The sequence below is a fragment of the Ensifer sp. B1-9 genome (assembly GCF_050474445.1).
In the GTDB taxonomy this organism is placed as follows: Bacteria; Pseudomonadota; Alphaproteobacteria; order Rhizobiales; family Rhizobiaceae; genus Ensifer.
Genome location: NZ_JBCHVG010000010.1, coordinates 1 through 114,196 on the forward strand (window position 1 = coordinate 1; position 114,196 = coordinate 114,196).

Sequence of the window (114,196 nt, forward strand, 5' to 3'; positions counted from 1 at the left end):
GGGCGTCATAGGCCGACCCGCCGACCAGGCCCTCGTCCGTCACGAAGCCGGCGCCAAGCTCGGCATTCATGTAGGCGATGATTTTGCGGACTTCCGCCATGGCTTCCGGGCCGATGCCGTCGCCGGGCAGAAGGAAGAGGTTGCGCACAGTCATGGATAGTCCTTCTCGCGGGGAAAACTGACTGCATGTCCCCTTAGACCTGGCCGATCCAAGGGGAAAACATGCAGCCCTTCAAATAGTGCTACGCGGCCTTTGTCCGTCTGAACAGACGCATGGCGCTGCAGGCCGCCTTCTAGCGCAACTTCGTGTCAAGGGAAATCATCGCGACGAAAGATTTGTGCGTCCGGCATGGCCGCGCGTTCCCGGAGAAACAGGCGGTTGTACCGGCATATGGAATGCTTCCGATGCGAGCGTGTCCGAGGGGCAGGCTCATCCGCCGGGAGAGGAGCGCAACCATGCGGAAATTCATCCGCGCCGTAGTGGCGATGCTGCAGGCGACCATCGATGCTCTGACCTTTGTCGGCCGCAGCCGCGGACGGTGACCGCCTTGGTGGAGATGGGGGCGGGGCGCGCCACCTTCCCTCTCCACCGATCTAACGGCTGGCATCGAATGCCTGGCTTTCCTCTTGACGGAATCGGTGCTGCGGGATCGAATGCCGGCGATACAATCAGGAATATGCCATGTCCGAGACGCTACTGATCGGAGCCTTTCTCGCCGCCCTCTCCTATACGCTCATTCCAGGCCCCGCTTTTCTGGCATTGCTCGGCATCGGTGCCGGCCAGGGGCGCAAGGCAGGCGCCCTATTCATGGGCGGGCATCTGGCTGGCGATATTCTCTGGTCGACCCTGGCGCTGGTCGCGATTGTCGGCGCCCGTTCCGTCGGGACGACGATCTTCGATATCCTCGGCCTTTTCTGCGGTGTCTATCTCGGCTGGATCGGCTGGACGGCGCTACGGGCGCGGCCGGCCGGCGAAAATCGGGCGCTGCTGACGGTCGAGCGTCCGTTGCGGCGCGGCCTGATCTTCGGGCTCACCAATCCCAAGGGCTACCCGGTAGCGCTCGCAACCTTCACGGCCCTGCTTGCCGGTTCAGCCAATGCGCTTGAATTCGACGCGCTGCCGGCGCTACTTGGCGTTTCGCTGGTCGGCTTTCTCGTTGCCGACCTGATCCTGATCGTCATCATCGGTGCCTCGGTGGTGCGGCGCTTCTACCGTCGCCACGAACTGGCGATCGTCAGGCTCTCCGGACTTCTGTTCATGGGCTTTGCCGTCCAGGCGGTCTGGCATGCCGCTCCCGGCCTTCTTGGCCTGCGCAAACCTTGACGGTGTCCCCGCCGGCAACCACCTTCATTTTCGCCGCTTCCTGTTGTCATAGGTCGCCGGCCCCCTCCCCGGTCTCGAGCCGGACCGCATGCGAAAGGATTTCTGATGACCACCAGCACCCCGCTCAACCCCGCACTCACGCAGTGGACCGGACACGAGGGCCTGCCGCGTTTCGATCTGGTGAAGGACGAGGATTTCGCCCCGGCTTTCGACGCCGCCTTCCGGGAACATGAGGCGGAGATTGACGCGATCGCCGAAAATCCTGCCGCGCCCACCTTCGAGAACACGATCGTCGCGCTCGAGATCGCCGGCGACGGGCTTTCGCGGGTGTCATCGATCTTCTGGAACAAGGCTGGCGCCGACACCAACGAAACGATCCAGGCTCTGGAACGGGAGATCGCGCCGAAGATGTCGCGGCATTATTCGAAGATCGGCATGAACGCGGCGCTGTTCAAGCGCATCGATACGCTGTGGCAGGGACGTCAGGCCCTCGGTCTCGATCTCGAAGCGACGCGTGTGCTCGAGCGGCACTGGAAGGGTTTCGTCAAGTCCGGCGCCAAGCTCGAAAAGCCGGAGCAGGAACGCTTGGCGGGAATCAACGAGAAGCTCGCCGGCATTGGCGCCAAGTTCGGCCAGAACGTGCTTGCCGACGAGAAGAGCTGGGTGCTGTTCCTGGAGAGCGAGGAGCAGCTTGCCGGTCTGCCGGACTTCCTGCGTGATGCGATGGCGGCGGTCGCCGAGGATCGCGGTCAGAAGGGAAAATACGCGGTCACCCTGTCGCGCTCGATCATCGAACCATTCCTGACTTTCTCGGACAATCGCGAGCTCCGTGAACAGGCCTTCCGCGCCTGGATTGCGCGCGGCGAGAACGGCGGTGACACCGATAATCGCGGGCTGATTGCCGAGATGCTGGCGCTGCGCGCGGAAAAGGCGAAGCTGCTCGGCTACGAAAACTTCGCGTCGCTGAAGCTCGACGACACCATGGCGAAGACGCCGGCCGCCGTGAACGGTCTGCTGATGCAGGTCTGGGAAAAGGCCGTTGCCCGCGCCCGCGAGGAAGAGGCCGAACTCGCGCGGCTCATTGCCGACGAGGGCCGCAATCACGACGTCATGCCCTGGGACTGGCGCCACTACGCCGAGAAGCTCCGGGCCGAGAAGTTCAATTTCTCCGAAGGCGAACTCAAGCCTTACCTGCAGCTCGAAAAGATCATCGATGCCTGCTTCGACGTTGCCAAGCGCCTGTTCGGCATCACCGCGACGGAGAAGAAGGGCGTTGCCGCCTACCATCCCGATGTGCGTGTCTTCGAGATTCGCGATGCGGCGGGCAAGCTGGTGGCGCTCTTCCTGGGTGACTATTTTGCCCGGCCCTCCAAGCGCTCCGGCGCGTGGATGAGTTCGTTCCAATCGCAGCACAAGCTCAAGCTGAAGAACGGTGCCGAGGGCGAACTGCCGATCATCTACAACGTTTGCAACTTCGCCAAGCCCGCCGAGGGCAAGCCGGCGCTGCTGTCGCTGGACGATGCCCGCACGCTCTTCCACGAGTTCGGGCACGCCTTGCATGGCATGCTATCGAACGTCACCTATCCCTCGGTTTCCGGGACCGGCGTCTCGCGCGATTTCGTCGAGCTGCCGTCGCAGCTTTACGAGCACTGGCTGACGGTGCCGGAGATCCTCAAGCGCTACGCAGTGCATTACCAGACCGGCGAGCCGATGCCGCAGGCGCTGCTCGACAAGGTGCTCGCGGCCCGGACCTTCAACTCCGGATTCGCGACCGTGGAGTTCACCTCCTCCGCCCTGGTCGACATGGCTTATCATACGACTGAGGCGACGGCAGAGCCGATGGCGCTCGAAGCGAAGAAGCTCGAGGAGATCGGCATGCCGCGATCGATCGTCATGCGCCACCGCAGCCCGCATTTCCTGCATGTCTTCTCCGGCGATGGCTATTCGGCCGGCTACTATTCCTACATGTGGTCGGAAGTGCTCGATGCCGATGCCTTCGCGGCCTTCGAGGAGACCGGCAACGCCTTCGATCCGGCGATGGCCGCCCGCCTCAAGGACAACATCTATTCGGTCGGCGGATCGGTCGACCCGGAGGATGCCTACAAGGCGTTCCGCGGCAAGCTGCCGAGCCCGGACGCGATGCTTGCGAAGAAGGGTCTGGCAGCCTGAGCCGCTTCAATCTCCGGTCACGCCACCCGGCGTGACCGGTCGGCCGCCGCATCTGGGTGGACCTGGCCACGTTCCGACCGGAGGCCGGGCCCTCCGGGTTCAAGTCACGTGCAGATGGCGTCTCACAGGGGCGTCATCTGATTTTCCTTACGCGCCCTGGTCCACGCCCAAGGTCGATAGCAGGCTTTTCATCCTCTCGGCCGCCAGTTCCGGTCGGTCGAGCACATTGGCGCGGTCGGCGAGGCGGAAGATGTCGGCATAGTGCAGCACCCCACGGGCGGACTGCATGCCCGCCGGCATGGTGAAGTGGCGCTGATGACCGTTCAGCCAGGCGAGAAAGACGACGCCGGCCTTGTAGTATTGGGTCGGCGCTTCGAAGATCTTGCGCGACAGCGGCACGGTGGGCTCGATCACGCCGCGGAAAGTGGCGAGGTCGCCCTTCGCGAGAGCGGTGAGCGCCTTGGAGGCCGAGGGTGCCACCGCGTCGAAGATGCCGAGCAAGGCATGGCTATACTTCGTGCCGTCGCCTTCGATCAGTTCCGCATAGTTGAAGTCGTCGCCGGTGAAACAGAGCACGCCTTCGGGCAGGCGATTGCGCAGCGCCACTTCCTTGGTGTTGTCGAGCAGCGAGATCTTGATGCCTTCCACCTTGTCGCGGTTGGCCTCGATGATCGAGAGCACCGTATCGAGCGCCTGATTGAAATTCTCGGAGCCCCAATATCCACGAAGCTGCGGATCGAACATGTCGCCCAGCCAGTGCAGCACGACCTTGTGCCGGGTCTGGCGAAGGATGTGCCCGTAGACGTGGCAATAGTCGTCGGCCGAGCGCGCGACCCGGGCGAGTGCCCGGCTTGCCATCATGATCGCCCTGCCCCCTTCGCCCTCGACGAAACCTACCTGCTCCTCATAGGCGGCGATCACGTCGTCCAGCGATCGCGTGTCGGCGGGCGCCAGATGGTCGGTGCCGGCGCCGCAGGCAAGGTCGGCCCCAGGCACCTGCCGCGCATCGGCAAGCGAGCGGCGGATCAGCTCCTGCGCGCCCGGCCAGGCAAGGCCCATGCCGCGCTGGGCGGTATCCATCGCCTCGGCGATCTTGAAGCCCAGGCTCCAGAGGTGGTGGCGAAACGCCATCGTTGCGTCCCAGTCGATCGCCGGATTGCCCCAGGGATCGAGATCGCGAAGCGGATCCGAGACCACGTGGGCGGCCGCATAGGCAATGCGATTGAAGGTCGGCGGCGTCCCAGGCCGCGCGATCGGCGTTCCCGCCAGGCGGTATTCTTCGAGCGAGCCGTCTTGGCGCGGCAGCGTCAGGCTTGTCATCGGGGTCGGTCTCCTCCGCGGAAATTTGTCTTGAAATACTTTGGATCGTTCCAAATGGCAAGCGGCAATGTTTTTGGATGTATGACCCACGCCGGATCACTGGTGAAGAAGTCACGAATATATCTTTATTTTTCATCGTATTATCGTGATAAAAATCTCTATTGGCATCGGTCAACGAGGCTGATCAATCATGCAATGAGAGTGCGTGGGAGAAAAAAGTGATCAGCCGTCTCTTGACGAAATTGGAACGTTCCAATTATGAAGGAGGAAAGCAGGCGAGAGAATTCGGGAGGATGCTGTGGTCAAGGAGAGGGTAACGGTCATCGATATTGCGCGCGCCGCCGGCGTGTCGAAGTCGACCGTGTCGCTCGTTCTCCAGGGCAGCTCGCTGGTCAACGAGGCGACGCGCGCCAAGGTCAATGCCGCCATCCGCGACCTCGGCTATGTCTATAATCGCAGCGCCGCCAATCTTCGCCAGGCGAAGTCCAAGATCATCGGCATCGTCGTCAACGACCTCACCAACAGCTTCTTTGCGGAGCTCGCCGTCGGCGTCGATGCCGTGGTGCAGTCGGCGGGCTTCGTGCAGTTTCTCGCCAATACCGGCGAAAAGGTCGAACGCCAGCGCGAAGTGGTGGCATCGATGCGCGAGCACGGTGTTTCCGGCCTGATCGTGTCGCCGGCGCGCGGCACGGAAGCGGCGGATCTCGCGCCGCTCGTCGACAGCGGCATTCCCGTCGTTCTGGTCGTGCGCGACATTGCCGGCGCCCATGTTTCGTCGCTGACCTCCGACAACCACGCCGGCGCCATGGCTGCCGTGCGGCATTTGATCGAGCGCGGTCACCAGCGCATCGCCTTCCTCGGCGGTTTTCCGGATACCGCCGTGTTCGAGGCGCGCATGCGCGGCTATCGCGATGCTCTCAACGAGGCCGGCATTCCGGGCTCCGATGCGCTTATTATCGGTTCGGCGCCATCGCGTGCCGGCGGCGTGACGGCGGTGGAGCAAGCGATGATGCTCGCCGACCGGCCGACGGCAGCGCTCTGCTTCAACGATGCGGTTGCGTTCGGCGTCTGCGACGGCCTGAGGGCGCGGCGGCTGGAGCCGGGCGCGGATTTTGCCGTCATCGGTTTCGACGACGTGATCGAGGCGAAGACCGCCGTGCCGGCGCTGACGACGGTTTCCGTCGATCCGCAGGGCATGGGCCAGCGGGCCGCCGAATTGCTGCTGAAGCAGATCAAGGCCGGGAAGGCGGAGCCGGAAGCGATCGTCGGTTCGGTCCGTCTCGTCGTCCGCCAGAGCTGCGGTGCTGCGGTCGAAAGAAAAAGGGAGGCATTGGCATGACGCGTTGGGGTCTGATCGGCGCAAGCACGATTGCGCGCGAATGGGTGATCGGCGCGATCCGCGCCGCTGGAGGCGAGGTCGTTTCTGTCATGAGCACCAGCGCCGAGCGTGGTGCCGCCTATGCCGAAGAGAACGGCATCGCCAAGTCGGTGACCTCGGTCGCGGAGCTCGTCGGCGATCCCGATGTCGATGCCGTCTATGTCTCGACCACCAACGAACTGCACCGTGAGCAGACGCTGGCAGCGATCGCCGCCGGCAAGCACGTACTCTGCGAAAAGCCCTTGGCGATGACGCTGGAGGACGCGCGTCAAATGGTGACGGCGGCACAGGAGGCGGGTGTCGTGCTCGCCACCAACCATCACCTGCGCAACGCGGCCACCCATCGCGCCATGCGCGATGCAATCGCCGAAGGCAAGATCGGCCGGCCGATCGCCGCGCGGGTCTTCCACGCGGTCTACCTGCCGCCGCATCTCCAAGGCTGGCGGCTGGAGCGGCCGGATGCCGGCGGCGGCGTCATCCTCGACATCACCGTGCATGATGCCGATACGCTGCGCTTCATTCTCAATGACGACCCGATCGAAGCGGTCGCCATCAGTCATAGTGCCGGCATGGGCAAGGAAGGTCTGGAGGACGGCGTCATGGGTGTGCTCCACTTCCGCTCGGGCGTCATCGCCCAGTTCCACGACGCCTTCACCGTGCGCTTCGCCGAGACCGGCCTCGAGGTGCATGGCACCGAAGGTTCGCTGATCGGCCGCAAGGTCATGACCCAGCGACCGGTCGGAACCGTGACGCTGCGCAATGCCGATGGCGAGACGGAACTCACGCTCGACCATCGCAATCTCTACGAAACCGCACTTTCCGCATTCCATGCCGCCATCAGAGGCGAAGGCCAACCGTCGGCCTCGGGCGAAGACGGCGTCTGGTCGCTGGCGACCGGTCTTGCCGTCGTCAAGGCGGCTGCGACCGGCCAGGCGGTGGCGATCGAAACGGGACTTTGAACTCATGTCGATGAACAAGCATATCTCGCCGGCCGAAGCGGCTGCTCTGATCCCGGATGGAGCGGTGGTTTCGGTCTCGTCATCCAGCGGTCTCGGCTGCCCCGACCTGATGCTGAAGGCGATCGGAGAACGCTTCGACACGACCGGTCATCCGCGGGATCTCACGACGCTGCACCCGATTGCCGCCGGCGACATGAGCGGCATCAAGGGTGTCGACTATATTGCCAGGAAGGGTCTCTTGAAGAAGATCATCGGCGGCTCCTATCCGTCCGGTCCGTCGAGCGCCGAGCCGCCGCTGATCTGGCAGATGATCGGCGCCAACGAGGTGGCTGCCTACAATATTCCCTCCGGCATCCTCTTCGACATGCATCGCGAAGCGGCGGCCAAGCGCCCGGGCGTGATGACCAAGGTCGGCCTCGATACCTTCGTCGACCCGTCGCGTGAAGGCTGCGCCATGAATGCTTCGGCGGCCGCGGAGCCGGTGGTCAAGAAGGTCTCGTTCGAGGGTGAGGACTGGCTCTATTTCAAGGCGATCGCGCCTGAGGTAGCGATCATCCGCGCGACGACCGCCGACGAGCGCGGCAACCTCACCTATGAGCACGAGGGTGCCTATCTCGGCGGTCTCGACCAGGCGCTCGCCGCCCGCAACAATGGCGGCATCGTCATTGCCCAGGTCAAGCGCATCACCAAGGAAGGGTCGCTGAAGCCGCACGACGTGCGCGTGCCCGGCGTCCTGGTGGATTATGTCGTCGTCGATCCCGACCAGAAGCAGACAACCCAGACGCTCTACGATCCGGCGATCTCCGGCGAGATCTTCCGGCCGCTCGACAGTTTCCGCGTGCCGGAGTTCAACATCCAGAAGGTGATTGCCCGCCGGGTGGCGCAGGAGTTGCAAGCCGGCAGCGCCGTCAATCTCGGCTTCGGCATTTCTGCCAACGTGCCGCGCATCCTTTTGGAAGAGGGGCTGCATGGCGCGGTCACCTGGGTGATCGAGCAGGGCGCCGTCGGCGGCGTGCCGCTTCTCGATTTCGCCTTCGGCTGCGCCTCGAATGCCGACGCATTCATGCCTTCGCCCTACCAGTTCACCTATTTCCAGGGCGCCGGCTTCGATGCCTCGCTGCTCTCCTTCCTCGAGATCGACCGCAACGGCTCGGTCAATGTGTCGAAGCTCTCCTTCCGTCCGCATGTAACGGCGGGCGCCGGCGGCTTCGTCGACATCACCGCGCGGGCAAAGAAGATCGTCTTCTCCGGCATGTTCAATGCCGGCGCCAAGCTCGCGATCGCCGATGGCAAGCTGGTGCTCGAAAAGGAAGGCAAGCTGAAGAAGCTGGTCAACGAGGTCGAGCACGTCACCTTCTCCGGCCGTCGCGGCATCGAGCAGGGCCAGGACATCACCTATGTGACGGAGCGATGCGTGATGAAGCTGACGCCTCAGGGCGTCATGCTGACGGAGATCGCGCCGGGCGTCGATCTGCAGGCACATATTCTCGACCAGTCCGAGTTCCGGCTGCTCGTTTCCGACAAGCTGAAGACAATGGATGCCTCCCTGTTCCGGGAAGCTCCCATCGGACTCGAATTGCCGAAGAAGCCGGCACGCCGGCTTGAGGGAGGCGCGCGTGGCTGAGGGCCGTATCCGCATTGAGGTGGATGGAGCGATCGCGACCATGACGGTCGCCCGTCCGGAAAAGCTCAACGCCTTCGACATCGATATGCTGAAGGCGCTGGCATCCGCCTGCGATATGGTCGAGGCCGATCGCAACGTCCGCGTCGTCATCCTCACTGGCGAAGGCAAGGCATTCTCCGCCGGAGGCGACATCAAGGCCTGGGCCGGCATGGACGCCCCCGCCTTCGGTCATGACTGGGTGCGTTTCGGTCACCGCGTCTTCGAGCGGCTGGCGACGCTGCGCATGCCGGTCATCGCCGCGCTCAATGGCCACGCGCTCGGCGGCGGGCTGGAGTTAGCCGCGGCCGCCGACATCCGCCTTGCCGAAGCACAGATCAAGATCGGCCTGCCTGAGACGAGCCTCGGCATGGTACCGGGCTGGTCCGGCACGCAGCGCCTGGTCTCGCGCTTTGGTGCCCAGATCGTCAGGCGCATGGTGCTCGGCGGCGAGATGTTCACGGCCGAGGCCGCTCTTTCCGAAGGCCTGGTCGATGCCGTGGTCGAAACCGGCACGGCGCTTGCTGCCGCCCGCGACTATGCGGCGCGCGTCGCCAGCCGCGGGCCCGCGGCGCTCGAAATTTCGAAACTGATGATCGCTTCGGCAAATGGCGAAGACAATGGTGCCGCGGTCGAGGCGCTCGGCTCGATCCTCGTCGCCAAGACCGGCGACCTCAAGGAAGGTGTCGCCGCCTTCTCCGAGAAGCGTGAAGCCCAATTCAAGGGAGAATGGTAATGACCGTGCTCGTGAAACCCAAGCCGATCGAAGGTCACAAGGTCCGCGCCTTCCAGATGCTGATCGACGGCAAATGGGTGGACAGCGCCGAAGGACGCACGATCGAACGCGTGGCGCCCGGTCACGGCGTCGTCGTCAGCCGCTATCAGGCGGGCACCAAGGCAGACGCCGAGAAGGCGATTGCCGCCGCGCGCCGCGCCTTCGACGAAGGCATCTGGCCGCGCATGACCGCGTCGCAGCGCTCGTTGGTGCTTTTGCGTGCCGCCGACATCATCGCCGAACGGGCCGATGAACTTGCCTATCTCGACGCGATCGAATCCGGCAAGCCGATCAGCCAGGCAAAGGGCGAACTCGGCGGTGCCGCCGATATCTGGCGCTATGCCGCGGCGCTGGCGCGCGACCTGCATGGCGAAAGCTACAACACGCTCGGCGACGGCACGCTTGGCGTCGTGCTGCGCGAAGCGGTCGGTGTCGTCTCGATCATCACGCCCTGGAATTTCCCGTTCCTGATCGTCAGCCAGAAGCTGCCCTTTGCGCTCGCCGCAGGCTGCACCACGGTCGTCAAGCCGTCGGAACTGACTTCGGCCTCGACCCTGCTGCTCGGCGAAATCCTGGAAGCGGCCGGTGTTCCCGCCGGTGTCGTTAACATCATCACCGGCACGGGGCCCGAGGTCGGTGCGCCGATGACCAGCCACCCGGATGTCGACATGGTGTCCTTCACCGGCTCGACCGGCGTCGGCCGGCTGACCATGGCGAGTGCGGCGCAGACGCTGAAGAAGGTGTCGCTGGAGCTTGGCGGCAAGAACCCGCAGATCGTCTTCCCGGATGCCAATCTCGACGAGTTCATCGATGCGGCCGTCTTCGGCGCCTATTTCAATGCCGGCGAATGCTGCAATGCCGGGTCGCGGCTGATCCTGCATCGCGATATCGCCGAGGAGGTCACGCGCCGCATCGCCGCGCTTTCGGCCAAGGTGAAGGTCGGCGATCCGCTCGACCCGGAAACGCAGGTCGGTGCGATCATCACGCCGCAGCATCTGGAAAAGATCGCCGGCTATGTTGCTGCCGCTTCCAGGGACGGCGCTGCAGTCGCCCATGGCGGCACGGCGCTCGATCTCGGCATGGGGCAGTTCATGGCCCCGACGATCCTTTCGGCCGTGCGACCCGATATGGCGGTGGCACGCGAAGAGGTGTTCGGCCCGGTTCTCTCGGTGCTGACCTTCGAGACGACAGAGGAAGCGATCCGGATCGCCAATGCGATCGACTACGGCCTTTCGGCCGGCGTCTGGAGCCGCGACTTCGACACCTGCCTGACGATCGGCCGCCGCGTGCGCGCCGGCACCATCTGGATGAACACCTTCATGGACGGCGCGTCCGAGCTGCCGTTCGGCGGCTATCGCCAATCCGGGCTCGGTCGCGAGCTCGGCCGCCACGCGGTCGAAGACTATACCGAGACCAAGACGCTCAACATGCATATGGGGCCGCGCACCGGCTGGTGGATGCCGCGCTAAGGCTGGAACAGGGGAGGAGAGGACATGCGGACCAGGAAAGGAACACGGCAGCAGCAGGCAGCGTCACGCGACGCCGCCCTGCGCGCCTTTTCCGTCCGCTCAGTCGGCCGCGCCGAAGCTCGATGGGATCTGCGGACAGAGCAGCAGTTGCAGCTTGCTGACGTCGCCCTCGCCGCCGATCTTCTGCAGCAGCACGCGGCCCATGTCCTCGCCGGTCGCCGTCAGGTCCTCGTAGATCGTCTCGACCTGCGGCTGGATGGCGCTGAGAAGATGCGAGGTCTGCTTGGCGACGATGTCGTATTCGCGGCCGAGTGTCAGTCCGCAATCGCTCATGCCGGTGATGGTCGCCAATGCACAGACCTCGCCGCCGCACATGAAGCTGTCGGGCGGATCGGGCTCGGCGTAGCGCTGGCGGATCCGGTCGCGGATCGCGCCGGCGGGACTGTCGAGGTCGATGCCGGAGAGGATCTCGTAGGCGCAGCCGGCCTCGCGCACGGCGGTCATGAAGCCGTGCTGCAGATGGCCGGCAAAGGTGAAGTCGGCGGGGCCGCTGATCAGGGCGGGCTTGCGTCTGCCCTTGGCGATCAGGCGTTTCGTCGCCTGATAGGAAAAGGTGAAGTTGTCGTAGTCGACATAGGGGTGCGGGGTCGAAAGTTCCGTACGTCCATGGGTGACGAAGGGAAAGCCGAGATCGGACAGCAGCCGGACGCGCGGATCGAGCGGTTCCGTGCGCGAGAAGATCAGGCCGTCGGCCATGCCGTTGCGGGTGATGTAGTGCACCGCCTCGACATTGGTCGAGTTGAGGAAGTTCGGCATGACGATCAGGTGATAGGCGGTGCCCTGCAACGCCTTGGCGATGCCGCTCATGATCGAGGTGCCGTAGCCGAGGATTTCCTCGTGCGGGTCGAGCAGCACGCCGATGACATTGGTGCGACCGGTTTTCAGGCGCTGGGCGGCCCGGTCGGGCGAGTAGCCGATCTGATCGGCGACCTCGCGCACCCGCTTGCGGGTTTCGATGGAGATCTGCGGCGCGTCGGAAAGCGCGCGCGAAACGGTGGTGACGGCAAGGCCGGTGATTTCCGCGATGGTCCGAAGGGTCGGCTTGCTGCGCTTGGCGGCAGCGCCACTGTCTTCGTGGTGGGCGGGCTTGGAGGGATCGGCCAATGCTAGTCATCCTGAAAGCGGGCAAGAGCGGGTTTTGTAACGTGGAGCGAACGCTTAGGCAATCGAATCATGAAAACGTTTTAAATCTCGCATTGCGGTACGGATTGTTGCACCGCAATAGCTAGTGTGTGCTATATAATTCAGTAAATTCAAACGGTTCCGAAGGTGCTAAAGTACAAAGTGGCGGAATGCTTGACTTGCTGAATTTATAACGTTTTAAATGGCCAGCCGCTGGCTAGAGCGGCGCGAATTCCGGGGTGGAAGGAGGTTCCATCCCGAAAACTTGCAAACGGGAGGATAACGATGCGCAAGTTGATGACGACGACGGCCGTTGTGGCGCTGATGATGGCGGCCACCGCCGCGCGCGCAGCCGAGAACGTGGAAGTTCTGCACTGGTGGACGTCCGGTGGCGAAGCCGCCGCACTCGACGTTCTGAAGAAGGATCTGGAAAGCAAGGGTATCACCTGGACCGACATGCCGGTTGCCGGCGGTGGCGGTACGGAAGCCATGACCGTTCTGCGCGCTCGCGTTACCGCGGGCAACGCTCCGACCGCGGTGCAGATGCTCGGCTTCGACATCCTCGACTGGGCCAAGGAAGGTGCACTCGGCAACCTCGACGAGACCGCTGCCAAGGAAGGCTGGGACAAGGTAATCCCGACCGCCCTGCAGCAGTTCTCGAAATATGACGGCCACTGGATCGCAGCGCCGGTCAACGTGCATTCGACCAACTGGGTCTGGATCAACAAGGCGGCACTCGACAAGGCTGGCGGCAAGGAGCCGACCAACTGGGACGAACTGATCGCGCTTCTCGACAACTTCAAGGCTCAAGGGATCACCCCGATCGCCCATGGCGGCCAACCCTGGCAGGATGCGACGATCTTCGACGCCGTCGTGCTCTCGCTCGGCACCGACTTCTACAAGCAGGCCTTCATCGACCTCGACCCGGCAGCGCTCGGCGGCGACAAGATGAAGGAAGCCTTCGATCGCATGACGAAGCTGCGCTCCTATGTCGACGACAACTTCTCCGGCCGCGACTGGAACCTCGCTTCCGCCATGGTCATCGAGAACAAGGCCGGCCTGCAGTTCATGGGCGACTGGGCGAAGGGTGAATTCCTGAAGGCCAAGAAGGTGCCTGGCACCGATTTCGTCTGCATGCGCTTCCCGGGCACCCAGGGCGCGGTCACCTTCAACTCCGACCAGTTCGCGATGTTCAAGGTTGCCGAAGACAAGATCCCGGCGCAGCTCGCCATGGCTTCGGCCATCGAAAGCCCGACCTTCCAGTCGGCCTTTAACGTCGTCAAGGGCTCTGTTCCTGCCCGCACCGATGTTCCGGACACGGACTTCGACGCCTGCGGCAAGAAGGGCATCAAGGACCTCGCCGAAGCCAATGCCAACGGCAAGCTCTTCGGTTCGATGGCGCACGGCCATGCCAACCCGGCTGCCGTCAAGAACGCGATCTACGACGTCGTGACGCGGGAGTTCAACGGCGAACTGACGTCCGAAGCGGCCGTCAAGGAACTGGTCGCTGCCGTCGAGGCTGCGAAGTAACGGGCTTGTTCCGGGGCGCGTACTGCATAATTCCTTAGCTCCGTATTGGATCTAAGGACAAAATTATGCAGCAACTCAAGTGTTGCAGCGACCTTAGCGCGTCTTGAAAGACGCGCGGCGCTGCAGGCGCCCCGGACACCCATTCCGACATGCGAGCGCCGTCGAACCGCCGTGGCCAATGGGACGCGGGGAGGGGCGCTCTGATACCCAGAACCTCGCGCAGGTGCCGAAATCAGGGGCTTCCCGACGGCCGAGCGCCAGAAGTGGTGAACGTTCATGGATAGCCGCAGTCGACTGCAGGAACTGGTGCCGAAGCTGGTCCTTGCCCCGAGCTTCCTAATCGTCCTCGTCTTTGTTTACGGCTTCATCGCCTATACCGGCTTTCTGTCGATGACAGACAGCAAGATGCTGCCGTCCTACAATTTCGTGGGCTTAAGCAACTATGCGAAACTGTGGGCGCTGCCGCACTGGTGGCGGGCGGTGAGCAACCTGGCGATCTTCGCCGTGCTCTATATCGCCATTTGTTCCGTGCTCGGCCTGGGACTGGCGATCCTGCTCGACCAGAAGATCCGTGCCGAAGGCTTCCTGCGGCCGATCTACCTCTATCCGATGGCGCTTTCCTTCATCGTCACCGGCACTGCCTGGAAGTGGTTCCTCGATCCCGGCATCGGGCTTGAGAACACCATGCATCTCTGGGGCTGGGAAAGCTTCTCCTTCAACTGGATCAAGGATCGCAACTACGCGATCTACTGCGTCGTCATCGCTGCGGTCTGGCAGTCGACCGGCTTCATCATGGCGATGTTCCTGGCCGGCCTTCGCGGTGTCGACAACGAAATCATCAAGGCGGCACAGATCGACGGCGCCAAGACCTCGACGATCTATCGGCGGATCATCATTCCGCTGATGCGGCCCGTATTCCTCTCGGCTTTCGTGGTTCTCGCCCATCTCGCGATCAAGGCTTACGACCTGATCATCGCCTTGACCGGCGGCGGCCCGGGCCAGGCGACCGAGCTGCCGGCGACCTTCATGTATTCCTACACCTTCACCCGCAACCAGATGGGCATCGGCGCGTCCTCGGCGATCATCATGCTGGTGATGATCTTCTCGATCATCGTGCCCTATCTCTATTCCGAAATCCGGGGAGCAAAACGCTGATGAGCGCTCCGAGCCCAGACAACATCATCTCGCATAACCGCCTCACCCGGGCGCTGATCTACACCGCACTGATCCTCTTCGCGCTCTATTCGCTGCTGCCGCTCTACGTGATGGTGGTGAACTCGCTGAAGCCGCTCGACGAGATCCGCCAGGGCGGCATGCTCAACCTGCCGCAGACCTGGACGGTCGAACCCTGGCTCTCGGCCTGGTCGACGGCGCAGATCGGCGTGCAGCCGACCGGCCTCAAGCCGTTCTTCATCAACTCGATCCTGATGGTGGTGCCGGCCGTGGCGATCTCGACGATCGTCGGCGCCTTGAACGGCTATGTCTTGACCAAGTGGCGGTTTCCCGGTGCCAACATCTTCTTCGGCATGCTGCTGCTGTCCTGCTTCATCCCGTTCCAGATCGTGCTGATCCCGATGGCGCGTATCCTCGGCATCCTCGGGCTTGCCGGGTCGATCTGGGGCCTGATCATGGTGCATGTGGTCTACGGCATCGGCTTCACGACGCTCTATTTCCGCAACTACTACGAGGCCTTCCCGACCGAACTGGTGCGTGCGGCGCAGATCGATGGCGCAAGCTTCTTCCAGATCTTCTGGCGCATCCTCTTGCCATCGTCGGGCCCGATCATCGTCGTCTCGGTCATCTGGCAGTTCACCAATATCTGGAACGACTTCCTGTTCGGCGCCTCCTTCTCCGGCCCCTATTCGACGCCGATGACGGTCGCGCTCAACAACCTCGTTTCATCCTCGACAGGCGTCAAGGAATACAACGTTCACTTCGCGGGCGCGATCCTCGCCGCCCTGCCAACGCTCATCGTCTACATCGTGTCCGGCCGCTACTTCGTTCGCGGTCTGATGTCGGGCGCCGTGAAAGGATAAGCTCATGTCTTTCTTGAAAATCACCAACCTGCGCAAATCCTATGGTTCGCTCGAGATCCTGAAGGACATCAACCTGGAAATCGAAGAGGGTGGCTTCCTCGTGCTGGTCGGCCCGTCCGGCTGCGGCAAGTCGACCCTGCTCAACACCATTGCCGGGCTTGAGCCGATCACCTCGGGCGATATCGCCATCAAGGGCCGCTCGGTCGCGGACCTGCATCCGTCGAAGCGCGACATCGCCATGGTGTTCCAGTCCTACGCGCTCTATCCGAACATGACGGTCGCCGGAAACATCGCCTTCGGCATGGAAATCCGCGGCGTGCCGAAGGAGGAGCGCGAGAAGGCGATCAAGCAGGTCGCGGACATGCTGCAGATCGGCCACCTGCTCGACCGCAAGCCGAGCCAGCTTTCCGGCGGTCAGCGCCAGCGCGTCGCCATGGGCCGTGCGCTGGTGCGCAATCCGCAGGTCTTCCTGTTCGACGAGCCGCTTTCGAACCTCGACGCCAAGCTGCGTGTCGACATGCGCACGGAGATCAAACGGCTGCACAACCGCATGAAGACGACGATCGTCTACGTCACCCACGATCAGATCGAGGCGATGACGCTGGCGACGAAGATCGCCGTGTTGAAGGATGGCGTGCTGCAGCAGTTCGGAACGCCGGCCGAGATCTACAACAACCCGGCCAACATGTTCGTTGCCGACTTCATGGGGTCGCCGGCGATGAACCTCCTGACCGCGCGGATCGAAAAGAGCGGCTCCGATATCGCGGTGGCACTGGCGCGTCCGAATTCCGAACCGCTGAAGCTTGCGGTGCCGCATGCCAATGGCGCGCTGTCGGCCTATGCCGGCAAGGACGTCGTTTTCGGCATCCGTCCGGAAGCACTGACCGATCCTGACGGCGCCGACCGCAACGCCAAGGTGGTCGCCGAAGGCGATTGCCTGATCGAGGTGGTGGAGCCGGCCGGCTCCGACACCTTTGCGGTCACCCGTCTCGGCGGCAAGGAGATCGTCGCCCGGTTGAGAGCGGATGCGCGCATTGCGGCTGGCCAGACGTCCCGGCTCGCCTTCAACCTCGACAAGGCGGTGTTCTTCGATCCGCAGAGCCAGCAGCGGATCGCGTAACCGACGATGCAGACGCAGCCGGACATCGTCATCATCGGTTCGGGGATCGGCGGCTCCACCATTGCGGCGGGGCTCGCCGGTTCCGGTGCCCGCATCGCCATCCTCGAGCGCGGCGAGCGCTTGCCCGACACGCCGGACGCACGGAGCTACAACTCGATCTTCGTCAAGGGCCATTTCCGGCCGCGAGAGATGTGGCGTGAACCTGATGGTACCGAGTTCAATCCGGGAAATTTCTATTTCGTCGGCGGGAATTCCAAACTCTTCGGCGCAGTGCTGCTGCGCTATCGCGCCGAGGACTTCACCGAGATGCAGCATCACGGCGGCGTTTCGCCGGCCTGGCCCTTTCTCTATGCGGAGCTGGAGCCGTGGTATGGCAAGGCCGAGCAATTGTTCGAGGTGCGCGGCGAATTGGGTCAGGATCCGACGGAGCCGTTCCACTCCACGCCTTACCCTCACGGACCTGTACCGGACGAGCCGGCGATTGCGCGTGCTCGCGCCGAACTGAAGGCGCAGGGGCTCAACCCGGCGACGCTGCCGCTCGGTGTCGACATCGACACGTGGCTGGCCGGCGGGCGCACGCCGTGGGATGGTTTTCCCAATACCGGTGAAGGCAAGAGGGATGCCGAGACCGCATCGCTTGCCGCCGCGCTGAAGGACCCCAATATCGAGCTCATCACCTCCGCCCATGTCGACACGCTGGAGGCGGGTCCGGGCGGCCGGATCGAGGCGATCCATTACACCCACAGGGGCGAAAAGAAGCGCCTGTCGCCGAAGCTGGTGATCCTGTCGGCAGGCGCAATCAACTCGGCCGCGATCCTGCTGCGCTCCGGCGATGGCAAGGGGCTCGCCAACGGCTCCGACCAGGTCGGCCGCAACTTCATGAACCACAATTGCAGTGCCATGCTGGCGATCAATCCGTTCAGGCGCAATGACAGCATCTACCAGAAGACGCTGATGCTGAACGATTATTACCTGACCGGCGGCCGGGACGACTTGCCGCTTGGCAACGTCCAGCTTCTCGGCAAGATCAACGGCGACATCCTCAAGGCCAACGCGCCGCTCTGGGCGCCGCGCTTCGCCTTCGACTTCATGGCCGGCCATGCGGTCGACTGGTACATGATGACGGAGGACCTGCCGAATCCTGAAAGCCGCATCATGGTCGACGGCAAGGGTATCATCATGCAGTGGCGGCGCTCGAACATGGAGGCGCTTTCGAGTCTCGAAGCGAAGATGCGCGAGCACTTCAAAGCGGCCGGCTATCCGATCGTGCTTTCCCAGGCCTTCGACAAGCGGACGCCATCGCATCAGTGCGGCACGGTTCGGATCGGCACAGACCCCAAGGATGCGCCGCTCGATGCCTATTGCCGGGCCTTCGACCATCCGAATCTCTTCGTCGTCGACGCCGGCTTCCTGCCCACATCCGCTGCCGTCAACCCGGCGCTGACGGTTGCCGCCCAGGCGCTCAGGGTCGCCGACCATATCGCCACCAGGGAGTTCCGTTCATGACGTCATCGACGCGTCCAGTCGCCATCGTCACCGGCGGCCGCCGCGGCATCGGTCTCGGCATTGCCCGTGCGCTTGCCCGAGAAGGTTTCGACATCGCCATCACAGGCCTCGGTGCCGCAGACGCCACGACCGCCCAGACGCTATCGGAACTTTCCGGCGGCCACGGCCGGGCTATCTACATCGAAGCGAACCTCGCCGATGTCAGCGGCCATGCCGCGACCGTCGAGCGGATCCGCGCCGAGCTCGGCCCGATCCGCTGCCTCGTCAACAATGCCGGCATCGCCTCGGTGGTCCGGGGAGACTTCCTCGATCTGCTGCCGGAGAACTTCGACACGATCGTCGCCACCAATCTGCGCGGCACGGTGTTCTTCACCCAGGCCGTGCTGGTTTCGATGCTGACCGATCCGGCCGACGTGACGCCGCGGTCGATCATCAACATCACCTCGGTTTCGGCGACGATGAGCTCGCCGGAGCGGCTCGACTATTGCATGACCAAGGCCGGCCTTGCCGCCTTCAGCCAGGGACTGGCGCTCCGGCTTGCCAGTACCGGGATCTCCGTCTTCGAGATCCGGCCGGGCATCATCCGCTCCGACATGACCGCGGGCGTTTCGGCGAAATACGACGCCCTGATCGATGGCGGACTGGTGCCGATGCGGCGTTGGGGCGAGCCCGAGGATATCGGCAACATGGTGGCCGGGCTTGCCGGCGGCAAATTCGGCTTTGCAACGGGCTCGGTCATCCAGGCGGATGGCGGCCTTTCGATTGGCCGGCTCTAGGGACAGGCACGACGTTTGAGGCTCGCAAGCGGGCAGGTTTTGGAATTATCACGTCGAAAATTTGGAACGTTCCAAATTGCGGCGGCGGAGGAAGACAGGGAATGAGCTACGACTACATCATCACCGGTGCCGGCCCGGCCGGCTGCGTTCTTGCCAATCGCCTCTCCGAGGATCCTTCGGTTCGCGTGCTGCTGCTGGAGGCTGGCGGCGGCGATTGGAACCCGCTGTTCCACATGCCGGCGGGCTTTGCCAAGATGACCAAGGGGGTCGCGAGCTGGGGCTGGCACACGGTGCCGCAGAAACACATGAAGGGCAGGGTGCTGCGCTACACCCAGGCGAAGGTCATCGGCGGCGGTTCGTCGATCAATGCTCAGCTCTATACCCGCGGCAATGCCGCCGATTACGATCTCTGGGCGTCGGAGGACGGCTGCAGCGGCTGGGATTATCGAAGTGTCCTGCCCTATTTCAAGCGCGCCGAGGACAACCAGCGTTTCGCCGACGATTACCATGCCTATGGCGGGCCGCTCGGGGTTTCGATGCCGGTCTCGGCGCTGCCGATCTGCGACGCCTACATCCGTGCCGGCCAGGAACTCGGCATTCCCTACAACCACGATTTCAACGGCCGCCAGCAGGCTGGCGTCGGCTTCTACCAGCTCACCCAGCGCAATCGCCGCCGGTCGAGCGCATCGCTCGCCTATCTCTCGCCGATCAAGGACCGCCGCAACCTGACGGTTCGCACCGGCGCGCGCGTGGCGCGGATCGTGCTCGAAGGCACCCGCGCCGTCGGCGTCGAGGTGGTCACCGGCAAGGGCAGCGAAGTGATCCGAGCCGAGCGGGAAGTGCTCGTTTCCTCCGGCGCCATCGGCTCACCGAAGCTCTTGTTGCAATCCGGCATCGGGCCGGCCGATCATCTGAAATCGGTCGGCGTTTCGGTGAAGCACGATCTGCCCGGGGTTGGCGGCAATCTGCAGGATCACCTCGATCTCTTCGTGATTTCCGAATGCACCGGCGACCACACCTATGACGGCGTGGCCAAACTTCATCGTACGCTATGGGCAGGGCTGCAATATGTGCTGTTCCGCTCCGGCCCGGTGGCCTCCTCGTTGTTCGAGACCGGCGGCTTCTGGTACGCCGATCCCGATGCCCGCTCGCCGGACATTCAGTTCCATCTGGGTCTCGGGTCCGGTATCGAGGCGGGCGTCGAGAAACTGAAGAATGCCGGCGTGACGCTCAACTCCGCCTACCTGCATCCGCGCTCGCGCGGAACCGTGCGGCTGTCCTCTTCCGATCCGGCGGCAGCGCCGCTGATCGATCCCAACTACTGGGAGGATCCGCATGACCGCAAGATGTCGATCGAGGGCTTGAAGCTTGCCCGCGAAATCATGCAGCAGGCAGCACTCAAGCCTTTCGTCTTGGCGGAGCGTCTGCCGGGCACTTCGGTTGCGACCGACGACCAGCTCTTCGAGTACGGCTGTGCCAATGCCAAGACCGATCACCACCCGGTTGGAACCTGCAAGATGGGGACGGACGCCTCGGCTGTGGTCGGGCTCGACCTCAAAGTGCGGGGGCTCGAGGGCCTCAGGGTCTGCGACAGCTCTGTGATGCCGCGGGTTCCCTCTTGCAACACCAACGGACCGACGATCATGATGGGGGAAAAGGGCGCCGACATCATCCGCGAGCGCCAACCCCTGCCGCCGGCGATCTTCGCCCATGAACGCAACGACAGCCGCCCGCGCGCCCGTGCCGATATCCGTTGAGGTCCCCATGATCCGCCACTGCGTCTTCATCCGCTTCCGCCCCGAAATCTCGGAGGAGGAGAAGGCAACAATCTTCGATGAGATCGTCGCGCTGAAATCACGGCTGCCGGGCTTTATGGCGGCCCATATCGGCGGCAATGTCAGCCCGGAAGTGGGCATGGACAAGGGCCATGGCCTGGGTTTCATCGTCGACTTCACCGATGCGGCAGCACGTGACGCCTATCTGGAAGACGAGGAACATCGCAAGACCGGCGCCAAGATCGTCGCGGCGGCCGAGGGCGGTGTCGCCGGCATCTTCGTCTACGACCTCGAAATCGCCGCCTGAGGACGACGATGATCGACGCGCGCCCCTTCCTAACTCGACTTTTCGAGGCCGCCGTGCGTGCGGCCGATCCCTATCAGGCGATCAAGGCGCATCTGCCCGAACCGCCGAAGGGGCGGACGGTCGTCGTCGGGGCTGGCAAGGCGGCAAGCCAGATGGCGGCGGCCTTCGAGAAGCTCTGGCAGCATCCCTTCAGGGGAACGGTTGTCGCCCGCCACGGACCAGTGGACCGCTGCCAGACCATAAACGTGCTGCAGTCGGCCCATCCGGTGCCGGACGAGGCCGGGCTTGCCGCTTCGGATGCTTTGCTGAAGACCGTAGCGGGCCTGACTGCCGACGATCTCGTCATCGCCTTGATCTCCGGCGGCGGCTCGGCGCTGCTGCCGGCACCGCCCGAAGGCTTGACTCTCGCCGATGAGATCGCCGTCAACAGGGCACTGCTCGCCTCGGGCGCGCCGATCTCGGCGATGAACGTCGTGCGCAAACACGTGTCGCGGATCAAGGGCGGGCGGCTTGCCGCAGCCGCCTTCCCGGCCCGCGTCGTCAGCCTCGTGGTCTCCGACGTGCCCGGCGACAACCCGGCCTTCGTTGCTTCCGGCCCGACCGTTCCGGACCGCAGCACCACGGAAGAGGCGCTCGACATCGTCGCCCGCTACCGGATGCTGCTTCCCGATGGGGTGATGGCGCATCTGCGCTCGGAAGCGGCTGCAGCGCCCGATCCGGATGATCCCCGGTTCGCCGGGCATCAGTGCCATGTAATCGCTTCGGCTGCCGTGTCGCTCGAGGCGGCCGCGGCCAAGGCACGGGAACTTGGCGTCGAGGCGCACATTCTTTCCGATGCGATCGAAGGCGAGGCGCGGGATATCGGCCGCATGCTTGCGGCCTTGGCGCGTGAAGTGGCGCTTCGGAACCGCCCCTTCGACAAGCCGGTGGTGCTGCTTTCCGGCGGCGAGACGACGGTGACGATCTCAGGCAAGGACTATGGCAAGGGCGGCCGCAACAGCGAATTGTTGCTGTCGCTGGCGCTCGACATCGATGGGGTGACGGGCATCGATGCGCTTGCCGCGGATACGGATGGCATCGACGGTTCGGAAGACAATGCCGGGGCGTTTGCCGATGGCGAGAGCATAACCCGCATGCGCGCGGCCGGTATCGATCCGCGCCTGCATCTCGCCCGACATGATGCCTGGTCGGCCTTTGCGGCCAGCGGCGACCTCTTCGTTCCCGGACCGACCGGAACGAACGTCAACGATTTCCGGGCGTTGCTGATCCGCTAAGGAGGCGGCTCACGCAGAGACGTTAGCCGGATTCTTGAGCCGTACTTGAAAGCGCAACGCCGCCGCGGAGATCCTCGGCGGCGGCGTTGTTTTTGACGCTTTTGATGTCGCTTACTTCGCGCGCTTCAGCGCGTCGCCGAGGATCGAGACGATCTCGCCGAAATGCTTCTCTTCGGCGATCAGCGGCGGCGAGAAGGCGATGATATCGCCGGTGACGCGGATCAGCAGGCCTTTCTCGAAGCAATCGACGAAGACGTCATAGGCGCGGGCACCGATCGCACCATCACGCGATTGCAGTTCGATGCCGGCGATGAGGCCGATCGTGCGGATGTCGATGACATGCGGCAGACCCTTCAGCGAATGCATGGCGTCGTGCCAGGCGTCCTGCAGCTCGACGGCGCGGGTCATCAGGCCCTCGTCACGGTAGATGTCGAGTGTGGCGATGCCGGCGGCGCAGGCGGCCGGGTGGCCGGAATAGGTGTAGCCGTGGAAGAGCTCGATCTGACCTTCCGGGCCATGCATCAGCGCGTCGTGCACCTTGCGGCTGGCAAAGACCGCACCCATCGGGATCGCACCGTTGGTGAGGCCCTTGGCGGTCGTCACCAGATCCGGCGTCACGCCGAAGAAATCGGTCGCAAAGGGCGCGCCGAGACGGCCGAAGCCGGTGATCACTTCGTCGAAGATCAGGAGAATCCCATGCTTGTCGCAGATGGTGCGCAGCCGCTCGAGGTAACCCTTCGGCGGGATCAGCACGCCGGTCGAGCCAGCGACCGGTTCGACGATGCAGGCGGCGATGGTTTCGGCGCCATGCAGCGCGACCAGCCGCTCTAGGTCGTCGGCAAGCTCGGCGCCGTGCTCCGGCTGGCCCTTGACGAAGGCGTTCTTGGCGAGGTCATGGGTGTGGCGCAGATGGTCGGAGCCCGGCAGCTGCGGGAAGACGCGGCGGTTGTTGAGGATGCCGCCGACCGAAATGCCGCCGAAGCCGACGCCGTGATAGCCGCGCTCGCGACCGATGAGGCGCGTGCGGGTGCCCTGGCCGATGGCGCGCTGGTAGGCGATCGCGATCTTCAGTGCGGTATCGACCGATTCGGAACCCGAGCCGGTGAAGAATACGCGGTCGAGCTTCTGTCCCTCTGGGCCGGGCGCGATCTCGGCAAGGCGTTCGGCAAAATCGAAGGCGATTGGATGGCCCATCTGGAAGGAGGGGGCGAAATCCATGGTCGAAAGCTGACGCTCGACGGCGGCGGCGATCTGGCGGCGACCGTGGCCGGCATTCACGCACCAGAGCCCGGCGGTGCCGTCGAGGATGGTCCGTCCGTCGGTGCTGGTATAGTGCATGCCCTCGGCCGACGCGAGCAGGCGCGGGGCCTGCTTGAACTGCCGGTTGGCAGTGAACGGCATCCAATAGCTGTCGAGAACTGGGGCGTTGGGTTTGGTGTGCTGGTTCATGGCATCCTCCTGAGATGGGCGATTGACGCCATGATTTGATTTGCCAAACAAGTCCTTTTCTGCTCTCAGTTAAGCCATTGAAAACCATTGCGTTGATGCAGCGTATTTGTGCTATTTCGAACAACCTGAACACCAAGGTTCGGATCACATGACCGTCGACATCGGAAACCGGCTTCGCCACCTCAGACTGATGCACAACCTGTCGCAACGCGAACTCGCCAAGCGCGCCGGCGTCACCAACTCGACCATCTCGCTGATCGAATCGAACGCCTCCAACCCTTCTGTCGGCGCGCTGAAGCGCATCCTCGACGGCATACCGATCGGGTTGGCGGAGTTCTTCTCCTTCGAGCCGGAACGGCCGCGCAAGGCGTTCTATGCGGCGGAGGAGCTGGTCGAGATCGGCAAGGGGCCGATTTCCTATCGGCAGATCGGCGAAAACCTCTTCGGCCGGAGCCTGCAGATCCTGAAGGAATGCTACCAGCCGGGCGCCGACACCGGAAAGGTACCGCTGGTGCATGATGGGGAAGAGGGGGGAATCGTGCTCTCGGGGCGAATCGAAGTCACCGTCGATGACGAGCGACGGATTCTGGGGCCGGGGGATGCCTATTATTTCGAAAGCCGGCGACCGCATCGCTTTCGCTGCGTCGGGCCGGTGCCCTGCGAGGTCATCAGCGCCTGTACGCCGCCGACGTTTTGAGGCAGGGGCTAATTGCAGTGGCGAGGTAAAGAATGCCCCTCATCCCGCTGCCGCGACCTTCTCCCCGTTCTGACGGGGAGAAGGGACAAGAGGCGAGCTCCCCAATCCCTCCCAAGACCTGTGGAGGTGCCTTGGGAAGCGACCCCGACCAGAAAACCCGTCCTTGGAGATGGAAAGTGTTGGTGCGGCGGTCTCGACCGTCCCCTCGCCCCGCTTGCGGGGAGAGGGTTGGGGTGAGGGGCCACTCAGCCCGTTACGAAAGCCGCGCGCAGGCGTCGGCGATGCGTTTCAGCGCTTCCTTCAGTTCCGCTTCCGAGGTCGCATAGGAGATGCGGAAGAAGGGCGAGAGACCGAAGGCCGAACCCGGAACGACAGCCACATGGGCGTCGTCGAGCAGGTAGGCGCAGAAGTCCGCATCCGTCTCGATCTTCTTGCCCGAGGGCGTGACCTTGCCGAGCATGCCGGCGCAACCGGAGAAGGTGTAGAAGGCACCTTCCGGGACGCGGCAGTCGAGGCCGTCGATGGCGTTGAGGCCGTTGACGACGAGATCGCGGCGGCGCTGGAAGCTGGCCGTGCGTTCCTTCAGGAACTCCTGCGGACCGGTCAGCGCGGCAACCGAAGCGGCCTGGCTGACGGAGGAGGGGCAGGAGGTCGCCTGGCTCTGGACGACGGCCATCGCCTTGATCAGGTCGCGCGGGCCACCGGCGTAGCCGATGCGCCAGCCGGTCATGGCATAGGCCTTGGAGACGCCGTTGACCGTGAGCGTCCGGTCCTTGAGACGAGGCTCGAGCTGGGCCGGGGTGACGAAGCGGAAGCCGTCATAGACGATGTGTTCGTACATGTCGTCGACCAGCAGCCAGACATGCGGATGCTTCAAGAGCACGTCGAGCAGCGGCCGGTAGTCGGCAGCGCCGTAGGCGGCACCCGAGGGGTTCGACGGCGAGTTCAGAAGCACCCAGCGCGTCTTCGGCGTGATTACCGCTTCGAGCTTGTCGGCGGTCAGCCGGAAGCCTGAGGAGGCGTCGCAGGGGATCAGAATCGGCTTGCCTTCGCAGATTTGGACGATATCCGAATAGGAGGTCCAGTAGGGCGTCGGAATGATCACTTCGTCGCCGGGATTGATCGACGCCATCATGGCGTTGAACAGGATCTGCTTGGCGCCGGTCGCCACCGTGATCTCGTCCTGTTCGTAGGCAAGGCCGTTCTCGCGCTGGAACTTCTCGCGGATCGCCTTCTTCAGTTCCGGCGTGCCGTCGAGCGCGGTGTATTTGGTCTCGCCGCGCCGGATCGCTTCGCAGGCGGCGTCCTTGACGTAGTCGGGCGTGTCGAAGTCCGGCTCGCCCGCGCCGAGGATGATCACCGGCTTGCCTTCGCGCTTCATGGCTTGCGCGCGGGCGCCGATCTTGAGGATTTCGGACACCCCGATCGAGGAAATCCGCGAGGCGGGCTGAAAGCCCGCCTCCTTGACCGTTGCATTGATGGTCATGGTCGAATCCTACCGGTGCGCCGATTATTCGATGTCGAACGACACGCCCTGCGCCAGCGGCAGAGCCTTCGAATAGTTCACCGTGTTGGTGGCGCGACGCATATAGGCCTTCCACGAGTCCGAACCGGATTCGCGACCGCCGCCGGTTTCCTTCTCACCGCCGAAGGCGCCGCCGATTTCGGCGCCCGAGGTGCCGATGTTGACGTTGGCGATACCGCAATCCGAACCGTCGACGGCGAGGAAGCGCTCCGATTCCTGCATGTCGCGGGTGAAGATCGAGGACGACAGGCCGGCTGCGACCGCATTGTGGTCGGCGAGAACGGCGTCGAAGTCGCTGTACTTCATGACGTAGAGGATCGGCGCGAAGGTTTCTTCGAGAACCGGGCCGGCCTGCTTCGGCATTTCGACCAGAGCGGGCTTGACGTAGTAGCCGTTGTCGTAGCCGAGCTCGACGCGTTCGCCGCCGGTGACGGTGCCGCCGTGCGACTTCGCTTCACCGATCGCCTTCTGCATGCCGTCGAAGGCAGCCTTGTCGACGAGCGGGCCGACGAGGGCCGTCGTTTCCAGCGGGTTGCCGACCGATACCGAGCCATAGGCCTTCTTCAGACGCGGAACGAGCTGGTCGTAGATGCTCTCGTGCACGAAGAGGCGGCGCATGGTGGTGCAGCGCTGGCCGGCGGTGCCCATGGCGCCGAAGGCGATGGCGCGCAGCGCCATGTCGAGGTCGGCCGAGGGGCAGACGATGCCGGCATTGTTGCCGCCGAGTTCGAGGATGGCGCGGGCGAAGCGCTTGGCGAGGCGCGGACCGACTTCACGGCCCATGCGGGTGGAGCCGGTGGCGGAAACAAGCGGTACCTTCGGGTTGTCGACGAGGACTTCGCCGACGGTGCGGTCGCCAATCAGCACCTGCGACAGGCCTGCCGGAGCGTCACCGAAGCGGGCGAGCGCGCGCTCGAAGATCGCCTGCGAGGCCAGCGCGGTGAGCGGGGTCTTTTCAGACGGCTTCCAGACGACCGAGTTGCCGCAAACGATGGCAAGCGCTGCGTTCCACGACCAGACGGCGACCGGGAAGTTGAAGGCGGAGATGACGCCGACGACGCCGAGCGGATGCCAGGTCTCCATCATGCGGTGGCCGGGGCGCTCGGTGGCGATCGTCAGGCCGTAGAGCTGGCGGGAAAGACCGACGGCGAAATCGCAGATGTCGATCATCTCCTGGACTTCGCCAAGGCCTTCGGAGGTGATCTTGCCGGCTTCGATCGAAACCAGGCGGCCGAGGTCGGCCTTGAAGGCGCGCAGTTCTTCGCCGAGCAGGCGGATCAGTTCGCCGCGCTTCGGCGCCGGAACGAGACGCCAGGCCTTGAAGGCTTCATGGGCCTGTTCGATCTTGGCAGCGGCTTCAACGGCCGAAACCGTCTTGAGGCTCGCGATCTTCTCGCCGGTGACCGGGCTATAGGACGGCATGTCGCCGCCGGTGTAGAGTTCCTTGGCGACGCCCATCTTTTCGAGAAGCGCTGCGGCTTCCTTGGTCACGTCAACTTTCTTGGTTGCGATGTTCATGGTCTGACTCCCGTTTTCCTTAGATCATTCGTTGGAGCGGAATGCGGGCGGAAAACCGCATACACTTTTCCTCATTCCGCTCTGGCCTACCCAAAGCGCACGCTGCCGAGCTTTCCCGGCGAGGTGAGCGTCTTCAGGCCTGCGGCCATGTCCTTGAGTTTGCCTGGTGTATAAAAGTCGTAATAGGCCTGGTTGCGGCGGCCGATCGCATGTTCCGCGCTGAAGCTGCCGTGATACTCCTCGACGGCGACCGCGAAAACCCATTCGCGAAGCCGCGGTTCGAAGGTCTCGTCCTTGAGAAGGTCGCTGTCCTTCGGCACGACGAGGTTGAAGTGCACGCCACCGTCGCCGATATGGCCGAAATCGCAGACGGTCACGTCAGGAAATTTCGCCGGCATTTCGCCCTTCATATGGTCGCAGAAGGCCATGATGTCACCCCTGCGGAAGGAGAGGTCGAAGGCGATCAGCTTGCCCAGGTGCTTGACGCCTTCGGACAAGGCGTGGCGCAGCGCCCAGATTTCGTGCGGCGGGCCGACGAAAGCATCGGCGAGCGGCGCCGTTTCCATTTCCCAGATCTCGGCCAGTACCGATTCCAGCACGGCGTCGAGCGACTGTTCGCCCTCGCGCGGTGCCCAGGTGCGGCTGATCTCGGCGAGGATGACGTAATCAGGAACGTTGCCGCCCTGGAACGGGTTCTTCAGCGACGGCACATGGGCAAAAGCCGCCTTGACGGCGTTCTTCGACATGCCCTCGAAAGCCGAGAGATAGGCGCCGAGGCGCTCTTCCATGGCGCGGAGCAGCGGCATCACATGGGCGCCGCTGGCCGGAACCAGCAACGCCGTTGCCGTCTGTTGCGGCAGGCGCTCGAGGTTCAGGACGCATTCGGTGACGATGCCGAAAGCGCCCGACGTGCCGAAGAAGATCTGTTTCCAGTCGACACCGGTGTTGTTCTTGCGCAGGTCGCATTGCAGGTCGAGAACGGTGCCGTCTTCGTCCGCCAGCACGACCTTGAGACCCAGAGTATTGCGACGCACGTCGCCGTATTTCAGAAAGCGCGAACCGCCGGTGTTGGTGGCGATCATGCCGCCGATGCGCGGGTCGGCGCCGAGATCGATCGGGAAGAACAGGCCGTGCACTTCCAGGCGCCGGTTGAGTTCGGACAGTCGGAAGCCGGCATCGAGCCGCACCGAGCGGTTGTCGAGGTCGAGATCGAAGTGCTTGGTCAGCCGGTCGAGGCTGAGGACGACTTCATCACCCGACTGGTCCGGGGTCGAGCCCGAGACGAGGCCGGTGTTGCCGGATTGCGGGATCAGCGCCATGCCGTTCGTGACGCAATAGGCAACGGCAGCAGAGACTTCTTCCGTCGTCGCCGGCCGCAGCACGAGTGACGTCCGGCCGCGATCGTAGCGCGCGCCGGTCTCGTAGGCTTCCAGGTCTTCAGGGCGCGTAACGACACCCTTGTCTCCAAGGATGTCGGTGAGCGCGTCGATGTGCCGTTTGTCGATCATCGGACAAGCATCATTCCGCAGCGATCGCGCCGGTCAAGGCCCTGATGCAGCTTTCGATCGACGCCTGCTCGATGCCGGCATAATGGCCGAACTCGTTGAGCACGGTCGCGCCGAGGTCGCTCTCGAAGCGCTTCTGGTTCGGGCTTGCGACGAAGTCCTGCTGGGCGCCGTCGCCGAGATTCGACTGGAAGATGCCTGCGGCGCTGACCGGCAGGAAGTCCTCGTAGACGATCGCGTCGAACTGGACGAGGCCGGCGGCGATCAGCGCTTCGATGTCGCTTACCGGGGAGATGCCGGCCTTGCGGCCCTTTTCCGTCAGAGAATAGCTGAAATAGCCGAGACCGGCTTCGCGGATACCTGCCCATGTGTCGGGGAACGGTTCGAAGGCGGTGGCGAGCGCCGCTTCGTATTCGCGGGCGTTGGAGCCGTCGGCCGCCGGGCGGACGATCTTGCGCGAGGCGTCGAGCAGTTCGTCGTAGAGGGCGCGGCCCTTCGGGGTCAGCGCAATGCCGCGCTGCTCGATCTCGCCGAAGCGGGCGGTGTGCGAACCGGCCTTCCAGGTGCCGTCGGCATCCCTGAAGGAAACCGGCTCTTCCAGTGCCTTGAACGAGGTCTGGCGCAAGAGGATCGGGCACTTGCGGGTCGGCGGCCCCTCGACGACGGCCTTCGGGGCGATGGCGTATTCCGGCATCAGCGCCTGCACCTTGTCGATATCGAGCGTGCGCGGCGTCAGGTGGTTGATGTGCGGCCCCTTGAAGGAGACGACGTCGGCGATCAGGCGATGGGCGTCATGCAGGCGCTTGTACATGTCGGCACTGACATTGGCCTTGTCGTGCCAGCGGAAGGTTTCGAGCACTTCCGAAACGAAACGTTCGGCGTTGGCCTTGTCGAGGCCGCCGTCGCGCTCGGCTTTTTCCGTGAGCTCCACGGCGCCGGCGGTGAAGATCTGGCGTGCGGCGAGGATGACCTCGGCTTCGGCGCGCAGCGCTTTGTCGGCGATCAGGTCGAGACGCAACAGCGAGGTGAAGACGCGGAAGGGGTTGCGCTTCAGGGCGGCTTCGCCGACCGGGCGGAAGGCGGTCGAATGAACAGGGACGCTGGCGGTCGACAGGTCGTAGTAGCCGACCGGATACATGCCCATGACGGCGAAGACGCGGCGCATCATTGCGAGCTCGGCGGGCGTACCCAGGCGGATCGCGCCGTGGCGTTCCTCGGAGATACGGTCGAGCGAATCCGTGGCGTCCAGTCGCTCCTTCAGGAGCGGGTCGGCGGCGAGCGTATCGTCGTTCACCTTGGCGACCAGTTCCATCAGCGTGCCGTATGCCGGCACCTCTTCGCGGTACATGACCGACATGGCTGCGGAAAAGGCCGAACGAATGTCGTCGGCGGATACGAAACTATTCTCTTTCACTGGGGCTCGCCTCGCGCTATGGGTGAAGGACAAGGTCATTCTCATTTCGGATCATATCCGATCGAACTGGCCATTGATCGCGTTGCTTCTGACTATGTTGATGCGAGGCTGGAATGAAGTTAAGCCGCAGGCTGGTTCCCGACGTGACGACGCTGCAGGCGTTCGAATGCGCGGCGCGACACGGCAGCTTCACGCAGGCCGCCGCGGAGCTGAACCTTACCCAAAGCGCTGTCAGCCGGCAGATCAAGGATCTCGAAAACCAGCTCGGCGTGCTCCTGTTCGAGCGCGTGCGCCAGCGGGTGATCCTGTCGGATGCCGGCCAGAAGTTCCTGCCTGAGGTTCGCCGTCTCCTCAACCAGACCGAGGAGCTGATGGTGCGCGCCATGGCTTCGGCCCGGGCGGACTCGACGCTTTCGATCGCCTCGCTGCCAACCTTCGGCAGCCGCTGGCTGGTGCCGCGTCTTCCCGATTTCCTCAAGCGCCACCCGGATACGGTGCTCAACATCGCCTCCCGTTCCGCGCCTTTCGATTTCGACGAACAGAACTTCGATCTCGCAATCCACTACGGCCAACCGGTCTGGGCGCGCGCCACCTGCAGCTACCTCTGCAGCGAGATCATCGTGCCGGCTGCAAGCCCCGCCTTGCTGGCGGATCATCCGGTCAAGACTCCCGAGGAGCTCGTCGCCGGCCCGTTGCTGCACCTTGCGACCCGTCCGAAGCTCTGGGCGCAATGGTTCGAGGCGAACGACATGGACGGCCGCGGCGCCTACCGTGGCAACCGCTTCGACCAGTTCTCCATGGTGATCGAAGCGGCGACGGCGGGGCTCGGTTTTGCGCTGCTGCCACGTTACCTGATCGAGCAGGAAATTGCCGCCGGCACGCTCAGCATCGTGCTCGACCGGCCGATGAAGACTGAAAACAGCTATTATCTCGCCGTGCCCGAGGGCAAGCTCGAAAACCCCATCAGCCTGGCCTTCCGGGAGTGGATTACCGAGCAGGTGGGCTGACGGATTTTCTGCAAATCAAGGGAACCTTCCTCGCCGCTTCACGTTTCGCCTCGTCTGCCATCCGCGATGAAGCTTGAGAAGAGGGCAATTGAGAGAGCTGTATCAAAGTGCCATTGGGGGCGCACGTAGCGGCCGGTTTCGGCTTGATTCGTCTGTGCGCAAATCGTCCAAACTTATATGAGCAATCCTTGCAAGCTGTTGGCACCACGGCTAAAAAATGCCATTTTCATGCATCACGCGGCCTTGAAAACCAATGCGCCGCCGGCTTTGCGATCTCCGATGCCCAGTCGAGGGCGGTGCCTGTTACCGCCAGTTCCCCACATGCGGGAATTGACGGTGGATGGGAGGACACATGACCGTGTCTAGAAACGCGCCGGCTCAGCCTGAATTCTCAGGTCCGCAGCCAACCCGGCAACCCCACGAGGACCGGGCCGATCAACCCCGGCTGGATTCAGAACCCGTACCCATGCAGCTTCAAACTACGCCGCCCACCTCTCCGCGCGAACCGGAAGCAAAGCAGATCGATTACAACGATTCGATCCGCGCCACCTTCTTCTCGATGGAGGACCTCCGGCAATGCGGCGAGGATCTCGCATTGAAGGGTACCTCGGCGCTGCCGGGGTTCTTCCCGTTCGAATTTCGCCCGCGGCATCGTGAGAACGAGAACGAGATCCTGCGCGTCTACCGGGCGACGGCCGCCGACGTGGAGGCCGGGGCGACGATAACGCCGGCCGCCGAGTGGCTGCTCGACAACCACCACGTCGTCGAAGAGGCGATCCAGGAAGTCCGGCGCGACTTCCCGCGCCGGTTCTATCGTCAGCTTCCGACGCTCTCGGTTTCGGGCACGGTGATCCCGCGCACCATGGCACTCGCCTGGCTCTATGTCGCCCACACGCACAGCACGGTGACGCGCGAAAGCATCACGGCGATGGTCGAGGGCTTCCAGAAGCGCGAGACCTTCAAGATCGGCGAACTCTGGGCGCTGCCATCGATCCTACGCTTCGTGCTGATCGAAAATCTCCGCCGGATCGCCATCCGCGTCGAGCGCTCGCGCGGCATGCGCCGCAAGGCAAATGATGTCGCCGACCAGATCATCCGCCTGAACGATCCGGAAAAATGTCGGGCACTGCTTGCGGAGTCGGAAGCTCTTGCGGCCGACAACACCTTCGTCGCGCAACTGCTCTACCGCATGCGCGACGGCTCGCAGACTTCGGGCGCCGTCATCGGCTGGATCGAGGAGCAGCTCGAGAAGCGCGGCAGCGACGTCGAGAACGCGCTGGTCGCGGAGCAGAACCGCCTGTCGTCCGGCAACGCGACGATGAGCAACATCATCCGCAGCCTGCGCGAAATCGACGACACCGATTGGGCCGTCTGGTTCGAAAGCGTCAGCAAGATCGACGCTGCGCTGCGCGAGGGCTCCGACTATGCGGCGCTCGAATTCGGCTCGCGCAACAAGTATCGCGATACGATCGAGAAGCTGGCACGCCGTTCCGGTCACAGCGAATACGAGGTGACGCAGATCGCCATCGAGATGGTGCGCGAGGCGGAAGCCGCGGCCGCGACCGAAGCGCCGCTGCAGGAGCCGAACGTCGGTTCCTTCCTCGTCGGCAAGCAGCGCAAGATGCTCGAGAAGAGGATCGGCTACCGACCCTCGCTGCTGCAGACGATCATCCGTATCAGCCGCAAGCTCGACTGGTTCGCAATCGCCGGACCGAACATCCTCTTGACGATCCTGGCGATGATCGCCGTCTTTTCCTTCGTCAGCCCGATGGACATTCCGAACGGTGCGAAGCTGATCATGCTGCTTCTTTTCGCACTTCCGGCCTCGGAAGGCGCGATGGGCCTGTTCAACACACTGGTGACGCTGTTCGTCAAACCATCGCGACTTGTCGGCTACGAATTCCTCGACGGGATTCCCGAGCATGCCCGCACCCTCGTCGTCGTGCCCTGCCTGATCGCCAAGCGCGACCATGTCGACGAACTCGTGCGCAATCTCGAGGTACACTACCTGGCCAACCCGCGTGGCGAGATCTACTTTGCCCTTTTGAGCGACTGGGCGGATAGCAAGGTGGAGGAGTCGAGCACCGATTCCGACGTGCTCGACTACGCCAAGCGCGAGATTGCCCAGCTTTCGGCGCGCTACGCCTATGACGGCAAGACGCGCTTCTATCTCCTTCATCGCCGCCGCCTGTTCAACGAACAGGAAGGCGTGTGGATGGGCTGGGAGCGCAAGCGCGGCAAGCTGCACGAGCTGAACATGCTGCTTCGCGGCGACCGCGACACCTCGTTCCTGCAGGGCGCCAACACGGTTCCGGACAACGTTCAGTACGTCATGACGCTCGATTCCGACACGCGCCTGATGCGCGATGCGGTGACGAAACTCGTCGGCAAGATCTACCATCCGATCAACCGCCCGGTGGTCGACCCCAAGACGCAGAACGTGATCGCCGGCTACAGCCTGTTGCAGCCGCGCGTGACGCCGTCGCTGACCACGGGCAGCGAAGCCTCGGCCTTCCAGCGCATCTTCTCGGCCAACCGCGGCATCGATCCCTATGTTTTCACCGTTTCCGACGTCTACCAGGACATTGCCGGCGAAGGCAGCTTCACCGGCAAGGGCCTCTACCATGTCGACGCCTTCGAGGCGGCGCTGAAGGGCCGGATCCAGGAAAACGCCGTTCTCAGCCACGACCTGCTCGAGGGCTCCTATGTGCGCTGCGCGCTGGTGACCGACGTCGAGCTCGTCGAGGATTTCCCGACCCGCTATGAGGTCGAGATGTCGCGCCAGCATCGCTGGGCGCGCGGCGACTGGCAGCTCCTGCCCTACATCTTCAACTTCTCGAACGGGCTGTCGATGCTCGGCCGCTGGAAGATGTACGACAATCTGCGCCGCTCGCTGATCCCGCTCGCCTGGCTCGTCGCCTCGGTCATGGGCTGGTACTACATGGAGCCCACGGAAGCGTTGATCTGGCAGATCGTCCTGATCTTCAGCTTGTTCGTGGCCCCGACCCTGTCGCTGATCAACGGCCTCCTGCCGCGCCGCAACGACATCGTCGCCCGCGCCCACCTTCACGCCGTGCTCACCGAAATCCGCGCCGCCAATGCGCAAGTGGCGCTCCGCATCGTCTTCATCGCCCACAATGCGGCGATGATGGGCGACGCGATCGTGCGCTCGCTTTACCGCACCTTCGTCAGCGGCAAGCTGATGCTCGAATGGCGTACAGCCGCGCAGGTGCAGAGCGCCGGCCACGGCACGATCGGCGATTACTACCGCGCCATGTGGATCGCGCCGGCGCTTTCGGCGCTTTCGCTGGCTCTTGCCGCGGTCTCCGACACCGGCCTGCCGTTCATCGGCATTCCCTTCGCGCTACTCTGGGCGCTGTCGCCTGCCGTCGCCTGGTTCGTCAGCCAGTCGGCCGAAACCGAGGACCAGCTCGTCGTCTCCGACGAGGCAATCGACGAGATGCGGTTGATTGCGCGCCGCACCTGGCGTTATTTCGAGACCTTCGTCACCGCCGAGCAGCACTTCCTGCCGCCTGACAACTTTCAGGAAACGCCGCAGCCGGTTCTGGCCGAGCGCACCTCGCCGACCAATATCGGCGTCTACCTGCTGTCGGTCATGTCGGCGCGCGATTTCGGCTGGATCGGCTTCGAGGAGACGATCAACCGGCTGGAGCAGACGATCGCCACCATCGACCGGATGCCGAAGTATCGCGGCCACCTGTTCAACTGGTATCGGACGAACACGCTCGACACGATGGAGCCGCGCTACATCTCCTCGGTCGACAGCGGCAACCTTGCCGGTCACCTGATCGCCGTATCGTCCATGTGCCGCGACTGGGCCGAGGCGCCCTCGGCGCATGTCCAGGGCAGCCTGGACGGCATCGGCGACGTCGTCGCGATCCTCCAGGAGGTGCTGCGCGAGCTGCCCGACGACCGCAAGACGGTCCGGCCGCTGCGTCGCCTGATCGAGGAACGCATCGTCGGCTTCCAGAACGCTCTTGCCGCAGTCAAGCGCGAGCGCGAGTTCGCGTCGATCCGGGTGATCAACCTCGCCGTGCTGGCGCGCGACATGCACAAGCTCACCGTCAACCTCGACCACGAGGTGCGCACGCCGCAAAGCACTGAAGTGACGAAATGGGCAAACGCACTGGTCAGCACCTGTGAAGCCCATATTGCCGACGGTGTCTTCGACCTCAGCGCGATCGAATCGCTGCGCCAGCGCTTGCTGGTGCTGAAGGACCGCGCCCGCGACATCGCCTTCTCGATGGATTTCAGCTTCCTGTTCCGGCCGGAGCGGCGCCTGCTGTCGATCGGCTTCCGGGTCAACGCCAACGAGCTCGACGAGGCCTGCTACGACCTTCTCGCCTCGGAAGCCCGTCTCACCAGCCTGTTTGCCATCGCCAAGGGGGATCTGCCGACCGAGCACTGGTACAAGCTCGGCCGTCCGATCGTGCCGATCGGCGCGCGCGGCGCGCTGATCTCCTGGTCGGGCTCGATGTTCGAATATCTGATGCCGCCCCTGGTGATGCAGGAGCGGCAGGGCGGCATCCTCAACCAGACCAACAATCTGGTGGTAAAGGAGCAGATCAACCACGGCCGCCGTCTCGGCACGCCCTGGGGCATATCGGAAGCCGCATTCAATGCGCGCGACCACGAACTCACCTACCAGTACACCAACTTCGGTGTGCCGACGCTCGGCCTGAAGCGCGGCCTCGGCCAGAATGCGGTCATCGCGCCCTACGCCTCGATCCTTGCCTGCATGTACGATCCGAAATCGGCGCTTGCCAACCTCGGACGTCTGCGCGAGGTCGGCGCGCTCGGCGTTTACGGCTTCCACGATGCCGTCGACTTCACGCCGACGCGCGTGCCCGAGGGCCAGAAATGCGCGGTCGTGCGCAACTACTATGCGCACCACCATGGCATGTCGATCGCGGCCGTCGCCAACGTCGTCTTCAATGGCCGCCTGCGCGAGTGGTTCCACGCCGATCCGGTGATCGAGGCCGCCGAACTCTTGCTGCAGGAAAAGGCGCCGCGCGACATCCCGATCATGAATGCCAAGCGCGAGCCGGAATCGGTCGGCAAGGGCCAGGACGATCTCCTGCGTCCGGAAGTCCGCATCATCGAGAACCCGCTGGCGCAGGACCGCGAGACCGTGTTCCTCTCCAACGGTCACTATTCGGTCATGCTGACCGCCAATGGTGCCGGCTACGCCCGTTGGAACGGCCAGTCCGTCACACGCTGGAAGCCGGACCCGGTCGAGGATCGCACCGGAACCTTCATCTTCCTGCGCGACACGACCACCGGCGATTGGTGGTCGGCGACATCGGAACCGCGCCGCGCTGCCGGCGAGAAGATGCTGACCCGCTTCGGCGACGACAAGGCCGAATTCGTCAAGACGGTCGGCGATCTCACCAGCGAAGTGGAGTGCATCGTCGCCACCGAACACGACGCGGAAGGCCGCCGGGTCATCCTGCTCAATACCGGCACCCAGGATCGCTTCATCGAAGTAACCTCCTATGCCGAGCCGGTGCTTTCGACCGACGAGGCCGACAGCGCGCATCCGGCCTTCTCGAAGATGTTCGTGCGCACGGAAATCAGCCGCCGTGGCGACGTCATCCGTGTCAGCCGCAACAAGCGCAGTTCCAGCGATCCGGACATGGAAGTGGCGCATCTCGTTACCGACAATGCCGGCAGCGATCGCCATACGGAAGCGGAGACCGACCGTCGCCGCTTCATCGGCCCGGGCCGGACGCTTGCCGAAGCGGCCGCCTTCGATACGGATGCGGTGCTTTCCGGAACCGATGGGTTTACCCTCGATCCAATCATGTCGCTGCGCCGCGTCGTCCGTGTGCCCGCCGGCAAGAAGGTCAGCGTCGTCTTCTGGACGATCGCTGCGCCGAGCCGTGAGGAGGTCGATCGGGCGATCGATCGCTACCGCCATCCGGAGACCTTCAACCAGGAGCTCATCCACGCCTGGACCCGCAGCCAGGTGCAGATGCGCCATGTCGGCGTGACATCGCAGGAGGCGGCGAGCTTCCAGATGCTGGGCCGCTATCTCGTCTATCCGGACATGCACCTGCGTGCCGATACGGCAACGGTGCAGGCCGGCCTCGACTCACAGTCGAAGCTCTGGCCGCTGGCGATCTCGGGCGACTATCCGATCTTCTGCCTCCGCATCAATGACGACGGCGACCTCGGCATCGCGCGTGAAGCCCTGCGCGCCCAGGAATACCTGCGTGCCCGCGGCATCACCGCCGATCTCGTCATCATCAACGAGCGGGCTTCGTCCTATGCGCAGGACATGCAGCACGCGCTCGACTCCATGTGCGAGAACCTCAGGCTTCGCGGTCTTTCGGACGGCCCGCGCCAGCACATCTTCTCGGTGCGGCGCGACTTGATGGAGGCGGAGACCTGGTCGACGCTTCTGTCGGCTTCGCGCGCCGTGTTCCATGCCCGCAACGGCACGATCTCCGATCAGATCGCCCGCGCCAACTCGCTCTATTCGCCGGCGCCGGTGAAGGGTAGCGAGAAGAGCGGCGAGTTCGTCGGACCGTTGCTGGCCGCGCCGCAGGAGAAGGCAGACGTTGCCCCGGCGGAAATCAAGGGCGATGGCCTTTCCTTCTGGAACGGTTTCGGCGGCTTTGCCGAAGGCGGTCGCGAATATGTCGTGCGCCTGCGTGGCGGCGAAGCGACGCCGCAGCCCTGGATCAACGTCATCTCCAACGAGCAGTTCGGCTTCCACGTTTCGGCGGAAGGAGCGGCCTTCTCCTGGAGCCGCAACTCGCGCGATTACCAGTTGACGCCGTGGACCAACGACACGGTCGTCAACCGTCCGGGCGAAGCGATCTTCATCCGCGACATGGAGAGCGGTTCGGTGTCGACGCCCTATGCGTCGCTCTCGCGTCGCCGCTCCGTCGTCTTCGAAACCGCACACGGGCTCGGTTATTCGAGCTTCCGCAGTACCCAGGACGGCCTCGATATCGAGGCGACCCATACGGTCCATCAGAGCCTGCCGGCAAAGCTCATCCGGGTCTCGATCCGCAACCGTGCCGCGACGGCGCGGCGGTTGAGGCTCTACGGCTATAACGAGTGGGTGCTCGGCAACAACCGCGCCCGCTCGGCACCCTTCATCCTTTCGAAGTGGGATGAGGAGGCAGCCGCGCTGGTCGCAACCAACCCCTACAGCATCGACTATGCCGGTCGGTTCGCCTTCTTCACGGTCGAAGGGGGCCAGGCGGCCGGCTATACGGCGAGCCGCCGGGAGTTCCTGGGCGCGCTCGGCGGCATCCTCGTGCCGCAGGCAGTGCTTTCGGGTGCCGAACTCTCCGGTTCCGTCGACGTCGACGGCGATCCCTGTGCTGCCGTTGCGTCCGATCTGATGATCGAACCCGGCGCCGAGCGGCAGGTCACCTTCATTCTCGGCGATACCGACAGTGAGGATCAGCTTCGCGCCGTCATCGGTGAGCTGCGCGAGACCGCATTCGATACGGTGCTCGACGCGGCAAAGACCTTCTGGCGCGATTTCACCGATATCGTGAAGGTGGAAACGCCGGACCCGGCCTTCGATGCCATGATCAACAACTGGCTGCCCTACCAGAGCCTCGGCTGCCGCATCATGGCACGCTCCGCCTTCTACCAGGCGAGTGGCGCCTTCGGCTTCCGCGATCAGTTGCAGGACACTCTGGCCTTCCTGATCCACCGGCCGGAGCTTGCCCGGGCGCAGATCCTGAACGCCGCGGCCCGCCAGTTCGTCGAGGGTGACGTGCAGCACTGGTGGCTGCCGGGAACCGGCGCCGGCGTGCGCACGATGATCTCCGACGACGTCGTCTGGCTCGCCCATGCCGTCACGCATTACTGCTCGGTGACCGGTACGTCCGACATCCTGGCGGAACAGATCGCCTTCATCAGCGGGCCGGCGCTCGAAGAGGGCCAGCACGATGCCTTCTACAAGCCGGACATTTCCGAGGAGATCGGCGACGTCTACGAGCATTGTGCTCGCGCGCTCGATCTCGCGATCAAGCGGACCGGCAAGAACGGCCTGCCGTTGATCCTCGGCGGTGACTGGAACGATGGCATGAACCGCGTCGGCGCTGCCGGCAAGGGCACCAGCACCTGGCTCGGCTGGTTCCTCGCGGGCACTCTGCGGGGCTTCCTGCCTTACGCGCGCGAGCGCAAGGACCAGGCACGCGTCACCCGCTGGGAGTCGCATCTCGAGGCCCTGAAGAAGGCGCTCGATACCGCGGGCTGGGACGGCGACTACTATCGCCGCGGTTATTACGACGACGGCACACCGCTCGGCACGAGCGAGGCGCTCGAGTGCCGGATCGATTCGATCGGTCAATCCTGGAGCGTGCTTTCGGGCGAAGGCGACGAGCAGCGATCGCTCAAGGCGATGGATGCGGTCATGGCCGAACTTGTCGATCCGGATCAGCACATCGTCCGGCTGTTCACGCCGCCGCTCGAACGGACGTCGCAGGATCCGGGCTACATCAAGGCTTATCCGCCCGGCGTGCGCGAGAATGGCGGGCAATATACCCATGCGGCCACCTGGGTGGCGCTGGCCTTCGCCGAACAGGGCAGGGCGGAGGAGGCCTGGCGCGTCTTCCAGATGCTGAACCCGGTCTCGCATGCCGAAAGCCGGGAGGCGGCGGAACACTACCGCGTCGAGCCCTATGTCGTCGCCGCCGATATCTATGGCGAAGGCGATCTCGCGGGACGCGGCGGCTGGACCTGGTATACCGGGTCGGCCGGTTGGCTCTATCGCGTCGGCATCGAGGGTATTCTCGGAATCCGCAGGCAGGGCGACAAGCTGGTCATCAGGCCGGTGCTGCCGGCGGCCTGGGACGGCTACTCCGCCGAGGTGACGCTCAACGGTGCGCGGCACAAGATTTCCGTGCAGCGCGACCAGAAAAGCGGCGAGCCGATCGTCAGCATAAACAATAGCGTCACAAAAAACGCGCATGAAGGCATTTTGCTGTAACTGCCGGTACTGAAGACAGGACGACCGGCTTTGTTCCCGCAAGGGCAAGGCCGGTTTTTCTTTGCGGAGGTGCCAGCGGCACGATCTCGACGGCCGGGCGTCGTGCCTTGGAGCGCCACGCGTTCGGACGAACGCAAAGGACGCTCTAATACATTGAAGCTAGAGCGTCTTTTCCGCGTCCAGTGACTTCACGTGCGAGCGGGAAGCTCTACGGCGCCGCGCGTCTTTTAAGGCGCGCAAAGGTCGCTGAGGACTTTGATTTGCTGCATGTCTCCTTAAATCGAGGTCGATTTAAGGAGACATGCAGTATCATCCGAGCGGGATGCAGGCGGGAAGCCGCTGCACATTGTCATCTCGCTCTCGTTCATGGTGCCGGGCATCACGCGACAAGGCGAGGTGTCGGTGCCCGTTTCAACAGGGATGGGGCAGGGGCGCCAAATCCTGGAAAACGGAGCGCATGCTGCAAAAGACATTTCAGGGTGGCGTCACCCCGACGTCCGTCCGAATGGTTCCCAAGGAGCGTGACACACGCCTCGACGTGTTCAGGGCGCTGTGTCTGCTGACGATCTTCGTCAACCACGTTCCGGGACAGTATCTCGAATATCTGACGCACAAGAACTTCGGCTTTTCCGATTCCGCCGAGGCCTTCGTGCTGATCTCCGGCCTGTCGGTCGGGATCGCCTATGGCGGAAAATTCGCCGCCGGCGGACGGCTGGCGACGACGCTGAAAATCTGGCGGCGGGCGCTGGCACTTTACATCGCCCACATCATGACCAGCATCGTGACGCTGGCGATCTTCGCCGGCGGTGCGATCTATTTCGGCCGGCAGGACCTGATCGGCGAGATCAACATCCGCCCGATGGTCGAGCAGACCGAACAGGGCATCGTCGCCATGGTGCTCCTGGGGCACCAGCTCGGCTACAACAACATCCTGTCGATGTATGCGGCGCTGTTCCTGATGCTGCCGGGAATCCTCTGGCTGAACGGCGTCAGCAAGAAACTGCTGCTATTGCTGTCGGCCGCCCTGTGGCTGGCCGCAGGCATCTTCAAATTCGTGCCGTCGAACTTCCTTGACGAAGGCTATTGGTTCCTCAATCCCTGGTCCTGGCAGTTCCTGTTCGTCATCGGCATCGTCATGATGACCTTCGTGCGCGGCGGTGGAACGCTGCCGCGATGGCGCTGGCTGTTCGTCCTTTGCTGCGCCTATCTCGCGGTCTCGGCTGTCTGGGTACTCTTCTCCTTCTGGAGCATAGACTTCTCCTTCGGTCTTCCAGCGGTCCTCACCGGCTTCGACAAGACCTTCCTGTCGGGACCGCGGTTGCTGCATGTGCTGGCGCTCGCCTATGTCATCGCCGTGACGCCTCGGATCAGCAACCTTGCCAAGCTCGACAGCGATCATCCGCTCGCGGTGGTCGGGCGACATTCGCTGCCGATCTTCATCTTCGGTACGATTCTGGCGATGTCCGGCCAGGTGCTGCTGTTCGTCACCGGGCGGAACCCGATCTTCGGCAGCTTGTTCGTGCTCGTCGGCATCGGGCTGCATTTCGCCTATGCCTATTATCTCGAATGGCTGCGCGGCATTGCCACGGCAAAACCGCTGCGGGCGGCGTAGGAGAACGCCGCCCTTGCCGGGCGTCTAATTTCTCGAACCAAGGGCAAGGCGGCAGGCGAGTCCCGTGAATACGCCGGCGAGGAGGTATTGCGGCAGCTTGGGGAAACGCCTGATGCCAGCGAGTCGCGCGCGCAGATGGCTGCCAACCAGAATGACCGAGCCATTCACCAGGAAGCCGATCCCGTTCAACACGGTGGCGAGCAGAAGCATCTGCGCGACCATCGACCCGCCGTTCGGATCCACGAATTGCGGCAACAGGGCCAACACGAAGAGCGCCATCTTCGGATTGAGCAGGTTTGTCATCAGCCCCTCGCCGAAGATCCGCCTGTTTGAGAGTCGCTTGAGCGTCGAAATCGGGGAAGAACTCGACGCGTCCGCGCGGACTGTCTTGTAGGCGAGATAAAGCAGATAGGCGCAGCCCGCCCAGCGCACGATCTCGTAAGCAACGGGTACGGTGACAAAGAGCTGGGAAAGACCGAGTGCGGCGGCCAGCGCATGGCAATAGGTGCCGAGCGCGATACCGCCATAGGTGAGGAAGCCGGCCGCCCGCCCCTGACTGACGCTCCGAGAAGCGATCAGCAGCATGTCAGGACCGGGCGTGGCGGTGAGCACGAGGCTTGCCGCGGCGAAGAGTGCAATGGTGGAGATATCCGGCATTGGTGATTCCCTTGGAATTGAAGCCGGAATTCCTGTCTACCAGCATTCCCAGGAATGACAAGGCTGCTCGAAGCGACGTGTCAGAATGTCGAAAAGAAAAACCACCCGCGTTTGACTGCGGGTGGCTTGAAGTTCGTTCATTAACTTAAGCGCGCGTTCTATGCGGCCGTATGGCTCATGCGGACATCTTCGTCCGTCAGGATGCCGCTGGCGCGCAGCAGAGCTGCAAAGCGGCCGTTGCTCTGGCTAAGCTCGTTGAAGCCGCCCATCTCTACGATCTGGCCCTGATCCATGAAGATCACCAGGTCGGCCTCGCGCACCGTCGACAGGCGGTGAGCGATGATGAAGGTCGTGCGGTTCTTGCGCAGCGCATCGATCGCATCCTTGACGCGGGCCTCGGTTTCGACGTCGAGCGCGCTGGTCGCCTCGTCGAGCACCAGGATCGGCGCGTTCTTGAGGATGGCGCGGGCAATTGCCACACGTTGGCGCTCGCCGCCCGACAGGCGGTTGCCGCGTTCGCCGACCACCGTATCGTAGCCGCCCGTCCGGCTCTCGATGAAGTCGCAGGCGGCGGCCGCTTCGGCGGCAGCCATGACTTCCTCGATCGTCGCATCATCACGGCCGAGACGGATGTTGTCCGAGATCGAGCGGTTCATCAGGCCCGCATCCTGGAAGACGGTGGCGATCGAACGGCGCAGCGACTTGCGGGTTACCTTCGAGATATCGTTGCCGTCGATCAGGATCTGGCCATCGCGCGGGTCATGAACGCGCTGCAGCAGGTTGACGAGCGTCGTCTTGCCGGCACCTGTCGGGCCGACGATGGCGATCGTCTGGCCGGCCTTGGCCGTGAACGAGACGTTGTGCACGCCCTGGTTCGTGTTGGCAAAGTCGAAGAAGACGTTGCGGAACTCGACTTCACCGACGACAGGCGGCAGTTCGGTCGCACCCGCCGGCTCGTCGCGTTCGCGGACGGCGTCTTCGAGGTTGAAGAAGTCCTCGAGCTTGGCGCGGGCTTCGAAGATCTGCGTCACGAAGGCCTTCATCTGGTCGAGGCGGCCAATCAGCAGGTTGGCAAAGCCGATGAAGGCAATGACCTCACCGACGCCGAGCTCGCCGCGCTGTACCAGCACGGTACCGATGACGAGGATCGCCATCATCGAAATGGTGGAGGCGACGCGGTTCAGCGCGCTCGCCAGTGCCCACCAGTCGAGCACCGGGAACTGGGCGGAGATCAGCCGCTCGGTGAACTTCTTCAGCTCGCGGGTTTCGGCCTCGATGCGGTTGTAGCTGTGCACGACCGAGACGTTGCTGATGGCGTCGGAGACGTGGGAGAAGACCGTATGGTAATGGTTCTCGACCGAGGCCTGGCCTTCCTTGGTACGGCTCATGACGACCTTGCTGATCACCACGTAGAGCGCGCCGAGCACGACGAGCACGAGCGAGAGGCGAACGTCCATCGAAAAGGCGGTCGGAACGAGCAGCACGAGCGCCACGGCAGTCGCCAGATGCTGGCGCATGAACTCGAGCCAGAGGCCGAAGAGGGTTTCGCAGGCGCGCAGCAGCGTGTGCAGCGCGTTGGACGTGCCGCGCTGGCTATGCCAGGCGAGCGGCATGGAAACGATACGGCCGAAGGCTTCCGTCAGGAGCGTGGCGCGGCGGCCATGGGCCAGCCGGTCCGCCTCGCGGGCGACGAGCACGAAGGCGACGGTGTTGAACACGCCGAGACCTGCCCACATGAGCAGCATCGGCGTGACTTCGCCCTTCGACGAAATGGCGTCGATGATGCGCCCGAACAGGATCGGTTCGGCAATCGTGATGATGGCCAGAACGACGTTGGCGAGGACGATCGCCGAGACACGAAACTTGTGAGCCGCAAGATACTGGAGCGCTCTTGCATACACTTGGAACAATGACACTGTCTCACCCCTTCCGGGTACCGGATTTGGCGCCGCAGACTTTCCGCGGCGGATGCACCCGCGTCCTCGATGTACGGTTGGCGGGCCTTGGTCCGCCGCTGTACATTCGGGGCCGCGCTGAGACGGTCTTAGACGGCAAGGGAGGCCGTAGCCGGACGTATGGACAGCCACTCGTTTTCCCGTTTCGCTCGCAACCGAAGCTTGGCGAGAATATTCATAGTCTGCTATCTATCGTGCCAACTCCGATTTCTTGCATATTTCGCATAAGACCGAGCGTGGTATGACGGATTATCGCGGGTGCAACATGAATGGTCGCTGAACGGTGCCTTTATGTCCGGATTCGGAAATGCGACCATATGCATCTACCTGGAAGGTGATCCATGAACATTACGCTGCTCGTACAGTTTCTCGCGCTTCTGGAGGAGATGAAGACTCGCGAGGAGATCATTCCGGAGTTCGAGCGCCTGCTCGATCGCTGCGGCTTCGACTTCTACGGCGTCGTCCGGCAACCGAAGCCGCATGACAATCCGCTGCGGCTGCTGCTCGCCGGTCGCTGGCCGGAAGGCTGGCCGCAGATCTACATCCGCAAGAAGTTCGTGGTGATCGATCCGACCATCCGCTATCTCGGTCATGCGCAGCGGGGTTTTCGCTGGCGCGACACGCTGTTTGCCTTCCGCTCCGATCCGCATCGCAAGCGCATGGAAAGCATGATGATCGAGGCCCGCAACCACGGCCTCTACGATGGCTATATCTTCCCGGTGCACGGCCGGCGCGGCCTGCTCGGCAATCTGACGGTCGGCGGTCGTGTCGTCGAACTGAGCCCGGTCGAGATCAGCCTGTTCGATGCCATCGCCAAGCGGCTGTTCTGGAAGCTGCTGGAACTGAGCGATCCCGAGGTTTCGGCCGAGCTCGGCTCGCGCGTCGAGGTCCAGATGACGCGGCGCGAAATGGAAGCGCTCAACTATCTCGCCGACGGCATGACTTCGAACGACATCGGCAAGGTGCTCGACATTTCGAGCCACACGGTCGACTGGTACATGAACGGCATCCAGGAGAAACTGAAGGGCAAGAACCGCCATCATGTCGTGGCGATCGCCTTCCGGCTCGGGTTGATCTCCTAAAGGCAAAGGCGTTCGGTTTCCTGTCGCATCTGAAATTGCGCTCTGCTCGGTGACTCGCTAATACTTTATTTCGCGGGTGCAGCATTTCCCGCAATTTCAAGTCATTGAGGAGACCGACTTGCCTATCTCGAAGATCCTTGTTGCCAACCGTTCTGAAATTGCCATCCGCGTTTTCCGCGCTGCAAACGAACTCGGTCTGAAAACGGTCGCGATATGGGCAGAAGAGGACAAACTGGCACTGCACCGCTTCAAGGCGGACGAAAGTTATCAGATCGGCCGCGGCCCGCACCTTGCCCGTGACCTCGGTCCGATCGAAAGCTACCTGTCGATCGACGAGGTGATCCGCGTCGCCAAGCTTTCCGGCGCCGATGCCATCCATCCGGGCTACGGCCTGCTTTCGGAAAGCCCGGAATTCGTCGATGCCTGTGACGCGGCCGGCATCACCTTCATCGGCCCGCGGCCGGAGACGATGCGCCAGCTCGGCAACAAGGTCGCCGCGCGCAACCTCGCCATTTCCGTCGGCGTGCCGGTCGTGCCGGCCACCGATCCGCTGCCGGACGACGAGAAGGAAATCCACCGCCTTGCCGCCGAGATCGGCTATCCGGTCATGCTCAAGGCCTCCTGGGGCGGCGGCGGACGCGGCATGCGCGCCATCCGCGACCCGAAGGACCTGATCCGCGAGGTGACGGAAGCCAAGCGCGAGGCGAAGGCCGCCTTCGGCAAGGACGAAGTCTATCTCGAAAAGCTGGTCGAACGCGCCCGCCACGTCGAAAGCCAGATCCTCGGCGATACCCACGGCAATGTCGTGCATCTCTTCGAGCGCGACTGCTCGATCCAGCGCCGCAACCAGAAGGTCGTCGAGCGCGCGCCGGCGCCCTATCTCTCGGACGCGCAGCGTCAGGAGCTTGCCAACTATTCGCTGCAGATCGCGCGTGCGACCAACTATGTGGGCGCCGGCACGGTCGAGTACCTGATGGATGCCGACACCGGCAAATTCTACTTCATCGAGGTGAACCCGCGCATCCAGGTCGAACACACCGTCACCGAAGTGGTGACCGGCATCGACATCGTCAAGGCGCAGATCCACATCCTCGACGGCGAGGCGATCGGCACGCCGGCATCGGGCGTACCTGGCCAGGCGGACATCCACCTCAACGGCCACGCGCTGCAGTGCCGCATCACCACTGAAGATCCGGAGCAGAACTTCATCCCGGACTATGGCCGCATCACCGGCTATCGTTCGGCGGCCGGCTTCGGTATTCGTCTCGATGGCGGTACCGCCTATACCGGCGCTTACATCACCCGCTACTACGACCCGCTGCTGGTCAAGGTCACGGCTTCGGGCAGCACGCCGGCGGAGGCGATCAGCCGCATGGACCGGGCGCTGCGCGAATTCCGCATCCGCGGGGTCGCGACCAACCTCACCTTCCTCGAGGCGATCATCGGCCACGAGCAGTTCCGCAACAACACTTACACCACCCGCTTCATCGACACGACGCCGGAACTGTTCCAGCAGGTGAAGCGCCAGGACCGCGCGACGAAGCTCTTGACCTATCTGGCCGACGTCACCGTCAACGGCCATCCGGAGGCAAAGGGCCGCCCGAAGCCGCCGGCGGACGCGGCCAAGCCCGTCGTGCCGTTCATCCAGGGAGACATTCCCGCCGGCACCAAGCAGAAGCTCGACGAACTCGGCCCGAAGAAGTTCGCCGAGTGGGTGCGTGGCGAAAGCCGGGTGTTCCTGACAGATACGACGATGCGCGACGGCCACCAGTCGCTGCTCGCGACCCGCATGCGCACCCACGACATCGCCCGCGTCGCCGGCACCTATGCCCGCGCGCTGCCGCAGCTCTTCTCGCTGGAATGCTGGGGCGGTGCGACTTTCGACGTGTCCATGCGCTTCCTCACCGAAGATCCGTGGGATCGGCTGGCCCGCATTCGCGAGGATGCGCCGAACCTGCTCCTGCAGATGCTTCTGCGTGGCGCTAACGGCGTCGGCTACAAGAACTACCCCGACAACGTCGTGAAGTATTTCGTCCGCCAGGCGGCGAAGGGCGGCATCGACGTCTTCCGCGTCTTCGACTGCCTCAACTGGGTCGACAACATGCGCGTGTCGATGGAGGCCGTTGCCGAAGAGAACCGCATCTGCGAAGCGGCGATCTGCTACACCGGCGACATACTGAACTCGGCGCGCCCGAAATACGATCTCAAGTATTACACGGCGCTGGCAGCCGAGCTCGAAAGGGCCGGCGCGCACATGATCGCCGTCAAGGACATGGCGGGCCTGTTGAAGCCGGCGGCGGCGCGCGTGCTCTTCAAGGCGCTGCGCGAGGCGACGGATCTTCCGATCCATTTCCACACGCACGATACCTCGGGCATCGCGGCCGCGACCGTGCTCGCCGCCGTCGATTCCGGCGTCGATGTCGTCGATGCGGCGATCGACGCCTTGTCCGGCAACACCTCGCAGCCTTGCCTCGGCTCGATCGTCGAGGCGCTTCGCGGCTCGGAGCGTGATCCGGGTCTCGACCCCGAATGGATCCGCCGCATCTCCTTCTATTGGGAAGCGGTGCGTTACCAGTACGCCGCCTTCGAAAGCGACCTCAAGGGGCCGGCATCGGAGGTCTACCTGCACGAAATGCCGGGCGGCCAGTTCACCAACCTCAAGGAACAGGCCCGTTCGCTCGGTCTCGAAACCAAGTGGCACCGCGTCGCCCAGGCCTATGCCGACGCCAACCAGATGTTCGGCGACATCGTCAAGGTGACGCCGTCCTCGAAGGTCGTCGGCGACATGGCGCTGATGATGGTCTCCCAGGACCTGACCGTTGCCGACGTCGAGAACCCGGCGAAGGACATCGCCTTCCCGGATTCGGTCGTGTCGATGCTGAAGGGCGATCTCGGCCAGCCCCCGGGCGGCTGGCCGGAAGCGCTGCAGAAGAAGGCGCTGAAGGGTGAGAAGGCCTACACCGCCGTTCCGGGCTCGCTGCTGCCGCCGGCCGATCTCGATGCGGAGCGCAAGGCGATCGAGGACAAGCTCGAGCGCAAGGTCGACGACTTCGAGTTTGCCTCCTACCTGATGTATCCGAAGGTCTTCACCGACTATGCGGTCGCCGCCGACACCTACGGTCCGGTCAGCGTCCTGCCGACGCCGGCCTATTTCTACGGGCTGGCGCCGGGCGAGGAGTTGCAGCCGGAGATCGAGAGGGGCAAGTCGCTGGTGATCCTGCATCAGGCGAAGAGCGAGCCGGACGAGAAGGGCATGGTCAAGGTGTTCTTCGAACTGAACGGCCAGCCGCGCCTGATCAAGGTACCGGACCGCAACCGCAGTGCCGCCAGCGCCGTGCGCCGCAAGGCGGAGGGCGGCAATGCCGCCCACCTCGGCGCGCCGATGCCGGGCGTCATCTCGACCGTCGCCGTTGCCGCCGGTCAGGCGGTCAAGGCCGGCGACGTGCTGCTCTCGATCGAAGCGATGAAGATGGAGACGGCGTTGCACGCCGAGAAGGACGGCACGATCGCCGAGGTGCTGGTGCGCGCCGGCGACCAGATCGACGCCAAGGATCTGCTGATCGTCTTCGACGCCTGAGGGCTTCTGCTCTATAAACAGAAACGGCCGGGTTTTTGCCCGGCCGTTTTTTGTTTTGCGAGGCTGCTGCAGAAGTGGTCGGCTCGGCCCATCCCTCAGTCATCTCTCCGAACAGGTGTTGGCCATCTCCCCGGACTGAACATCAAGCCCGAGGATGACGATCGAGAGGGATGCCGCTTTCCTTCTGCGACCAGACGTGGCCGGGCAAACCGGTCGCCTGACCCTGCCTTCAAATCTCGTAGTCGTGCGGGGCGCTGAGCGAGGCGATGAACCTTTTGGTGCGTTCGCGTTCGGGGGCCGAGAAGATCGTCTTCGGCGCACCGCTTTCGACGATGACGCCGCCATCGAGGAAGATCACCTTATCGGCGACGCGCGAGGCAAGCCTGAGGTCGTGGGTGGCCATCACCATGGTCGTGCCCTCGCGGGCAAGCCGGCTCAGGACCTCGACGACCTCCTCGGCCAGTTCCGGATCGAGCGCCGAGGTCGGCTCGTCGCAGAGCAGCACGCGCGGCGAAGGGGCAAGCGCCCGGGCGATCGCGACACGCTGCTGCTGGCCGCCCGAAAGCGTCGCCGGCCAGGCATTGGCCTTGTGCGCCATGCCGACCTTTTCCAGGAGTTCCATCGCGCGCATCTTCGCTCGGTCGGCCGGCCACTTCAGCACGGTGACGAGGCCTTCCATGACGTTGCCGAGGGCAGTCTGGTGCGGGAAGAGCTGGAAATTCTGGAACACCATGCCGGTCTGCCGTCGCAGCCGCTGGATCGCCGCCCAGCCGATCTTGTGGCCGGGAGAGAACTCGATCTTCTCTTCGCCGAGGCGGATCGAACCGGAGGTCGGGGTCTCCAAGAGATTGATGCAGCGCAGAAGCGTGCTCTTGCCACCACCGGACGGGCCGACCAGCGCCGTCACCGTGCCCTCGGCGAGCGCCACGGAGATATCCTTCAGCACGAGATTGTCGCCGAAGCGCTTTTCGATGTGGGAGAGCTCGATCATGCGCGTGCCTCCAGGAAGCCGCCATAGCGGGCGAAGCGGCGCTCCAGCCGCACTTGCAGGGCGGAGAGCACGGAGCTCATGGCAAGATAGATCAGCGCCGCCTCGATATAGAGGATCAGCGGCTCGTAGGTGGTGGCGACGATGCGTTGCGCGGTCTGGAACATCTCCGGCACGGTGATCGCCGCGGCAAGCGACGTATCCTTCACCAGCGAGATGAAGGTGTTCGAGAGCGGCGGCACGGCGACGCGTGTCGCCTGCGGCAGGATGGTGCGGCGCATCGCCTGGCTCCAGCTCATGCCGATGGAGTAGGCTGCTTCCCATTGCCCGCGCGGCACCGACGAGATGACGGCGCGGATGATTTCGGACGAATAGGCGCCGACGTTCAAGGAGAAGCCGATGAGGGCGGCGGTGAAGGCATCGAGCAGGATACCGGCGCTGGGGAGCCCGTAGAAGATCACGAAGAGCTGGACGAGCAACGGCGTGCCCCGGATCACCCAGACGTAAAAGCGCGCGATCAAGGAAACCGGGATTGGCCCGAAGAGACGGGCCACCGCCGTGACGAGGCCGAGGATCAGACCGAAGATGAAGGAAAGCAGGGTCAGCGGGATGGTAAAGGTCAGGCCGGCCCAGAGCAGGGACGGCAGAGATTCCAGCATCAGTGGGAGCCAGGTGGTCAAGGGCGGGCCTTTCAAAAAGCGCGATCCGCCCCGGGGTCCGGAACGGATCGCGATTCATACTGCATAATCCCTTGGATCGAAATCGATTAACGGCGGAGATTAGGCAGCGAGTCCGAAGTGTTACAGGGTCCTTCGCGCGTCATCCCTGACGCGCCGCTGTAACCAGATTGGCCGGCGGGGAAACCGGCCGCAGCGTCGGTCGGAGCTTACTTCGACACGTCCGCACCAAAATACTTCTGCGAGATCTTGTCATAGGTGCCGTCGGCCTTGATCTCGACGAGCGCCTTGTTGATCGCCTCCAGGAGTTCCGGCTCATCCTTGCGGATGATGATGCCGGAGAAGTCGGCATCGGCCTGCTCGGCGGCAATCTTCACCGGTGCATCGGGCTTCTTCTTCTTGAAGTCGAGGAAGGAGAGGCTGTCGTTGATCGTCGCATCGGCGCGGCCGGTCAGCACGAGCTGGATCGATTGGTCGAAGCCGTCGGTGCCGACGAGTTCGGCGCCGGATGCGGTCGCAAGCTTGCCGAAGTTGCTGGTCAGCGACTGGGCCGACTTCTTGCCCTTGAGATCGGCGAAGTCCTTGATCTCCTCGTTGTCGGTCTTGACGATCAGCACGGCCTTCGAGGCGATGTAGGGCTCGGAGAAGTCGTACTTCTTCTTGCGCTCCTCGGTGATGCCGACCTGATTGATGACCGTGTCGTAGCGGTTGGCGTCGAGGCCGGCGATCAGGCCATCCCACTTGCCCTCGAGGAATTCAGCCTTGACGCCGAGCTTTTCGGCGACCGCCTGGCCGATCTCGACGTCGAAGCCGACGAGTGTGCCGGAGGCGTCGTGATAGGTGAAGGGAGCATAGGTGCCCTCGGTGCCGATCTTTAGCACACCGGCAGACTTGATCGCATTGAGGTTGTCACCGGCTTCGGCGGAAGCAAGGGCGGCAACCTGCATCAGAGCAGCGGCAAACAGCGTGGGGAGGAGTTTCATCGTGATTTTCCATCTTCTTTCTGGTCCGGCCCGTCGTCCGGATTGAGCGGACAATCGCATAAAAGATCGGCGATCTGAGCGTATAAAACACCAATTCCCGCGCGTTTTGATGAAGATTTTTCCCCAAAACGGGGCTGGCCGCACCCAAAAGGCACGGTTTTCCGGAAATCCCAGCCCATTCTGATTTGGCTGTCCTGCGCACTTGAAATCGGTTTCAAAAGTCGATATGCACATTTATAGCGATTCATGCACGTTTATGCACGATTGATGAAATGTCAGGCGAACTTCTACTTCGTGAGCGAAAGACGCTGATCCAGGAACGGCTGAAGGCCAACGGCCGGGTGCTGGCTGTCGATCTTGCTGCCGAGTTCAACGTCTCCGAGGACACGATCCGCCGCGACCTCAGGGAAATGGCGGCGGCGGGCCTTTGCGAGCGGGTCTATGGCGGCGCTCTTCCGGTCGCTCCGGCGGCGCACACCACCCTGAGCGAGCGCGTTGCCATGGCGCCGGAGCGCAAGGCAGCGCTCGCCCGCGCGGCCGTCGGCCTGATCGCACCGGGCATGACGGTGTTTCTCGATGCAGGGTCGACCAACCTCGCCATCGCGCAACTGATCGAGCCGGACCTGACGGTCACCGTCGTCACCAATACGCCGCTGATTGCCGCGGCGCTGATGGAAAAACCAGGCGTCGACCTCATCTTGCTGGGCGGGCCACTCAACCGCGCGGTCGGTGCGGCCGTCAGCGCGCGGGCACAGCGCGATGCGGAATTGCTCAGACCCGATCTCTGCTTTCTCGGCACCTGCGGCGCCGATGCCGCGGCGGGCCTGACGGCGATCCATTTCGAAGACGCGGAATTCAAGCGGTTGATTGCGTCGCGCAGCCGGCGCCTTGTGGTCGCCATTACCAGCGACAAACTCGGGACGGCGGCCGCGCACGGGATCGTCGACATCGACGACAGGGTGGTGTTGGTGCTGGAGGCGGACGCTCCGGCGGAGCACCGTGCTGCATTCGAGGCGACGGGCGCGGACGTCATGATGGCCAGAGGGACCCGATGATGACGATCGCCCATGTAGCGCTGTGGACCCGGGACCTCGATGCGATCGCCGGCTTCTGGTCGACGTTCTTCGGGGCCGAAGTCGGCGATGTCTATGAAAGTCGGCGGCGGCCGGGCTTTCGTTCGCGCTTCCTGGCGCTCGGCGACGGACCGGCGATCGAGATCATGGAAGGCCCGTGGGTTGCGCCGGGCGATCCCAAGGAAGAGCGCACGGGCCTTGCCCATGTAGCGCTTTCGCTCGGCACCGAGCAGGCGGTCGATGCCATGGCCGCGCGCGCTGAAGTCCAGGGCCTGCTGGTGGCAAAGCCGCGCTGGACCGGCGACGGCTTCTACGAGGCGGTCCTATGTGACCCCGATGGCAATCTGATCGAAATCACAGTTTGAGCCGGACGACCGGCACAGAGGCAAGACCATGGACCAACGTTCTCCCACCGCGACCGTCCGCCAGGGCTACATGACCCGCAACCGGCTGGCCGTTTCGTTGCTCTTCCTGATGAACGGCTTCGTCACCGGAAGTTGGGCGCCGAAGATCCCCGAATTCAAGGACCGGCTCGGCATCAGCGAAAGCGTGCTCGGCCTCCTGATCCTGATGTTCGGCATCGGCTCGCTGGTGCTGATGCCGATTGCCGGCGGTTATATTGCCCGCGTCGGCTCACAGAAGGTGGTGAAGGTCACAGCGATTATCCTGTCACCCTTGCTTTTGCTCCTCACGCTCGTTCCGAATGTCTGGGCGGCGGCCGTCGGCATGTTCGTGCTCGGTGGTTTCGTCGGCGCCATGGATGTCGCCATGAACGCCAATGCCGTCGAGGTCGAAAAGTCGATGCGCCGGGCGATCATGTCCTCCTGCCATGCCTATTGGAGCCTTGGTGGCCTGATCGGCGCCGGCATCGGCGGTTTCCTGATGGCGCATTTCGGCGTGCTGCCGCATGTCTTCGTCGTCACCGTGATCTGCCTGACGCTGATCGCGATTGCCTGGCCGATGATCTTTGCCGACAAGCCGCATCCGGCTGCCGCGAAGGAAAAACTGCGCCTGCCGATGACGCCGCTTCCCTGGCTGATCGGCATCATGGCGCTGTTCTCGATGGTGCCCGAGGGCACGGTTCTCGACTGGGGCGCGCTCTATCTGCGCAACGAGCTCGGCGCCTCGGTGGAGCTTTCCGGCTTCGGCTTCGCCGCCTTCTCGGCCACCATGGCAATCATGCGCTTTGCCGGTGACCTTGTGCGCGATCGTTTCGGCGCCAAGCGAACCTTGCGCATTTGTACGGTCACCGCGCTTGTCGGCATGATCCTCGCGGGCATTGCGCCAAACGCCTACATCGCCATTCTCGGCTTCGCCATCGCCGGTATCGGCATTTCAAACATGGTGCCGATCGCCTTTTCGGCCGCCGGCAACATGCCGGGCCTGCAGCCGGGCATCGGCCTCTCGGTCGCGACCTTCATGGGCTATTCGGGCATGCTGTTCGCGCCATCGGTGATCGGCTTCGTCGCCGAGCATACGGGCTTTGCCATCGTCTTCACCTCGGTGCCGGTGCTCTTCATCGTCGTGCTGCTGTTGTCTCACAATGCGGTGCACGCGGATCACGCCAAAGGGCACTCGTGATCTGTTGAGCCACGGACGAGCGTGTTCTGTGCAGGCCGGATGAGGGGCCTCTGGCGCAAGCCCGCCATCAAATCGCCGTCAGGGCATGATGTCGCCGTTGACAAGCAGGCTTTCCTCATCCACCTGATGGGCGAAAAGCCGGAGCTTGATTACGGAAAGCGTTGCGATATTCGCACGCGACCCGCTCCGCCTGAGATGACCCACGAAGAGGCCTTCATGTCTTCCGCCTTCGATTTCGAGCCGCAGCCCCGCCGTGCCTCCGTCGCCGTCGATGTCGGCGGCGTGATCGTCGGGGGCGGCGCACCGGTCGTGGTTCAGTCGATGACCAACACCGACACGGCCGATATCGATGCGACCGTGGCCCAGGTGGCCGCTCTCCACAAGGCCGGCTCGGAACTGGTGCGCATCACCGTCGACCGCGACGAAAGTGCTGCCGCCGTGCCGAAGATCCGCGAGCGGCTCGAGCGCCTCGGTCTCGATGTGCCGCTCGTCGGCGACTTCCACTATATCGGCCACAAGCTGCTTGCCGATCATCCGGCCTGCGCCGAGGCGCTTGCGAAGTACCGCATCAATCCGGGCAATGTCGGCTTCAAGGACAAGAAGGACAAGCAGTTCGCCGAGATCGTCGAGATGGCGATCCGCTACGACAAGCCGGTGCGCATCGGCGTCAACTGGGGCTCGCTCGACCAGGAACTCCTGACGCGGCTGATGGACGAGAACCAGGCGAACGGTTTTCCGCTGACGGCCCAGCAGGTGACGCGCGAAACGATCGTCCAGTCGGCGCTGCTCTCGGCGGATCTTGCCGAGGAAATCGGCCTGCCGCGCAACCGCATCATCCTCTCGGCCAAGGTTTCCGGCGTTCAGGACCTGATCGCCGTTTACGCCATGCTGTCGGCCCGCTCCGACCACGCGCTGCATCTCGGCCTCACCGAGGCCGGCATGGGCACCAAGGGCATCGTCGCCTCCTCCGCCTCGCTTGGCATCCTGATGCAGCAGGGCATCGGCGACACGATCCGCATTTCGCTGACGCCGGAGCCCGGCGGCGACCGCACCCGCGAGGTGCAGGTGGCGCAGGAACTGCTGCAGGTCATGGGTTTCCGCCAGTTCATTCCCGTCGTTGCGGCTTGTCCCGGCTGCGGGCGCACGACGTCGACCGTGTTCCAGGAACTCGCCCAGAAGATCCAGGACGATATTCGCCGCAACATGCCGGTATGGCGCGAGAAATATCCCGGCGTCGAGGGCCTGAAGGTCGCGGTCATGGGCTGCATCGTCAACGGTCCCGGCGAAAGCAAACATGCCGATATCGGCATCTCGCTCCCCGGTACCGGCGAAATGCCGGCTGCGCCCGTGTTCATCGATGGCCAGAAGGCGATGACGCTGCGCGGTCCGAACATCGCCGCCGACTTCGAGACACTCGTTTCCGACTATATCGAGAAGCGCTATGGCCGCGGCCAGGCGGCTGCCGAGTAAACGGGTTCGCCCGGGGCAATCCGACGCCGGACGGCCTCGGAGCTAAAGCCCGCTACGTCAGCAGTTTCAGCCCGGCAAAGGCGAAGAAGCCGGCCATCAGGCTCTCGATCAGCCGCTTGGACCTGAGATAGGCGCGGTGCACCGGCGAAAGCGAGAACACGATCGCGAAGCCGCAGAAGGTCATCAGGCCGAGGACCATGCAGCCGCCGATGAAGGTGGCGGTGACGCCGACCGGCGCCCCCTCCGGCATGCCGAGCGAGACCAGCATGATCCAGGAAAAGATCGCCTTGGGGTTGGTCAGGTGGATGCCGAGCCCCTTGAGATAGAGCCGCTTCAACGATGTCTGCACTTTCGCGGTCGGCACGATCGCGCCCCTGTCGCTGCACATGGCGGCGCGCAGCGCGTTATAGGCGAGCCAGAAGAGATAGCAGGCGCCGGCGATTTTCAGGATGATGATCGCATGGCCATAGGCGCGGATCAGCGCCGAGAGGCCGGAAGCCGTCAGCATCGCCCAGGTGTAGCTGCCGGTGAGCACGCCGAAGGCAAGCGCCAGGCCGGCCTTGCGCCCCTGGCTGACGGAGGTGGTGATGATCGCCAGGATCGCCGGTCCCGGTGAGGCTGTCCCGATCAGATAGGCGGTCCAGGCGATGAGCAACTGCGGCAGATAGGGTGTCGGGTCGAACATGCGAAAAAGCTCCGGCTCGATCGCCGGAAGCTAGTTCAGTTCATCGCCTGTTTGAAACAGCGAAATGTCACCGAGACAAGATCTCAGAGGATCTCGTCGAGTGCTTCGATCAGGCGTGCGCATTCCTGATCAGTGCCGACGGTGATGCGTAGGAAATCGCCGATGCGCGGCTTGGCGAAGTGGCGCACCAGCACGGCGCGCTCGCGCAGCGCCTTCATCAGCGTTTCGCCGCTATGGCCGGGGTGGCGCGCGAAAACGAAGTTTGCCGACGAAGGCAGCACCTCGAAACCCCGCTGGGCGAGATCCGCGGTGAGGTGCTCGCGGGAGGCGATGATTCTGGCGCGGGTTTCCTCGAACCAGGCTTCGTCCTCGATCGCGGCGATGGCACCGGCCTGGGCCGGGCGGCCGAGCGGATAGGAGTTGAAGCTGTCCTTGACGCGCTCCAGCGCCTCGATCAGCGGGCGCTGGCCGATGGCGAAACCGACGCGCAGGCCCGCAAGCGCGCGCGACTTGGAGAAGGTCTGGACGACCAGCAGATTCTCGTACTTCGAAACCAACGCTGCTGCCGATTGGCCGCCGAAGTCGACATAGGCTTCGTCGATGACGACGGGCTGATCGGGGTGGCTCGCGACGAGCCGCTCGATTTCCGAAAGCGGCAGGCCGATGCCGGTCGGCGCGTTCGGGTTCGGCAGGATGATCGCGCCGCAGGGCCGGTCGTAATCGGCGAGATCGATCTCGAAGCGATCGTTCAGCGGCACCTCGATCGTGTCGATCTCGAAGAGCCGCGCATAGGTCGAATAGAAGCTGTAGGAAATATCGGGGTAAAGCAGCGGCGCGTCGTGCTTGAGCAGGCCGGCGAAGATATGCGCCAGCACCTCGTCCGAGCCGTTGCCGACGAAGACTTCTTCCGCCGTCACGCCAAAGCGCGCGGCGATCGCCTGGCGGAGCTTCAGCGCCAGCGGATCGGGATAAAGGCGCAGATCGCTGCTTGCCGCGGCGTTGATCGCGTCGAGCACCTTCTCAGAGGGGCCGTAGGGACATTCATTGGTGTTGAGCTTCACCAGATTGGCGATACGCGGCTGCTCGCCCGGAACATAGGGCTTGAGCTTCGAGACGATCGGCGACCAGTATTTGCTCACGAGCTTAGCTCCTGCGGTTGGCGATGAAGTGGGCGGTTTCGACGAGAATGGCGGAGCGCTCGCCATAGGGCTCGAGCAGAGCTTCGGCTTCTGCGACCAGTTGCTCCAGCCGTTCTTCCGCCCAGGCCTGGCCATGCAGCGCGACGAGCGTGCCCTTGCCGCGGGCGGCGTCTTTGCCGGTTGCCTTGCCCATGGTCGCCGCATCGGCGGTGAGATCGAGCAGGTCGTCGGCAAGCTGGAAGGCGAGGCCGATCTTTTCGCCGAAGCTGCGAAGCCGCGCCCGGTCGTCTTTCGACGCGCCGGCGACAATCGCACCGGCCTCGCAGCCGAAGCGGATGAGAGCGCCCGTCTTCATCGCCTGTAGCGTGACAATGCCGGCTTCGTCGGGTGGCGACTTTTCCGCGGCAAGATCGAGCGCCTGACCGCCGGCCATTCCACCGTGGCCCGCGGCCCGTCCGAGCGCCAGGATCAGTTCCACCTTTTGGGCATCCGGCAGTGGTGTTTCAGGCGCCGCGATGATGTCGAAGGCGAAGGTCAGCAGACTGTCGCCGGCGAGGATCGCCGTCGCCTCGTCGAAGGCCTTGTGCACCGTCGGCTGGCCACGCCTGACATCGTCGTCGTCCATCGCCGGCAGGTCGTCATGGACGAGGGAATAGCAATGCACGCATTCGAGCGCCGCGCCGACGCGCAAGGATGCATCGATACCGCCGCCGAGAAGATCGGCACACTCGATCACCAGGAAGGGGCGCAGCCGCTTGCCGCCGTTCAGTACCCCGTGGCGCATGGCGGCGAGCAGGTTTGCCGGCCGGGCGATCTCATCGACCTCCGTCGTCGAGCCGAGCAGGCGCTCAAGCAAAGCTTCGACGGCGCGGGCATTGCCGGCGAGGCGACGGGTGAAAGGCGATGTGTCCTGGCTCATGCGCGCTCTTTGGCATGGGCGAAGAGGGCTTTCAACGGGGATTCGTGTCGCAGCGGCGCGCTTTCCCTGGGACAGCCGCGTACGCACCTTGCCTTTTGCCTGAAAGCCCGTTCAACTTTGCCGGCCCATGCACTAAGAGAGGCGGATGGACAGCGAGGTGGACAGTCAGGCCGTGAACATGGTTCCGGAAGCGCGCGAGGATGGCGAAGTGCCTTCCAGTCGCTGGTCTTCGCTTCGCCGGTCGCTGCGAACGAGGCGCCGCCAGATCGCTTTCGCCGTCGTCGGTTTCGTGGCGCTGCCCTATGCGCTGATCGTTCTCTACCTGATCGAGTTCATTCATCCGGTCTCGACGCTGATGCTGCGCGACCTCGTTCTGCTTCGCGGCTACGACCGTCAATGGGTCGAGTTCGACAATATCGCGCCGGTGCTGGTGCAATCGGTGATGATGTCGGAGGACGGCCAGTTCTGTGTCCATGACGGTGTCGACTGGGGGCAGATGCGCGGCGTGGTGGAGGATGCCCTGGATGGGGAATCGACCCGCGGGGCCAGCACCATCCCGATGCAGACGGTCAAGAACCTCTACCTCTGGAACGGCCGCTCCTTCCTGCGCAAGGGCATGGAACTGCCGTTGGCGATCGCCGCTGATTTCGTCTGGAGCAAGCGGCGGATGATGGAGATCTATCTGAACGTCGCCGAATGGGGCGATGGAATCTACGGTATCGAAGCGGCTGCCCGCCACCACTTCGGGGTTCCTGCGGCCAAGCTGTCGCGGCGGCAGGCCGCGCTGCTTGCCGTTTCGCTGCCCAATCCGAAGGAGCGCAATGCCGGCAAGCCCGGTCGCGGGCTCAAGCGCCTGGCAAATTTGATCGAGCGTCGCGCCAGCCGCTCCGGCGGCTACATCACCTGCCTTTATGATTAGGATCAGACCTTTTCATTGGAAGCTGCCGTCGGGCGATGTCATGCTCGCGTAGTAGAGTTCTGTCATCTGGGCCTCTCTCCATTTGAAAGGTCCGATCGCCCCATGACTTCGATTTCCCCCTCGCTTCTCTCCTTTGGCCGCAACGCAAACAACGTACCGCCGAAGCATCTCGGTACCCGTTACGCAACGGATGGCCGTTTCCTGCGTGAACCGGGCAACACGGTCGTTTCCCACGTCACCGCCGGTTCGCCGTCCGAGGCCGCCGTGCTTGCGGTGCGCGATCGTCTGATGGCGATGCCCGAGGCCGGGCAGTTCGCCTTCACCCATCCGTCCAGCCTGCATATGACGATCTTTCAGGGTATCATCGAATACCGCCGCAGGCTGCCCTTCTGGCCGGCAGACATGGCGCTCGATACGCCGATCGACGTGATGACGGAGCACTATCGCGGGCGGCTGAAGCACTTCGTTCCGCTGGGGCCGTTCCGGGCCCGGGTGACGGAGGTCACGCCGACCGGACTCGCGCTCGAAGGCGACAGCGCAGCCGATCGCGCGTGCCTCAGGGCCTGGCGCGATGCTTTCGCCGAAGCCTTCGGCTATCGCCATCCGGACCATGACGACTACGCGTTCCACATCACCTACGCCTATGTCATCGACTGGCTCGATGACGCGGCACTGCCGCGCTGGCAGGCAATGTTGAGCGAACAACTCGCCTACCTCAGGGAGCGGGCGCCGGTGATCGAGCTCGATCCCCCGGCCTTCTGCTCCTTCGAGGACATGAACCATTTCGAGGAACTGATCGTTTTCTCGGACAGACCCGCAATCAAGGCGGCAATCAAGGATCCTAAATGACCGGACTTACGCTTTACGTCGGCAATAAGAACTATTCATCCTGGTCGATGCGGCCCTGGATGGCGATGATCGCCGCGGGCATCGATTTCGAGGAGGTGGTCATTCCCTTCGATTTCGCGGCCGGCAATCCCGATATTCGCGCCGTCTCGCCGACGGGACGCGTGCCCTTGTTGCGACATGGCGATCTGCTTGTCTGGGAGTCGCTGGCGATCATCGAATATGTCGCCGAGCTCTTTCCCGATACCGGGCTCTGGCCGGCCGATCGCCAGACCCGTGCCCGGGCGCGCAGCTATTCCATGGAGATGCTCTCCGGCTTCCGGTCGCTGCGTGGCGCCTGTCCGATGAACGTCCGCCGGGAAAAGCGGGCTCTCGAGGTGGATGCAGACGTTCGCGCCGACATCGCCCGCATCGAGCGGATCTGGAAGGAGGCGCTCGCCCAATCCGGCGGTCCGTTCCTCTTCGGCGCCTTCGGTGCGGTGGACGCGATGTACGCTCCTGTGGTCAACCGCTTCGACGTCTATGATCTCGTTGCGGATCCGGAAGTGCTCGGCTACATGCAGCGGATGAAGGCGCATCCCGCCTACCGGAAGTGGGAAGAGGCCGCCCGCGCTGAGCCGTGGGTCGTTCCCGAAGACGAGGTCTGACTCGGTCGAGTCGAAAAATTGCGGCTGGGGACTGGTCAAACAGGAGTTGGCCATGTATAAGCGCGCCAAATTTCCGTGATTGACATCTGTTTGACACGGCCATTTCGGCTGCTGAACAGTGTTTGCCCGATAAGTGGAGAATGAAATGGCTGTACCGAAAAGAAAAACGAGCCCGTCCAAGCGTGGCATGCGCCGTTCCGCTGACGCCCTCAAGGCTCCGACCTACGTCGAAGACAAGAACTCGGGCGAACTGCGCCGTCCGCACCACATCGACCTGAAGACCGGCATGTACCGTGGCCGTCAGGTTCTGACCCCGAAGGAAAACGCATAAGCGTTTCCGTTCGCGGATCAGGTTCAAAGGGCTGGCTCTGCCGGCCCTTTTGTTTTGCGTCTGACATTTTCTCGCTTGGACCCTGTGCTATCAGCAGGAGCCTGACCTGAAGACGCCGCAAGACGCGGCTAAGGAGTTCGTGCCCGATGCTCGCTGCCGTTCCGCTGCTGATCCTGCCTTTCGCCATCTACAATCTCGCGATGATCGGAATGTTTGGCGGTATCGCCGGGCTGAACGCGGAGATGCTGTCGCTGTCCATGCTGTCGGGCGCGACCTGGACGATGCGCTTCGGTGACCTTCTGATCGTCGTCGCGCTGCTACTGCAGTTCGTCGAATTGCTGAAGGCGACCCGCACGAGCACGCGGGCGCTGATGGATCACCTGCTGTCGATGATCCTGTTCATCGTCTTCCTGATCGAATTCCTGCTTCTAGCGCCGGCGGCGACACAGCTCTTCTTCATCCTGATGACGATCAGTTTCATCGACGTCATCGCCGGTTTTGCCGTCTCGATGCGTTCGGCGGGCCGGGACGTGTCGATCGGCCTTTGAAGCGCGCGACGATCCGGCCGATCCGGGGCGCTGGCCCAATTCAAAGTATTTTTCTGCTGGACGGGAAACGAGGCGGGATCTAGCTCACCCGCCTTCACGAGGAAAGCGCGCTCAGCCGAGATTGTCGAGCTTGGTCTGGAGCGCGCGAAGCTGCTCCTTGAGCTCGTCGATATCCTTGGCTTCCGCCTTCTTGCTTTCCTTCACCGGCGGGGCGGTGATGAAGGGCGAGAACATCTGCATCGCCTGATGGAACATCTCGGTGTTGCGGCGGACCTGCTCTTCGACAAGTTGCAGCGGAACCTGCAGGTTTTTGCCGAGCGGCGTGTCACCGAAGGCCTTGTTGATCTGCTCGCGCATCTGTGACTGCTGCTCGGTGAAAGCCTGCATAGAATGCTCGAGATAGCTCGGCACCACCATCTGCATCTGGTCGCCGTAGAACGAGATCAACTGACGCAGGAAGGAGATCGGCAGAAGCGTGTTGCCGGTCTTGGATTCCTGCTCGAAGATGATCTGTGTCAGCACGGAATGGGTGATATCTTCGCCGGACTTCGCGTCCTGGACGACGAAATCCTCGCCCTTCTTCACCATCACAGCCAGGTCGTCGAGCGTGACATAGGTGCTGGTCCCGGTGTTGTAGAGCCGCCGGTTCGCATATTTTTTTATAACGATCTGGCCTTCGTGCTTCGCCATCAGGGTCTCCTCTCACCCATCATCCCGTCTTTATTGCGTTTTTCAGAGTATCCGCAAAAGAGCGCCGCTGACAATGTCTTTGTGCGTTGCGGCGACGCAAGTGCGAAATCTTGCGGTTGCGTCTTGCGTGATGGTTTTGTGGCACCGCATCAAGCCGTTTGACTTGCGTCGCGGGCTTTGCCAGTCTGTTTTCATTAGGCAAGAAAGATCTGAGGAAACGTCCCATGAGCAATCCCTCCATCGTGATCGCCAGCGCCGCCCGCACTGCGGTCGGATCCTTCAACGGTGCATTCGGCAATACGCCGGCGCACGAGCTCGGCGCCGCCGTCATCAAGGGCGTGCTCGAGCGCGCAGGCGTCGAGGCAGGCGAGGTCGACGAGGTGATCCTCGGCCAGGTGCTGCAGGCCGGCGAAGGCCAGAACCCGGCGCGCCAGGCGGCGATGAAGGCGGGGATCCCTCAGGAAAAGACCGCCTGGGGCATGAACCAGCTCTGCGGTTCGGGCCTTCGCGCCGTGGCGCTCGGCATGCAGCAGATTGCAACCGGTGATGCGGATATCATCGTCGCCGGCGGCATGGAGTCCATGTCGATGGCGCCGCACTGCTCGCATCTGCGCGGCGGCGTGAAGATGGGCGACTTCAAGATGATCGACACGATGATCAAGGATGGCCTGACCGACGCCTTCTACGGCTATCACATGGGTATCACCGCCGAAAACGTCGCCCGCCAGTGGCAGCTCAGCCGCGAGGAGCAGGACGCGTTCGCACTCGCCTCGCAGAACAAGGCCGAAGCGGCACAGAAGGCCGGACGTTTCGCCGACGAGATCATTCCCTTCATCGTCAAGGGCCGCAAGGGCGACGTTACCGTCGACCAGGACGAATATATCCGCCATGGCGCAACGCTCGACCAGATGACGAAGTTGCGTCCGGCCTTCGACAAGGAAGGCACCGTCACCGCCGGCAACGCCTCCGGCCTCAATGACGGCGCCGCCGCCACCTTGCTGATGACCGAAGCGCAGGCTTCCAAGCGCGGCATCCAGCCGCTCGCCCGTATCGTTTCCTGGGCAACGGCCGGCGTCGATCCGCAGGTCATGGGCACCGGCCCGATCCCGGCTTCGCGCAAGGCGCTGGCGAAAGCCGGCTGGGCGATCGGCGATGTCGACCTGGTCGAGGCCAATGAGGCTTTCGCCGCCCAGGCCTGCGCGGTCAACAAGGACCTCGGCTGGGATCCGTCGATCGTCAACGTCAATGGCGGCGCGATCGCCATCGGCCATCCGATCGGCGCTTCCGGCGCCCGCGTCCTCAACACCCTGCTCTTCGAAATGAAGCGCCGCGGCGTTTCCAGGGGGCTTGCAACGCTCTGCATCGGCGGCGGCATGGGCGTCGCCATGTGCGTCGAACGGCTCTAGTCGGCTTGGCGGCATGAACAGCGCCAGGCGGGTTCCATTTTCCCTCTTGCTGGCCGGTTCGCCGATCGTTTCCGCACATGCCAATCCCGCGCCTCTCGACGAGGCGCGGCTGGTTCAGTGCATGCTGGAACATCCGACCTCGGACGACGAGGCCGTTTTCAAGGACATGATGGCCGCGGCCCTGAACGGAGACAGCGGCGCTTTGAAAGCGTCGCCCGTTCAGCGCAGCAAACTGATGATGAACCTCGCACTCACCGGGTGCGAGGTGGGGATGTCTGTGCCCGCGACGCCTCAATACCGGGCTGCCGCCGGGCTCTATGGACGACAGATCGGCGAAAAGCTGATGAACAAGGCCTTTGAGAAACTGAACTGATCAAGTGGGAGGCGTGCATGAGCAGGGTAGCATTGGTCACGGGTGGGTCGCGCGGCATCGGTGCGGCAATTTCCATCGCACTCAAGAATGCCGGCTACAAGGTGGCCGCCAACTATGCCGGCAATGACGAGAAGGCCGGGGCCTTCAAGCAGGAAACCGGCATCCCGGTCTACAAGTGGGACGTTTCCAGCTATCAGGCCTGCGCCGAAGGCATCGCCAAGGTCGAAGCCGATCTCGGCCCGGTCGACGTGCTGGTCAACAATGCGGGCATCACCCGCGACGCGATGTTCCACAAGATGACGCCCGAGCAATGGGGCGAGGTGATCGGCACCAACCTCACCGGTCTCTTCAACATGACGCATCCGCTCTGGTCCGCCATGCGCGACCGCGGTTTCGGCCGCGTCATCAACATCTCGTCGATCAACGGCCAGAAGGGCCAGATGGGCCAGGCCAACTATTCGGCCGCCAAGGCCGGCGATCTCGGCTTCACCAAGGCGCTCGCTCAGGAAGGGGCGGCCAAGGGGATCACCGTCAACGCCATCTGCCCGGGCTATATCGGCACGGAAATGGTGCGGGCGGTGCCGGAGAAGGTGCTCAACGAGCGGATCATTCCGCAGATCCCGGTCGGCCGCCTCGGCGAGCCGGAAGAAATTGCCCGCTGCGTCGTGTTCCTGGCTTCCGACGATGCCGGCTTCATCACCGGCTCGACGATTTCCGCGAATGGCGGACAGTTCTTCGTCTGAGCGTCTGGACTTATCAGCGCTTTCGCGCGGCGCCCTTCGGGGCGCCGTTTTCATGCGAGGCTGGGGGCAGGATTACCTGCTCTCTCGGGATTTGAATCCCGAAGCTGTGCCCGTGATTCTGTTGGCGGCGAGCGGCGCAGACACTATATCTTGTGGAGAACAAAAGCGGAATGATGCGCGGATCACGAGTCGCCATCGGAGGTTCGCGTCTTGATCGAAGGTGTGCGGTGCGATTCTCATTCTCTCTGTTCGGTGAATCTTCGACGAATTTCGTGAAAAATTTTCCAGGCTTTCCAGAGTCTTGGATTCGGAATCCTTTGATCTGTCTGGCAATGGGACAGCCAGGCTCGAGGCGAGTCGGCGGCCCTGATGCGCGGAATCCGTGCCAGATTCAGCATGTGGTGCAACGTTCGGTGTTGAAATCTATATGTAGCCGTGAACATACAGTGAATCGCAATGAGTCTTCGATTCGTCGCCGATTCGTTCCATGGCTGTTCCTGTCCTCGATGCCGCCAACCACAACAGGTGGTGCAAGGGGCTGGGAGACGCCGAACGATGGTTTTAGTTGTCGGCGCCCCTTGCGTTTGGCTCGGTGCGTGGGCATGTGTTTGCCGCCAGCGTGGAAAGACGCTGCCGTAATTTCTGAATGCCCGGGATCGATGACGTGTCCGTTCACCCCATGATCCTGAGCGGCCGCGGCGTAACCGCGGTGCTCGGGCCAACCAATACCGGCAAGACGCACTACGCGATCGAACGCATGATCGCGCATGACAGCGGCGTCATAGGCCTGCCGCTGCGCCTCCTGGCGCGCGAGGTCTATACGCGTCTGGTCGAAAGGGTCGGCCATCACAATGTCGCGCTGATCACCGGCGAAGAGAAGATCTCGCCGCATCGCGCCCGCTATTCGGTCTGCACCGTCGAAGCGATGCCGCGCGAGACGACCGCGTCCTTCGTCGCGATCGACGAGGTGCAGCTCGCCGGCGACCTCGAGCGCGGGCACATCTTTACCGACAGGATCCTGCATCTGCGCGGCCGCGGCGAGACGCTGCTGCTCGGAGCGGGAACGATGCGGCCGATCCTCGAACAGCTCCTGCCCGGCATCACCGTCGTCGAGCGGCCGCGCATGTCGCAGCTTCTCTATGCCGGCTCGAAGAAGATCACGCGCCTGCCGCATCGCTCGGCGATCGTCGCCTTCTCGGCCGACGAGGTCTATGCGATCGCGGAGCTGATCCGCCGGCAGCGCGGTGGTGCCGCCGTCGTTCTCGGCGCGCTTTCGCCGCGCACGCGCAATGCACAGGTGGCGCTCTATCAGGAGGGCGACGTCGAATATCTGGTCGCGACCGACGCAATCGGCATGGGTCTCAACCTCGACGTCGACCATGTCGCCTTCGCGCAGGACCGCAAGTTCGACGGCTACCAGTTCCGCAACTTGAACCCGGCCGAACTCGCGCAGATCGCCGGGCGTGCCGGCCGCCACCTGCGCGATGGCACGTTCGGGGTGACGGGCCGCGTCGATCCTTTCGATAATGAGCTGGTCCATCGCATCGAGTCACATGAGTTCGATCCGGTGAAGGTGCTGCAGTGGCGCTCGAAGGCATTCGACTACTCCTCGCTCACCGCCTTGAAGAAGAGTCTCGACGCCGCGCCGACGGTTCCCGGCCTTGCCCGGGCGCTACCTGCGGTAGATCAGCAGGCGTTCGAGCATTTGGCCCGCTACCCGGAGGTCGTCGACATCACGACCAATGCCGAGCGGGTGGAAAAACTATGGGAAGCCTGCGCGCTGCCGGACTATCGGCGCATCACGCCCGTCCAGCACGCCGATCTGATCTCGACGATCTACGCGGATCTCGTTCGCCGGGGTACGGTGAACGAGGATTTCATGGCCGAGCAGGTCCGGCGGGCCGGTCATACTGATGGTGAGATCGACACACTTTCGGCGCGAATCGCGCAGATCAGAACCTGGACCTATGTGTCGAACCGGCCGGGATGGCTGGCCGATCCGACACACTGGCAAGAAAAGACGCGGGAAATCGAAGATCGATTATCCGACGCACTACATGAACGGTTGACGAAACGCTTTGTTGATCGCAGGACATCTGTGCTCATGAAGCGCCTGAGAGAGAATGCTATGCTGGAAGCTGAAATCAGTGTGAATGGTGACGTCTTCGTCGAAGGTCATCACGTAGGACAACTAACCGGTTTCCGGTTTACGCTGGCGACCGGCGGCGATGGCCCGGACGCCAAGGCCGTGCAGGGCGCTGCCCAGAAGGCGCTGGCTCTCGAGTTCGAGGCGCGGGCCGCACGTCTGCATGCTTCGGGCAACAATGACCTGGCGATTTCGTCGGATGGTCTCGTGCGTTGGCTCGGCGATCCCGTCGCCCGTCTGGCAGCGAGCGACCACGTCATGCGGCCGCGCGTCATCCTGCTTGCCGACGATCAGCTACAGGCGAATGCCCGCGAGCATGTTCTGGCGCGCATCGAGCGCTTCGTGAACCATCACATCGGTACGGTGCTGAAGCCGCTCGACGATATCTCGCGCGCCGAGGACCTCGAAGGCCTTGCCAAGGGCCTCGCCTTCCAGCTCGTCGAGAACCTCGGCGTACTCTTCCGTCGCGATGTTGCCGACGACGTCAAGTCGCTGGACCAGGACGGTCGCGCTTCGATCCGCAAATACGGCGTTCGCTTCGGCGCCTACCACATCTTCCTTCCGGCGCTGTTGAAGCCGGCTCCGGCCGAGCTGATCACCCTTCTCTGGGCGCTGAAGAACGACGGCCTCGATAAGCCCGGCTATGGCGACCTCATCCCGATGCTCGCTGCCGGCCGCACGTCCGTCGTCACCGATCCCTCCTTCGAGCGGACCTTCTACAAGCTCGCCGGTTTCCGTTTCCTCGGAAAGCGTGCCGTGCGCATCGACATCCTCGAGCGCCTGGCCGATCTCATCCGGCCGCTGCTGCAGTGGAAGCCGGGCGTGCAGCCACGCCCGGAAGGCGCCTATGACGGCCGCCGCTTCACCGCGACCACGTCGATGCTTTCGATCCTCGGCGCAACGCCTGACGATATGGAAGAGATCCTCAAGGGCCTCGGCTATCGGGCCGACAGCATCAAGGCCGAGGAGGCTGCGGCCTTCCTCGCCAGCCAGGATGGCGCGCCGGCCGTTGCTGCCGCCGCTTCCGAGCCGGCTGCTGCCGTCGATGACGCCGATGCTGGCGACGGTGCGGCGGATGCCGAGACCGCAGCCGCCGAGGCACCTGCTGCGGAGACCGAGAAGGCCGAAGGCGACATCGCCGTCGCGACGAACGATGCGCAGCCAGCGGAAGCTCAGGTTAGCGAGGCCGGGGAACCGGTCGAGGCCAAGCCCGTGTTGCTCTGGCGTCCGGGCACCCGCCAGGATAACCAGCGCCAAGGCGGCGGCCGCCATCAGGGCGACCAGCGTCGCGGCGGCCAGCGCCATGGGCGTGGCCAAGGCCAGGGCGAAGGACGTGAAGGCGGACGCAAGGGCGGCGAGCCGATGCGCGGCAAACGCCACGAGGGTGGCAAGTCGGAAGGCGGGCCGCGCCAGGACCGTGGTGACCGCCACGATCGTCACGACCGCGGCGGCAAGCCGGGGCAGGGCAAGTTCGAGGCGCGTCCGCCGCGTCGCGAGAAGCCGGTGGATCCGGATTCGCCCTTCGCCAAGCTCGCAGCGCTCAAGGAGCAGATGAAGAAGTAAGGCAGCACATGGAAAAACAGCCCACGACCAACCCGGCATCGCGCCAGCGTCTCGACAAGTGGCTGTTTTTCACGCGGCTGATCAAATCGCGCTCGCTTGCGCAAAAGGCGATCGAGGACGGCCGGATGGCCGTCAACGAGCAGCGCGTGACGCAGTCGTCGTTTCAGGTCAAGGCGGGGGACGTGCTTGAGCTCGCCCTCGACCGCCGCGCGCTGATCGTGCGCGTGCTTGCCCCCGGGGAGCGACGTGGCCCCTACGAGGAGGCGCGGCTTCTTTATGACGATCTCACGCCTGAACAGCCGAAGGAAAGGCTCTCGGCTTATGATCTCGCCACACGCGACCGTGGGGCGGGACGCCCGACCAAGAAAGAGCGGCGGGAAACCGATCGGCTGAAACCCGATTTCGATCCGCGCGAGGATTGAAGCGCGTCGCGATCTTGCCGATCCGCTCCGTGCGCTTTACCGCAAAACTGCTGCGCACTTTGCGTGACATGCTTTAGAAAACTCTGCCTTTGCCGCGGCGTTTCGCGCATTGAATATTCTTGCAAAGGGCCCATAAAGCCTTTACCTGACAGACCCACGTTGGGTGCATCGGGTTTGCTTCGGCAGCTATGCGCGCCGGACATTCCTAGCATGCGCGGACGACGAGCATCACCATTGATTGCCGTCTGCCATCAAACGTGAGCATTGGCTGGAGTACCTCATGACGTACGTCGTGACCGACAACTGCATTCGCTGCAAGTATACCGACTGTGTCGAAGTCTGCCCCGTGGATTGCTTCTATGAGGGTGAGAATTTCCTCGTCATCCATCCGGACGAGTGCATCGACTGTGGCGTCTGCGAACCGGAATGTCCTGCCGAAGCGATCAAGCCGGATACGGAGCCGGGCCTTGATAAGTGGTTGAAACTGAACGCTGATTTTGCCACGAAGTGGCCGAACATCACGGTCAAGCGCGATCCGATGCCGGAAGCCAAGGAGATGGACGGCGTCGAAGGCAAGTACGAGAAATTTTTCTCTGCCGAGCCGGGCCAGGGCGACTAAGGCGAACGATCTCCATCGTTCGTCGAGGCTGACGCAGTGAGAGCGACCCAGCGCGCCAAACCTGGGGAAAACACGCACTGCGCTCGCAGTTGCGAGAATGGCGGCTTGATGACTGCCATGCAGCAAATTATTGATTTCGGCACTTTTTTGTGATAGGTTCCTTCTACTGATCCACAGAGGGTGTTTTTGCGCGCCCGAAAACCATCACGAAAGCAAACGATCTCCAAAACGCGGTTCTCCCTATTTACGCAACATGGCTTTGCTCTGTTGCGACCGCATTTCATGAGGCTGTTTGCGTTCCTTGGACGGACCAGGATGTACCCACCCGGCGGTATCCCCGTCTATCCCGGGCCTCACTGACCCGGCCCCGGCCAGAATGGCCGGCGCGAAACAGGGAGTTTTTGAAACGAATGACGACCCAGCAGAAAAAATCTTCGACACGCCAGGGCTTCAAGACCGGTGAATCGATCGTCTATCCGGCCCACGGCGTTGGCCAGATCGTGGCGATCGAAGAGCAGGAAGTCGCCGGCATGAAGCTTGAGCTTTTTGTCATCGATTTCGAGAAGGACAAGATGCGTCTGAAGGTGCCGGTGGCCAAGGCTGTCAGCATTGGCATGCGCAAGCTGTCCGAAACCGATTTTGTCGATCGTGCGTTGAAGGTTGTGCAGGGCAAGGCTCGCGTGAAGCGCACCATGTGGTCGCGCCGCGCCCAGGAGTACGATGCCAAGATCAATTCCGGCGACCTGATTTCCATCGCGGAAGTCGTCCGCGATCTTTATCGCGCCGAAAACCAGCCGGAACAGTCCTATTCCGAACGCCAGCTCTATGAGGCTGCCCTTGACCGCATGGCGCGCGAAATCGCTGCCGTGAACAAGATGTCGGAGACCGAAGCCGTGCGCCTCGTCGAGGCCAACCTCAGCAAGGGCCCGAAGCGCGGCAAGGCTATCGAAGAAGACGATACCCAGGACGAAGCTGCGTAAGCGCATTTCGCCGCATCAGTACTTGCACGAAGCCCGGCCATCGCGCCGGGCTTTTTCTTTGACCGAATGGAACCTTTCGCGCTGACGCGCATTTATATTGGCCGGCAGGAATGCGCCGCTTTCGCGCCGGGCGATCTTGGTTCTGTGGTCCATCACCGTTCAGGTTCGTGACTTCGAAGTTAGGGCGCCGCGTCGTTTCTTCAAGTTTCGACGGTGCGGCCCCGGAGCATCCCGCTTCAATTGGCATCACGGGAAGCGGAAAAGATGCTCTCGAAACAAAGTGCTAGAGCGACCTCAATGCGTTGATCTGAACGCACGGCGCTCCAGAGCGGGATAAGGAAACGTGTGAGCGGTTTTCCGCTCGCATCCTGCTCTAGCCTATTAGAATCGATCACGGTGATTTGGATCGACCCAATTCATAGTGATCTGGACGCCCCTGCTGCCGGACGCCTCATCCGTCCGGCCCTTTTGGACTTCACACGCAATGGCGCCCGGCGCCAGTCACGGAGTGATCGATGAAGACTCTCACTGCAGACCGGCGGATGATCAAGATCGCAATGGAGGCCCCTTATCTAGAGCGCGACGAGGAGCACGCGCTGGCCCAGGCCTGGCGGAACGACCATGATCAGGAAGCCCGCAACAAGATCGCCATGTCCCACATGCGGCTGGTGATCTCGATGGCAGCGAAATTCCGCAATTTCGGCCTGCCGATGGGCGACCTGGTGCAGGAGGGCCATATCGGCCTCCTGGAAGCGGCCGCCCGCTTCGAACCCAGCCGTGAGGTCAGGTTCTCGACCTATGCGACCTGGTGGATCCGGGCATCGATGCAGGACTACGTCCTGCGCAATTGGTCGATCGTCCGCGGCGGCACGAGTTCGGCGCAGAAGGCGCTGTTCTTCAACCTGCGGCGCTTGCGCGCGCGTCTTGCCCAAGGCGACAGGCAGCTTACATCGCAGGCTATGCATGAGGAAATCGCTGCGGCGCTTGGCGTCAGCATCGCCGATGTGCAGACCATGGATGCGCGGCTATCCGGCAGCGACACCTCCTTGCAGGCCCCCGTCGGCGGCGCCGATTCCGATGGTGGCGAGCGACTGGATTTCCTGGCCAGCGATGCACCGCTCCCCGACGAACAGGTCAGCGACATGATCGACGGAGAGCGCGCCCGTGTATGGCTTCGTGATGCGCTCGGCGCCTTGACGGAGAGGGAGATGCGGATCATCCGTGCACGACGACTGTCGGAGGATGGTGCGACGCTTGAAGAACTTGGCCTCGATCTCGGCATTTCCAAGGAACGGGTGCGGCAGATCGAAACCCGGGCGCTCGAAAAGCTGAGAATGGCGCTCGCGACCAAAGCGCCGGCCCTGACCGCAGGCATTCATTGAAGCGCGTCGCGATCTTTCAGCTTCGCTCCCTGCGCTTTAAGCCTTTGATATTTCGCATGTCGTTGTTAGCGCGACATGCTCTAGCAGCGAGCACAGGCACCGGGTAGTGGCTTGGACCAGTCCGAGGCACTACGCGTGCGCTTGCATATCGAGGTCCGCCCACCCGGCGAATGCCTGAGCATTCCGCCGCACAAGCGCGTGCGAACTCGCCCGCTGTGAGGCGCCGTCGCTTACTCGGAAACGATTTTCACCTTGTCACCCGGCTTCACCGTCGAGGTGACCTGCATCGCATTGATCACCCGGAACAGGTCGAGTTTGCGATCCGTTCCCATCATGCGGGCGGAGAGCGTCGCGATCGTCTCGCCCGGCCTTACCGTCACGACCCGGATGCGCAGCGGCTTCAATGACTGGGCCTCGGCTGGCGTCATGCGGCGGAACGAGCTGCGCAATTGGTTGGCGGTCGGCTCGAGTGCGCTCGAACCCTTCGGAACGGCGGTGAGGAAGCGGTAGATGCGGTTGTCGATGCGGATGACCGTGACGTCGAAGTCCCAGCGATCGGCGGAGGCGCGCGCGGTCGCGGCATCGAGGCCGTTGATATTGATCGGCCTGATCGTGTCGGGTTGCAGGCCGGTCACCCAGCCGCTGGCGATATAGTCGGTCAGGCTGCGGCCGCCGGTGTCCGCCACGCCGTCGAAGCGCACGGCGATGTCGCCCGGGCCGGTCGCGAGGACCGCTTCCGCCTTGTTGTCGATCTGGAAGCCGGTCGGCACGTCGAAGCGGATGCCGAGCTGGCCGTGCAGGAAGGTCTGGCCGCGGACATAGCCTTCCTGCGGACTGTCGCCGTAGAGCAGGCCGTCGATGCCGGCGAGGTAATAGTCGCGGCCGCGATCGCCGCTGGTGCCTTCGGGGCCGAAGGCGCGGGCATGCCGGCGCGCAAGGTCCACACGCTGCGGCGCGTTCGGATGGCTCGACAGGAAGTCGAGGCTCTGGTCGGATTCCGGATCGACCGCGGTGAAGCGACTATAGGCCGCCATCGAATCGAGGAAGCGTGCGGCCGCATAGGGGTCGTAGCCGGCTTCGCCGAGCATGCGCACGCCGATCACATCCGCCTGGAGTTCCTGGTTGCGCGAAAAGGCCGCAAGCCGAAGCTTGCCGCGGGCGAGTGCCTGCTTGCCGGCGAGATCGGACGACAGCACCTCGGAGACCACGCGGCTGGCGATGACTTCCGCTTCCTCGCGCTGCTGGCGCTCGATGCCGTGGTTGGCGGTAACGTGCGCCATCTCGTGCGACAAGACGGCTGCGACCTCGGAGGCATCGTTGGCAAGGGCGAGCAGGCCGCGGGTGACGTAGAGATAGCCCCCCGGCAGCGCAAAGGCGTTGATTGCCGGCGAATTCAGAATGGTGATGCGATAGGACTGCTGCGGGTTTTCCGAGACGGCGGTCAGCGCTCCGGCGATGCGGGCGACCAGCCGTTCGGTCTTCGCGTCCTTGTATTCGCCGCCATAGCTTGCGACGATGCGCGGATGTTCGCGCGCGCCCATTTTTGCGCGCGGGTCGTTCTTCTGGACCTCGTCGACAATCTGCGGATTGGACGAAGGCGAAACGGTCGGCTCGTAGGCTTGCTCGATCACCGACTGGCATGCGGAGAGAAGCGTGGTCGCGAGCAGTGCAACCACGGCGCGTGCACGCAGCCGTCCGCGCTTCGGCGGGAACCGGTCGTGTGTGACTGTATGCCTCTCCATGCCTCAGCCCGTTTCCCGTCGATCGCTCCGGAACGACAGCGTTGAAAGTCCTACTTTTTCAGTCCGGCAGCGTTGCTCCGCCGCGACTGTTCAGCCCTGGTCTTGCTGTATCTGATTTCAGCGCCACCTGCCTAGTTTGTCTCGGTAGAAATAGTTGCCCCGTGGTATCACGGCAACGGATGCGCGAATATTCGTGCCCACGGCCGGATATTTCGCGCGTCGCATGGTGTCGCGGTCAAATTGTGGCAATCGGCTGAGGGCGAGGCGAAACTGCACCCTCCTTCACGCGTTGCCGAGAAAGCGGTCGATTGCCGCATTGTCACGCCGCTCCAGGAAGCGGTCGAGCGTATCGTGGGCAATGATACGCCCCTGGTCGAGAAAAAGCACGCTATCGGCCAGTGCCTTCACGTCTTCGGGATGGTGCGTGATCATCAAGATGGTGTTGCCTTCTTCCGCGTGCAGCTCGCGAAGAAGCGTGCGCATGCCGGTGCGCATCCCGGGATCGAGGGCAGCAAAAGGTTCATCCAGCAGGAGGAGGGGGCGGTGCCGCACGAGTGCGCGGGCGAGCGCGACCCGCTGGCGTTCCCCGCCGGAAAGCGTGGACGGCAGCCGTCGCCCGAAGCCTTCAAGCCCAACGCGGCGAAGCGCGTCCTCGATCTTCTTCCGATCTTCGTCCGTCAGGCGAAGTGCGGGATCGATGCCGAGGCCGACATTGGTCGCGACATCGAGATGGGCGAAGAGATTGTTGTCCTGGAAGATCATCGAGACCGGGCGCTCGGAAGGTGCCTGGTTGCCTGCGTTCTCACCGAGGATGCGGATCTCGCCGCGGTCGGCATCTTCAAAACCTGCAATGAGGTGGAAGAGTGTCGACTTGCCGGTGCCGGAGGCGCCGGCAACGGCAACGATGCCGCCGGCGGCGATTGTGCAATCGAAGCGCAGCGTGGTCGCTTCGAAACGAACCTCGACATTGCGCAGTTCTATGGCAGCGGTGGGCTCAGTCATGCTTTGCGTCTTTCCGGCCGGCGGGCGTCGTCCGCCGTGCCGAGGATGGTGAAGATCAGGCAGAGAAGCCCGAGGAAGAGGGCGAGGCCGGCCGCATCGGCCGTGCGGTAGCTGCCCATTCGGCTATAGAGCAGCCAGGGAAGCGTCACCATGTCCTGCGAACCGAAGAGGGCGACGGCGCCGAGATCGCCGAGCGACAGCGCCATGGCGAAGGAGAGCGCCATCAGCAGCGGTTTGTGGAGGGCGGGAAGGTCGATCCATCGCAGGCGATGAAAGCCGCGGATGCCAAGGCTTGCCACCAGCCGTTCAGAGCGCGCCGCGTGCGTCGCCATGGCCGGTGCCAGGATACGGTGGACGAAGGGGAGCGCCATCAGGGCATTGATCGCCACGACAATGACAGGCGCAAAGCGCGCGACATCACCGAAGGGGCGGAGGAGCAGGAACCAGCCGGCGCCGAGCACGACCGGCGGCACCAGCAGGATGAGCGAGGTGCTGGCGCCGATCATGCCGGCAAAGCCGTATGCCAGCTTTCCCGCATGACGGGGCGCGGTCATTGTCGCTGCGGCGCGGATCATGACGGCTGCCATGGCAACGGAGGCGAATGCCGAGGCAAGCGCGATCGCGGCACTCGTCATCAGCGCCCGGTGCACGTTCGGATCCCGGGCGAGCTTAAGGAGATCGGCCTGCAGCCCGGAGACGACCACCGCAACCAGGGGGGCGATGAGGAAGAGCAATGCCAGGACGATCCAGGCGCCGTCATTGAGGTGTGCCATTGGCGCTGTGCCATCGAAGCGGCGAACCGTGCGGCCGCCGGTCATACCCTCTTCCGGCTCCGTTGCCAGATGTCTGAGAATGAAAAGCAGGACGCCGGTCATGGCGATCTGCAGGCCGGACAGCGCGATGGCGCGCGGCGGATCGAAATCGAAGCGCAGCGCCTGGTAGATCGCGACCTCGATCGTGCTGGCCGCGGGCCCGCCGCCAAGCGTCAGCACGAGCGTGAAGCTGGTGGCGCAGAGCATGAACACGAGGCCGGCCGCACCCGGCAGCAGGCCGCGAAGAACAGGCCATTCGATGAAGCGGAAGAGCGCATGGGACGGCATGCCGAGATTGGCGGCGCTGCGCCAGTATTCGGCGGGAACGCGCTCGAGCCCGGCAAGGAACAGGCGCGCCGCCAGCGGCATGTTGAAGAAGACATGGGCGAGCAGGATGCCGAACAGGCCGTAGATGCTGACCGGCTGCTCAAGACCAAGCCAGCGCAGGCCCGCATTGAGGAAGCCCTGGCGTCCCCAGATCTCGATCAGCCCAAGCGCGCCGACGAGAACGGGCAGACCGAGCGGCAGCGCCATCAGCCGCAAGAGCCAGATGCGGCCGAAAAACTGTGGCCGCCGCGCCAGCGCGCGTGCCACCGGTATGGCGAAGAGCACGGAGAGCAGCGTGGAAAGGCTTGCCTGCAGCAGCGTGAAGCGGGTGACGCGCCAGATATAGGCGTCGAACAGGGTGCGTTCGCCCGCGCCGCCGGTCTCAGCGAGCAAGGCGGCGATCGCCAGGCCGACGAAGAGCAGGAAGGCGCCGAGGCAAAATGCCCCGGCGGCAACCGTCATGCGGTTTTCGCGAAGCGCGAACAATCCGGCCTCAGTTCTTGCTCATCGCGGCAAGCCACTCGTCGATCCACGCCTTACGGTTCTTCGCGACTTCTTCCGACGGCAGCAGGAAGGTCTTTTCCGGAGTGACCAGCTTGTTGAAGGCATCCGGCAGCGGCGCGCTGGTGGCGCCAACCGGCATCATCCAGTTGGTCGTCGGGATGATCGACTGGAACTCCGGCCCGGTCATGAAGCTCAGGAACTGTTTTGCCAGTTCCGACTCCTTGGCATTCTTGGTCATGCCGGCGACTTCGATCTGGATGTAGTGCCCCTCGGAGAAGGCTGCGGCCTGGTAGCGGTCGGTGTTTTCCGCGACCATGTGGTAGGCGGGCGAGGTGGTATAGGAGAGCACCATCGGCGCTTCGCCCTTGGTGAACAGGCCATAGGCTTCCGACCAGCCCGGGGTGACCGTCAGGACGCGATCCTTGAGCTTTGCCCAGGCAGCGCCGGCCTCATCGCCATAGACGGCCTTGACCCAGAGCAGCAGACCGAGGCCTGGCGTCGAGGTACGCGGATCCTCGATGACGATCTTCTGCGATGCGTCGCCCTCGACAAGCTCCTTGAGACTCTTCGGCGGCGTCTTCAAGGTCTGGGTGTCGTAGACGACGGCGAAGTGGCCGTAGTCGTAGGGCAGGAAGGTGTCGTCGGAGAAGCCGCCCGGTACCTTCAGGTCCTTGGCATCGATGCCGTGCGGCGCGAAGAAACCGGTCGCCTTGGCTTCGGCGACGAGATTGGTGTCGAGGCCGAGCACGATGTCGGCTTTCGAAGCGCCGCCTTCAAGCTTCAGGCGGGTCAAGAGTTCGACGCCGTCGGCGACGCCGACATAGTTGACCTTGCATTCGCAGGTCTTTTCGAAGGCTTCGGCGACCTTGGCGCCCGGGCCCCATTCGGTGATGAAGCTCTCATAGGTATAGACCGTCAGGGTCCTGTCGGCAGCGGCAGCGGCACCGACGAAAACCAGGCTTGCGGCCGCAGTCAGAGCTAGCCGGCTAAACAATTTGAATTGCAATGAATTGGGCATGGCGAGCACCTCTCTCCCAAAGTTCGTTGTTGCATGGGAAAAGGGCGTATCGATCCGATCGCGTCTAATCCCTCCGCCGGTATGAGCCGGATCAGGTTCCGCGGGTTGGCGTTTCACGCCTCTCAGCCTTCGGCCGTCATGCGGTCGGAAGGCACCCCGTTAGAGCGGCAAGAGATTTACCGCCACGTTGGTTCCATGGCAAGCGTGTTTGGTGCAAGTCGAGTTGATGCCTGCTCAGGGCATGGCGTCCGCGCTTGCGTAAGCCGGACGCTGCGCTAAGACAAAAACTGCAGGGAGCCGCGAGGAGGAAATGCCATGCCAGATATGCTCGTTCGACTATATGCCTTGCCGGTGCAGCCCCAGTCGAAGCTTGGCCCGGGCATCCGCATTCGCCGCGCCATGGCGCCCGAGCGCCGCCTGATCGTCACCTGGATCGAGAGGACTTTCGGCCCCGGCTGGGCGGGCGAGGCGGAAGCGGCCTTTTCCTCGACCCCGACGCGCATTCATATCGCGGTGCATGAAGAGAACATCGTTGGTTTCGCCTGCTACGACGTGACGGCGCTCGGTTTTTTCGGCCCGACCGGTGTCGACGAAGGCATGCGCGGGCAGGGCATCGGCGAGGCGCTGCTGATCGAAAGCCTGACGGCGATGCGCGAGGCTGGCTACGGTTATGCGGTCATCGGCGGGGTCGGTCCGGCGAAGTTCTATGAGCGGGTGGCCGGCGCGATCGAGATTCCGGATTCGACGCCCGGCGTCTATGCCGGCATGCTCTCTTCCGATCCGGTGCCGGAAGGCCATTGACGATCCTCGCAAAATCTTGAGATCCGACCGTCTTCTCGCTTTCTTCGTTTTCCTTCCGCAGTCCTTTGCGCTATGGGCTTTGCCATGGCTCGATCGACCTTCACCATTCTGCTTGGCGGTGCGCTCACAAGCACCGACCGGCTGACACGCCAGCTAGGCGGAAGCCGCTTCGTCGCGGCTGACGGCGGCATGCGGCACGCGCGTCTGCTCGGCGTCGTTCCGGATGTCTGGGTCGGTGATTTCGATTCGACTGAAGACACCCTGCTTTCCGAATTCGCCTCCGTTCCGCGCGAGTCCTATCCGGCGGCAAAGGCGGCCACGGATGGCGAGATGGCCGTCGAGGCTGCCCTGTCGCGTGGTGCCGACAGCTTGATCTTTGCAGGTGCGCTTGGCGGCACCCGCAGCGACCATGCCTTCCTGCACCTGTTGCAGGCGGTCGGCCTTGCCGAGCGCGGGCTTTCGGTGCTGATGACCTCCGGCGAGGAAGAGGCCTATCCGCTGCTTGCCGGCACGCTCGAGCTTGACCTGCCGAAGGGGTGTCTCTTTTCGGTCTTGGGGTTGACGGAGCTTACCGGTCTTTCGATCGTCAATGCGCGTTACCCGCTCGACGATTTCACCCTGCCGTTCGGCTCGTCCCGAACCGTTTCCAATGTTGCGGAGGGTCCCCTTCGCTTCAGCCTCAAGAGCGGCCGCGCCGTCGTGCTTGCCCGCCCCTATGATCTTACCGGAGCCTGAGCCTTGGCGCCCCCCATTCTGAAACTCGACGACATCTTTCTTACCTTCGGCGGCACGCCGCTTCTGGCCGGCGCCAACCTGCAAGTGGAGCCGGGCGACCGGATCTGCCTGGTCGGGCGCAACGGCTCGGGCAAGTCGACGCTGATGAAGATTGCCGCGGGTCTTGCGGAAGCGCAGTCGGGCGAAGTGTTCCGCCATCCCTCGGCGACTATCCGCTATCTGCACCAGGCGCCGGATTTCGACGGCTACGACACGGTGCAGGCCTATGCCGAAGCGGGGCTTGGCCCGAGCGACGACCCCTATCGCGTCGCCTATCTGCTGCAGCATCTGGGACTGACCGGTGAAGAAGACCCGAAGCGGCTCTCCGGCGGCGAGGCGCGCCGGGCGGCGCTCGCCCGCGTCATGGCGCCGGAGCCGGATATCCTGCTGCTTGACGAGCCGACCAACCATCTCGATCTGCCGACGATCGAATGGCTGGAAGACGAGCTTACCCGCAGCCGCTCGGCGCTGGTTTTGATCTCGCACGACCGGCGCTTCCTGGAGAAGGTGTCGACCGCGACCGTCTGGCTCGATCGTGGCCAGTCGCGCCGGCTCGACCGCGGCTTTGCCCACTTCGAGGCCTGGCGCGACGAGGTGCTGGAGGCGGAAGAACTGGAGCAGCATAAGCTCGGCAAGGCGATCGAACGCGAGGAACACTGGCTGCGCTATGGCGTGACCGCACGGCGCAAGCGCAACATGCGCCGTCTCGGTGAGCTGCAGACGATGCGGGCGGCCTATCGTGGCCACAAGGGACCGCAGGGGACGGTGCAGGCGACGCTTGCCGATGCCAAGGAGTCCGGCAAGCTGGTGATCGAGGCCGAGAAGATCAGCAAGGCCTATGGTGAGCGCACCATCGTTGCGCCCTTCTCGATCCGCGTGCACCGCGGCGACCGCATCGGTCTCGTCGGCCCCAACGGTGCCGGTAAGACGACGCTTCTGAAGATTCTGACCGGGCAGATCGAACCGGACAGCGGCACGGTCAAGCTCGGCACCAATCTCGAGATGGCGACGCTCGACCAGAAGCGCGAAGATCTCAATCTGGACGACACGCTGGCGCACTACCTGACGGACGGCCGCGGCGAGAACCTGCTGGTCAATGGCGAGCAGCGCCACGTCACCGGTTACATGAAGGATTTCCTGTTCCAGCCGGAGCAAGCGCGCACCCCGATCCGCGAACTCTCCGGCGGCGAGCGGGCAAGGCTGATGCTGGCGCGTATCCTGGCGCGGGCGACGAACCTCCTGATCCTTGACGAGCCGACCAACGACCTCGACATCGAGACGCTCGACCTCTTGCAGGAGATCGTTGCCGGCTTTGCCGGAACGGTGATCCTCGTCAGCCACGACCGTGATTTCCTCGACCGCACCGTGACCTCGACGATCGCGCCGGCAAACCCCGAGGAGCCGGACGGCCGCTGGATCGAATATGCCGGCGGCTATTCCGACATGATGGCGCAGCGCAAGGGCGCGATCGAGGAGAAGCGCAGAGCCGAAAAGGCGGAAAAGGCCAAGGCCAACGAAACGGCTGCACCCGCCGCCGAAGCGCCAAAGGCCGCCAAGGGCAAGCTTTCCTATAAGCAGAAATTCGCGCTCGAAAACCTGCCGAAGGAGATCGCCAAGGCGGAGGCAGAGGCGGCCAAGCGCGAGGAAAAGATGGCCGACCCCAGCCTTTTCACAAAAGATCCAAATGCTTTTGCGAAACTCGCGCAGGAATTGGAGAAGCTTCGTGCGGATCTGGCCCGCATGGAGGAGGAATGGCTGGAGCTTGAAATGCTGCGCGAGGAGCTCGAAGGCTAGGCGACAGCCATACGGCGTCGCGCGCCATATCAGGCGCGCAAGGGTCGCTGTAACGCTTTGAATTTCTGCATGTTTTTATCCCTGAATCGGCTCGGTTTCAGGGAAACACGCAGTGGCGCGTTGAATGGTGCCGTCAGATATGATAAGTAAAGCTTATTATATCATATGTGAACGATGCTGATGCCCTTCAAACTCGAATCCGAAACCATTGGAATGCTTTTGACCGACGTCTCGCGCCTGTTGCGCGGGGCTTTCGATCGCAAGGTCAACGCCATGGATCTGGGCATCACCCCGGGCGAGGCGCGCACGCTGATCCAGGTCGTGCTTACCGAGGGCATCAAGCAGGCCGAGATCGCGACCCGCATGGGGATCGAGCCGATGACGCTTTCGGCCTATCTCGACAGGCTGGAGACGATGGGGCTGGTCGCCCGCGTGCCGGATCCGGCGGACCGTCGCGCCAAGAACGTCGTCATCACCGACAAGGCAGGCCCGCTGCTCACCGACCTGATGGCGGGGTTGCGGGAGATGATGAACGCCTATACGGCCGGGCTCGACGAGGCGACCCGCGAGGTTCTTTGCGCCAACCTGCGCATCCTGCGAGACAACTTACGTGAGCTTGACCCGTGCCTTGCCGGCAAGGAGGCTGGCGAGAAGTCCGAGGAACAGCCCGGAGCCCCGCGATGACGCGTCGCATGAGCGAACGGCGCACGAGCATCATCGGCGCCTTCCTGGTGGCGCTCGGCCCGGTCTCCATGGCGCTTTACACCCCTGCCATGCCGGAGCTGGTGCGCGCCTTCTCTTCCAGCGAGGCGGCGATCAAGATGACGCTGTCGCTCTATTTCGCCGGCTTCGCCTTTGCCCAGCTCGTTTCCGGCACGCTCTCCGACGTCATCGGCCGACGCCGCGCGACGCTGATCTTCATGGCGATCTATCTCATCGGCAGTCTGATGGCCGCCTTCGCGCCGTCGGTTGCGGTGCTCCTTGCCGGCCGTCTGGTGCAGGGCATCGGCGCGTCCGTCGGCATGACGGTGGCCCGCGCGATCGTGCGCGACCAGTTCACAGGAACCGAAGCCGCGCGCATCATGAACATGATCGGCATGATGCTGGCACTTGGACCTGCAGTGTCGCCGACGCTCGGCGGCCTGGCGCTCGGGCTGTTCGGCTGGCGGTCGATCTTCTTCCTGATGGTCGGCTTTGCCGCGATGGCTTGCCTCACCGTACAGTTCTTCATGGCCGAGACCGTGACGCCCGATCCGGCCAAGGGGCATCTGAAGCCGATCCTTGCGGCCTATCGTCGATTGGTGAGCGACAGCCGTTTCGTCTCCTCGACGCTGGTCATCGGCGGTGCCGTCGGCGCGCTTTATGCCTGGGCGACGATGCTGCCCTTCGTGCTCATCAACGAGGTGGGTCTGACGCCGACCGAATTCGGTGTCGGCATGTTGATGCAGTCGGGCCTGTTCTTTTCGGGGACCGTGGTGGTCCGGCTGCTGATGCGGCGCTTCACGCCGCAGGCGCTGGTACCGGCGGGCCTCGTCTTCATCGGTCTTGCCAGTCTCGCGCTTGCCTATAGCATGCATATGCTTTCGCCGAGCTTCCTGTCGGTCATGCTGCCGATCGGTCTCTACGCTTTCGGCATTGCCTTCGTGATGCCCTATATGATGACGGCGGCGATGGCGCCCTTTCCCGATATCGCCGGCACGGCATCGGCTGTCATGGGGTTCGTCCAGATGGGCTCGGGGCTGCTCGGTGGGGCGATCGCCGCCGCGGTCGGCGCGCCAGTGCTGGCGCTCGGCACGATCATCCCAAGCTTCGGCCTCGTCTGCATCCTCAGCTATGTCTGGTATCGCCGGACGGTTCGGTTGCAGCCGCTGGCCGCGACTGCCGATCGCGAGGAGCCGCTGCCGGAGGCGGCGGAATAAGGCAACAAAAAACCTCCGCGAACGGGTCGCGGAGGCTTCTTTTTTCGGAGCTCGTCTTAGCGGTTGCGCGCGGCCAGCGTGCGCAGGCGCAGCGCGTTGAGCTTGATGAAGCCGGCGGCGTCCTTCTGGTCGTAGGCGCCCTGGTCGTCCTCGAAGGTGACCAGCTTGTCGGAGTAGAGCGACTTGGCGCTCTCGCGGCCGACGACCATGACGTTGCCCTTGTAGAGCTTTAGCGTCACTTCGCCCTCGACATGCTCCTGGCTCTTGTCGATCGCGGCCTGCAGCATTTCGCGCTCCGGCGAGAACCAGAAGCCGTAATAGATCAGCTCGGCATAACGCGGCATCAGCTCGTCCTTGAGGTGTGCGGCGCCACGGTCGAGCGTGATCGATTCGATCGCGCGGTGAGCGGAAAGAAGGATGGTGCCGCCGGGGGTCTCGTAGACGCCGCGCGACTTCATGCCGACGAAGCGGTTCTCAACGAGGTCGAGGCGGCCGATGCCGTTGTCGCGGCCGTATTCGTTGAGCTTGGCGAGCAGGCTCGCCGGCGACAGGCGCACGCCGTTGATCGAGACGGCGTCGCCGCGCTCGAAGCCGATCTTGATGACGGTCGCCTTGTCGGGAGCGGCCTCGGGCGAGATCGTGCGCATGTGCACGTATTCAGGCGCTTCCTGGGCCGGATCTTCCAGAACCTTGCCCTCGGACGAGGAGTGCAAGAGGTTGGCGTCGACGGAGAAGGGAGCCTCGCCCTTCTTGTCCTTGGCAACCGGGATCTGGTGCTTCTCGGCGAATTCGAGCAGGTCGGTGCGGCTCTTGAACGACCAGTCACGCCAGGGGGCAATGATCTTGATGTCGGGATTCAGAGCATAGGCCGAAAGCTCGAAGCGAACCTGGTCGTTGCCCTTGCCGGTGGCGCCGTGGGCGATCGCGTCGGCTCCGGTCTTCCGGGCGATGTCGATCAGGTGCTTGGAGATCAGCGGGCGGGCGATCGAGGTGCCGAGCAGGTAGACGCCTTCATAGACCGCATTGGCGCGGAACATCGGGAAGACGAAATCCTTGACGAACTCCTCGCGGACGTCCTCGATGTAGATTTCCTTGATGCCGAGCATTTCGGCCTTCTTGCGGGCCGGCTCGAGCTCTTCGCCCTGGCCGAGGTCGGCGGTGAAGGTGACGACTTCCGCGCCGAGTTCGGTCTGCAGCCACTTCAGGATGATCGAGGTGTCGAGACCGCCCGAATAGGCGAGAACGACCTTTTTCACGTCTTTATGCGATGCCATGGTTTCCGTCCGTCTGGTCTTGGGAGGGCGGCGATGCCGCGTGCAAATCTGCGGCACTTTAGCCAGAACCTGCGGCGATACAAGCATTAGAACGCCGGATCTCGCGAATCCGCTGGCAAAAGAGCGGGCGGGGGATTACGGAAGGTGACCTCGCGCCTCGGAGACCGATGATGGACTTCATTCCCAGCCTGCCAACCCTCTTGACCTTCGCGGCCGCGACGCTGCTTCTGGCGGCGACGCCTGGTCCGGACATGACGCTTTCGATCAGCCGCGCGCTGGCGCAAGGCAAGAAGGCCGCGCTCTTCGTCGTGCTTGGCACCAGCTTCGGCATCGTCGTGCATACGCTTCTCGTCGCCTTCGGCATCTCGGCGCTGATCACCGCTTCGCCCGCCGCCTTCGCCATCCTCAAGACCGGCGGCGCCGCCTATCTTCTCTGGCTTGCGGTGCAGGCGATCCGCTTCGGCTCCAGCATCTCCGTCCAGAAGGTCGAGGCGGCGGAGGGCACGGCTGTTGCCAACATTTCCGCGGGCTTCTGGGTGAACCTGCTCAACCCCAAGGTCATCATCTTCTTCATGACCTTCCTGCCGCAGTTCGTCAGCGCCGACGATCCTTCGGTCACCGGCAAGCTGCTGTTCCTCGGCCTGTTCTTCATCACGATCGGCATGCCGGTCAACATGCTGGTGGTCTTCACCGCCGACTGGCTCGCCTCCTGGCTTCAGCGCAACAAGGCGGCGATGCGGGCGCTCGACTTCAGCTTCGCCGGCGTCTTCTCGGTGTTCGCGGTCAAGATCTTCATGACGACGGCGCGCTGAGCCGTCTTCGGAGCTTTCGCCCCTCATCTGCCTGCCGGCATCTTCTCCCCGTTCTGACGGGGGAGGAGCGCATGCCGCAGCGTTCGGCGCGAAACGCGACCGTCGGCGGCGCTGTAAGCAAGCCTGGAAGGGTTGGGCGATTGCAGCCTGTACCGGTGTCTGGCGGGAACCGAGCGATCGCCGCTTGTCTCTTCTCCCCGTGTCCACGGGGAGAAGATGCCGGCAGGCAGATGAGGGGCAATCTCGAAGAGGACGCCAGTTAAGCTGGCTCAGCCAATCAGCAGCGCGTCGTCGTCGAGCGTCTGGCCGCGGATGCGGCGGAACATGGCGATCAGGTCCTCGACCTGCAATTCCTTGCGGCTGTCGCCGGCGACGTCGAGCACGATCTCGCCGCCGTGCAGCATGATGGTGCGGTGGCCGTAGTCGAGCGCCTGGCGCATCGAATGGGTGACCATCATCGTCGTCAGCTTGCGCTCCGACACGATCTTCTGCGTGAGGTTCATCACAAACTCCGCCATGCCCGGGTCCAGCGCTGCGGTGTGCTCGTCGAGCAGCAGCACTTCCGAACCCGCGAGTGTCGCCATGACCAGCGAAACCGCCTGGCGCTGGCCGCCGGAGAGCAGGTCCATGCGGTCGCCCATGCGGTTTTCAAGCCCGAGATTGAGCTCGGCGATGCGTTCGCGGAAATGCTCGCGGCGCTTGGGTCCGAGCGCTGCGGTGAGGCCGCGCGCTTCGCCGCGCTTGGCGGCGAGCGCCAGGTTTTCCTCGATCGAGAGCGCGCCGCAGCTGCCGGTCAGCGGATCCTGGAAAACGCGGGCGACGAGGCCGGCGCGGGCGGCGGTGCCCTTGCGGGTGACGTCGGTCTTGCCGATCGTCACCTGGCCGGCGCTCGGCAGCACATCGCCGGCGAGCACGCCGAGAAGGGTCGACTTGCCGGCGCCGTTGGAGCCGATGACGGTGACGAAGGAGCCCTGTTCGATCGTCAGGCTGACGCCGTTCAGCGCCTGCTTCTGCAGCGGCGTGCCCTTGCCGAAGATGACCTGGATGTTCTGGACGCTGATCATGCCGCACCTCCGCGACGAAGACGGGGAAGGATAAGGGCAAAGGTCACGAGTGCCGCCGTCACGAAGTTGAGGTCGGAGGCCTGCAGCCCGAGCATGTCGGTCGACAGCGCCAGCTGGATGGCGATGCGGTAGAGGATCGAGCCGAGCACGCAGCCGATCAGCGCGATCAGGATACCGCGGGCGCCGAGCAGCGTCTCGCCGATGATGACGGCCGCGAGACCGACGACGATGGTGCCGACGCCCGAGGTGACGTCGGCAAAGCCGTTGGTCTGGGCAAAGAGCGCGCCGCCGAAGGCGACGAGCGCGTTGGAGATCGCCATGCCGAGATAGATCTGGCGGTTGGTGTCGACCCCCTGCGCGCGGGCCATGCGGGCATTGGCGCCGGTGGCGCGCATCGCCAGACCGGCATCGCTTTCGAGGAAGCGCCAGACGACGATGACGGCGATGACGACGAGCACGCCGATGAACAGCGGACGGACATAGAAATCACGCAGGCCGAGGCCGTAGAAGGGCGACAGCATCGTGTCGGCATTGATCAGCGCGACGTTCGGCTTGCCCATGACACGCAGGTTGACCGAAAAGAGCGCGATCATCGTCAGGATCGAGGCGAGCAGGTTGAGGATCTTGAAGCGCACGTTGAGCATCGCCGTGACGATGCCGGCCACGGCGCCGGCGACCATCGCCACGCAGGCGGCAAGCCACGGATTGACGCCGGCGATGATCAGAACGGCGGTGACGGCAGCCCCCAGAGGAAACGATCCATCGACGGTCAGGTCGGGGAAATCGAGTACCCGGAAAGCGAGAAAGACGCCGACGGCAACGAAGGCGTAGACCAGCCCTAGTTCCACGGCTCCCCAGAAAGCGATTAGACTCAACCCCAGACCCTCTTTTCCACGTGTCGCGCTTGGTTGTCCTTATGTGCGCGACGCTCCCGCCTGGCATATTCGCCCGACGGCGGGGCGCCCATGCTGCTTAGAACTTTGGAGCGGCCTTCGATATCCCAGGCCTCTCATAGCGAACCGCCCCCGTATGGAACGGAGGCGGGCAAAACGCAACAAACTTGAACCTGAAAAGCCGAAAGCCTTACTCAACGACGCGCGTTGCGCGCTTTACGACACTTGCCGGAAGGGTGACGCCCATCTTCTCGGCGGCCTTCTTGTTGATCACCAGGTCGGAACCGGCGGCGACCTTCACGGCGATGTCGCCCGGGTTTTCGCCCTTCAGGATGCGAACGACGACGTCGCCGGTCTGCTTGCCGACGTCGTAGTAATTGAAACCGAGGGCTGCGAGCGAGCCGCGGGCAACCGAATCCGTGTCGGCGGTGAAGAGCGGCAGCTTGGCTTCCTCGGCGACGGCGACGGCACCTTCGAGGGCCGAGATGATCGTGTTGTCGGTCGGAACGTAGATCGCATCGGCGCGGCCGACGAGAGCGCGGGCCGCACCCTGGACTTCGGCCGACTTCGTGGCAGCCGACTCGACGACGGTCAGGCCGGCCTTTTCGGCTTCCGCCTTGAGCACGGCGAGCAGCGAAACGGAGTTGGCTTCACCGGAGTTGTAGAGGTAGCCGATCGACTTGGCGTTCGGCAGGATCTCCTTGATCAGCGCCACGTGCTCGGCGACCGGCGACATGTCCGAGAGGCCGGTGACGTTGCCGCCGGGCTTGTCCATGTCCTTGACCAGCTGGGCGCCGACCGGATCGGAGACGGCGGTGAAGACGACAGGGATGTCACGGGTCGAGGAGACCACGGCCTGGGCGGACGGCGTCGAGATCGGCACGATCACATTCGGGCCCTCGCCGGCGAACTGGCGGGCGATCTGCGCGGCGGTCGCCGGGTTGCCCTGGGCCGACTCGTAGATGAACTTGAGGTTTTCGCCTTCCTTGTAGCCGGCGGCGGCCAGCGCATCCTTCACACCGTCGCGGGCGGCATCGAGCGCCGGATGCTCGACGATCGCGGTCACGGCGACGGTCACCTCATCGGCACGGGCGGGCAAGGTGAATGCCACCGTAGCGGCAAGGGCGATGAGAAGTGAGCGCATGGGTTGTCCTCCTGAAATGATTTCCGCCTTCTTAGGAAACCGGTGACATGAAATCAATCGATAGGAACTGGATCATTCATCAAAGTTCTTCATCGATCCCCAAAGCTTGAGACCGTGGAACCTTGTTACTGTCTCTCTCGATCTCAGTCTTCACCGTGATTGGCGATCATCATCGCCTCGAAGGCCAGGCGATCGACCTTGCGCATGCGCTCGGATTCGGACTTCAACTGGCCGCAGGCGGCGAGGATGTCGCGGCCGCGCGGCGTGCGGATCGGCGAGGCGTATCCCGCCTGGTTGATGAAGTCGGCAAACTTCTCGATCTGCTCCCAGTCGGAACACTGGTAGTTGGTGCCCGGCCAGGGGTTGAACGGGATCAGGTTGATCTTCGCCGGAACGCCCTTCAGGAGCTTCACCAGTTCCTTGGCGTCTTCCAGGCTGTCGTTGACATCCTTCAGCATCACATATTCGAAGGTGATGCGGCGGGCGTTCGAAAGTCCCGGATAGGCGCGGCAGGCCTCCATCAGCTCCTTCAGCGGATACTTCTTGTTGATCGGCACCAGCAGGTCGCGCAGGTCGTCTCGTACCGCATGCAGCGAGATCGCCAGCATGACGCCGATCTCTTCGCCGGTGCGGTAGATCTCCGGCACGATGCCCGAAGTCGAAAGCGTGATGCGGCGCTTGGAGAGCGACAGGCCCTCGCCGTCGGACGCGATCAGAAGCGCGGTCTTGACCTCAGCGAAATTGTAGAGCGGCTCGCCCATGCCCATCATGACGATGTTGGTGATCTTGCGGCCCTCGGCCGGCACGATCGCGCCCTGCGGCGTGTCGCGCTCCGGGAAATCGCCGAGGCGGTCGCGCGCGAGCAGCAACTGCGCCAGGATTTCCTCGGCCGCCAGGTTGCGCACCAGCTTCTGCGTGCCGGTGTGACAGAAGGAGCAGGTGAGCGTGCAGCCGACCTGGCTCGAAATGCAGAGCGTGCCGCGGCCTTCCTCGGGAATGTAGACGGTCTCGATCTCGACCGGGCGGCCAGCGCCGCGCGCCGGGAAGCGCAGCAGCCACTTGCGGGTGCCGTCGCCGGAGATCTGCTCCTCGACGATTTCCGGCCGTGCGATGGTGAAATGCTGCTTCAGCATCTCGCGCATGTCCTTCGACACGTTCGTCATATGGTCGAAGTCGGAGACGCCGCGCACATAGAGCCAATGCCAGAGCTGGCTGACGCGCATCTTGACCTGGCGCTCCGGCACGCCCTTTTCGGCCAGCGCCTTTGCCATGTCCTCGCGCAGGAGGCCGATCAACGACGGCTTTTCCGCCTGGGGTGCTGCACGCACCTGCGGCGCCTTGACGATCTCCACCCGGTTCAGAATTTCAGTGGCTGCCATGCTCGTGATGTCCTGTCGTACGGCGTGAGGCCGTCCGGAGAGCGGGTCCGGAAATCGTCCTGATGCGCGAATTGAAATCGGTCGAGCCATCGAAAGCGGCCAATCGGGGCGCGGAGGCTCTCAAGTTGGGCCGCGCTTTAGCATTGTTTTGGCCAGGAGTCACGCGGCAGGCCCGGGAACGCAGAAGGCCGGCTTCGCAGCCGGCCCTATGCCTGGGTTTTCGCCTTCAGATGTCACGCAACCGTGTCGCAAGACCGCTGCACAGGTTTGCGGGACACGCCTGGGATTACTTGCAGGCCTCGATCTGCTTCAGCGCAGCGGAGATGCCCGAGAGCGAATAGGAATAGGAGGTTGCCGTACCCTTGCGCGACTTGGCGTTGACCGACATGGCCTTGCCGTTCTTCATCGCGGCAACGAGCGCCGGTTCTTCCGCCGCGTTTTCGACCCAGGCGGAATTGCCCTTGGTGAACATCACGAAGGTGCGGCCGTCGATGACGACGTTGACCTTGGAGTTCTCCTGCAGCGGGTAGCCCATCATCGCCTGCGGTTCATAGCTGATGTTCTGGCCCGGGCGCTGGGATACGAGGAAGAAGATGTCGCCGTGGTCGACGCCGGCCGGGCTCTTTTCCTTCGGAACCGAGAGGACGTAGCAGACCTTGCCGCCGCCGGCGTTGTAGGAATAGGCGCCCCAGGCGTTGAACTGCTGGATGCGCGTCGGAGACTGGGCGGCAGCCATGCTGGCGGTTGCCAGAACGAATGCGATTGCGGTTGCGATCTTTCTTACAAACATGAGGTCCTGCCGCTTTTCTTGCTCTTCGATCACCCGAAACAGGTCAGACGGGCGACGCGTCGTCATCATTTGAATTTGTTTTGACTTAATTCAGGTTACCAAACCGTCAACGATGGTCGAAAACCGCGGGTTTAGCCCCGAAACGGAGCGATTTGCTCCATTGTCCGGCGCCGTTCGACCGGTGATTCGTACGATCGCCGAACCAAGATCGATGTCGGATGCGCGGTACTTCGGAATGCTGTTCCGGAAGGATTCCTGCCCCAAGCCATTGAATGATGCCGAACGCGCCAAAGCGCACGACCGGCCTCATTCGCATGTCTATGCCACAAAGAATCAGGCAAGAGTTTGACTTTTGGGCGGGAATGGGGCGCCACAACCCGGGAGGCCAATCTCCTTTCAATCTTGCGGAGTATCGGCAAGGGTTTCGTCAGCCTTGGTGTAGTGCGTTTCCTTGATCTGGCCGCTGATGGCGGCGAAGGCCGCGGTCAACACCGCGACGTCGTCGGAAAAGCCGACCACGGCCAGCATGTCGGGGATGATGTCGATCGGCAGCACGAAATAAGCGAGTGCGGCAAGCAGGATACCGCGGGTCCGTGTCGGCGTCTGCGGGTCGATGGCGCAGTAATAGGCGGCGACAAGGTCGCGGCTGAAGGGGATCTGCCGCGCAGCCCGGCGGAAGGTTGGCCAGAAGCGCCGCTTCACGCGCTTTTCCCTGCGCTCCTGCTCGGATTCCTCGCCAGGCAAGAGAATTTCACCGATCTTGACGTCGTCCATCGTCCCGCTTCCGCTGATTCCAGAGCACCTTATCCGATTTCGCCTGAAAGCCGGATGCTCCGGCATTGCTCAATATGGGGAGTGGCCGTGCTATTTCAAATGATCGGGCATGCGACCCGCTGCCGCCTTGTCCATCCGAGCCGCCAGCTTGAAGTCCAGCTCCGTCAACCCGCCGGCGTCATGGGTCGTCAGCGTCACGTCGACGCGATTGTAGACGTTGAACCATTCCGGATGATGGTTGAGCTTCTCGGCAACGATCGCGCACTCGGTCATGAAGCCGAAGGCCTCGACGAAATTCTTGAAGCGAAAGGCCTTCCAGATCGAGTTGCCGTCCTCCGCCCTGACCCAGCCTTCCATCTTGTGCAGGTTTTCGGCAATCGTCGCTTCGTCGAGCTTTTCCGCAGTCATCGTCTCTCTCCCACACGTCGACCTGTTCGAAGGCCTACAGCGCCGCGCGACTCATGAGGCGCGCAAAGGTCGCTGTAGCACTTTGATTTGCTGCATGTCTTCGTCCTCAAATCGAGGTCGATTTAAGGAGACATGCAGTAGCTGCCGCGTATAAATGCGCACCAAACTTCAGTCCTGTCGAACTTGAATAGCATGAAACCGGTCAGAGTTCTTTTCGTTTGTCTCGGCAATATCTGCCGGTCGCCACTGGCCGAGGGCGTGCTGCGCGCGTTGGCGGAGCAAAAGGGATTGGCATCGGCGCTGCAGGTGGATTCGGCCGGAACCGGTGCCTGGCACATCGGCGATCCGCCAGACGGCCGCTCGATCCAGGCGGCGCGTCGGTACGGGATCGATATTTCGGCCCTGCGCGGGCGCCAGGTCCGGGCCGAGGATTTCCGGGATTTCGACCTGATCCTCGGCATGGACGAGAACAATGTCCGCACGCTGAAACGGCTGGCGCCTGAAGGCGCGGCAGAGAAAGTGCATCTTTTCCTGGACTATGCCTCAGGCCGCCGCCAGGACGTGCCGGATCCCTATTACGAAGGACCGGAAGCCTTCGAGGCGCTCTACCAGATGCTCGAGGCCGGATGCTCGTCGTTGCTCGTAAGGCTCGGCGCGCGCACCTCGTGAAGCGGGAAGACCTCCTCCGTGAGGTAAGGCCCGCCGCCGACCGAATCGCGCGATGACAGAAGCACGAAGCGCGACACGGTGAAGGGCGAGGTCATGAAGTTGCCGCGTCCGGAGAGGTATTCGACGACATCTTCGACGCGGCTGGAGCGCAGCCGGGCGAGCGTCACATGCGGTGTGAACTTGCGCGGATCCGGCTGCAGTCCGAGCCGCTGGCAGATGCGTTCGATCTCGGCCTGTAGCGCATACATTTCCGGCTGGTTGGTGACGCCGGCCCAGACCGAGTGCGGTTTCTTGGAGCCGAAGGCGCCTGTGCCGGTCAATTGAAGCTGGAATTCCGGTCTTTCGATCCGATCGAGCTTGTCGATGATCTCGTCGGCGGTGCGCCAGTCGACGTCACCAATGAAGCGCAAGGTGATGTGGTAATTCTCCACATCTATCCAGCGAGCTCCGGGAAGTCCTCCGCGCAGCAACGAAAGACTCATTGCTGCATTGCGCGGAATTTCGAGGGCGGTGAATAGTCTCGGCATGGCGAGCTCCCCGAATCTCTTGCAGATGTCTCAGCGAATCACGCATCGAGTCTGCACGCAACTAGTATTTGACACTTACGAATATTAACGTTCTCTTAACTGTGGACGATGTCATCACTCCGTCTTATTCAGCGTTGCCAGAAAGCGTTCGACCACGGGCAATGCCTTCTCGACCATCACGCCGACGCCGTCGCCATTGGGATGAATGCCGTCTTCCAGCTTGAGCTTCGCCTCTGTCACTACGCCGTCGAGGAAGAACGGGTAGAGTTCCAGCCCATATTTTTCGGCAAGCTCCGGATAGATCGGGTTGAAGCGGGCGGCATAGTCCGCGCCCATGTTCGGCGGCGCCATCATGCCGGCGAGCAGCACCGCTATGCCTCGGTCCTTGAGCCGGGTGATCATCGCCTCGATGTTCTTGCGGGTGGCTTCCGGCGGAATGCCGCGCAGCGCGTCGTTGGCGCCGAGTTCGAGGATCACGCCCTTCGTGCCATCAGGCACGGACCAGTCGATGCGGGCAAGGCCGCCGGAGGAGGTGTCGCCGGAAACGCCGGCGTTCGCGATCGTCACGTCCAGGCCCTTTTCCTTCAGCGCCTTTTCGAGCCGAGTGGGGAAGGCGTCCTGCGGCGGGAGCTGATAGCCCGCCATCAGGCTGTCGCCGAACCCCACAAGGCTGATCGTCTCGGCGCGTGCTGTCGATGATAACGCAATTGTCATCATCAGTGCCAAGAAAACCCGTTGAAATCCTTTTAATGCCATGGGCCTGTTCCTAAATCCCGAATGCCGTTTCTGTTCCCCATTTCGTTCATATAGGGTTGTTTCCCTTGGCCAGCACCATCATCGAACTCAAAAACGCGGATCTGACCCTCGGGGAGGCGGCAGCCTCGGTGCACGTGCTGAAGGGCATGAACCTCACGATCAATGCCGGCCAGTCGGTCGGCATCGTCGGTCCGTCGGGTTCGGGAAAGTCGACCCTGTTGATGGTGCTTGCCGGGCTCGAACGGCTGGATAGCGGCGAGATCGTCATCGACGGCACGCCGTTGCACCGGCTCGACGAGGACAGGGTGGCGGACTTCCGCGGGCGCAACATCGGCATCGTCTTCCAGTCCTTCCACCTCATCCCCAACATGACCGCGCTCGAAAACGTCGCGGTGCCGCTCGAACTCGCCAATGTCCCAGGCGCCTTCGAGATCGCGCGCAAGGAACTCGTCGCCGTCGGCCTCGGCGAGCGGCTCAGCCACTATCCCGGCCAGCTTTCCGGCGGCGAGCAGCAACGCGTGGCGATCGCTCGCGCCTTGGCGCCTTCGCCGAAACTGCTGATCGCCGACGAACCCACCGGCAACCTCGACGCCGAGACCGGACGCCAGATCGCCGATCTGCTTTTCGCCGAACAGCGTGACCGCGGCATGACACTCGTTCTCGTGACGCATGACGCGGCTCTTGCCGCACGCTGTGCGCGGCAGGTCCGCGTCCGCTCCGGCGAAATTGTCGCCGGCGGCGAGGCGGAGCCGCTTGTGGCGACGCCGCGCCAGGAGGCGGCTTCGGCATGAACGGCGTGTCATCGGTTCGGTTGCGGCCGCTTCTTGCCCTTCGCCTGGCGCTGCGCGAAATGCGCGGCGGACTTCGAGGTTTCTACATATTCCTCGCCTGCATCGCGCTCGGCACCGCGGCCATTGCCGGCGTCAATTCGCTGTCGCAATCGATCACCGCGACGATCGCCACGCAGGGGCAGGAATTACTCGCCGGCGACATCCGCTTCGAACTCAACAACCGTGTGGCGACGGTGGACGAGCGGGCCTATCTCGACACGCTCGGCACTGTTGCGGTTTCCGCCGGCCTGCGCTCGATGGCGCGGCTGCCCGACGGTTCCAACCAGGCGCTGGTCGAACTGAAGGCGGTCGATGCCGCCTATCCGCTCTACGGCGCACTGGAAAGCGGGCCGAACCGCCCGCTGCATGAATTGTTGGCGCGCGATGGCGAGACCTTTGGCGCCATCGTGGCACCGCTGCTGCTCGACCGCCTGGGTGTGCAGGTCGGAGATGAAGTCCTTCTCGGCAACGCCAAAATCCGGATCACCGGCACGATCGTCCGCGAGCCGGACGCCTTGTCCGACGGCTTCGGCTTTGCGCCGCGCCTGATGGTCTCGGCCGAGGCGCTTGCGGCTACTGGCCTGGTGCAGACGGGAAGCCTTGTCGAGCATAGCTACAAGGTGAAGGTCGCCGATCCGGCACAGCTTCCGGCCATTCGTGCCGATGCCGAGAAGCGCTTTCCGGCGGCCGGCTGGTCGATCCGCACCAGCGCCAACGCCGCGCCGTCACTGACGGCGAACATCACCCGCTTCTCGCAATTCCTGACCCTCGTCGGCCTGACGGCGCTGATTGTCGGCGGCGTCGGCGTTGCCAACGCGGTGCGCGCCTATCTCGATCAGAAGCGCAGTGTCATTGCGACCTTCAAGTGCCTGGGCGCTCCTGCCTCGCTGGTGGCGATGATCTATCTGGCACAGATCCTGATGATCGCCCTGATCGGCATCGCGATCGGCCTGATCCTCGGCATGCTGATCCCCTTTGTCGCGGCGCAATTCCTCGCCGACCTGCTGCCGATCTCGACCGAGTTTCATCTCTATCCGGGCGCCCTCGGTCTTGCCGCGCTGTTCGGCGTGCTGACGGCGCTGACCTTTGCCATCCTGCCGCTCGGGCGGGCGCGGGCCATTCCGGCAACCGCGCTCTTCCGCCAGCAGGGTTTCGACCCCTCGGGCTTTCCGGCATGGCCCTATTTGCTGGGCGCGGTCGCGTGTCTTGCCGCGCTGGCGGGGCTCGCGATCTGGACGGCCTATGATCGCTATATTTCGCTGGTGTTCCTCGGTGCGATCGCCTTTGCCTTCATTGTCCTGCGCGTCGTCGCGCTGTTGATCGCCTGGCTTGCGCGCCGCAGCCCGCGGGTCAACTCGCCGGCCCTGCGGCTGGCGATCGGCAACATTCATCGCCCTGGCGCGCTCACGCCTTCCGTCGTGTTGTCGCTCGGTCTCGGGCTGGCGCTGCTCGTGACGCTGGCGCTGATCGACGGCAATCTGCGCCGCGAACTCACCGGCAACATGGCGGAGCGGGCGCCGAACTTCTTCTTCGTCGATATCCAGGGCAGCGAGATCGAAGGCTTCCGCTCGGTGCTGAAGCGGACGATCCCGAAGGGCAAGGTCATCGAGGTGCCGATGCTGCGCGGCCGGATTATCGCCTTCAACGGCGAGGACGTGAACAGCCGCAACGTGCCGCCCGGCGGCCAATGGGTATTGCGCGGCGACCGCGGCATCACCTATGCCAAGAACAAGCCCGAGAACTCCACGCTGTCAGAGGGCACATGGTGGCCGGCCGACTATAGCGGCGAGCCCCTGGTCTCCTTCTCGGCGGAAGAGGCCGGCGAACTCGGCCTGAAGATCGGCGACACCGTGACCGTCAACGTGCTCGGCCGCAATATCACCGCCAAGATCGCCAATTTCCGCAATGTCGAGTGGGAATCGCTTTCGATCAACTTCGTCATGGTGTTTTCGCCGAATACCTTTGCCGGTGCGCCGCATGCGTGGCTGGCAACGGTCATCGATCCGGAAGCGACGCCGGAAGAAGAGGCTGCGGTGCTGAAAGCCGTCACCAACGCCTATCCGACGATAACCAGCGTGCGTGTGAAGGATGCTCTCGACATCGTGAACGGGCTGCTCGGACAGTTGGCAACGGCGATCCGGGCTGCGGCCGCGGTGGCGCTGATCGCGTCCGTCCTGGTGCTTGCCGGTGCGCTTGCCGCCGGCAACCGAGCCCGTATCCATGATGCGGTCGTCCTGAAAACGCTGGGTGCGACACGCGCGACCCTCATCCGGGCCTTCAGCTACGAATATGCCATTCTCGGCCTTGCAACCGCGGGTTTCGCCCTGTTTGCCGGCGGTGTTGCCGCCTGGTTCGTCGTCAGCCGCATCATGACGCTGCCGTCAAGCTTCCTGCCGGATGTCGCCATCCTGACCGTCGCCGGGGCCCTGGTGATGACCGTTGGCATCGGTCTTGCCGGTACGTGGCGCATTCTCGGGCAGAAGGCGGCGCCGGTCCTGCGCGAGCTCTGAGTACGTGCAGTTAACCGTAAATCCCCGTCGAGCTTGCCGGAAACGGCCGGATGCGTTCGAATCCAGGGGCTTCGGGTCTTGTACGCAACCGGTTTCGGCATCATATTTATCCACAGGCATGCTGGAGCTCCGCAGCGGCGCCTGGGCGTGGAAGCCAGCCTTTCAGAGCGAGACCGTTCGCCGCCCGACACCGTAACTTCCACCGGAGCTTAAATGAGGAAACAATGGCTGATCTGAGAAACTACCAAACCCGAATGTCGCCCGCCGGCGCTCAGGCGGGTGCCGTGATCGATGAAGGCCTTCGTGCTTACATGCTGAAGGTCTACAACCTGATGGCCCTTGGGCTGGCGATCACCGGCGTGGCAGCTTACGGAACCTATGCGCTTGCCGTCTCCAATCCGGCATTCGCCCAACTCATCTACGGTTCGCCCCTGCGGTGGGTCGTGATGCTGGCGCCGCTGGCGATGGTCTTCTTCATGAGCTTCCGCATCAATTCGATGAGCGTCTCCGCAGCGCAGACGACGTTCTGGATCTACGCCGCCCTGATGGGCCTGTCGCTGTCGTCGATCTTCCTGGTCTTCACCGGCCAGAGCATCGTGCAGACGTTCTTCGTCACGGCCGCGTCGTTCGGCGCCCTGTCGCTTTACGGCTACACGACCAAGAAGGACCTGTCGGGCTTCGGCACGTTCCTGATCATGGGCCTCTTCGGCCTGATCATCGCGTCGATCGTCAACATCTTCCTTGTTTCGTCGGCCCTCGGCTTCGCGATCTCCGTGATCGGCGTGCTGATCTTCGCTGGCCTTACCGCCTATGATACGCAGAAGATCAAGGAAATGTACTACGAAGCCGACGACAGCACCGTTGCCGGCCGCAAGGCGATCATGGGCGCACTGACGCTCTACCTCGACTTCATCAACCTGTTCATGTTCCTGCTGCAGTTCCTGGGCAACCGGAACAACTAAGCACGAAACGAATGACGGAAAAGGCGGCTTCGGCCGCCTTTTTTGTTGCCCAGATATGTTGTCATATGTTGATCGCGTCCCGGCTCCGTGGGAGTGAAGGACGACGAAACCTCGAGATGCAGTCTATCGCCATGTCCTTGAGTTTGCGTGACGCCACCTTGGCGGACCTTCCCGTCATCACCGGAATCTACCGCGAGTCCGTTCTGAACGGCGTCGCCACCTACGAGATCGTGCCCCCTTCGGAGGCGGAGATGCGAAGCCGCTTCGAGACGATTGTCGGCAACGGTTACCCCTATATGGTCGCATGCAACGGCAGCGGATCGATCGTCGGCTATGCCTATGCGTCCGCCTTCCGGACGCGCACGGCCTATCGCTTCCTGGTCGAGGATTCGATCTATCTGGCGCCGGAAGCGCGCGGCAAGGGCGCCGGCAGGGCGTTGCTCGCCGAACTGATCCGTCGTTGCACGGAACTCGGCTTTCGGCAGATGGTCGCGGTGATCGGCGGCGCCCATCCGGCCTCGATCGCGGTGCACCGCTCCCTCGGCTTCGAACTTCAGGGTACGATGAAGGCGACCGGCTTCAAGCACGGCCGCTGGCTCGATACGGCCATCATGCAGCTTGCGCTCGGCGAGGGGCAGGCGAGCGATCCACCGGAAGATGTCTATCCGGACACGCTCTATCAGAGCTGATTGCCCACATGTCAGACGGCGGGCCCGGCGTGCGCCGATTGCAGTCCGTCTTGCGTTCAGGCCAAAGCCAGGCGCCGGCAGAAACCGCCGCGCATCGCACCGGGCTGCTGCTGCAGATCAGGTCTTGAAGCGCATCGCGATCTTTCAGATCGCTCCTCGCGCTTTAAGATCTTGATATTTCGCATGTCGCGCAAAGCCGCTACGCACATTTGCGCGGCATGCCTCAGGTTTCCACCAGCTTCAGCACCTTGTCGAACACCTTGAGCACTTGGGCGAGCTCATGGCCGCGTTTCAGGATCGTGCCGTGAATGTTCAGCACGCTATAGGCGCCCTGTTTCGTCGACAGCTTCGGGTTCTTCTCGATCCGGTAGAGCGGCATCTCCCCCGATCGCTTGAATACCGAGAAGACCGCTCGGTCCTTCAGGTGATCGATGGCGTAGTCCCGCCACTCGCCCTCGCCGACCATGCGGCCGTAGACCCAGAGGATCTGGTCCAGCTCGCGGCGATGGAAAGTGATGGGGGGAGGGTTCTTGGCGTTCTTGTATTCGTGAAGATCGACAACCACTTCGGAAGTGGTCTCGCGCTGATGGCGCGCCTCGCCTTGCGGCAAATCCGGCTCATCGGTCATCGGCAATCCGGCCTTCTGTTGTGACAGAACGATAACAGTGTGCCTGACGTGAGCCGAAAAGCAAGCCGGAAGCCGTTGGACGATGAGGGCATTTCTTGCCTCTGCCCCATTTCAGTCAAATCGCCGCCCCAATTCACCGCAAAACTCGCGGGCGCTGACGGACAGAGTCGTTGCCACCGTATGTCCGGTCAGGTCGTCATGCTGCGGGAGTTCACCGAACGCAGCCATGGCCGGTTCGGTCCGGTAACTTCGAACCCTCAGCCCCAGCCCCTCGATGCTGCCGGGCCGAACCACCCCCTCGCGCTTCGCGCTAGAGTTTGCCCTGGGGGCCGGCGAGCACGGCGGCTGCGCCGACGATCGCGCCCGGCGTCTCCTTGTCCTTCATCGACTGCAAGAGAACGGCACAGCCACTATTGCCGGGGCGCTCGGTCAGGACCGTTGCAGGAAGGGTGAAGCTTGCCGGTTTTCCATCCCACATGCCGATCGTCTGAATGTCGCGCACGGCATGCCAGTAGGGGATTTCCTTGCCGCTGTTCTCGCCTTTCTCCATCTTCACGACTTTCGCACGGTCGAAATAGACGACGACGACGTTCGCCTTGCCGATGCCGCTACCGATGTTGATCTGGATCTCTTCGTCCTGGATCTTCGCATCGACGGGTACGGCAAGCCCCTTGCCTTCGGCCTTCATTGTTTCCAGCCGCGTCTTGATCGCCTGAAGATTGCCGCCGTTGAGATGGTCACGGCCATTCAAAATGGCCTGGGGCGTATAGACGCCGTTGCGACCGAGCATGCGGGCGTAGGCATATTGCCGCTCGGTATTTTCCTTGGAGGCGAGCGTGTCGGCCCAGCCGAGATAGTTCCAGTAGTCGACGTGATAGGCGAGCGCCACGACGTCACCGTCGTCGACCAGCGTCTTCAGCGCCGCATCCGCCGGCGGGCACGAAGAACAGCCCTGGCTGGTGAACAGTTCAACGACGCCTTTGATCACCTGTCCGTCCTGTGCCCCGGCCGGTGCACCAGCGGCTGTGAACAGCCCGAAAGCCAGTGCAAAAGGGCGAATGAGAGAACGGTCTGCGGATGTCATGGCGTCACTTCGTTGGGGCCGTCGGCCTACTCCTTGTGGGGGAGCTAATTACATACGCCGGCCAGGCATCAACGGAAAGTCACGTTGGAGTGAGGTCGCGGGTGAGTGCCATCTTGTAGCGGGCGTACCGGTATTTGCCGGCCGGAGAAGAAGGAGCCGGGGCGCCTTTCGGCGTCCCGGCTCCGATGTTTCACGGCATGTCGACCGCGGCCGATCAGGCGGCCAGGTCGCGCAGAACGGTCTGCAGGATGCCGCCGTTGTTGACGTAGGTCACTTCGTCCAGCGTATCGATGCGGCAGATCAGCGGAACTTCCTTCACGCTGCCGTCGCCATAGGTGATCTTGGCAACGCGCTTCTCGCGCGGCTGGACCTTGGCGAGGTTGTCGATGGTGACGACTTCATCGCCCTTGAGGCCCAGCGATTCCCAGGTCGTGCCCTCTTCGAAGACGAAGGGGATGACGCCCATGCCGACGAGGTTCGAGCGGTGGATACGCTCGAAGGACTGCGCGATGACGGCCTTGACGCCCAGCAGGTTGGTGCCCTTCGCGGCCCAGTCACGCGACGAACCGTTGCCGTATTCGACGCCGGCGAAGATGACGAGCGGAACGCCCTCTTCCTTGTACTGCATGGCCGCGTCGTAGATCGACATCTCTTCCTTCGACGGATAGTGGATGGTGTAGCCACCTTCCTTGCCATTCGGGCCGAGCATGTGGTTGCGGATGCGGATGTTGGCAAACGTGCCACGCATCATCACCTCATGGTTGCCGCGGCGCGTACCGTACTGGTTGAAGTCGGCAACGCCAACACCATGGCCGATGAGGTAGGAGCCAGCCGGCGAAGCGGCCTTGATCGAACCGGCCGGAGAGATGTGGTCGGTGGTGATCTTGTCGCCGAAGAGACCGAGAACGCGAGCGCCCTTGATGTCGGAGATGCCCGAGCCGGTCTTGCCCATGCCGACGAAGTACGGCGGGTTCTGCACATAGGTCGAACCTTCGTCCCATGCGTAGGTCTGCCCGGCCGGAACCTGAACGGCCTGCCAGTTCTCGTCGCCCTTGAAGACGTCCGCGTATTTCGTCGCGTAGAGCTCGCGCGTGACGTACTTGAAGATGAACTCCTGGATTTCCTTCGAGGTCGGCCAGATGTCCTTGAGGAAGACCGGCTTGCCGTCCTTATCCTCGCCGATCGGCTCCTTGGTCAGGTCCTTCTGCACGGAGCCCGCGAGCGCGTAGGCGACGACGAGCGGCGGCGAAGCGAGGTAGTTCGCCTGAACGTCAGGAGAGATACGGCCTTCGAAGTTGCGGTTGCCCGACAGAACGCCGGCGGCGATCAGGCCCTTGTCGTTGATCGTCTTCGAGATCGGACCCGGCAGCGGACCGGAGTTGCCGATGCAGGTGGTGCAGCCGAAGCCGACGAGGTTGAAGCCGAGCGCGTCGAGGTCCTTCTGCAGGCCGGACTTGGCGAGGTATTCGCCGACGACCTGCGATCCCGGTGCGAGCGAGGTCTTGACCCAGGGCTTGGACTTCAGGCCCTTGGCGACCGCGTTGCGGGCGAGCAGGCCGGCCGCGATCAGCACCGACGGGTTGGAGGTGTTGGTGCACGACGTGATCGCGGCAATCGCGACATCGCCATGGCCGAGGTCGTAATCCGTGCCTTCGACGGCATAGCGGTTCGAAAGCTGGCCGGGCTTCTTGTAGTCGTTTTCGAGCGCGGTGGCGAAACCGGAGGCGATGCTTTCGAGCGCGATGCGGCCTTCCGGACGCTTCGGGCCCGCCATCGACGGAACGACGTCGCCGAGGTCGAGTTCGAGCGTGTCGGTGAAGACGAGATCGGCGCCGTCGCCTTCGCGCCACATGCCTTGCGCCTTGGAGTAGGCTTCGACCAGCGCGATGCGCTGTTCTTCACGGCCGGACATGGTGAGGTAGTTGATGGTTTCGCTGTCGACCGGGAAGAAGCCGCAGGTCGCGCCGTATTCCGGACCCATGTTGCCGATGGTCGCACGGTCGGCGAGCGTCATGTTGTCGAGGCCCGGGCCGAAGAATTCGACGAACTTCGAAACCACGCCCTTCTTGCGCAGCATCTGAACGACCATGAGCACGAGGTCGGTCGCGGTGACGCCCTCTTTCAGCTTGCCGGTCAGCTTGAAGCCGATGACTTCCGGCAGCAGCATGGAGACCGGCTGGCCGAGCATTGCGGCTTCCGCCTCGATACCGCCAACACCCCAGCCGAGAACGCCGAGACCGTTGATCATGGTGGTGTGGCTGTCGGTGCCGACGCAGGTATCCGGATAGGCGGTGATTTCGCCGTCTTCTTCACGGGTCCAGACCGTCTGGCCCAGATACTCCAGATTGACCTGGTGACAGATGCCGGTGCCGGGCGGAACGACGCGGAAGTTCTTGAACGCCTGCTGGCCCCACTTCAGGAAGCGGTAGCGCTCGCCGTTGCGCTGGTATTCGAGTTCGACGTTGCGGGCAAAGGCGGTCGCCGTGCCGAATTCGTCGACGATGACCGAGTGGTCGATGACGAGGTCGACGGGAACGAGCGGGTTGATCTTCTCCGGGTCGCCGCCGAGCGAGACCATGGCGTCGCGCATCGCAGCGAGGTCGACGACGGCGGGAACGCCGGTGAAGTCCTGCATCAGCACGCGGGCCGGACGATAGGCGATTTCGTTTTCAGCCGTGCCCTTGTCGTTGAGCCAGGCGGCAATGTTCTCGATGTCCTTCTTGGTGACGGAACGGCCGTCTTCGTTGCGCAACAGGTTCTCGAGCAGAACCTTCATCGAGTAGGGGAGCCTGGATACGCCGGCGAGACCGTTCGCCTCAGCCTTGGGCAGGCTGTAATAGACGTAGTCCACACCGTTGACGGTGAGCGTGGAGCGACAATTGAAGCTGTCTAGGGATTTGGACACTGGATAATACCCCGTTCCGTCTGATCGCCAAAAACTGACGTACGAACGCCCGAGCGCCTGTGAAGCGCAAATTGGGATGCGGGTGCGGCCATTTCCGCTGTCCGTACGTGGAAATTCATTCCATGTTCGGCGCTAGGATGAAATTCACGCCGACCGCTGGCGTGTTGGCCGCCTTATAGATAATTTCTCCAAAACGTGCCAGAGCAACGAAGGTTCAATTGGAACTTTTTTTGCTCTGCGGAAGACGCGCGAAGGGAAGACAGATATTCATGCGCCTGCTGGCTGAAGGTTTGAGTGCGAAGCGCGGCGAGGATCTGATTTTTAACGATATTTCCTTCGCGCTTGGTACCGGCGAAGCCCTTGTCGTGACGGGTCCGAACGGCTCGGGCAAGTCCACTTTGCTCCGCGTTCTGGCAGGTTTGCTGAGGCCCGAACGCGGGCACTTGAAACTTGAGAATGGCCCCCCGGAAATAGCCAGTCCCGCAGAGGTCAGCCATTATCTCGGTCACCGCAACGCGATGAAGCGCGAACTGACGGTCGCAGAAAATCTTTCCTTTTGGCAGCGTTTCATGGGCGATTCGCCTGGAGGCCATGGCGTCGCCCTCGATGAGGCCGTCGAGGCTGTCGGTCTGCCTGACATAGCGCACCTGCCTTTCGGCTATCTCTCGGCCGGTCAGCAGCGCCGCATGGCGATGGCGAAGCTGCTCGTCGCCTACCGCCCGATCTGGATTCTCGATGAGCCGACCGCCGCCCTCGATGCCGGCGCCGACCGGTTGTTTGCGGATCTGGTGAAGGCGCATCTTGGCAAGGGCGGCATCGTGGTCGCAGCGACGCACCAGCCGCTCGGGCTCGATCAAACAAAGGAATTGCACATGAAGGGCTTCGAGCATCTGGCGGGAGGGGGCTGGCATGATGCGTAGGGGCGTGATGCATGGACGCGTGTCCGCGCTCGCCGCCGCGAGACTGGCGGTATGATGGCGCTCTTCTTCCGCGATCTGAAGCTGTCGATCCGTGCCGGCGGCGGCGCGATGATCGGCGTGCTCTTCTTCATGACCGTGGTCGCGGTCATTCCCTTCGGCGTCGGCCCGGATCTGAACCTGCTTTCGCGCATCGGCCCGGCGATCCTCTGGATCGGCGCTCTGCTTGCCTCGCTGCTTGGTCTTGACCGCCTGTTCCAGGCGGAGCGGGACGACGGTTCCCTCGATCTGATGCTGATGCAGGAGACGCCGCTGCTCTTCACCGTCTTCGTCAAATGCGCGGCCCATTGGGCGGCGACCGGCCTGCCGCTGGTGATCGCTTCGCCCTTGCTCGGTCTCTTCATGAACATGAGCGAGATTGCGATCGGCGCGACCATGCTGACGCTTCTGATCGGCACGCCGGCGATCACCTTCATCGGCGCGGTCGGCGCGGCCGTCGCCGTGTCGCTGCCGCGCGGCGGGCTGCTCGTTTCGATCCTGGTGCTGCCGCTTGCCATTCCCGTGCTGATCTTCGGCGTCAGCGCGGTCTATGCGGCGGTCGAGGATCCGGCGCCGTTCCTGCCGCCCTTGATGATCCTCGCGGCAATCACCCTGTTCTTCGCCGTTATCGGGCCGGTTGCCGCCGCCGCAGCACTTCGGCACGCGTCCGATTGACGCAATCGGCACGGATCGGCTGAAACTGTTTGCCGTTTTCCGCCGCGGCCGGCGCTAAGTCATTCAGATCGATCACGTTTATGATTGGTGACACCAACTGATCGTGATCGGTCGATTGACGGGGATCAATTGCAGCAGAGGGGCTTAAGCGTTAAAGAGCCATCATGAGCGAAAACAGCCTGGCCATCCGCAAATTCAGTGACCTCGCCAACCCGACACGGTTCCTGGCGTTGGCCGACCGTCTGCTGCCTTGGCTTGCCGGCCTGACGGCGCTGTTCTTCGTCGCCGGCCTCTGGCTTTCCTTCTCCACCGAAGGCGACTACCAGCAGGGCGAGACGGTGCGCATCATGTACGTGCACGTGCCCGCCGCCTGGTTGTCGATGATGTGTTATTCGGTAATGGCCTTGGCAGCCCTTGGCACCCTCGTCTGGCGCCATCCGCTCGCCGACGTCTCCTCGCGCGCGGCAGCACCGATCGGCGCCTGTTTCACCTTCCTGGCGCTTGTGACGGGCTCGCTCTGGGGCAAGCCGATGTGGGGCACCTGGTGGGTCTGGGACGCGCGGCTCACTTCGGTCTTCGTGCTGTTCCTGATGTATCTGGGACTGATGGCGCTCAATCGCGCGATCGACGATCCGGCACGCTCCTCCAAGGTTTCCGCGGTGCTGGTGCTGGTCGGCTTCGTCAACATCCCGATCATCAAGTTCTCGGTCGAATGGTGGAACACGCTGCATCAGCCGGCGAGCGTCATGCGGCTCGACGGGCCGACGATCGATCCGGAGTTCCTGTGGCCGCTGATCGTGATGGCAATCGCCTTCACGCTTCTCTTCTTCACGCTGCACATCGCCGCCATGCGCAACGAAATCCTGCGCCGGCGCGTCACGGCGCTGCGCCGTCTGGCGGCGCGCAGCGCCGGCAGGGGAGCCCGCACGAAATGATGAGCCACACCGCTTACGTCTTTACGAGCTATGGAATAGCGACGCTGACTGTGCTCGGCCTGATTGCCTGGGTCGTTCTGGACGGGCGTGCGCGTCGACGTGAACTCGCCGAACTCGAAGCGTCAGGCATTCGCCGGCGCTCGGCCGAAGCGGCATCGGGAGAGACACGATGACCAGCACCCCTGCGCCCGGCGGCGAAGAACGCAAACCCGGCCCCTTGCGTTTCGTCCTCGCGGCACTGCCGCTCATCATCTTCGCCGGGCTTGCGGCGATCTTCTGGAGCCAGCTCAATTCCGGCAAGGATGTCAGCGAGATCCCGTCGGCACTGATCGGCACCAAGGCGCCGAAGCTCGAGCTGCCGCCGCTCGAAGGGGCGACCCGCGACGGCCAGCCGATGCCGGCGCTGACCGATGCCGCGATCAAGGGCAAGCTGACGCTCGTCAACGTCTGGGCCTCCTGGTGCGTGCCGTGCCGTCAGGAGCACCCTTTCATTCGGGAACTGGCGAAGGATCCGCGGCTCACCGTCGTCGGCATCAACTACAAGGACCAGAACGAAAACGCCCTGCGCTTCCTCGGCGAACTCGGCAATCCCTTCGCCGCGATCGGCGTCGACCCACGCGGCAAGGCGGCGATCGATTGGGGCGTCTACGGCATCCCGGAATCCTACCTCGTCGGGCCTGATGGTACGATCCTCTACAAGCGTGTCGGTCCCTTTGACGAGAACAGCGTCAAGACCGGCCTGCTGCCGGCGATCGAGAAGGCGATTGCGGGTTCGTAAGTCCGGCGCGCTGTCGACAGATTAGCCCCTCATTCGGCCTGCCGGCCACCTTACTGATCCGGCCTGCAGCGGTGATGCGGAGGAGGAGGGTGCGTCATCTCCCTTCTCCCCGCTTGCGGGGAGAAGGTTGCGGCAGCGTGATGAGGGGCGGGGCCGAAGTCTGACGCCCGCCTAAATCCCCGCCTGCCATTCCCTGACGGCGTCGAGCGGCCAGGCCAGCATCAGTACGTTGAGCGTGAGATTGTCGCGGATCAGCCAGCCGGTGAAGATCTCGAAGACGATGGCGACCGTCACCGTCAGCCAGATGGGCATACGGGCGGCGAACAGGAAGCCGGCGACCATGGCCAGCGTGTCCATGGTGGAATTGAGGACGCTGTCGCCGAAATAGTCGAGCGAGATTGTTGCCGAGCGGTAGCGGTTGATCACCATTGGGGTGTTTTCGGCGATCTCCCAGGCGGATTCGATCACCGTCGCCAGGAACAGCTTTGCCGACAGCGGCTTGCCGCGCAACAGCAGGTGGCCGAGGCCGTAGAACAGGAAGCCGTGGATGATGTGCGACGGCGTGTACCAGTCGGCGATGTGCTGCGAGTTGCCGCTGGATTTTACCACGGGCTCGAAGAGCTTGACGTAGCCGCACTCGCAGATCCAGAGACGGCCCATCAGATGCTGGGTGATGATCTGGATGATGAGGACCGCGAAACAGGCGGCCAGCCAGAAGAGTGCGCGCCGGTTGCGGCTGTCATTCTCCTCGAGAGCAGTGCTCACTCGGCGTTCTCCTGGTCAAGCGAGTGCTTCATGATCAAAGGCATCTGGGCGAGCGTGAACAGGATGGTGATCGGCATCGTGCCCCAGACCTTGAAGGCGACCCAGAAGTCGGTCGAGAACGAGCGCCAGACCACCTCGTTGAGCACGGCGAGGAACAGGAAGAACACACCCCAGCGCAGCGTGAGTTTGCGCCAGCCGGGTTCGTCGAGCTTGAAGGCGGAGTGGAAGACGTAGCCGAGCAGCGACTTGCCGAACAGGAGGCCACCGAGCAGGATCGCGCCGAACAGCGTGTTGACGATCGTCGGCTTCATCTTGATGAAGGTGTCGTTCTGCAGCCAGAGCGTCAGCGCGCCGAAGACGAAGACGACGATGCCCGAGATCAGCGGCATCATCGGCAGCGTGCGGGTCAGCATCCAGGAGACGATGAGCGCGATTGCGGTCGCGGCCATGAAGAGGCCGGTGGCGATGAAGATCGGACCGCCGAGTTCGGCCAGCGCCGGGAAATGCCCGGCCAGCCATTCGCCGCGCGAATTGGCGAAGAAGAAGACCATCAGAGGCCCAAGCTCCAGCACCATCTTGAGCAAGGGGCTGACTTCCTTCTGCGGCTTGGTAGCCTCGATCGTCGACATCTGGGGGTCCTGTTTTCGCATGTGCCTGCTGCTCTTAACACCAGCTTTGCGGCAAAACCATATCAAGACGGCGGCTTCACGCCAACGCGCAACGCCTCGTCAGGCGGCGACGCCAGCGATCGCTTCGGCAAAATCCTTGGCCTCGAACGGTTCCAGATCGTCGACGCCTTCGCCGACGCCGATGAAATAGACCGGCAGCTTATGCTTGGCGGAGATGGCGACGAGGATGCCGCCGCGCGCCGTGCCGTCGAGCTTGGTCATGATCAGGCCGCTGACGCCGGCGACGTTGCGGAAGATCTCGACCTGCTGCAGGGCGTTCTGTCCGGTGGTGGCGTCGAGGGTCTGCAGCACGGTATGCGGCGCGTCCGGATCGAGCTTGCCGAGCACGCGGACGATCTTTTCGAGCTCGGCCATCAGCTCCGCCTTGTTCTGCAGGCGGCCGGCGGTGTCGATGATCAGGACGTCGGACTTCTTCTCGCGCGCCTGCTGGAACGCCTCATAGGCAAGGCCGGCCGCATCGGCACCGAGTTTGGAGGCAACGATGTCGGAGTTTGTGCGCTCCGCCCAGATCTTGAGCTGCTCGATCGCCGCGGCCCGGAAGGTGTCGCCGGCAGCGAGCATGACCTTGAGGCCGGCGCCCGAAAGTTTGGCGGCGAGCTTGCCGATCGTCGTGGTCTTGCCGGTGCCGTTGACGCCGACCACCAGGATGACGTGCGGCTTGTGGCTAAGATCCAGCTCCAGCGGCTTGGCGACGGGCGAAAGTACCTTGGCGATCTCGCCGGCCATGATGCGAGAGACGTCCTCGCCGGAAACATCCTTGCCGTAGCGCTCGGAGGCGAGCGTATCGGTGATGCGCATCGCCGTTTCGACGCCGAGGTCGGCCTGGATCAACAGGTCTTCGAGGTCCTGCAGCGTCGCTTCGTCGAGCTTGCGCTGGGTGAAGAGGCTGGCGATCTGGCTGGTGAGCTGCGACGAGGTGCGCGCAAGGCCGCGGCGCAGCCGCTGGTACCAGGTGAGCTTTTCCTTCGGCGCGGCGACCGGTTCCTCCCTGGGTTTGCGCTCGGTGGCCGAGAAGCCCTTGGGGAGGGCACGGGCTGCGGCTAGCTCGGCTTCGCCTGCCTCGCTCGGCGCGATGTCGGTCGTTGCCTCTGCGGCGGTGTTCTCTGCTGTCTCGGAGCCTTCTTGCAGGGCTGCGGCTTCACCCTCTGCCTTGCCGGGCATCTCCCCCACAGTGGGGGAGATTGCGCTGGGCTCGCCCGCGGCGTCCAAGGAGAGCTCCTCGCTGGCCGGGGTTTCCGGCGCGGATGCCGGGGCGCCATCATCTGCCGTTGCCTCGAGACGCTCGGCATTGTCTGCAACCTCTGCATGGGGGGCGGAGGTTACGAGTGTGCCATCCGCATCCACGGGCTCCTCGTCAGCGACAGCTTCCGCAGCTTCGATAGCTGATGGTGTTTCTTCAGCGGCGGCCTCGGTCTCCACCTGTTCTCCCCCCTTGTGGGGGAGATGTCCCGAAGGGACAGAGGGGGGTACTGCAGCATCTTCGATGGCCGCGGTTTCGATCTCGTCGGTAGCCAACTCTTCGGCATCATCCGAAGCCGGTCCACCGGCGGTCTCGATCTCGGCTTCGAGCACCGGATCGTCCTCGGAGAGAGGCAGCGTCTCGATATCAACAGGCGGTTCGAAGGCGGCTTCGGGGCTTTCCTCGACGATCTCTGCCTCGGCGACAGGGGCAGACGGCTTGACTGCCTCAGCGCTTGGCTCAGGCTGCCGCTCCGCCTCGGGCGAAGAGACAATCGTCTCGTCAGGCACACCTTCCGGCGGCTTCGTTTCCTCCACCGCACCCTTGCCGAAGGTGAAGATCCTCTTGATGAAACCCATTGCCATTCAGGAATTCCGCATAAATCAGGCCGCAGCCATCTGTTTTATCTGCATCGTCAGATGCTTGCCATTGTGGCCGGTGATCGTGACCGGGACAAGCGCGCGGGCTTTCAGGCCGGCGGCGTCGACGAGCGTGAAGTTTTCGGTGTGGGCGAGCCCGTTGTTCTCGACCAGGATCGTCTGCTCGCTGCCGACCATGCCTTCGAGATGCTGCGCGTAAAGCGCTGCGCCGACGGTGCGCAGGCGGGCGGCGCGATCCTTGACGAGCGCTCGATCGAGCTGCGGCATGCGTGCGGCCGGCGTGCCCGGACGCGGGCTATAGGGAAAAACGTGCAGATGCGCGATGCCGCAATCCTCGGCGAGCTTCGCGGCATTCTCGAACATCTCCTCGGTCTCCGTCGGGAAACCCGCGATCATGTCGGCGCCGAGACTGATCCCGGGGCGCAAGCGCCGGACCTGATCGGCGAAGGCGCGGGCATCGGCGCTCGAATGCCGGCGTTTCATGCGCTTCAGGATCAGGTCGTCGCCATGCTGCAGCGACAGGTGCAGATGCGGCATGAAGCGCGCCTCGTCGGCGATCAGGTCGAAGAGATGCTTGTCAGCCTCGATGCCGTCGATCGAGGAGAGCCGCAGGCGGCGGATGTCGGGCACCTGTTTCAGAAGCGTCTTTGCAAGCAGGCCGAGCGTCGGCGTGCCCGGCAGGTCGGCGCCGTAGCTGGTGGCGTCCACGCCGGTCAGCACGATCTCGCAGTAGCCGGTTTCGACGAGCTTGCGCGCCTGGTCGACGACGGCGCCCATCGGTACGGAGCGGGAATTGCCGCGGCCATAGGGGATGATGCAGAAGGTGCAGCGATGGTCGCAGCCGTTCTGCACCTGGATGAAGGCGCGCACGTGACCATCGATGTGCTTGACCATCTGCGGTGCCGTGGCGCGCACGCTCATGATGTCGTTGACGCGCAGCTTTTCTTCCGCCGAGACGCCGAAATCGGGCAGGGCGCGATAGGAGGCGCTCTTGAGTTTTTCCTCGTTGCCGAGCACGGCGTCGACCTCGGCCATTCCAGCAAAGGTCTCCTTTTCCGTCTGCGCAGCGCAACCGGTGACGATGATGCGGGCATGCGGGTTGTCGCGGCGCGCGCGACGGATCGCCTGGCGCGCCTGGCGTACCGCCTCGCCGGTGACGGCGCAGGTGTTGACGAGGATGGCGTTGTTCAGCCCCGCCTTCTCGGCTTCCGCCCGCATCACTTCGGATTCGTAAGTATTGAGGCGGCAGCCGAAGGTTATGACCTCGACGCCGCTCAAAGCGCCTGCGCTCCGCTGGCCTCGGCTCCCTCGCGCTGCCAGGTGCCGGTGGTGGGGTTCAGCGTACCGGACCATTCCCATTCGGCAGGTCCGGTCATGATCACATGATCGTCGCGCTCGCGCCATTCGATCGTCAGCTTGGCCGGGGCCGGGGCGGAGGAGACGTCGATCGTGACCTTGCGGCCGGTGCGACCCGTGCGTGCGGCGCTGACGGCTGCAGCGCAGGCTGCCGAGCCGCAGGCAAGCGTCAGCCCGGCGCCCCGTTCCCAGGTGCGGGTGCGCAGCGACGCGGGCGAAAGCACCTGTGCCAGCGTGATGTTGGCGCGCTCGGGAAACATCGGATGGTTTTCAAGCAGCGGACCGAAGCGATCGAGATCGAAGGACATCGGATCCTTGTCGACCCAGAAGACCGCGTGCGGATTGCCCATCGACATGGCCGAGGGCGAATGCAGGACCGGATTGTCGATGGGGCCGATCTGCAATTCGATGCGGCTCGTATCGGCGAACTCCTCGGCAAGCGGGATCCTGTTCCAGGCAAAGACCGGCTTGCCCATATCGACCGATATCGTGCCGTCCTCATGCTCCGCGGCATTCAGGATGCCGGCGACGGTCTGGAAGGTGAACGCCTTCTTGCCGGTTTCGGCGGCAAGCGCCTGGACGACGCAGCGCGTGCCGTTGCCGCAGGCCTGGGCCATGGAGCCGTCGCAATTGACGATGTCGATCCAGGCGTCGGTGCCGGCGGCCTTCGGGTCGTGGATCGCCATGATCTGATCGAAGGCCGTTGCCGGGTCGGCATTGAGCGCGATCGCGGCTGCGGGCGTCACGCGATCCTTCCGACCGCGCATGTCGACGACGAGGATCTTGTTTCCAAGCCCGTTCATTCTGGCGAATTGCACGTTGTCGGTCATGTGGCGATGGTCCAAACCGGCCCGCATCAAGCGAGGCACCCTTCATTCGGGCTGTATATGGCGGAAAAGCCCGGAAATTACCAGTGCCGCCTTCATTCCCCGGCGGATGCGGCGGCAGGCACGTCGAAGACCTCGCCGGGACGAAGCGGCCGGAAACGGGAGCGGGCGATGCCGGCCGCATCGAGCGCCCGTTCCAGCGCCAGTCGCGGCTCGTCGACGCCCTCGTCGGTCAGGCGGAACGTGCCCCAATGGTGGCCGGCGACGTGGGCGGCGGCACAATCGATCATGCCGCGTACCGCTTCTTCCGGGTTCTGGTGCTGGTCCTGCATGAACCAGCGCGGTTCGTAGGAACCGAAGGGCAGGTTGGCGAGACGGAAAGCGCCGTGTTTTTCGCGGGCGGCGCGATAATTTGTGCCGCCGTGAAAGCCGGTGTCGCCGACATGGTAGATCTTGCCTGCCGGCGTCTCCAGGACGAAGGCGGCCCAGAGCGCCATGCGCCGATCGCGTGAGCCGCGGGCCGACCAGTGGTGGCAGGGCTCCGCGTGGATCACGATGTCATCGCCGCAATCGACCCGATCGTGCCAGTCGACCACCGTTACCTCGGCATCGGGAACGGCGTGGCGGATGATCGTGTCGTTCCCGAGCGGAGTGATGATCCTGGGCGTGTGCTCTTCGTGAAGCGCGGCCAGCGTTTCGACATCGAGATGGTCGTAATGGTTGTGGGTGACCAGCACGATGTCGATCGGCGGCAGATCGTCGAGCTCGATGCCGGGGGCATTGCGGCGCTGCGGGCCGGCGAAGGCGAAGGGGCTGGCGCGATGCGCCCAGACGGGGTCGGTAAGAATGTTCACGCCGTGCACCTGGATAAGCAGTGTCGCGTGGCCGACCATCGTCACGCGCAGGCGTTCGCCTTCGACGCTGAGTTCGGGCTTCACCTGCGCGAACGGACTTGGATTGTGCGCCGGCCAGCGGACCTTGCCGCCGCCGAACTGCCAGCGCAGCAGGTCCGCCATGCCCTTGGGCGGCTTGCCGCCGGGATTGAAGAAGCGGGTTCCGTCAAAATGATCGGAGACGGGGCCTCGATAATATGGATTGGGCGTCTTCTTCATCCGGAGCCTTTCGGCATGTCTCGTGACTGAATCAAATGGTACACCGGCGTAGGCGATGGAAGGTCGGGCCTTAATAAATTCTTGAAGACAGCAACTGGATTGCTATCGTGTTCGCATGCTCGTTCGATTCGATCCGCATGAACGCCTCTACAAGACCCTGAAGCTGGTCCGCTCCGTCCATCTCAATATGCAACGCGCGTCGGAGCATATGCTCAATGGGGCCGGCATTTCCGTGGCCGAGCGTGCGGTTCTCGAGCTTTTTTGCGAAATGCAGCTAACCGTGCCGGAGGCGGCGCGACGCCTGTCGATGAAGCGGCAGTTCGTGCTGCGCATCGTCACCGGGCTGATGGACAAGCATTTGCTCGAGAAGCAGCCGAATCCGGAACATCGGCGCGCCTATCTTTGTACCCCGACGGTTGCCGGGCGCGATCTGTTCGAGGAAATCCATCGCCGCGAAGTCGAGATGCTGCACGCCTTGCTTGGCGACATCAACCAGACCGAAGTGGTGGCGGCGCTCAGGGTAATGACGCGGGTCGCGACGGCCTTCGAGCAACTGGCCGGGGAACTGGGCGAAGAGGTCGAGGGCGAGGCGCTTTGAGCCTGAAGCGCCCTCATTGCCCTGCCGTCCTTGACTTTTGCCACGCTTTCCTGTTTATCCGCCGCAATTCCTTCGCAAGCTCAAGTCTTCGAAGCCGCCGACCGGGTCCCGCCAAGGTATAAAGAGAACCCGGAGGTCACCATCCGACAGCGCGTCGCGCCCTCGGGTGGTTTTTGGCTTTGCGCCTTGTTTTCCGCGCGAAGGAAC

Annotated in this window: 97 protein-coding genes and 1 riboswitch; of the genes, 56 read left to right on the forward strand and 41 right to left on the reverse strand. The window is 63.5% G+C overall.

The genetic code is table 11. The features are described from left to right. A partial coding sequence (locus ACQ5BM_RS19095; RefSeq protein WP_244519057.1) for an isocitrate/isopropylmalate family dehydrogenase occupies window positions 1–154 on the reverse strand: 154 nt, incomplete at its 3' end. A gap of 528 nt (window positions 155–682) precedes the next feature. Here ACQ5BM_RS19095 and ACQ5BM_RS19100 point away from each other — a divergent pair. Together ACQ5BM_RS19100 and ACQ5BM_RS19105 are read left to right on the forward strand one after the other, a co-directional pair. After that, a complete protein-coding gene (locus ACQ5BM_RS19100) occupies window positions 683–1,324 on the forward strand; it encodes a LysE family translocator (protein ID WP_429814485.1) in 642 nt (213 codons plus the stop codon). Window positions 1,325–1,429: 105 nt separating this feature from the next. After that, complete coding sequence (locus ACQ5BM_RS19105) at window positions 1,430–3,493, forward strand: M3 family metallopeptidase (protein WP_429814488.1); 2,064 nt, start codon at window positions 1,430–1,432, stop codon at window positions 3,491–3,493. A gap of 147 nt (window positions 3,494–3,640) precedes the next feature. Here the strand turns inward: ACQ5BM_RS19105 and ACQ5BM_RS19110 are convergent, their stop codons facing one another. Further along, a complete protein-coding gene (locus ACQ5BM_RS19110) occupies window positions 3,641–4,813 on the reverse strand; it encodes a dihydrodipicolinate synthase family protein (protein WP_429814490.1) in 1,173 nt (390 codons plus the stop codon). A 298-nt stretch (window positions 4,814–5,111) separates the two neighbouring features. Here ACQ5BM_RS19110 and ACQ5BM_RS19115 point away from each other — a divergent pair, with 298 nt between their 5' ends. Genes ACQ5BM_RS19115 through ACQ5BM_RS19135 form a run of 5 tightly spaced genes read left to right on the forward strand, consistent with a single transcriptional unit; the run spans window position 5,112 to window position 11,054 of the window. Beyond that, window positions 5,112–6,152, forward strand: a complete 1,041-nt coding sequence (locus tag ACQ5BM_RS19115; RefSeq protein ID WP_429814493.1) for a LacI family DNA-binding transcriptional regulator — start codon at window positions 5,112–5,114, stop codon at window positions 6,150–6,152. Then, complete coding sequence (locus tag ACQ5BM_RS19120) at window positions 6,149–7,150, forward strand: Gfo/Idh/MocA family protein (protein ID WP_429814496.1); 1,002 nt, start codon at window positions 6,149–6,151, stop codon at window positions 7,148–7,150. Before ACQ5BM_RS19115 ends, ACQ5BM_RS19120 begins: the two co-directional genes overlap by 4 nt. A gap of 4 nt (window positions 7,151–7,154) precedes the next feature. Beyond that, window positions 7,155–8,774 carry an acyl CoA:acetate/3-ketoacid CoA transferase gene (locus tag ACQ5BM_RS19125; RefSeq protein ID WP_429814499.1) on the forward strand — a complete coding sequence of 540 codons (1,620 nt, stop codon included), beginning with the start codon at window positions 7,155–7,157 and terminating at the stop codon, window positions 8,772–8,774. Then, on the forward strand, window positions 8,767–9,546 hold the full coding sequence (locus ACQ5BM_RS19130) for an enoyl-CoA hydratase/isomerase family protein (protein ID WP_429814502.1): 780 nt from the start codon (window positions 8,767–8,769) through the stop codon (window positions 9,544–9,546). Before ACQ5BM_RS19125 ends, ACQ5BM_RS19130 begins: the two co-directional genes overlap by 8 nt. Further along, complete coding sequence (locus ACQ5BM_RS19135; RefSeq protein WP_429814505.1) at window positions 9,546–11,054, forward strand: aldehyde dehydrogenase family protein; 1,509 nt, start codon at window positions 9,546–9,548, stop codon at window positions 11,052–11,054. Before ACQ5BM_RS19130 ends, ACQ5BM_RS19135 begins: the two co-directional genes overlap by 1 nt. Before the next feature lie 99 nt (window positions 11,055–11,153). Here ACQ5BM_RS19135 and ACQ5BM_RS19140 read toward each other — a convergent pair whose 3' ends face one another. Next, on the reverse strand, window positions 11,154–12,218 hold the full coding sequence (locus ACQ5BM_RS19140) for a LacI family transcriptional regulator (RefSeq protein WP_429814507.1): 1,065 nt from the start codon (window positions 12,216–12,218) through the stop codon (window positions 11,154–11,156). A gap of 315 nt (window positions 12,219–12,533) precedes the next feature. On the opposite strand from ACQ5BM_RS19140, the gene ACQ5BM_RS19145 reads away from it, so the two are divergent. From ACQ5BM_RS19145 to ACQ5BM_RS19185, 9 genes are all read left to right on the forward strand, one after another. After that, window positions 12,534–13,766: an ABC transporter substrate-binding protein gene (locus ACQ5BM_RS19145; protein ID WP_429815206.1), complete on the forward strand. Its 1,233-nt coding sequence runs from the start codon at window positions 12,534–12,536 to the stop codon at window positions 13,764–13,766. Between the two features lie 276 nt (window positions 13,767–14,042). Further along, entirely contained in the window at window positions 14,043–14,921 is an 879-nt protein-coding gene (locus tag ACQ5BM_RS19150; RefSeq protein WP_429814510.1) for a carbohydrate ABC transporter permease, read from the forward strand. Continuing rightward, a complete protein-coding gene (locus tag ACQ5BM_RS19155) occupies window positions 14,921–15,802 on the forward strand; it encodes a carbohydrate ABC transporter permease (protein WP_429814512.1) in 882 nt (293 codons plus the stop codon). The genes ACQ5BM_RS19150 and ACQ5BM_RS19155 overlap by 1 nt, the downstream gene beginning before the upstream one ends. 4 nt (window positions 15,803–15,806) lie before the next feature. Further along, a complete protein-coding gene (locus tag ACQ5BM_RS19160) occupies window positions 15,807–16,922 on the forward strand; it encodes an ABC transporter ATP-binding protein (RefSeq protein WP_429814515.1) in 1,116 nt (371 codons plus the stop codon). Between the two features lie 6 nt (window positions 16,923–16,928). After that, a complete protein-coding gene (locus ACQ5BM_RS19165) occupies window positions 16,929–18,428 on the forward strand; it encodes an FAD-dependent oxidoreductase (RefSeq protein WP_429814518.1) in 1,500 nt (499 codons plus the stop codon). Beyond that, window positions 18,425–19,204, forward strand: a complete 780-nt coding sequence (locus tag ACQ5BM_RS19170) for a 3-ketoacyl-ACP reductase (RefSeq protein ID WP_429814521.1) — start codon at window positions 18,425–18,427, stop codon at window positions 19,202–19,204. The genes ACQ5BM_RS19165 and ACQ5BM_RS19170 overlap by 4 nt, the downstream gene beginning before the upstream one ends. A 101-nt stretch (window positions 19,205–19,305) precedes the next feature. Next, the gene (locus tag ACQ5BM_RS19175; RefSeq protein WP_429814524.1) at window positions 19,306–20,961 is read left to right on the forward strand and encodes a GMC family oxidoreductase; all 1,656 of its coding nucleotides are present in this window, start codon (window positions 19,306–19,308) and stop codon (window positions 20,959–20,961) included. A 7-nt stretch (window positions 20,962–20,968) separates the two neighbouring features. Further along, the gene (locus ACQ5BM_RS19180; protein ID WP_429814527.1) at window positions 20,969–21,286 is read left to right on the forward strand and encodes a Dabb family protein; all 318 of its coding nucleotides are present in this window, start codon (window positions 20,969–20,971) and stop codon (window positions 21,284–21,286) included. An 8-nt stretch (window positions 21,287–21,294) separates the two neighbouring features. After that, window positions 21,295–22,560 (forward strand): glycerate kinase type-2 family protein, encoded by a 1,266-nt coding sequence (locus ACQ5BM_RS19185; RefSeq protein ID WP_429814529.1) that lies wholly within the window; start codon window positions 21,295–21,297, stop codon window positions 22,558–22,560. A 111-nt stretch (window positions 22,561–22,671) separates the two neighbouring features. Here ACQ5BM_RS19185 and ACQ5BM_RS19190 read toward each other — a convergent pair whose 3' ends face one another. Then, on the reverse strand, window positions 22,672–24,009 hold the full coding sequence (locus ACQ5BM_RS19190; RefSeq protein WP_429814532.1) for an aspartate aminotransferase family protein: 1,338 nt from the start codon (window positions 24,007–24,009) through the stop codon (window positions 22,672–22,674). A gap of 148 nt (window positions 24,010–24,157) precedes the next feature. Here ACQ5BM_RS19190 and ACQ5BM_RS19195 point away from each other — a divergent pair, with 148 nt between their 5' ends. Next, window positions 24,158–24,706, forward strand: a complete 549-nt coding sequence (locus ACQ5BM_RS19195; RefSeq protein ID WP_053251695.1) for a cupin domain-containing protein — start codon at window positions 24,158–24,160, stop codon at window positions 24,704–24,706. A gap of 253 nt (window positions 24,707–24,959) precedes the next feature. Here the strand turns inward: ACQ5BM_RS19195 and ACQ5BM_RS19200 are convergent, their stop codons facing one another. The 4 genes from ACQ5BM_RS19200 to hglS form a co-directional block, all read right to left on the reverse strand. Continuing rightward, window positions 24,960–26,192 carry a pyridoxal phosphate-dependent aminotransferase gene (locus ACQ5BM_RS19200; protein ID WP_429814535.1) on the reverse strand — a complete coding sequence of 411 codons (1,233 nt, stop codon included), beginning with the start codon at window positions 26,190–26,192 and terminating at the stop codon, window positions 24,960–24,962. A 24-nt stretch (window positions 26,193–26,216) separates the two neighbouring features. After that, complete coding sequence (gene amaB / locus ACQ5BM_RS19205) at window positions 26,217–27,749, reverse strand: L-piperidine-6-carboxylate dehydrogenase (protein ID WP_429814538.1); 1,533 nt, start codon at window positions 27,747–27,749, stop codon at window positions 26,217–26,219. Window positions 27,750–27,835: 86 nt separating this feature from the next. After that, entirely contained in the window at window positions 27,836–29,257 is a 1,422-nt protein-coding gene (locus tag ACQ5BM_RS19210) for an FAD-binding oxidoreductase (protein WP_429814541.1), read from the reverse strand. Between the two features lie 10 nt (window positions 29,258–29,267). Further along, window positions 29,268–30,668: a 2-oxoadipate dioxygenase/decarboxylase HglS gene (gene hglS / locus ACQ5BM_RS19215; RefSeq protein ID WP_429814544.1), complete on the reverse strand. Its 1,401-nt coding sequence runs from the start codon at window positions 30,666–30,668 to the stop codon at window positions 29,268–29,270. Between the two features lie 113 nt (window positions 30,669–30,781). Here hglS and ACQ5BM_RS19220 point away from each other — a divergent pair, with 113 nt between their 5' ends. The 3 genes from ACQ5BM_RS19220 to ACQ5BM_RS19230 all read left to right on the forward strand — a co-directional run bounded on the left by ACQ5BM_RS19220 (window position 30,782) and on the right by ACQ5BM_RS19230 (window position 42,267). After that, window positions 30,782–31,675, forward strand: a complete 894-nt coding sequence (locus ACQ5BM_RS19220) for a LysR family transcriptional regulator (protein WP_429814547.1) — start codon at window positions 30,782–30,784, stop codon at window positions 31,673–31,675. Between the two features lie 352 nt (window positions 31,676–32,027). Next, entirely contained in the window at window positions 32,028–40,655 is an 8,628-nt protein-coding gene (gene ndvB / locus ACQ5BM_RS19225) for a cyclic beta-(1,2)-glucan synthase (protein WP_429814550.1), read from the forward strand. A 457-nt stretch (window positions 40,656–41,112) separates the two neighbouring features. Beyond that, complete coding sequence (locus ACQ5BM_RS19230) at window positions 41,113–42,267, forward strand: OpgC family protein (protein WP_429814553.1); 1,155 nt, start codon at window positions 41,113–41,115, stop codon at window positions 42,265–42,267. 24 nt (window positions 42,268–42,291) lie between these two features. On the opposite strand, the gene ACQ5BM_RS19235 is transcribed toward ACQ5BM_RS19230, so the two are convergent. Both ACQ5BM_RS19235 and ACQ5BM_RS19240 read right to left on the reverse strand, forming a co-directional pair. Next, on the reverse strand, window positions 42,292–42,924 hold the full coding sequence (locus tag ACQ5BM_RS19235; protein ID WP_429814556.1) for a LysE family translocator: 633 nt from the start codon (window positions 42,922–42,924) through the stop codon (window positions 42,292–42,294). 158 nt (window positions 42,925–43,082) lie between these two features. Then, window positions 43,083–44,840, reverse strand: coding sequence for a glucan ABC transporter ATP-binding protein/ permease (locus ACQ5BM_RS19240; RefSeq protein ID WP_429814558.1), 1,758 nt, complete (start codon window positions 44,838–44,840; stop codon window positions 43,083–43,085). Between the two features lie 380 nt (window positions 44,841–45,220). Between ACQ5BM_RS19240 and ACQ5BM_RS19245 the strand changes: the two genes are divergently transcribed. Both ACQ5BM_RS19245 and pyc read left to right on the forward strand, forming a co-directional pair. After that, complete coding sequence (locus tag ACQ5BM_RS19245) at window positions 45,221–45,961, forward strand: helix-turn-helix transcriptional regulator (protein WP_429814561.1); 741 nt, start codon at window positions 45,221–45,223, stop codon at window positions 45,959–45,961. A gap of 118 nt (window positions 45,962–46,079) precedes the next feature. Then, window positions 46,080–49,538: a pyruvate carboxylase gene (pyc, locus tag ACQ5BM_RS19250; RefSeq protein ID WP_429814564.1), complete on the forward strand. Its 3,459-nt coding sequence runs from the start codon at window positions 46,080–46,082 to the stop codon at window positions 49,536–49,538. A 229-nt stretch (window positions 49,539–49,767) separates the two neighbouring features. Here pyc and ACQ5BM_RS19255 read toward each other — a convergent pair whose 3' ends face one another. From ACQ5BM_RS19255 to ACQ5BM_RS19270, 4 genes are all read right to left on the reverse strand, one after another. Continuing rightward, window positions 49,768–50,529 (reverse strand): amino acid ABC transporter ATP-binding protein, encoded by a 762-nt coding sequence (locus tag ACQ5BM_RS19255; RefSeq protein WP_429814567.1) that lies wholly within the window; start codon window positions 50,527–50,529, stop codon window positions 49,768–49,770. After that, a complete protein-coding gene (locus ACQ5BM_RS19260) occupies window positions 50,526–51,206 on the reverse strand; it encodes an amino acid ABC transporter permease (RefSeq protein WP_429814570.1) in 681 nt (226 codons plus the stop codon). Before ACQ5BM_RS19260 ends, ACQ5BM_RS19255 begins: the two co-directional genes overlap by 4 nt. 206 nt (window positions 51,207–51,412) lie before the next feature. Next, entirely contained in the window at window positions 51,413–52,186 is a 774-nt protein-coding gene (locus ACQ5BM_RS19265) for an amino acid ABC transporter substrate-binding protein (RefSeq protein WP_429814573.1), read from the reverse strand. Beyond that, window positions 52,183–52,434, reverse strand: coding sequence for a hypothetical protein (locus ACQ5BM_RS19270; protein WP_429814576.1), 252 nt, complete (start codon window positions 52,432–52,434; stop codon window positions 52,183–52,185). Before ACQ5BM_RS19270 ends, ACQ5BM_RS19265 begins: the two co-directional genes overlap by 4 nt. A gap of 24 nt (window positions 52,435–52,458) precedes the next feature. Here ACQ5BM_RS19270 and ACQ5BM_RS19275 point away from each other — a divergent pair, with 24 nt between their 5' ends. From ACQ5BM_RS19275 to ispG, 4 genes are all read left to right on the forward strand, one after another. After that, a complete protein-coding gene (locus ACQ5BM_RS19275; RefSeq protein WP_429814578.1) occupies window positions 52,459–53,241 on the forward strand; it encodes a DeoR/GlpR family DNA-binding transcription regulator in 783 nt (260 codons plus the stop codon). After that, on the forward strand, window positions 53,241–53,624 hold the full coding sequence (locus ACQ5BM_RS19280) for a VOC family protein (protein WP_429814581.1): 384 nt from the start codon (window positions 53,241–53,243) through the stop codon (window positions 53,622–53,624). The genes ACQ5BM_RS19275 and ACQ5BM_RS19280 overlap by 1 nt, the downstream gene beginning before the upstream one ends. 28 nt (window positions 53,625–53,652) lie before the next feature. Further along, the gene (locus tag ACQ5BM_RS19285) at window positions 53,653–54,840 is read left to right on the forward strand and encodes an MFS transporter (protein ID WP_429814584.1); all 1,188 of its coding nucleotides are present in this window, start codon (window positions 53,653–53,655) and stop codon (window positions 54,838–54,840) included. Window positions 54,841–55,056: 216 nt separating this feature from the next. Next, complete coding sequence (gene ispG / locus ACQ5BM_RS19290; RefSeq protein WP_429815209.1) at window positions 55,057–56,310, forward strand: flavodoxin-dependent (E)-4-hydroxy-3-methylbut-2-enyl-diphosphate synthase; 1,254 nt, start codon at window positions 55,057–55,059, stop codon at window positions 56,308–56,310. A 52-nt stretch (window positions 56,311–56,362) separates the two neighbouring features. On the opposite strand, the gene ACQ5BM_RS19295 is transcribed toward ispG, so the two are convergent. The 3 genes from ACQ5BM_RS19295 to ACQ5BM_RS19305 form a co-directional block, all read right to left on the reverse strand. Beyond that, entirely contained in the window at window positions 56,363–56,995 is a 633-nt protein-coding gene (locus tag ACQ5BM_RS19295; RefSeq protein ID WP_429814587.1) for a LysE family translocator, read from the reverse strand. An 83-nt stretch (window positions 56,996–57,078) separates the two neighbouring features. After that, window positions 57,079–58,134, reverse strand: a complete 1,056-nt coding sequence (gene hisC / locus ACQ5BM_RS19300; RefSeq protein WP_429814590.1) for a histidinol-phosphate transaminase — start codon at window positions 58,132–58,134, stop codon at window positions 57,079–57,081. A 4-nt stretch (window positions 58,135–58,138) separates the two neighbouring features. Further along, window positions 58,139–59,053 carry a polyprenyl synthetase family protein gene (locus ACQ5BM_RS19305; protein WP_429814593.1) on the reverse strand — a complete coding sequence of 305 codons (915 nt, stop codon included), beginning with the start codon at window positions 59,051–59,053 and terminating at the stop codon, window positions 58,139–58,141. A gap of 178 nt (window positions 59,054–59,231) precedes the next feature. On the opposite strand from ACQ5BM_RS19305, the gene mtgA reads away from it, so the two are divergent. From mtgA to ACQ5BM_RS19330, 5 genes are all read left to right on the forward strand, one after another. Then, window positions 59,232–59,972 carry a monofunctional biosynthetic peptidoglycan transglycosylase gene (mtgA, locus tag ACQ5BM_RS19310; RefSeq protein ID WP_429815212.1) on the forward strand — a complete coding sequence of 247 codons (741 nt, stop codon included), beginning with the start codon at window positions 59,232–59,234 and terminating at the stop codon, window positions 59,970–59,972. A gap of 102 nt (window positions 59,973–60,074) precedes the next feature. Beyond that, window positions 60,075–60,821, forward strand: a complete 747-nt coding sequence (locus ACQ5BM_RS19315) for a DUF1868 domain-containing protein (RefSeq protein ID WP_429814596.1) — start codon at window positions 60,075–60,077, stop codon at window positions 60,819–60,821. Continuing rightward, on the forward strand, window positions 60,818–61,465 hold the full coding sequence (locus tag ACQ5BM_RS19320; protein ID WP_429814599.1) for a glutathione S-transferase family protein: 648 nt from the start codon (window positions 60,818–60,820) through the stop codon (window positions 61,463–61,465). The genes ACQ5BM_RS19315 and ACQ5BM_RS19320 overlap by 4 nt, the downstream gene beginning before the upstream one ends. A 145-nt stretch (window positions 61,466–61,610) precedes the next feature. Further along, complete coding sequence (rpmF, locus tag ACQ5BM_RS19325) at window positions 61,611–61,796, forward strand: 50S ribosomal protein L32 (RefSeq protein ID WP_026186748.1); 186 nt, start codon at window positions 61,611–61,613, stop codon at window positions 61,794–61,796. Between the two features lie 146 nt (window positions 61,797–61,942). Continuing rightward, the gene (locus ACQ5BM_RS19330; RefSeq protein WP_429814603.1) at window positions 61,943–62,344 is read left to right on the forward strand and encodes a hypothetical protein; all 402 of its coding nucleotides are present in this window, start codon (window positions 61,943–61,945) and stop codon (window positions 62,342–62,344) included. A gap of 111 nt (window positions 62,345–62,455) precedes the next feature. Here the strand turns inward: ACQ5BM_RS19330 and phaR are convergent, their stop codons facing one another. Then, the gene (gene phaR, locus ACQ5BM_RS19335) at window positions 62,456–63,034 is read right to left on the reverse strand and encodes a polyhydroxyalkanoate synthesis repressor PhaR (RefSeq protein WP_173517872.1); all 579 of its coding nucleotides are present in this window, start codon (window positions 63,032–63,034) and stop codon (window positions 62,456–62,458) included. A gap of 224 nt (window positions 63,035–63,258) precedes the next feature. Between phaR and ACQ5BM_RS19340 the strand changes: the two genes are divergently transcribed. The 8 genes from ACQ5BM_RS19340 (at window position 63,259) to ACQ5BM_RS19375 (ending at window position 72,668) form a co-directional block, all read left to right on the forward strand. Beyond that, complete coding sequence (locus tag ACQ5BM_RS19340) at window positions 63,259–64,440, forward strand: acetyl-CoA C-acetyltransferase (RefSeq protein ID WP_429814606.1); 1,182 nt, start codon at window positions 63,259–63,261, stop codon at window positions 64,438–64,440. A 13-nt stretch (window positions 64,441–64,453) separates the two neighbouring features. Further along, complete coding sequence (locus ACQ5BM_RS19345) at window positions 64,454–64,813, forward strand: hypothetical protein (protein WP_429814608.1); 360 nt, start codon at window positions 64,454–64,456, stop codon at window positions 64,811–64,813. A 17-nt stretch (window positions 64,814–64,830) separates the two neighbouring features. Next, window positions 64,831–65,556: a beta-ketoacyl-ACP reductase gene (locus ACQ5BM_RS19350; protein ID WP_429814611.1), complete on the forward strand. Its 726-nt coding sequence runs from the start codon at window positions 64,831–64,833 to the stop codon at window positions 65,554–65,556. A gap of 664 nt (window positions 65,557–66,220) precedes the next feature. Further along, entirely contained in the window at window positions 66,221–69,265 is a 3,045-nt protein-coding gene (locus ACQ5BM_RS19355) for a helicase-related protein (protein WP_429814614.1), read from the forward strand. 8 nt (window positions 69,266–69,273) lie between these two features. Next, window positions 69,274–69,687 carry an RNA-binding S4 domain-containing protein gene (locus ACQ5BM_RS19360; protein WP_429814616.1) on the forward strand — a complete coding sequence of 138 codons (414 nt, stop codon included), beginning with the start codon at window positions 69,274–69,276 and terminating at the stop codon, window positions 69,685–69,687. Between the two features lie 280 nt (window positions 69,688–69,967). Then, complete coding sequence (gene fdxA, locus ACQ5BM_RS19365) at window positions 69,968–70,306, forward strand: ferredoxin FdxA (protein ID WP_429814619.1); 339 nt, start codon at window positions 69,968–69,970, stop codon at window positions 70,304–70,306. 410 nt (window positions 70,307–70,716) lie between these two features. Next, window positions 70,717–71,286 (forward strand): CarD family transcriptional regulator, encoded by a 570-nt coding sequence (locus ACQ5BM_RS19370; protein WP_173517865.1) that lies wholly within the window; start codon window positions 70,717–70,719, stop codon window positions 71,284–71,286. 515 nt (window positions 71,287–71,801) lie between these two features. Beyond that, on the forward strand, window positions 71,802–72,668 hold the full coding sequence (locus ACQ5BM_RS19375) for an RNA polymerase factor sigma-32 (RefSeq protein WP_429814622.1): 867 nt from the start codon (window positions 71,802–71,804) through the stop codon (window positions 72,666–72,668). Window positions 72,669–72,898: 230 nt separating this feature from the next. On the opposite strand, the gene ACQ5BM_RS19380 is transcribed toward ACQ5BM_RS19375, so the two are convergent. The 4 genes from ACQ5BM_RS19380 to thiB all read right to left on the reverse strand — a co-directional run bounded on the left by ACQ5BM_RS19380 (window position 72,899) and on the right by thiB (window position 78,073). Beyond that, window positions 72,899–74,410, reverse strand: a complete 1,512-nt coding sequence (locus ACQ5BM_RS19380) for a M48 family metalloprotease (protein WP_429814625.1) — start codon at window positions 74,408–74,410, stop codon at window positions 72,899–72,901. Window positions 74,411–74,692: 282 nt separating this feature from the next. Next, complete coding sequence (gene thiQ / locus ACQ5BM_RS19385; RefSeq protein WP_429814628.1) at window positions 74,693–75,412, reverse strand: thiamine ABC transporter ATP-binding protein; 720 nt, start codon at window positions 75,410–75,412, stop codon at window positions 74,693–74,695. Continuing rightward, on the reverse strand, window positions 75,409–77,013 hold the full coding sequence (thiP, locus tag ACQ5BM_RS19390; RefSeq protein WP_429815215.1) for a thiamine/thiamine pyrophosphate ABC transporter permease ThiP: 1,605 nt from the start codon (window positions 77,011–77,013) through the stop codon (window positions 75,409–75,411). Before thiP ends, thiQ begins: the two co-directional genes overlap by 4 nt. 31 nt (window positions 77,014–77,044) lie before the next feature. Next, a complete protein-coding gene (gene thiB, locus ACQ5BM_RS19395; RefSeq protein ID WP_429814631.1) occupies window positions 77,045–78,073 on the reverse strand; it encodes a thiamine ABC transporter substrate binding subunit in 1,029 nt (342 codons plus the stop codon). Between the two features lie 51 nt (window positions 78,074–78,124). Beyond that, window positions 78,125–78,242, reverse strand: a riboswitch (TPP riboswitch). Window positions 78,243–78,388: 146 nt separating this feature from the next. Here thiB and ACQ5BM_RS19400 point away from each other — a divergent pair. The 5 genes from ACQ5BM_RS19400 to ACQ5BM_RS19420 all read left to right on the forward strand — a co-directional run bounded on the left by ACQ5BM_RS19400 (window position 78,389) and on the right by ACQ5BM_RS19420 (window position 83,361). Next, window positions 78,389–78,874, forward strand: coding sequence for a GNAT family N-acetyltransferase (locus ACQ5BM_RS19400; protein WP_429814634.1), 486 nt, complete (start codon window positions 78,389–78,391; stop codon window positions 78,872–78,874). 84 nt (window positions 78,875–78,958) lie between these two features. Continuing rightward, window positions 78,959–79,609: a thiamine diphosphokinase gene (locus tag ACQ5BM_RS19405; RefSeq protein ID WP_429814637.1), complete on the forward strand. Its 651-nt coding sequence runs from the start codon at window positions 78,959–78,961 to the stop codon at window positions 79,607–79,609. A 3-nt stretch (window positions 79,610–79,612) separates the two neighbouring features. After that, complete coding sequence (locus tag ACQ5BM_RS19410) at window positions 79,613–81,442, forward strand: ABC-F family ATP-binding cassette domain-containing protein (RefSeq protein WP_429814640.1); 1,830 nt, start codon at window positions 79,613–79,615, stop codon at window positions 81,440–81,442. A 180-nt stretch (window positions 81,443–81,622) separates the two neighbouring features. Further along, window positions 81,623–82,126, forward strand: coding sequence for a MarR family winged helix-turn-helix transcriptional regulator (locus ACQ5BM_RS19415; protein WP_429814643.1), 504 nt, complete (start codon window positions 81,623–81,625; stop codon window positions 82,124–82,126). Further along, entirely contained in the window at window positions 82,123–83,361 is a 1,239-nt protein-coding gene (locus ACQ5BM_RS19420; RefSeq protein ID WP_429814646.1) for a multidrug effflux MFS transporter, read from the forward strand. The genes ACQ5BM_RS19415 and ACQ5BM_RS19420 overlap by 4 nt, the downstream gene beginning before the upstream one ends. Before the next feature lie 56 nt (window positions 83,362–83,417). Here ACQ5BM_RS19420 and ACQ5BM_RS19425 read toward each other — a convergent pair whose 3' ends face one another. Next, on the reverse strand, window positions 83,418–84,635 hold the full coding sequence (locus tag ACQ5BM_RS19425; protein WP_429814648.1) for an argininosuccinate synthase: 1,218 nt from the start codon (window positions 84,633–84,635) through the stop codon (window positions 83,418–83,420). 170 nt (window positions 84,636–84,805) lie between these two features. On the opposite strand from ACQ5BM_RS19425, the gene ACQ5BM_RS19430 reads away from it, so the two are divergent. Further along, window positions 84,806–85,447, forward strand: coding sequence for a LysE family translocator (locus ACQ5BM_RS19430; RefSeq protein ID WP_429814651.1), 642 nt, complete (start codon window positions 84,806–84,808; stop codon window positions 85,445–85,447). Between the two features lie 269 nt (window positions 85,448–85,716). Here the strand turns inward: ACQ5BM_RS19430 and ACQ5BM_RS19435 are convergent, their stop codons facing one another. From ACQ5BM_RS19435 to ACQ5BM_RS19465, 7 genes are all read right to left on the reverse strand, one after another. Beyond that, on the reverse strand, window positions 85,717–86,511 hold the full coding sequence (locus ACQ5BM_RS19435; protein WP_429814653.1) for an ABC transporter ATP-binding protein: 795 nt from the start codon (window positions 86,509–86,511) through the stop codon (window positions 85,717–85,719). Beyond that, window positions 86,508–87,386 (reverse strand): ABC transporter permease, encoded by an 879-nt coding sequence (locus tag ACQ5BM_RS19440; RefSeq protein ID WP_429814656.1) that lies wholly within the window; start codon window positions 87,384–87,386, stop codon window positions 86,508–86,510. The genes ACQ5BM_RS19435 and ACQ5BM_RS19440 overlap by 4 nt, the downstream gene beginning before the upstream one ends. A 208-nt stretch (window positions 87,387–87,594) precedes the next feature. Next, window positions 87,595–88,548: an ABC transporter substrate-binding protein gene (locus tag ACQ5BM_RS19445; RefSeq protein ID WP_429814659.1), complete on the reverse strand. Its 954-nt coding sequence runs from the start codon at window positions 88,546–88,548 to the stop codon at window positions 87,595–87,597. Between the two features lie 143 nt (window positions 88,549–88,691). Next, the gene (gene rlmN, locus ACQ5BM_RS19450; protein WP_429814662.1) at window positions 88,692–89,927 is read right to left on the reverse strand and encodes a 23S rRNA (adenine(2503)-C(2))-methyltransferase RlmN; all 1,236 of its coding nucleotides are present in this window, start codon (window positions 89,925–89,927) and stop codon (window positions 88,692–88,694) included. Window positions 89,928–90,213: 286 nt separating this feature from the next. Continuing rightward, window positions 90,214–90,717: an invasion associated locus B family protein gene (locus ACQ5BM_RS19455; protein WP_429814665.1), complete on the reverse strand. Its 504-nt coding sequence runs from the start codon at window positions 90,715–90,717 to the stop codon at window positions 90,214–90,216. Between the two features lie 396 nt (window positions 90,718–91,113). Next, complete coding sequence (locus ACQ5BM_RS19460) at window positions 91,114–91,491, reverse strand: YkvA family protein (RefSeq protein ID WP_429814668.1); 378 nt, start codon at window positions 91,489–91,491, stop codon at window positions 91,114–91,116. Window positions 91,492–91,581: 90 nt separating this feature from the next. After that, window positions 91,582–91,899, reverse strand: a complete 318-nt coding sequence (locus tag ACQ5BM_RS19465; RefSeq protein ID WP_113535363.1) for a 4a-hydroxytetrahydrobiopterin dehydratase — start codon at window positions 91,897–91,899, stop codon at window positions 91,582–91,584. 192 nt (window positions 91,900–92,091) lie between these two features. Here ACQ5BM_RS19465 and ACQ5BM_RS19470 point away from each other — a divergent pair, with 192 nt between their 5' ends. Then, complete coding sequence (locus ACQ5BM_RS19470) at window positions 92,092–92,568, forward strand: low molecular weight protein-tyrosine-phosphatase (RefSeq protein ID WP_429814671.1); 477 nt, start codon at window positions 92,092–92,094, stop codon at window positions 92,566–92,568. Here the strand turns inward: ACQ5BM_RS19470 and thpR are convergent. Both thpR and ACQ5BM_RS19480 read right to left on the reverse strand, forming a co-directional pair. Beyond that, window positions 92,505–93,095: an RNA 2',3'-cyclic phosphodiesterase gene (thpR, locus tag ACQ5BM_RS19475; protein WP_429814674.1), complete on the reverse strand. Its 591-nt coding sequence runs from the start codon at window positions 93,093–93,095 to the stop codon at window positions 92,505–92,507. The genes ACQ5BM_RS19470 and thpR overlap by 64 nt on opposite strands. A gap of 114 nt (window positions 93,096–93,209) precedes the next feature. Beyond that, complete coding sequence (locus ACQ5BM_RS19480; protein WP_429814676.1) at window positions 93,210–93,851, reverse strand: arylesterase; 642 nt, start codon at window positions 93,849–93,851, stop codon at window positions 93,210–93,212. Window positions 93,852–93,916: 65 nt separating this feature from the next. On the opposite strand from ACQ5BM_RS19480, the gene ACQ5BM_RS19485 reads away from it, so the two are divergent. The 4 genes from ACQ5BM_RS19485 (at window position 93,917) to ACQ5BM_RS19500 (ending at window position 98,842) form a co-directional block, all read left to right on the forward strand. Continuing rightward, on the forward strand, window positions 93,917–94,642 hold the full coding sequence (locus ACQ5BM_RS19485; protein ID WP_429814678.1) for an ABC transporter ATP-binding protein: 726 nt from the start codon (window positions 93,917–93,919) through the stop codon (window positions 94,640–94,642). Then, complete coding sequence (locus ACQ5BM_RS19490; protein ID WP_429814680.1) at window positions 94,639–97,191, forward strand: ABC transporter permease; 2,553 nt, start codon at window positions 94,639–94,641, stop codon at window positions 97,189–97,191. The genes ACQ5BM_RS19485 and ACQ5BM_RS19490 overlap by 4 nt, the downstream gene beginning before the upstream one ends. A gap of 224 nt (window positions 97,192–97,415) precedes the next feature. Then, complete coding sequence (locus ACQ5BM_RS19495) at window positions 97,416–98,153, forward strand: Bax inhibitor-1/YccA family protein (RefSeq protein WP_429814683.1); 738 nt, start codon at window positions 97,416–97,418, stop codon at window positions 98,151–98,153. A gap of 131 nt (window positions 98,154–98,284) precedes the next feature. Beyond that, the gene (locus tag ACQ5BM_RS19500; protein ID WP_429815219.1) at window positions 98,285–98,842 is read left to right on the forward strand and encodes an N-acetyltransferase family protein; all 558 of its coding nucleotides are present in this window, start codon (window positions 98,285–98,287) and stop codon (window positions 98,840–98,842) included. 223 nt (window positions 98,843–99,065) lie between these two features. Here the strand turns inward: ACQ5BM_RS19500 and ACQ5BM_RS19505 are convergent, their stop codons facing one another. The 3 genes from ACQ5BM_RS19505 to acnA all read right to left on the reverse strand — a co-directional run bounded on the left by ACQ5BM_RS19505 (window position 99,066) and on the right by acnA (window position 103,459). Continuing rightward, a complete protein-coding gene (locus tag ACQ5BM_RS19505) occupies window positions 99,066–99,470 on the reverse strand; it encodes a DUF2794 domain-containing protein (RefSeq protein ID WP_065374081.1) in 405 nt (134 codons plus the stop codon). 310 nt (window positions 99,471–99,780) lie between these two features. Then, complete coding sequence (locus tag ACQ5BM_RS19510; protein WP_429814685.1) at window positions 99,781–100,554, reverse strand: DUF1223 domain-containing protein; 774 nt, start codon at window positions 100,552–100,554, stop codon at window positions 99,781–99,783. Window positions 100,555–100,768: 214 nt separating this feature from the next. Next, a complete protein-coding gene (gene acnA / locus ACQ5BM_RS19515; RefSeq protein ID WP_429814687.1) occupies window positions 100,769–103,459 on the reverse strand; it encodes an aconitate hydratase AcnA in 2,691 nt (896 codons plus the stop codon). A gap of 269 nt (window positions 103,460–103,728) precedes the next feature. On the opposite strand from acnA, the gene ccmA reads away from it, so the two are divergent. The 5 genes from ccmA to ACQ5BM_RS19540 all read left to right on the forward strand — a co-directional run bounded on the left by ccmA (window position 103,729) and on the right by ACQ5BM_RS19540 (window position 106,803). Then, on the forward strand, window positions 103,729–104,379 hold the full coding sequence (gene ccmA / locus ACQ5BM_RS19520) for a heme ABC exporter ATP-binding protein CcmA (RefSeq protein WP_429814690.1): 651 nt from the start codon (window positions 103,729–103,731) through the stop codon (window positions 104,377–104,379). A 51-nt stretch (window positions 104,380–104,430) separates the two neighbouring features. After that, the gene (ccmB, locus tag ACQ5BM_RS19525) at window positions 104,431–105,090 is read left to right on the forward strand and encodes a heme exporter protein CcmB (protein ID WP_429814693.1); all 660 of its coding nucleotides are present in this window, start codon (window positions 104,431–104,433) and stop codon (window positions 105,088–105,090) included. Window positions 105,091–105,254: 164 nt separating this feature from the next. Next, complete coding sequence (locus ACQ5BM_RS19530) at window positions 105,255–106,025, forward strand: heme ABC transporter permease (protein WP_429814696.1); 771 nt, start codon at window positions 105,255–105,257, stop codon at window positions 106,023–106,025. Beyond that, window positions 106,022–106,198, forward strand: coding sequence for a heme exporter protein CcmD (ccmD, locus tag ACQ5BM_RS19535; RefSeq protein WP_429814699.1), 177 nt, complete (start codon window positions 106,022–106,024; stop codon window positions 106,196–106,198). The genes ACQ5BM_RS19530 and ccmD overlap by 4 nt, the downstream gene beginning before the upstream one ends. Next, window positions 106,195–106,803: a DsbE family thiol:disulfide interchange protein gene (locus ACQ5BM_RS19540; RefSeq protein ID WP_429814702.1), complete on the forward strand. Its 609-nt coding sequence runs from the start codon at window positions 106,195–106,197 to the stop codon at window positions 106,801–106,803. The genes ccmD and ACQ5BM_RS19540 overlap by 4 nt, the downstream gene beginning before the upstream one ends. Before the next feature lie 171 nt (window positions 106,804–106,974). On the opposite strand, the gene ACQ5BM_RS19545 is transcribed toward ACQ5BM_RS19540, so the two are convergent. From ACQ5BM_RS19545 to ACQ5BM_RS19570, 6 genes are all read right to left on the reverse strand, one after another. After that, complete coding sequence (locus ACQ5BM_RS19545) at window positions 106,975–107,568, reverse strand: DUF2585 domain-containing protein (RefSeq protein ID WP_429814704.1); 594 nt, start codon at window positions 107,566–107,568, stop codon at window positions 106,975–106,977. Beyond that, window positions 107,565–108,197: a septation protein A gene (locus ACQ5BM_RS19550; RefSeq protein WP_429814706.1), complete on the reverse strand. Its 633-nt coding sequence runs from the start codon at window positions 108,195–108,197 to the stop codon at window positions 107,565–107,567. Before ACQ5BM_RS19550 ends, ACQ5BM_RS19545 begins: the two co-directional genes overlap by 4 nt. A gap of 99 nt (window positions 108,198–108,296) precedes the next feature. After that, window positions 108,297–110,081 (reverse strand): signal recognition particle-docking protein FtsY, encoded by a 1,785-nt coding sequence (gene ftsY, locus ACQ5BM_RS19555; protein ID WP_429814709.1) that lies wholly within the window; start codon window positions 110,079–110,081, stop codon window positions 108,297–108,299. A gap of 18 nt (window positions 110,082–110,099) precedes the next feature. Continuing rightward, window positions 110,100–111,374: a tRNA (N(6)-L-threonylcarbamoyladenosine(37)-C(2))-methylthiotransferase MtaB gene (gene mtaB, locus ACQ5BM_RS19560; RefSeq protein WP_429814711.1), complete on the reverse strand. Its 1,275-nt coding sequence runs from the start codon at window positions 111,372–111,374 to the stop codon at window positions 110,100–110,102. Next, window positions 111,371–112,282: a diaminopimelate epimerase gene (dapF, locus tag ACQ5BM_RS19565; RefSeq protein WP_429814713.1), complete on the reverse strand. Its 912-nt coding sequence runs from the start codon at window positions 112,280–112,282 to the stop codon at window positions 111,371–111,373. The genes mtaB and dapF overlap by 4 nt, the downstream gene beginning before the upstream one ends. A gap of 92 nt (window positions 112,283–112,374) precedes the next feature. Further along, the gene (locus ACQ5BM_RS19570) at window positions 112,375–113,391 is read right to left on the reverse strand and encodes an MBL fold metallo-hydrolase (protein WP_429814716.1); all 1,017 of its coding nucleotides are present in this window, start codon (window positions 113,389–113,391) and stop codon (window positions 112,375–112,377) included. A 115-nt stretch (window positions 113,392–113,506) separates the two neighbouring features. Here ACQ5BM_RS19570 and ACQ5BM_RS19575 point away from each other — a divergent pair, with 115 nt between their 5' ends. Further along, window positions 113,507–113,989 carry a MarR family winged helix-turn-helix transcriptional regulator gene (locus ACQ5BM_RS19575; protein WP_429814718.1) on the forward strand — a complete coding sequence of 161 codons (483 nt, stop codon included), beginning with the start codon at window positions 113,507–113,509 and terminating at the stop codon, window positions 113,987–113,989. The last annotated feature ends 207 nt before the right edge of the window (window positions 113,990–114,196 follow it).

Coding starts and splice junctions, on each gene's coding strand:
- ACQ5BM_RS19100 (WP_429814485.1), top strand. CDS start 683: ATGTCCGAGACGCTACTGATCGGAGCCTTTCTCGCCGCCCTCTCCTAT.
- ACQ5BM_RS19105 (WP_429814488.1), top strand. CDS start 1,430: ATGACCACCAGCACCCCGCTCAACCCCGCACTCACGCAGTGGACCGGA.
- ACQ5BM_RS19110 (WP_429814490.1), bottom strand. CDS start 4,813: ATGACAAGCCTGACGCTGCCGCGCCAAGACGGCTCGCTCGAAGAATAC.
- ACQ5BM_RS19120 (WP_429814496.1), top strand. CDS start 6,149: ATGACGCGTTGGGGTCTGATCGGCGCAAGCACGATTGCGCGCGAATGG.
- ACQ5BM_RS19125 (WP_429814499.1), top strand. CDS start 7,155: ATGTCGATGAACAAGCATATCTCGCCGGCCGAAGCGGCTGCTCTGATC.
- ACQ5BM_RS19135 (WP_429814505.1), top strand. CDS start 9,546: ATGACCGTGCTCGTGAAACCCAAGCCGATCGAAGGTCACAAGGTCCGC.
- ACQ5BM_RS19145 (WP_429815206.1), top strand. CDS start 12,534: ATGACGACGACGGCCGTTGTGGCGCTGATGATGGCGGCCACCGCCGCG.
- ACQ5BM_RS19150 (WP_429814510.1), top strand. CDS start 14,043: ATGGATAGCCGCAGTCGACTGCAGGAACTGGTGCCGAAGCTGGTCCTT.
- ACQ5BM_RS19155 (WP_429814512.1), top strand. CDS start 14,921: ATGAGCGCTCCGAGCCCAGACAACATCATCTCGCATAACCGCCTCACC.
- ACQ5BM_RS19160 (WP_429814515.1), top strand. CDS start 15,807: ATGTCTTTCTTGAAAATCACCAACCTGCGCAAATCCTATGGTTCGCTC.
- ACQ5BM_RS19165 (WP_429814518.1), top strand. CDS start 16,929: ATGCAGACGCAGCCGGACATCGTCATCATCGGTTCGGGGATCGGCGGC.
- ACQ5BM_RS19170 (WP_429814521.1), top strand. CDS start 18,425: ATGACGTCATCGACGCGTCCAGTCGCCATCGTCACCGGCGGCCGCCGC.
- ACQ5BM_RS19175 (WP_429814524.1), top strand. CDS start 19,306: ATGAGCTACGACTACATCATCACCGGTGCCGGCCCGGCCGGCTGCGTT.
- ACQ5BM_RS19180 (WP_429814527.1), top strand. CDS start 20,969: ATGATCCGCCACTGCGTCTTCATCCGCTTCCGCCCCGAAATCTCGGAG.
- ACQ5BM_RS19185 (WP_429814529.1), top strand. CDS start 21,295: ATGATCGACGCGCGCCCCTTCCTAACTCGACTTTTCGAGGCCGCCGTG.
- ACQ5BM_RS19190 (WP_429814532.1), bottom strand. CDS start 24,009: ATGAACCAGCACACCAAACCCAACGCCCCAGTTCTCGACAGCTATTGG.
- ACQ5BM_RS19195 (WP_053251695.1), top strand. CDS start 24,158: ATGACCGTCGACATCGGAAACCGGCTTCGCCACCTCAGACTGATGCAC.
- ACQ5BM_RS19200 (WP_429814535.1), bottom strand. CDS start 26,192: ATGACCATCAATGCAACGGTCAAGGAGGCGGGCTTTCAGCCCGCCTCG.
- amaB (WP_429814538.1), bottom strand. CDS start 27,749: ATGAACATCGCAACCAAGAAAGTTGACGTGACCAAGGAAGCCGCAGCG.
- ACQ5BM_RS19210 (WP_429814541.1), bottom strand. CDS start 29,257: ATGATCGACAAACGGCACATCGACGCGCTCACCGACATCCTTGGAGAC.
- ACQ5BM_RS19220 (WP_429814547.1), top strand. CDS start 30,782: ATGAAGTTAAGCCGCAGGCTGGTTCCCGACGTGACGACGCTGCAGGCG.
- ndvB (WP_429814550.1), top strand. CDS start 32,028: ATGACCGTGTCTAGAAACGCGCCGGCTCAGCCTGAATTCTCAGGTCCG.
- ACQ5BM_RS19230 (WP_429814553.1), top strand. CDS start 41,113: ATGCTGCAAAAGACATTTCAGGGTGGCGTCACCCCGACGTCCGTCCGA.
- ACQ5BM_RS19235 (WP_429814556.1), bottom strand. CDS start 42,924: ATGCCGGATATCTCCACCATTGCACTCTTCGCCGCGGCAAGCCTCGTG.
- ACQ5BM_RS19245 (WP_429814561.1), top strand. CDS start 45,221: ATGAACATTACGCTGCTCGTACAGTTTCTCGCGCTTCTGGAGGAGATG.
- ACQ5BM_RS19255 (WP_429814567.1), bottom strand. CDS start 50,529: ATGATCGAGCTCTCCCACATCGAAAAGCGCTTCGGCGACAATCTCGTG.
- ACQ5BM_RS19265 (WP_429814573.1), bottom strand. CDS start 52,186: ATGAAACTCCTCCCCACGCTGTTTGCCGCTGCTCTGATGCAGGTTGCC.
- ACQ5BM_RS19270 (WP_429814576.1), bottom strand. CDS start 52,434: ATGAATCGCTATAAATGTGCATATCGACTTTTGAAACCGATTTCAAGT.
- ACQ5BM_RS19275 (WP_429814578.1), top strand. CDS start 52,459: ATGTCAGGCGAACTTCTACTTCGTGAGCGAAAGACGCTGATCCAGGAA.
- ACQ5BM_RS19280 (WP_429814581.1), top strand. CDS start 53,241: ATGACGATCGCCCATGTAGCGCTGTGGACCCGGGACCTCGATGCGATC.
- ACQ5BM_RS19285 (WP_429814584.1), top strand. CDS start 53,653: ATGGACCAACGTTCTCCCACCGCGACCGTCCGCCAGGGCTACATGACC.
- ispG (WP_429815209.1), top strand. CDS start 55,057: ATGTCTTCCGCCTTCGATTTCGAGCCGCAGCCCCGCCGTGCCTCCGTC.
- ACQ5BM_RS19295 (WP_429814587.1), bottom strand. CDS start 56,995: ATGTTCGACCCGACACCCTATCTGCCGCAGTTGCTCATCGCCTGGACC.
- ACQ5BM_RS19305 (WP_429814593.1), bottom strand. CDS start 59,053: ATGAGCCAGGACACATCGCCTTTCACCCGTCGCCTCGCCGGCAATGCC.
- mtgA (WP_429815212.1), top strand. CDS start 59,232: ATGGTTCCGGAAGCGCGCGAGGATGGCGAAGTGCCTTCCAGTCGCTGG.
- ACQ5BM_RS19315 (WP_429814596.1), top strand. CDS start 60,075: ATGACTTCGATTTCCCCCTCGCTTCTCTCCTTTGGCCGCAACGCAAAC.
- ACQ5BM_RS19320 (WP_429814599.1), top strand. CDS start 60,818: ATGACCGGACTTACGCTTTACGTCGGCAATAAGAACTATTCATCCTGG.
- rpmF (WP_026186748.1), top strand. CDS start 61,611: ATGGCTGTACCGAAAAGAAAAACGAGCCCGTCCAAGCGTGGCATGCGC.
- ACQ5BM_RS19330 (WP_429814603.1), top strand. CDS start 61,943: ATGCTCGCTGCCGTTCCGCTGCTGATCCTGCCTTTCGCCATCTACAAT.
- phaR (WP_173517872.1), bottom strand. CDS start 63,034: ATGGCGAAGCACGAAGGCCAGATCGTTATAAAAAAATATGCGAACCGG.
- ACQ5BM_RS19340 (WP_429814606.1), top strand. CDS start 63,259: ATGAGCAATCCCTCCATCGTGATCGCCAGCGCCGCCCGCACTGCGGTC.
- ACQ5BM_RS19345 (WP_429814608.1), top strand. CDS start 64,454: ATGAACAGCGCCAGGCGGGTTCCATTTTCCCTCTTGCTGGCCGGTTCG.
- ACQ5BM_RS19350 (WP_429814611.1), top strand. CDS start 64,831: ATGAGCAGGGTAGCATTGGTCACGGGTGGGTCGCGCGGCATCGGTGCG.
- ACQ5BM_RS19360 (WP_429814616.1), top strand. CDS start 69,274: ATGGAAAAACAGCCCACGACCAACCCGGCATCGCGCCAGCGTCTCGAC.
- fdxA (WP_429814619.1), top strand. CDS start 69,968: ATGACGTACGTCGTGACCGACAACTGCATTCGCTGCAAGTATACCGAC.
- ACQ5BM_RS19370 (WP_173517865.1), top strand. CDS start 70,717: ATGACGACCCAGCAGAAAAAATCTTCGACACGCCAGGGCTTCAAGACC.
- ACQ5BM_RS19375 (WP_429814622.1), top strand. CDS start 71,802: ATGAAGACTCTCACTGCAGACCGGCGGATGATCAAGATCGCAATGGAG.
- ACQ5BM_RS19380 (WP_429814625.1), bottom strand. CDS start 74,410: ATGGAGAGGCATACAGTCACACACGACCGGTTCCCGCCGAAGCGCGGA.
- thiQ (WP_429814628.1), bottom strand. CDS start 75,412: ATGACTGAGCCCACCGCTGCCATAGAACTGCGCAATGTCGAGGTTCGT.
- thiP (WP_429815215.1), bottom strand. CDS start 77,013: ATGACGGTTGCCGCCGGGGCATTTTGCCTCGGCGCCTTCCTGCTCTTC.
- thiB (WP_429814631.1), bottom strand. CDS start 78,073: ATGCCCAATTCATTGCAATTCAAATTGTTTAGCCGGCTAGCTCTGACT.
- ACQ5BM_RS19400 (WP_429814634.1), top strand. CDS start 78,389: ATGCCAGATATGCTCGTTCGACTATATGCCTTGCCGGTGCAGCCCCAG.
- ACQ5BM_RS19405 (WP_429814637.1), top strand. CDS start 78,959: ATGGCTCGATCGACCTTCACCATTCTGCTTGGCGGTGCGCTCACAAGC.
- ACQ5BM_RS19415 (WP_429814643.1), top strand. CDS start 81,623: ATGCCCTTCAAACTCGAATCCGAAACCATTGGAATGCTTTTGACCGAC.
- ACQ5BM_RS19420 (WP_429814646.1), top strand. CDS start 82,123: ATGACGCGTCGCATGAGCGAACGGCGCACGAGCATCATCGGCGCCTTC.
- ACQ5BM_RS19425 (WP_429814648.1), bottom strand. CDS start 84,635: ATGGCATCGCATAAAGACGTGAAAAAGGTCGTTCTCGCCTATTCGGGC.
- ACQ5BM_RS19430 (WP_429814651.1), top strand. CDS start 84,806: ATGGACTTCATTCCCAGCCTGCCAACCCTCTTGACCTTCGCGGCCGCG.
- ACQ5BM_RS19435 (WP_429814653.1), bottom strand. CDS start 86,511: ATGATCAGCGTCCAGAACATCCAGGTCATCTTCGGCAAGGGCACGCCG.
- ACQ5BM_RS19445 (WP_429814659.1), bottom strand. CDS start 88,548: ATGCGCTCACTTCTCATCGCCCTTGCCGCTACGGTGGCATTCACCTTG.
- rlmN (WP_429814662.1), bottom strand. CDS start 89,927: ATGGCAGCCACTGAAATTCTGAACCGGGTGGAGATCGTCAAGGCGCCG.
- ACQ5BM_RS19455 (WP_429814665.1), bottom strand. CDS start 90,717: ATGTTTGTAAGAAAGATCGCAACCGCAATCGCATTCGTTCTGGCAACC.
- ACQ5BM_RS19460 (WP_429814668.1), bottom strand. CDS start 91,491: ATGGACGACGTCAAGATCGGTGAAATTCTCTTGCCTGGCGAGGAATCC.
- ACQ5BM_RS19465 (WP_113535363.1), bottom strand. CDS start 91,899: ATGACTGCGGAAAAGCTCGACGAAGCGACGATTGCCGAAAACCTGCAC.
- ACQ5BM_RS19470 (WP_429814671.1), top strand. CDS start 92,092: ATGAAACCGGTCAGAGTTCTTTTCGTTTGTCTCGGCAATATCTGCCGG.
- thpR (WP_429814674.1), bottom strand. CDS start 93,095: ATGCCGAGACTATTCACCGCCCTCGAAATTCCGCGCAATGCAGCAATG.
- ACQ5BM_RS19480 (WP_429814676.1), bottom strand. CDS start 93,851: ATGGCATTAAAAGGATTTCAACGGGTTTTCTTGGCACTGATGATGACA.
- ACQ5BM_RS19490 (WP_429814680.1), top strand. CDS start 94,639: ATGAACGGCGTGTCATCGGTTCGGTTGCGGCCGCTTCTTGCCCTTCGC.
- ACQ5BM_RS19495 (WP_429814683.1), top strand. CDS start 97,416: ATGGCTGATCTGAGAAACTACCAAACCCGAATGTCGCCCGCCGGCGCT.
- ACQ5BM_RS19500 (WP_429815219.1), top strand. CDS start 98,285: ATGTCCTTGAGTTTGCGTGACGCCACCTTGGCGGACCTTCCCGTCATC.
- ACQ5BM_RS19505 (WP_065374081.1), bottom strand. CDS start 99,470: ATGACCGATGAGCCGGATTTGCCGCAAGGCGAGGCGCGCCATCAGCGC.
- ACQ5BM_RS19510 (WP_429814685.1), bottom strand. CDS start 100,554: ATGACATCCGCAGACCGTTCTCTCATTCGCCCTTTTGCACTGGCTTTC.
- ccmA (WP_429814690.1), top strand. CDS start 103,729: ATGCGCCTGCTGGCTGAAGGTTTGAGTGCGAAGCGCGGCGAGGATCTG.
- ccmB (WP_429814693.1), top strand. CDS start 104,431: ATGATGGCGCTCTTCTTCCGCGATCTGAAGCTGTCGATCCGTGCCGGC.
- ACQ5BM_RS19530 (WP_429814696.1), top strand. CDS start 105,255: ATGAGCGAAAACAGCCTGGCCATCCGCAAATTCAGTGACCTCGCCAAC.
- ccmD (WP_429814699.1), top strand. CDS start 106,022: ATGATGAGCCACACCGCTTACGTCTTTACGAGCTATGGAATAGCGACG.
- ACQ5BM_RS19540 (WP_429814702.1), top strand. CDS start 106,195: ATGACCAGCACCCCTGCGCCCGGCGGCGAAGAACGCAAACCCGGCCCC.
- ACQ5BM_RS19550 (WP_429814706.1), bottom strand. CDS start 108,197: ATGTCGACGATCGAGGCTACCAAGCCGCAGAAGGAAGTCAGCCCCTTG.
- ftsY (WP_429814709.1), bottom strand. CDS start 110,081: ATGGCAATGGGTTTCATCAAGAGGATCTTCACCTTCGGCAAGGGTGCG.
- dapF (WP_429814713.1), bottom strand. CDS start 112,282: ATGACCGACAACGTGCAATTCGCCAGAATGAACGGGCTTGGAAACAAG.
- ACQ5BM_RS19570 (WP_429814716.1), bottom strand. CDS start 113,391: ATGAAGAAGACGCCCAATCCATATTATCGAGGCCCCGTCTCCGATCAT.
- ACQ5BM_RS19575 (WP_429814718.1), top strand. CDS start 113,507: ATGCTCGTTCGATTCGATCCGCATGAACGCCTCTACAAGACCCTGAAG.